Source organism: Cupriavidus sp. MP-37, assembly GCF_020618415.1.
Taxonomy (GTDB): domain Bacteria; phylum Pseudomonadota; class Gammaproteobacteria; order Burkholderiales; family Burkholderiaceae; genus Cupriavidus.
Map to the genome: position 1 here is coordinate 1,605,538 of NZ_CP085344.1, position 115,343 is coordinate 1,720,880.

Sequence of the window (115,343 nt, forward strand, 5' to 3'; positions counted from 1 at the left end):
CCTTGATGCCGGACGCGGCCAGGGTCTTGATCGGACCGGCCGAAATGCCGTTGGCGCGGATGCCGCGCGGGCCCACCGATGCGGCCAGGTAGCGCACGCTGGCTTCGAGCGAGGCCTTGGCCAGGCCCATGGTGTTGTAGTTGGGGACGACGCGCTCGGCGCCCAGGTAAGTCAGCGTCAGCAGCGAGGCCTTGTCCGACAGCAGCGGCAGCGCGGCCTTGGCCAGCGCCGGGAAGCTGTATGCGGAAATGTCGTGGGCGATGCGGAAGCCTTCGCGCGACAGGCCGTCGAGGAAATCGCCGGCAATCGCTTCACGCGGGGCGAAGCCGATCGAATGCACCAGGCCGTCGAACTTTTCCCAGCGCTGGCCCAGCGCGGCGAAGGTGGCGGCAATCTGCTCGTCGCTGCCGACGTCGCATTCGAATACCAGGTCGCTGCCGAATTCCTTGGCAAAGTCGCTGATCCGGTCCTTGAACCGTTCGCCGACGTAGGTGAAGGCCAGTTCGGCGCCTTCGCGCTTGCACGCCGAGGCAATGCCATAGGCGATCGAGCGGTTCGAAAGCAAGCCGGTGATCAGGATCCGCTTACCTGCCAGAAATCCCATAAATTCTCCAAGGTGGTGTATCAGGCACGCTTCGTGCGTCCGCCGTGCGGCGGTGCGGGTGCCGGGCTGTCTTGCGGCCCTTTTATTGCGCCGCGCAGAGGGAATGTCCGGATGGCTGGGGCCACCCCGGACGCATGTAAAATTGTCTCATACTTGGCCCGGCCGCAGAACGCCGGGCCCCACAGGTGACAGTGGAGGAATCCAACAGGATGCCTATTCAAGCACGTTGGCCGCTTCAGGCGGCATGGCAGTGCTTCCGGCGGGATGCAGTACTGCATGGTGGTTGGGCGGCAATGAAGCTGGCGCTGACGCTGGCGGCGGGGGTCTCGCTCTTTTCTGATCCGGCATGGGCGGCGCATGGCTTTGCGCTGCATGGGGACCTCAAATACCAGCCGAATTTCTCGCACTTCGAATACGCCAATCCCAACGCACCGGTCGGCGGCACGCTGACGCTCGCCAATCCTGACCGGCGCACCAGTTTCGACAAGTTCAATCCGTTCACGCTGAAGGGCACCTCGGCGCCGGGCCTGAACGCGCTGATGTTCGAGTCGCTGCTGATCAGCAGTGCCGACGAAAGCGCCAGCGCCTACGGCCTGCTGGCCGAGGACGTCACGGTGGCGCCCGACGAGTTGTCGGTCACCTTCACGATCCGCCCGCAGGCGCGCTTTTCCAATGGCGACCCGGTGCTCGCGTCGGACGTCAAGTATTCCTACGACATGCTGATGAGCAAGGCCTCGAGCCCCGGCTATCGCAGCATGTGCACCGACGTCAAGGCGGTGGTCGTGACCGGCGAGCGCACCGTGCGCTTCGATTTCAAGCAGCGCAACCGCGAGCTGCCGCTGATCGTCGGCTCGCTGCCGGTGTTCTCGCGCAAATGGACCGCCAAGGTGCCGTTCGAGAAGCTGACCTTCGAGCCGCCGGTGACCAGCGGCCCCTACCTGATCGAGCGCTTCGACGCCGGCCGCGGCATCATCTTCCAGCGCGACCCGAAATACTGGGGCAAGGACCTCGCCGTGCGGCGCGGCACCTTCAACTTCGCGCGCGTGGTCTACCGCCTGTACAAGGACGAGACCGCGCGGCTCGAGGCCTTCAAGGCCGGCGAGTTCGACGCCATCGTCGAATACAAGGCCAAGAACTGGGCCAAGAGCTACCAGGGCACGCGCTTCCGCAACGGCGAGCTGCTCAAGACCGAGTTCCCGCACCGCAACGGCGCCGGCATGCAGGGCTATGTCATGAACCTGCGCAAGCCGGTGTTCCAGGACGTGCGCGTACGCCAGGCGCTGATCCTCGCGCTGGATTTCGAATGGCTCAACCGGCAACTGTTCTACGGCGCCTACAAGCGGCTGGACAGCTGGTTCTCCAACAGCGAGCTGTCGGCCAGCGCCACCTTCGACGGCCGGCCCGGGCCCGGTGAACTGGTGCTGCTCGAACCGCTGCGCGCGCAGCTGCCGCCGGAGGTGTTCGGCCCCGACGTGGTCCAGCCCAGCACCGCGCCGCCGCGCTCGCTGCGCGACAACCTGCGCCTGGCGCGGCGGCTGCTGGCCCAGGCCGGCTGGACCTATACCGACGGCGCGCTGCGCAATGCCAAGGGCGAGCCGCTGGTGTTCGAGTTCCTCGACGACGGCGGCGCCATGAGCCGGGTGATCACCACCTACGTGCGCAACCTCGAGAAGCTCGGCATCCAGGTGCACCAGCGCACCACGGATTTCGCGCTGTACCAGAAGCGCCTCGAAGACTTCGACTTCGACATGGTGTCGATTCGCTTCCCCGATTCGCAAAGCCCCGGCAATGAGCTGCGCGACCGCTTCTCCAGCGAGGCCGCGGGCACGCCGGGCTCGGACAACCTGTTCGGGCTGAAGTCGCCGGTGGTCGACAAGCTGGTGGACAACGTGCTGCGCGCCGATACCCGCGAGGAACTGGTCACCGCCGGCCGCGCGCTGGACCGGGTGCTGATGCACGGCTATTACATCGTGCCGAACTGGTACAGCGCGTCGCACCGGGTGGCCTACCGCAGGACGCTGGCGTATCCGCAGCGGCTGCCGTATTTCTACACGGCCGAAGGCTGGATCCTCAGCCACTGGTGGCGCACCGACGTGCAGGCGCAAGCCCGCTGAGGCGCTCAGGCGCTGGCGGATTCAGCGCGGACAAGGAAAGAGACGGCCCCCATGCTTGCCTATCTGCTCAAACGCATTTTGCTGATGATTCCGACTTTGGTCGGGGTCATCACGCTGACCTTCGTCGTGATCCAGTTCGTGCCGGGCGGCCCGGTCGAACAGATGATGATGGAGCTGAAAGGGCGCGGCGGCGCTGGCGAAGCCAGCGGCGGCGGCGCCGAATACCGCGGGCGGCGCGGCGTCGACCCCGACAAGATCAAGGAGATCCAGGCCCTCTACGGCTTCGACAAGCCGCCGCTGGAGCGCTACTTCCTGATGCTCAAGCGCTTTGCGCAGTTCGACCTGGGGCAGAGCTATTTCCAGCACCGCAGCGTGTGGGAGCTGGTCAAGTCCAAGCTGCCGGTTTCGGTCAGCCTCGGCTTGTGGACCTTCTTCCTGACCTACCTGATATCGGTGCCGCTCGGCATCTCCAAGGCGATCCGGGCGGGCAGCCGCTTCGACGTGGTGACCAGCGTCATCGTGCTGGTGGGCTATGCCATTCCCGGCTTCGTGCTGGGCGTGCTGCTGCTGGTGCTGTTCGGCGGCGGCACCTTCGTGCAGTGGTTCCCGCTGCGCGGGCTGACTTCCGACAACTGGGAGCAGCTGTCGCTGATGGGCAAGGTGATGGACTACCTGTGGCACCTGGTGCTGCCGATCACGGCGTCGGTGGTGGGCAGCTTCGCGGTCGTGACCATGCTGACCAAGAACGCCTTCCTCGAGGAAATCCGCAAGCAGTACGTGCTGACCGCGCGCGCCAAGGGCCTGGGCGAGCGCCGCGTGCTGTGGAAGCACGTCTTCCGCAATGCCCTGATCCCGCTGGTGACCGGGTTCCCGGCGGCGTTCATCGGCGCCTTCTTCACCGGCTCGCTGCTGATCGAGACGCTGTTCTCGCTCGACGGCCTGGGGCTGCTGTCGTATGAGGCGGTGCTGCGGCGCGACTATCCGGTGGTGCTGGGCACGCTCTACCTGTTCACGCTGATCGGGCTGGTCACCCGCCTGATCTCCGACGTCTGCTACGTGCTGGTGGATCCGCGCATCCATTTCGAGGGCCTGCACCGATGAAACCGTTCTCGCACGCGGCGGCCAACGGCCTGCCGCATTCGCCTTCGCCGCGCCAGCGCGCCTGGCAGCGTTTTCGCCGCAACCGGCGCGGCTACTGGAGCCTGGTGATCTTCGTCCTTATCTTCGTGCTCAGCCTTGGCGCGGAACTGCTGTCGAGCAACCGGCCGCTGGTGGTGCACTACAAGGGCGAATGGTATTTCCCCATCGTCAAGGTCTATCCCGAAACCACCTTCGACGGCGATTTCCCGACGCCGGCCGACTACCTGGACCCGTATATCCGCGACCGCATCACCACCAACGGCAATTTCGCGGTGTTTCCACTCAACCGGTATTCATACGACTCGCTCAACTACTTCGCCAAGGAACCCAATCCGGCACCGCCCTCGGCGGAGAACTGGCTCGGCACCGACGACCGCGGCCGCGACGTGCTGGCGCGGCTGCTGTACGGCTTCCGCGTGTCGGTGCTGTTCGCGCTGGCGCTGACGGTGATCGGGGTGCTGGTCGGCACCCTGACCGGGGCGCTGATGGGCTTCTTCGGCGGGCGCTTCGACCTGTTCTCGCAGCGCGCCATCGAGATCTGGAGCTCGATGCCCGAGCTCTACCTGCTGATCATCTTCGCCTCGATCTTCGAGCCCAGCCTGGCGCTGCTGATCATCCTGCTGTCGCTGTTCGGCTGGATGGGGCTGTCCGACTACGTGCGCGCCGAGTTCTACCGCAACCGCTCGCTCGACTACGTCAAGGCCGCGCGCGCGCTGGGCCTGTCCAACGTGCAGATCATGTGGCGCCATATCCTGCCCAACAGCCTGACTCCGGTGATCACCTTCCTGCCATTCCGCATGAGCGCGGCCATCCTGGCGCTGACCAGCCTGGACTTCCTCGGCCTGGGCGTGCCGCCCACCACGCCCAGCCTGGGCGAGCTGCTGGCGCAGGGCAAGGCCAACCTCGACGCGTGGTGGATCTCGCTGTCGACCTTCGCGGTGCTGGTGGTCACGCTGCTGTTGCTGACCTTCATGGGCGATGCGCTGCGCGATGCCTTCGATACCCGGCTGGGCCTGGCCGCGCTGCGCGGCCGCGTCGAACCCAAGGTTCCCGCCGGCGCGCCCACCGGCGCGGCACCGGAGGCCACGCCATGACCGCGGTGTCGCCGATGACCTTGCCGGAGGTGGAGCCGGCACCGATGCCCGCGCCGGGATCGACGCTGATGTGTGTCGACAAGCTGTCCGTCACCTTCGGCCATGGCGAGCATGCCACCCGCGCCGTGCGCGAAGTCAGCTTCGACCTGCGCGCCGGCGAGCGCTATGCGCTGGTGGGCGAGTCGGGCTCGGGCAAGACCGTGACGGCGCTGGCCATGCTGCGGCTGGTGGAAGACGCCTACTACGATGGTGCGATCCGCTTCGAGGGCAAGAACCTGCTGGAGGTTTCCGATCGCGAGATGCGTGCGATCCGCGGCGCCGAGATCGCGATGATCTTCCAGGAGCCGATGACCGCGCTGAACCCGCTGTACACCATCGGCAACCAGATCGTCGAGACCCTGGCGCTGCACGAGGGACTGGACCGCCGCGCCGCGCGCGAGCGCGCCATCGCGCTGCTGGAGCGCACCGGCATCAGCGATGCCGCGCACCGCTTCGACAGCTTCCCGCACCAGCTGTCGGGCGGCCAGCGCCAGCGCGCCATGATCGCCATGGCGCTGGCGTGCCGGCCCAAGCTGCTGCTGGCCGACGAGCCGACCACGGCGCTGGACGTCACCATCCGCGCGCAGATCCTCGACCTGCTGCGCGACCTGCAGGCCGAGTTCGGCATGGCGGTGATGCTGATCACGCACGACCTCAACCTGGTGCGCGCGTTCGCGCAACGCGTCGGCGTGATGGAGAAGGGCGTGCTGGTGGAAACCGGCGAGACCGCCAGCGTGTTTGCCGCGCCCCAGCATCCCTATACCCGCAAGCTGATCGACAGCCGCCCGCGGCGCGAGGTGCTGCCGCTGGTGCCGCTGGCGCCGGTGCTGCTCGAGGCGAACAAGCTCGGCGTCAGCTATGCGCGCAAGCGCCGCGGCCTGGCAGGGTGGTTCGGCAAGGACCAGTTCGCGGCGGTCAAGGATGTCGACTTCCAGCTGCGCGAGGGCGAGACCCTGGGCATCGTCGGCGAATCGGGCTCGGGCAAGACCACGCTGGCGCATACCGTGCTGGCGCTGCAGCGCAAGAGCGCGGGTACCATCCATTTCCTCGGCCGCAGTTTCGACAGCGCCACGCGCGACGATCGCCGCAAGCTGCGCGCGCGCATGCAGGTGGTGTTCCAGGATCCGTTCGGATCGCTGGCGCCGCGCATGACCATCGAGCAGATCGTCGGCGAAGGCCTGGCGCTGCACCAGCCCGGGCTATCGCGCGAGGCCACGCGCCAGCGCGTGATCGAGGCACTGCGCGAGGTCGGCCTCGACCGTACCGCGCTGGGCCGCTATCCGCATGAATTCTCCGGCGGGCAGCGCCAGCGCATTGCCATCGCCCGCGTGCTGATCCTCAAGCCCCAGATACTGGTGCTGGACGAGCCGACCTCGGCGCTGGACGTGTCGATCCAGCAGCAGGTGCTGGCGCTGCTGTCGCAGCTGCAGCACAAGTACAACCTCAGCTACCTGTTTATCAGCCATGACCTAGCGGTGATCCGCGCCATGGCGCACCGGGTCATCGTGATGAAGGCGGGCGAGGTGGTCGAGGCGGGCGACACCGAGGTGGTGCTCGGCGCACCGCAGCATCCCTATACGCGCAAGCTGATGGCCGCGGCGCAGGTCGGTGCCGCGTGAGCGGACCGGTCTTCTGTTGCGCTGCAACGGCATTGGCTTGCGTTGCCGGCTAGCATCCCACCATGGGATTAATCCGATAAAGAAGATGCGAAAACCGGTCTATATCGTTGATTCGGAAGCCAAATCCGTCGAATTTGTAACGAACTTTGACATGTGAATGACAACCCTTTACCATCCCGCCAGAACTAGTTTTGGGGGTGGTCCGTCCGGCGCATTTGCGCATGCCGTGCACGATTGCAGTGCGGCAGCCGGCGCGACGGGCTGGCGCGAAGGTTGCGTCGGGTTTGCCCTCGTAGTTCACATGATGATCGCCCGACGCCACTGACACGTTCGCGCGACATCCACCCAATACCCAGCTGCCCCGGACCTTGTGCCGGGGCTTGCTTTGGAACGATCAACAGGAGAACCAATGCAGCGATCGGTGCTTCATTCCCTGGCGCGCGCCGCCGTCGGATTTGCCCTTGCCTGCGGTGCGACTGTGTCGAATGGAGTGCTGGCGGATACGGTATTCAAGGATGCCGACACCCGTATCGAGTCCGCGGCCCCGGCCATGGATCCGCATCCGGAAGGCAAGCGCGGCTTGCTGTCGTCGGTGGTGAATTCCACCAGCAACGTTGCCAGCAAGGCTGGCGACCTGGTCATGAATGCGCTGGGCCTGATCGGCGTGCGTTACCGCTTCGGCGGCAATACGCCCGAATCGGGCCTGGACTGCAGCGGCTTCGTCCGCTACGTGTTCCATGACACCTTCGGCTTCATGCTGCCGCGCCGCTCCGTCGAAATCAGCCGCGTCGGCACCACCGTGGCGACCAGCGACCTGCGTCCGGGCGACCTGGTGTTTTTCAACACCATGCGCCAGACCTTCTCGCACGTCGGCATCTATATCGGCGACAACAAGTTCGTGCATGCGCCGTCCACCGGCAGCAAGATCCGGGTCGACGACATGCGCGCGGCCTATTGGGTGACCCGCTACAACGGCGCCCGCCGCATCGACGAAGGCAACGAGCGCAGCGGCGAGAGCCTTGGCGACATGGTCGAGACGCTCAAGCGCTACGATCCCAAGGCTGCCCGCGCGTCGATGTACGGCGGCTGACGGCTGGCGACGCGTTAAACAAGAAAGGACTGCTGCGGCAGTCCTTTTTGTTTTCCGATGCAGCGGCGGCGCGGCTACTGCGCCGCGACCTTGCCGGCCGGCGCCAGCCGGGCCTGTTCCAGACGCTGCCGCAGCGTTGCCATGACCGCCGCGGTGGCCTGTTCGCCCGCCAGCACGGCGCGGTTGCGCGCATTGAAGTCGCTGCCGCCCATGTCGGGCAGTTCGGGCCGGATCACCACGTCGGCGCGGGCCAGCGCCATGCGGTTGATGGACTGGCCCATGATCGCCGTGGTCTGCAGCAGCACGCCGCTCTGGCCGGCGTGCTGCTGCGCCGACGGATCGGCCGAGATATTGACCGCGATGACAAAGTCCGCGCCCATGCTGCGCGCGGAATCGACCGGCACCGGCTCGACCAGGCCGCCGTCGACATAGTCATGCCCCTGGATCGAGACCGGCTGGAACACGCCGGGGACGCTGCTGGAAGCGCGCACGGCCTGGCCCGTGTTGCCGCGCCGGAACAGGATCTTCTCACCGCTCTTCAGGTCGGTGGCGACGATGCCCAGCGGCAGCTTCATGGCTTCGATGGGGCGGTTCTGCACCAGGCGGTTGACGTAGTTCTGCAGGGCCTCGCCCTTGAGCCAGCCGCCGAAGCGGGTGCCGAACGGCAGGGCCCAGTCGGCGATGGCGGCCTCGTCCATGGTCAGGGCCAGCTTGTTGAGCTGGAAGCCGTTGAGCCCGCTGGCGTACAGCGCCGCCACCACCGCGCCGGCGCTGGTGCCGGTGACCAGGTCGGCGTGGATGCCCTGGGCCTCGAGCGCCTTGATCACGCCGATATGCGCGAAGCCGCGCGCCGCGCCGCCGCCCAGCGCCAGGCCGATCTTGACGGGCCGTTGCGCGGGTGGCGCGGGCGTGGCCGCGGCCGGCGGCGCGGGACGCGGGCCGAAGGCGCAGCCGGCCAGCAGGGCGGCGGCGGGAATGCCGAGAAAATGACGTCGTTGCATGCAGCGGGATCGGTAACAAGGTGGGGCCGGCGGCGGCGATGTGATGTGGGCGCTTCTCCGTCCACGTTCGCAGCGCCGGCCTGGTTGGCGGCCACACCTCAGACCGGCGCAAGCATAAATGATTCCGCGCGGCGCCGGTGCGCGCAGCGGGTCGGGGCAGGGTAGAGAGGCCAGGCAATACGCGTTGGTATAATGCAGGGCCCGCACATACACCAGCCTGCGCGCCGCGGCGCGCGGGCTTTCTTGTTTTTCCCCTGACCATGACCCAACGCGTCCGCACCCGCTTTGCGCCGAGCCCGACCGGCTTCATCCATCTCGGCAACATCCGCTCCGCGCTCTATCCCTGGGCCTTTGCCCGCCGCATGCAAGGCGACTTCATCCTGCGCATCGAGGATACCGACGTCGAGCGTTCGTCGCAGGAAGCGGTCGACGTGATCCTCGAAAGCATGGCATGGCTGGAACTGGATATCGACGAGGGTCCGTTCTACCAGATGCAGCGCATGGACCGCTATCGCGAGGTGGTGGCGCAGATGGTCGAGGCCGGCCTGGCCTACCGCTGCTACATGAGCACGGCGGAACTGGACGCACTGCGCGAAGCCCAGCGCGAGCGCGGCGAAAAGCCGCGCTACAACGGCTTCTGGCGCCCGGAGCCGGGCAAGGTGCTGCCCGAACCGCCGGCCGGCGTGGACCCGGTGATCCGCTTCAAGAACCCCATCGGCGGCAGCGTGGTGTGGGACGACGCGGTCAAGGGCCGCATCGAGATTGCCAACGACGAGCTTGACGACCTGGTGATCGCGCGCCCCGACGGCACGCCCACCTACAACTTCTGCGTGGTGGTGGATGACCTGGACATGCGCATCACGCATGTGATCCGCGGCGACGATCACGTCAACAACACGCCGCGCCAGATCAACATCATCCGCGCGCTGGGCGGCACGCCCCCGGTCTATGCCCATCTGCCGACGGTGCTCAACGAGCAGGGCGAGAAGATGAGCAAGCGCCATGGCGCGATGAGCGTGACCGGGTATCGCGACGAGGGCTACCTGCCCGAGGCGGTGCTGAACTATCTGGCCCGGCTGGGCTGGGCCCACGGCGATGCCGAGATCTTCTCGCGCGAACAGTTCGTCGAGTGGTTCGACCTGGAACACCTCGGCAAGTCGCCCGCCCAGTACAACCCCGAGAAGCTGGCCTGGCTCAACAACCACTACATCAAGGTCGGCGACAACCAGCGCCTGGCCACGCTGACGCAGCCGTTCATCGAGGCGCTGGGCGGCAAGGTGGAAGGGGCGGACCTGGTCGGCGTGATCGCGCTGGTGAAGGACCGCGCCAACACGCTGAAGGAAGTCGCGCAGGCCGCGCTGCTGTTCTATCGTGGCGAGCCGCAGGCGGATGCCGCGCTCAAGGCGGAACACCTGACCCCTGAGATCCAGCCGGCGCTGGCGGCACTGTCGGCCCGGCTGGCGGCGTTGCCCGCCTGGACCCGCGAAGAGATCAGCGCTGCTTTCAAGGCCGTGCTGGCCGAGTTCGGGCTGAAGATGCCGAAGCTGGCCATGCCGGTACGGCTGCTGGTGGCGGGACAGCTGCAGACGCCCAGCATCGACGCGGTACTGGAACTGTTCGGCCGCGACACGGTGCTGCGCCGCCTGGCCGCCGCGGCTTGAGCGCTGCCTGAAAAGCCGCAAAAAAAGTCCGCGCCGGGGCTTGCACATCGGCGCGGACTTGCGCATAATCTCGTTCTCCCTGCAGCGCGATCGATGATCAAGCGGGCCGGCGGATTCGCAAGGATCCTCGTTTCTCTGGACGGATTATTGAAGTGCAGAGCAAGCGAAAAAAGCTGAAACGGGAACTTGCAAAGATTAATGATTGATATATAATCTTGGCTTCGCTTGAAACGGTGGTTAATTCCGGCGAAAGCAGCAAGTGGTGGTAAATAGAAGTACCATGGGGCTATAGCTCAGCTGGGAGAGCGCTTGCATGGCATGCAAGAGGTCAGCGGTTCGATCCCGCTTAGCTCCACCAAGATTCAGGCGCCAGCCACGCAGTATCGGTTGATGCCAGACGGAACGTGTTGAAAGACAAGTTTCTGTCCCCTTCGTCTAGAGGCCTAGGACATCACCCTTTCACGGTGAGTACAGGGGTTCGAATCCCCTAGGGGACGCCAAAACAGCCGGGCGTAATCAGACGTCCAGCATGTCGCCTCAAGTAAAAGCTTGAGGTGGCAGCCGACTAAGGAGTGGTAGTTCAGTCGGTTAGAATACCGGCCTGTCACGCCGGGGGTCGCGGGTTCGAGTCCCGTCCACTCCGCCAAAACTAAACCCGCATGGTGTATCCACCATGCGGGTTTTTCTTTTGGGTGAGGGATTATGTTGTGATTCGCGGTAAATGCAATAAAATCTGTTGCATTCGTTGTGAAAAGCGCTATATAATTCTGTCTTCGCTGCAAACGCTGCGCTAGCGGCAGCAGTGGAAGAATCCAGCAGTAACCGTCCAGAACACCGGATACGGGGCTATAGCTCAGCTGGGAGAGCGCTTGCATGGCATGCAAGAGGTCAGCGGTTCGATCCCGCTTAGCTCCACCAGAATCTGGGAAGCGTCTGAAAAGAGGCTTCCCAAGCGCGAAAAAGCCTGCTATGATGGCGGACTTTCCAGCGCAAGACAGAAAACGCGTTGAACAACAAGTTTCTGTCCCCTTCGTCTAGAGGCCTAGGACATCACCCTTTCACGGTGAGTACAGGGGTTCGAATCCCCTAGGGGACGCCAAAACAGCCGGGCGTAATCAGACGTCCAGCATGTCGAATCAGGCGCAAGCTTGAGTCGACAGCCGACTAAGGAGTGGTAGTTCAGTCGGTTAGAATACCGGCCTGTCACGCCGGGGGTCGCGGGTTCGAGTCCCGTCCACTCCGCCAACTTTGAAAAGCCCGCGCAAGCGGGCTTTTTTCTTTTGTACGGAGTGGAGCGAGCCGCCTGCGCGGCTCGCGGCGGGACGAGAAGGGCTGCGCCTGCAGGCGCAGCAGCGGCCTGCGGCACGTAGGCGAGTCCCGTCCACTCCGCCAATTTTGAAAAGCCCGCGCAAGCGGGCTTTTTTCTTATCCTCGTCGCACAGGGCAGCGTCATCGTGACGTGCCCGTACTGATCAATTTTCCGGATCCTTGCTGACCCTGCTGAAATACCGCACCAGCAGCACGCCTGCCAGCGCCAGGCTGATGCTGTTGGCCAGCCAGAAGCCGCTCGCGCCATGCGTGAAGGCCGGCAAGCCGTCGATCAGGCCAAAGCCCAGCACGTAGCCTCCGCCCAAACCGATGCCCCACAGCGAGCCGGCGTAGATCACCGTCGGGATCAGCGCGATCTTGTATGCGCGCAGGATAAAGGCCGTCATCACCTGCACCGCGTCGAATGCCTGGTAGAACGCCACGAACAGCACCAGCGGCAGCGCCGCGGCGACCACCGCGGGGTCGCTGGCATAGGCGTCCAGCACGGGCTTGCGCATCAGCCACAGCAGCGCGCCGGTCAACATCGCGAGCACCACCGCCATGCGGATGCCGCGCCAGGCGAGGCGGCTGGCGCCGGCCCGGTCGCGCGCGCCGAGATGCTGGGCCACCAGCGTCGAGGTGGCAATGCCCAGCGACAGCGGCAGCATGTAGGCCACCGCCCCCAGGTTGGCGATGATCTGGTGGCCGGCGAGCGTCACCGTGCCCAGTCGCGTGATGAAGATCGACATCAGCGTGAACGACGTGATCTCGATCAGGTAGGTCAGCCCCATCGGTACGCCCAGGCGCAACAGCGCGCGCAGCGGCGCGGCGGCGGGCCAGCTCCAGGTGTCGAAGATGCGCAGCGCATGATAGGCGCTGCCATGGCGCAGGATCAGCACCCCGGCGATGCACCAGCCCCAGCTGATCAGCGTCGACGCCAGGCCGCAGCCAGGCCCGCCCATCGCCGGCAGGCCCAGTCCGCCGTGTATGAACCAGGCATTGAGCGGCACCTTCAGCGCCAGCCCGCCGACCTGCAGCACCGTCACCATGATCGGCCGCGACAGCGCATTGTTCAGCGCCGAGTAGATGCGGAAGGCCAGGGCCGCCGGCAGGCCGAAGGCACCGAAATGCAGGTAGGCGGTGGCCTTTTCGACCAGCTCGGGCGGGGCCTTGGCGAAGGCCAGCAGCGGGCCCGGAAACGCCAGCAGCAGCACACCGGGCAGCGCCAGCGCGGCGCCCAGCCAGGCGGCCTGCCGCACTTCCGCGCCGATGGCCTCGAGGCGGCCGGCGCCGTAGAGCTGGCCGGCGATGGGCGAGAGCGCCTGCAGCACGCCCATCAGGCTGATATAGATGGTCACGTAGATCGATCCGCCCAGCCCCACGGCGGCGAGGTCGGTGGCGGAGGCGCGTCCGGCCATCACGGTGTCGATCACGCCGAAGGCGATCACGGCGAGTTGCCCGGCCAGCACGGGGGCGGCCAGGGCGGCAATGCGGCGAAGGTCTTGGAACAGTGTCATTGAGGGCTCGGCAGGGGCGGGCTGGAAGTCCAGCCCCGCAGTTCCTGCGGCCGGAATGGTTCGTGGGCGCGTCAGGCGCTGCGGTGTATCGGGGTGGCGGCTAGTGGCGTGGCGAGCAACCGGAGACCACGCTCACGGCTGGCGCGGCAGGCGGCGTCGCGGCAGGTCGGGGCGCGGGTGCACCGCGCGGGCGGTATCGACCAGGCGGTACATGCGGAAGCGCTCGTCACGGTCGGCCGGGCGCCGGCCTTCCCAGATCAGCCGCCACTCGAAGTGCGAGATATTGCCCGGCTCGCCGTAGTCGACCGAATCGTGGCGCAGCAAAACGTCGCAGCCGTCGTTGGGCCCGCCGAAGCGGATATGGCCGAAGTAGGCGAACGACGCCAGCTGCGCATCGCCCATGCGGATCGGCTGCACGCACTGGTAGGCCGGCGGCAGCGCCATCGACGCCGCCTGGGCCACGTCGCGATAGGTCTTGCCGTAGTTGATCGACGGCAGCCACAGCGTCATCGCCATCACCCACATCAGCGTGGTGCCGGCCGCGGAAATCACCACCGGGCGCCAGATCTGCTTGGGCGCACGCGACAGGCGCCAGCGCACGATCAGCACCCATGCCACCGTCGCCGCGAGCGCGAACACCACCGCGGCGATGGTGAATTCATGCTGGTAGCCGGGCAGCTGGCGGAACACATTGCGCGCGATGCGCGGCGGCCAGCCGGTGGTCTTGGCGATCCACATGAACCAGACCGTGCCGCCGAAGATGGTGAAGAACAGCAGCGCGAACCAGTCGATGGCGTTGATCACGCCGCGCGCCAGCGTCGGCAGGGCAAAGGCGGCCAGCACCGCCATCGGCGGCAGCAGCAGGATGAACTGCACGTCGCCGGCGCTGCGTTGCAGGAACAGCAGGATCAGTACCGGCAGCAGCAGCGCCAGCGGCGCCGCGACATGGGGCGCGCGGCGCATGCCGGCCCACGCGATCCAGGCCCAGCCCGCGATCGGCCACACCGGCCACGTGTACAGGAACAGGTTGCGCATGTTGAAGCCGAACGTCGCCATATTGGGCGAGCCGTAGCTGCGGCGGTCGTAGCGCGACCATTCGCGGATAAAGGTCACGGCCTCGTTGCGGTCGGCCGCGCCGAAATAGGCGGCCGCCAGCCATGCCGCGACGATCAGCAGCGCCAGCGGAATCGCGACCATGGCAAGCCGCCGCCATGGCAGCGGCTTGCACACCAGCGCGCAGACCGCCGTGCCGAGCAGCAGCGCCAGCGCCAGCAGCGGCCCGCTGGCCAGCGTCAGGCCACCCAGCGCGGCACCATAGATCAGGCTGCCCTGGGTGGGCTTGTCGAGGCTGCGCACCATGCCGTACAGCGCCAGCGCGATGAACGCGACCTGGCCGACCTGCGGCGTGGTCTCGTGCCCGCGCATGGCCAGGCCCACGCAGGCCAGGAAGATCAGCAGCGCGCCGTCGGCCAGCGTGCGGCCGTAGTCGCGCGCATTGGGCTGGCCGCCGAAGGCATAGGCAAAGGGCTGGACCTCGTCGCGCCGGCCCAGCAGGTAGGTGGTGTACCAGATGCAGGCGCAGGTGGCGAAGAAGAACAGCGCCGTCGCCAGCCGTGCCGCGTCGGTCGCGCCGAGCCAGCCGCCAAAGCTGCGGATCATCAGCGCGCCGATCCAGAACACCAGCGGGCCGTCCTCGCTGTAGGGGCGGCCGACGATGTTCGGCATCAGCCAGTCGTGCGTGCTGCCGGTGGCGAGTTGCCACATCACGCCGAAGCCCGCGGCATCCTCGTTCTTCCACGGGTCGCGCCCGAACAGGCCGACCAGGCCGTAGATGATGCAGATGGCCAGCAGCAGCGCGCGCGGCAGGGCGCCGGTGGCGGCTGCGGTCAACTGGACGGGTGAGGTGTTGGCTTGACGCATCGATGCTCAGGTCGGGCCGTGGCGCCATGGCGCGAAGGCCACAGTATCGCGCATGCGGCGGCCGCGTGGCCGTGGCATGGCGTGGAAGCCTCACGGAACGTGGGGGTAAATCCCGATGACGGGCAGTACCGGCGGGGCCGGCCAGGCGCTCCGGCACAAATGCAAAGAGGCAGCCGATGCTGCCTCCTTGTGGTTCGCGCGCGCCCCGGAACCTGTCCGCGGCGTGCGCAAATCGGGGTCGCTGAAAGCGATTACTTCGCAGCCTTGCCCAGCTTGTTGCCGAACTTCTGGCGGAACTTTTCCACGCGGCCGGCGGTGTCCATGATCTTCTGGGTGCCGGTGTAGAACGGATGCGATTCCGACGAGACTTCGATCTTGGCCAGCGGATATTCCTTGCCGTCCTTCACGATCGTGTCCTTGGTCTGGATGGTCGAGCGGGTGATGAAGCTGAAGTCGCTGGACATGTCCTGGAACACGACTTCGCGGTAATTCGGGTGAATGCCTTCTTTCATGATGAGTCCTTTCTGGTTGGGTAGCCAGTCCGTTGCAATCCGCAGTTCTCCTTCAGGGGAGAAGGCATGGCGCGGCGACGAACGAACCACTTGCCGATTACGGGCAAACCGGGATTATGGCAGAAAAGCAAATAGTTGGGGAAGGGTGCAAGCGCATCGGCCCCACAAAGTGTTGTGCCATAAAGCGGCGTATTTTTCACATCGAGGCCGGGTCCTGCCGATAGAACGCCGCCAATGACTGGTAGACCACCGGCCAATGCCGCGCCAGTCCACCGGGCTCGACAAAAAATGCCTCGGACGTCACCGCAAAGAATTCGCTGGGCGCCTCGCTGCCATATGGGTCGATGATGCGCAGCGCCGCCGGCAAGCGCTCCGGATGTTCCCAGTCGGCCTCGTCGCGCGCGTCCCAGGCTTCGGCGAAGCGATCGTACTCGGTCAGGAAGGTCTCGGCCCAGGCCTCGGCGTCGACCTCGGGGTGCAGCACGCGCGAAAACGCCGGCACGCCGTCGGGCTCGCCGTCGAGCATGTCCAGCTTGTGGGCGAATTCGTGGATGACCACGTTATACGTATCCGCCGGCAGTTCATGGTCGCTGTCGATGCCCGCCCCCGGGCTGTGCACGTCGGGCCAGGACAGGATCACCGGCCCGTGCTCCCAGGCTTCGCCGCTGGCTTCTTCGACCACGCCGTGGACCAGGCCGATCTCGTCCTGCACGGTTCGCCGGATGATGAACTCGCCCGGGTAGAGCACGATGCCATGCCAGCCGCGGTACCACGGCAGCCCCAGTTTCAGGATCGGCACGCAGGCCTGCACCGCAACACTGACTACCATGTCGTCGGCCAGCGGCAGGTCATGCGCAGTGGAGTATTCCTTCTCGGCGATGAACAGCGTGGCCAGCTCGCGCAGCGCCGCCAGGTCGGCGCTGCCGTAGCGCTGCACGAACGGCAGCGTGGCCACGGTGCGAGTCCATAGCGCGTCGGGGATGGCGTAATGCTCCAGCTTGCGGGCGCGCGAGCGTGAGCGCAGGAATGTGGTCAGTTTGCCGAGCATGACATCGTCGAAAAACAAAAAAGGCGTGCCGCGGCACGCCTTCCTGTCTGCGTTGCGGCACGGCCGCAGCGAGGCTTAGCCGCCTCGGCGCATCATATCGAAAAACTCTGCGTTGTTCTTCGTCGCCTTCATCTTGTCCATGATGAATTCCATCGCCTGCACTTCGTCCATGTCGGAGATGAACTTGCGCAGCACCCAGATCTTCTGCAGGATGTCCGGCTTGATCAGCAGTTCTTCGCGGCGCGTGCCGGACTTGTTCAGGTTGATCGACGGATAGACGCGCTTTTCGGCCAGGCGGCGTTCCAGGTGCACTTCCATGTTGCCGGTGCCCTTGAACTCTTCGTAGATCACGTCGTCCATGCGGCTGCCGGTCTCGATCAGCGCGGTGGCGATGATGGTCAGCGAACCGCCTTCTTCCAGGTTGCGCGCGGCGCCGAAGAAGCGCTTGGGGCGCTGCAGCGCGTTGGCGTCGACACCGCCGGTCAGCACCTTGCCCGAGGCCGGCACCACCGTGTTGTAGGCGCGTGCCAGGCGGGTGATGGAGTCCAGCAGGATCACCACGTCGCGCTTCAGCTCGACCAGGCGCTTGGCTTTCTCGATCACCATTTCGGCGACCTGCACGTGGCGGATGGCCGGTTCGTCGAAGGTGGAGGCGACCACTTCGCCGCGCACCGAGCGCTGCATCTCGGTCACTTCTTCCGGGCGTTCGTCGATCAGCAGCACGAACAGGTCGGCTTCCGGATGATTGTTGGCGATCGCGTGTGCAATGTGTTGCAGCATCACGGTCTTGCCCGACTTGGGCGACGCCACCAGCAGCGCGCGCTGGCCGCGGCCGATCGGCGCGATCATGTCGATGATGCGGCCGGTGATGTTTTCTTCTGCCTTGATGTCGCGTTCGAGCGTGAGCGGCCGGTTCGGATGCAGCGGCGTCAGGTTCTCGAACATGATGCGGTTCTTGACCGCTTCGGGCGCCTGCCCGTTGACCTTGTCCACCTTCACCAGCGCGAAATAGCGCTCGCCGTCCTTGGGCGTGCGCACCTCGCCCTCGATCGAATCGCCGGTGTGCAGGTTGAAGCGGCGGATCTGCGACGGGCTGATGTAGATGTCGTCGGTGCTGGCCAGGTAGGAGGTCTCGGGCGAGCGCAGGAAACCGAAGCCGTCAGGCAGAACTTCCAGGGTGCCGTCTCCGTAGATGGTTTCGCCCATCTTGGCGCGCTTCTTCAGGATCGCAAACATCAGTTCTTGTTTGCGCATCCGCTGTGCGTTGTCGATCTCGAGCGTAGCCGCCATTTCGAGAAGCGCAGACACGTGAAGCGATTTGAGTTCTGTCAGGTGCATAGACGAGGGGTACAGATGGGCCCGGACGGGCGAGACCTAAAGGAAGGGGGGAAAATGAGCGAACGCTCGGGGAGTTGTTGGTGGCATCTTAGCACAATCCGACCGGCGCGCCAGGGTGTGGCGCACGCACGTCGGATCGTGACGAAACCGGGACCGCGGGTCGGGTCCCGGCGTGCAGCTTACAGGTTGCCGTCGAGGAAGGCAGTCAGTTGCGACTTCGACAGCGCGCCGACCTTCTGGGCCGCGACCGCGCCGTTCTTGAACAGGATCAGCGTCGGGATGCCGCGGATGCCGAACTTGGCAGGCACCTGCTGGTTTTCATCGACGTTGATCTTGGCGATCTGCAGCTTGTCACCGTAGTCCTTGGCGACTTCGTCCAGAATCGGCGCGATCATCTTGCAGGGGCCGCACCATTCCGCCCAGAAATCGAGCAGGACGGGCTTGTCGGACTGGAGGACGTCAGCGTCGAACGAGGCGTCGCTCACATACTTGATTTGTTCGCTCATGGCGGAAAACCTCTGGTTTCGCTCTGTTTATGTTGAAGGCTGGACGGCCGAGCCGTTACCTTACACGAGATTGCGCGGACCCGTCGGGCCGCCTCTTTGCGCCTGAAGCAGGCGGTGGAGGCCGCTACCGCGCCCGGTGCTGCCGATATGTTACCAGTTTGCCGATTTTCAAGACCGGCCGCCGGCACATCCGGCAAAGCTGCGGCAACCAGGCATATGGGCCCGCAAACAATGCCGTCATTCTGGTGCAAAGGTTTAATTCATTGAAATGCTTATTTTCAATGGCGGCGAGAGATTTGCCCAATCGCCGCGGCCGCCCACGGCGGGTGCCATGGAGTGCACTTGTGCGCGCCGGGGTGCCGGATGCGTACAGCGTGCGCGTAGAATAGAAGCGGACCGCACGGCGCCCGCTGGGCAACTCGCGGCGCACCATCCCGCTCCATCCCGCTCCATCCCTGTACCCTGCGCCCCTGACTAGGTCATCGACATGAACACCGATCCCCGCAAGCCTTCGCAGCCCGAGCCCGGCCAGGCGCCGGACGTCGACCACCTGAGCGATGCGCTGGACCATCTCAGCAGCGCCGTGGAGACCAACAGCATCGCCAGCGGCGCCGCCCGCGGCCTGGTCTACAGCATCATCGAAACGCTTGGTACTTTGGTGGGCGACCCCGACTTGCCCGAGCATGCGCGTTCAGGCTATGAAGGCCTGCTCGAAACCGCGCGCGAAATCCGCGCCCGCCTGGAAGGCGGCTCTGACTGAAGCGGCGCGGCCTGTCCCGGTATCGCGGTGCCTTCGCCGCCGGACGTGCCGGCTGGCGGCGCCGCGTCATGCTTGCCATGCGTTGCCTCCTGATTTGTTCCAACCCGACGCCGTTCCCGCATCCTTGCGGCCAACGCCCCAATGACGGTCCATGACGTCGCTACGCTTTCGCCCCGGTCCTGACTTTCTCGAGCAGGCAGCCACCGCTGCCTGGTATTTCCTCGACCGCTGCGGCGCGCCCGAGGCGGGTGCGCACGTGGTGGTGCCGACCGCCGCGCAGATTCCGGGCGTGCGCCAGGCGCTGGACGCCGCGGCGCGTGCGGCCGGGCGGCCGCGGCTGCTGCCGCGCGTGCTGACGCTGGGCCACTGGCTGCTCGACCTGCCGCCCGAGGGCGCGCCGGTGCGCAGCCCGGCGGCGCGCCTGCTCGCGGTGCAGCAGGCGGTGCGCGGACAGGAATGGCTGCGCCGGGCCTTCGGCGCGCAGAACGAAACCGCGGCGTGGGGCTTGTCGCAGACGCTGCTGGCGATCTGCGACGAGCTCAGCGCGCGCTGGCTCGAGGACGCCGCCATCCGCGACGACGACGAGATCGACGGCGACGATCGCGCGGGCCTGCTGCAAGGCGCGCTGGCGCGGACCTATTCGCATCTGTCGGAGCGATTCCTGGGCGAGGAGGCGCGCATCGTGCTGGCGTTCTGGCAGGCGCTGTCCGGGCCCGACGATCCGCTCCCGGCGAAGCGCCGCGCGCTGCGCGAACTGTCGCAGCAGCTGCGCGGTCCGGTGGTCTGGATTGCGCCGACCCCGCCCACGCCGCTCGAGGCCGCGTTCCTGCGCGATGCCGCCGAGCTGGTGCCGGTGCTGCAGGTGGGCTATGACTGGAGCGGGCAGGATGCAGATGATGACGGCTGGTACCACGCGCTGCTGGCGTTGTGGCCGGAAGCCAGGATCGCCGGCGGCGACGAGTCCGCGATTCACGCCACCGCGCCCGCGATGCCGGCGCTGCCGCCGCAGCGCCCGTCGGTCCGCGTGGTCGGCTGCGCCCGCTTCGAGGACGAGGCCGCGGCCGCCGCCGCGCAGCTGGTGCAGTGGCTCAACGAGGGCCGACGCCAGGTGGCGCTGGTCGCGCACGACCGCGTGGTGGCACGCCGCGCGCGCGCGCTGCTGGCGCGCGCCGGCGCGCCGGTGCGCGACGAGACCGGCTGGAAGCTGTCGACCACGCGTGCCGCCGCCGCGCTGATGCGCTGGTTCGACCTGCTGGTGCGCGATGGCGATACTGCGGCGCTGCTGGACCTGCTCAAGAGCCCGTTCTGCCTGCCCGATGTGGCCGCGCGCGGCGCGGCCATCGCGCTGCTCGAGCGCCAGGTGCGGCGCGAGGGCATGACCGGCGGCTGGTCGCGGCTGCGCCAGTTGTTCGCGCACTTTCCGGCAAGCACGCAGCAGGCCGCGGGCGACGACGAGGATGCCGAGCAGGCACCGCGCCGCGCGGCCCATGCCCTGATCGGCTTGCTCGCCGACGAGGCCGAACGCTGGCCGCGCGGTCTCGCGCAGCATCCGCTGGCGACCTGGCTGGAACGTCTCGACGGCATGCTCGACGGCCTCGGCATGCGCGCCGCGCTGGCCGCGGACGATGCCGGCAGCCAGCTGCTCGATGCCCTGGCACGGCTGCAGGAGCTGCCGCGCGACGAGACCGGCGGCCACGCCACGCTGTCGCAGGGCGAGTTCCGCGCGATGCTGTCGGCGCTGCTGGAATCGGTCGCCTACAAGGAGCCCTCGGCCAGCGGGCCCGCGCGCATCACCATCCTGCCGCTGAACGGCGCGCGCATGCGGCGCTTCGAGGGCGTGGTGATCGTCGGCTGCGACGACGCCCAGTTGCCGTCCAGCGCCGCCGAGCTGATGTTCTTCTCCAACCAGATGCGGCGCGAGCTGGACCTGGAAGACCGCGAGGCGCGCTTTGCGCAGCAGGCGCGCGACCTGGCCGAAGTGCTGCTGAACAACGATGACGTGGTGCTGACCTGGCAGCGCTACGGCAGCCGCGGCGAACCGCATCACGTGTCGGGCTGGATCGAACGGCTGGCGGCGTGCTGCGCGCGCGCCGGGGTCAGCATCGAAGGCGCCGCGGCGCCGCAGGCGCACGAGACCTTCGCCGATGTGCGCGGCATGCCGGCGCCGGCGGCCGAGCCCGCGCTGGTACCGGTGCGCTGGAGCGCGCAGGCGTACAACATGCTGCGCCGCTGCCCTTACCAGTTCTTCGCCGGCCGCATGCTCGGCCTGGCCGGGCTCGAGACCGTCAGCGACGAGCTGGAGAAGCGCGACATCGGCGAGACCCTGCACCGCGTGCTGCTGACCTACCACAAGGAGCTGCAGGCGCGGCGCGAGCGCGGCGAGACGCTGTCCGAAGACCAGCGCCTGGCGCGCCTGGGCGAAATCTCCGACGAGGTCTTCGGCGCGCTGATGGCCGAGGACGGCAACGCCATTGCCTACTACCGGCGCTGGCGCGAGGTGTTGCCGTCGTATGTCGCGTGGCAGTCGGCGCGCGAGGCCGAGGGCTGGTTTTGGCGCGGCGGCGAACTCGATGCCGGCATCGACCTGCCGATGCCGGACGGCCAGCCGCTGCGCCTGACGGGACGCATCGACCGGCTCGACCAGGGGCCGGGCGGCGCGCATGCCGTGCTCGACTACAAGACCCAGAGCGCCACGCGCCTGAAGCGCAAGCTGGCCGAGGTCGAGGAAGACTGCCAGCTGCCGTTCTACGGCCTGCTGCGCGCCGATGCCGCGGCGGGCAGCTGGGTCTCGCTCGAGGGTGCGCGCGAGGGCGCGCCGGCGGCGCAGCGCGAGGTCGGCCTGCCGGACTTCGAGGCCGCGGTCACCTGGCTGGAAGGCCAGATGCGCGATGACGTGATGCGCCTGCGCCAGGGCGCCAGGCTGCCGGCCTTCGGCGATGCTTCGGCATGCGTGTATTGCACCGCCCGCGGCCTGTGCCGCAAGGGCTTCTGGGACTCCACCGCCGTGCCGGCGCTGACATCATGACGCCTCACGACCTGCTCGACGTGCAGCCTTACCAGCGCGATGGCGCGCCCGTTTCCGAAGCGGAATTCACGCGCGCGGCCTGCGATCCGGCGCGTTCGGTGGTGGTCGAAGCCTGCGCCGGCAGCGGCAAGACCTGGCTGCTGGTGGCGCGGCTGGTGCGCCTGCTGCTGGCCGGCGCGGCGCCGCACGAGATCCTGGCGATCACCTTTACGCGCAAGGCCGCCGAGGAAATGCGCGACCGCCTGCTCGAGGTGCTGGCGCAGCTGTCGCGCGACAGCGACGACGACGTGATCGCCGCGCTGGTGCAGCGCGGCCTTTCGGCCGAAGCCGCGCGCGAAGCGCTGCCGCGCGCGCGCCGGCTGCATGCGCAGGTGCTGGCGGCACCGGGGCGCATGGCCATCGACACCTTCCACGGCTGGTTCGGCACGCTGCTGCGCGGCGCGCCGCTGGCGTCGGGCATCGTGCCGGGCGCGGCGCTGCGCGAGGATGCATTGCGCATGAAGCGCGAGGCCTGGGCGCCGGTGTGGCGCGCGCTGGCCACGCCGCCATATGCCGAGCTGCGCGCCGCGTGGGAAACGCTGGTCGATACCGTCGGCGACTTCCAGGCGCGCACGCTGCTCGACGCGATGTTCCACGCCCGCAGCGAATGGTGGGCGATGCAGGAGGGCGGCGACCCGCTGCAGGCGCTGTCCGACTGCCTGGGCGAAGACGCGCAGGGCGACGTGCTGCTGCAGGCGCTGGCCGACGAGGGCTGGCGCGATGCCTGCGAAGCGATCGCGGCGCGCTTGAGCGCGGCGGGCAAGAGCGAGCAGACCCACGCCGGCCGCATCACCGAGGCGCTGATGGCGATCGCCGCCTGGCGCGAGGCCGGCGCCGCGCCCGGCAAGCCCGCCGAACGCGTGTTCGCGCAGCTGCGCGCCGCGTTCTTCACCAGCACCGGCGGCCCGCGCTCGCTGCGGCGCACCGCGGCGCTGGCCAAGGTCGCCGGCGGCGAAGGCATGGTCGATGTGCTGCTGGACCAGCACGCCGCGATCTGTGCGATGCTCGACGACATCAGCGCGCGCTGCTGCGAGGCCGCCGTGCTGGCGGTCAACCAGGCCCTGTTCCGCATCGGCGATGCGCTGCTGACGCGCTACCAGCAGCACAAGGACGCGCAGCGCGCGATGGACTTCGCCGACCTCGAATGGCAGGCCGCGCGGCTGATGTCGGACGAGGAGACTGCCACCTACCTGCAGGTGCGGCTCGATGCGCGCTACCGCCACCTGCTGCTCGACGAGTTCCAGGACACCAACCCGCTGCAATGGCGCATCCTGCAGGGCTGGCTGGCCGGCTATGCGGGGCTGGGCGAGCGCCCGACGGTGTTCCTGGTGGGCGATCCCAAGCAATCGATCTACCGTTTCCGCCGCGCCGATGCCAGGCTCTTCGGCGCCGCCGGCGAGATGCTGCGCGACGCGTTCGGCGCCACCGTGCTGCGCACCAACCGGACCCGGCGCAATCGCGCCGAAGTGCTGGACTGGGTCAACGCGGTGTTCGACAGCGCGCGCGCCGAGGGGCGCTATCCGCTGTACTCGACCCAGACCACCGCGCTGGGCGGCTGCGGCGGGCCGGTGTGGCTGTTGCCGCTGGTGGAGCCCGATGACACCGGCGACAGCGCGGCGCAGGATGCGGACGACGAAACCGCGGCAGCCGCCGCAGCCGCCGCAGGCGCCTCCACGCACCGCGACACGCTGCTGCAGCCGCGCCGGCAGGCCGGCGATTCGCTGCGGCTGGAAGAAGGGCGGCGCGTGGCGGCGTGGCTGCGGCTGGTGCGCGACACCGTGCCGGTGCACGAAGGCAATACCCAGCGGCCCGCGCGCTGGAGCGACATGCACCTGCTGGTGCGCCGCAAGACCCATCTGGCCGACTATGAGCGCGCCCTGCGCGAGGCCGGCATTCCATGCCTGAGCCCGCGTCGCGGCGGCCTGCTGGCGACGCTCGAGGCGCTGGACCTGTCGGCGCTGCTGGCGTTCCTGATGACGCCCGAGTCGGACCTGGACCTGGCACACGTATTGAAGAGCCCGCTGGTCGGCGCGACCGACGACGACTTGCTGGCCCTTGCGCAGATGGAAGGCGAGGGCGGCTGGTGGGCGCGCCTCGAGGCCGGCGGCCTGCCGGCGCAGGTCTCCGACGCGCTGCGCGAGGGCGTGCCGAGGCTGCGCCAGTGGCTGCGGGTCGCGCCGCACCAGCCGGTGCATGACCTGATCGACCAGATCTTCCACGGCGGCGAGGTCCGGCGCCGCTACGCCGAAGCCGCGCCGCCGGATATCCGCGAGCAGGTGCTGGCCAACCTCGACGCCTTCCTAAAGCTGTCGCTGGATCTCGACGGCGGGCGCTATCCGAGCCTGCCGAAGTTTATCGACGAGCTGCAGGAAATCCGCCGGGGCGACGAAGGCGAAAGTCCCGACGAAGGCGGCATGGGCGAACGCGCCGACGACCTCGAGCCGGCCGAGGACAATCCGGCCTACGCCGGGCTCGACGCGGTGCATATCCTGACCGTGCATGCCGCCAAGGGGCTGGAAGCTCCGTTCGTGGTGCTGCTCGATGCCAACCACAGCGAGCCGGCCGCGGACCGTGGCGGCATCCTGGTCGACTGGCCGCCGTCGTCGCCGGTGCCGCGGCATTTCTCGGCGTACGGCAAGCGCAGCGAGCGCGGGCTGGCGCGCGCGCCGCTGTTCGAGGCCGAGGCGGCGCTGGGCGAGCGCGAAAACTGGAACCTGCTGTACGTCGCCATGACGCGCGCGCAGCAGGGCCTGCTGGTCAGCGGCGTCAAGGGCCGCGCCAGCCGCGGCAATGCTGGCGAAGGCAATGCCGAGATCGCCGGCAGCTGGTATGTGCGGCTGCAGGCGGCGGGCGTCGGCGAACTGGTGCCGGCCTATCCGGACGCCCAAGGCGATGCGGCCGATGCGCAAACATTGCTTCCCGCCCGACTGAGCGAGCCGGTGCGCTACACCGACTTCCGGCTGCGCTACCGCGATGCCGTCGATGACCCGCGGCAGGCCGTGTTTGCTGACGACGACGCGGAAGCCACGGACGAAGCCGACGGCATCGTCTTCAACGCCGCCGCGGCTCGCCATGGCGAGCTGGTGCATGCGCTGCTGGAACGCCTGACGCGCTATCCCGAAGCCTTCGCCGGCGTGCCGGCGATCGATACGGTATTGCGATGGTTCCCGCTGACCGGCGCGCACACCGCGGCGGCACGGGCAGCCTGGCGGCAACAGGTGGAAGAGGCGCTGGCGGCGGTGGCCGCGATGCTGCGCGCGCCGGCGCTGGCGCCGCTATTGGCCGCCGGTGATGCCTGCAGCGCGCGCAACGAGGTCGAACTGTATGACGCGCGTGGCCGGCTGCTGCGTATCGACCGGCTGGTCGAGTTCGACGACCGCGTCGTCGTCATCGACTACAAGCTGCGACTGCTGCCGCAGGAGCACGCCGCCTATCGCGCGCAGCTGGGCCGCTACACCGCGGCGATCGCGCCGATGTTTCCGGGCAAGCGCGTCGAGGCGGGCGTGGCCACCGCCGCAGGCGAATGGATTCCCGCCGAGCGCCTGGCGCCGCAGCTTCCACAACAGGGTTCGCTGTTCTGAACGCCGGCGCGGCGCGTCGGCAAGGGCAGCGGAATCGGCGCAAAATGGGGCGCATGGCGCGCGCGATGGCGGCCTGGCTGTACTAAAGTGACAGGGACTGCGCTGCGAGCGGCTGGCGCGCGCGATAGGCAGGCTGGAGTAGACAGGCTGGAGGGAAGGGGGACTACGGACGGGAAGTGTGAGGTGGACGAGCCTGACCCTCGGCACTGGCGGAAAACGGCTGTGGCTGCTTCGTTCCCGACCTGACCAGGTTGACCGCGCCACCATGCGAGGAGGCCCGTCCGAGCGGCATTGTACCCCAGAGCGCGGGCGCGCGCAGGATTTGCATCGAATGCCCTTGGCGGGCACGGGTCATTGCCCGCGCCATGGCGCCGGGTTGATCTGGCGCAGGCAATGCGTGCCGCGCTGGCCCGACCATTCACCAACCCGCACACGTGGTGAGCCAATACATGAACGCAAACGACCAGATCATTCGCGGCGCGCTGGCGCCGCAGGAAATCTCCACCGAAGTCCTGCTCGAAAAATACGCCAAGGGCGAAGAGCGCAGCATTGCCGATGTCAGGCAGCGCGTGGCGCGCGCGCTGGCGCAGGCCGAGCCCGAGGACCAGCGCGAAGCCTGGAGCGCGCGCTTCCTGTGGGCGCAGGAAAACGGCTTCGTGCCGGCGGGGCGCATCAATTCGGCGGCGGGCACGGGCATCCAGGCCACGCTGATCAACTGCTTCGTGCAGCCGGTGGGCGATTCGGTGTCGGAGCCGCGCGACGGCCGCCCCAGCATCTACACCGCGGTGGCGCAGGCCGCCGAAACCATGCGCCGCGGCGGCGGCGTGGGCTATGACTTCTCCGCGATCCGTCCGGCCGGCGCGCTGGTGCGGGCGACGCATTCGCGCGCGTCGGGGCCGGTGTCGTTCATGAAGGTGTTCGACGCCTCGTGCGCGACGGTGGAATCGGCCGGCGCGCGCCGGGGCGCGCAGATGGGCGTGCTGCGCTGCGACCATCCCGATATCGAGAGCTTTATCCACGCCAAGGACAAGGGCGAGCTCAGCAACTTCAATATCTCCATCGGCGTCACCGACGACTTCATGCAGGCGGTGCAGGCCGATGCCGAGGTCGAGCTGGTGCACGAGGCCGAGCCGGGCGCCGACATGATCGCCGCCGGCGCGTACCGCCGCGACGACGGCCAGTGGGTGTACCGGCGCGTGCCGGCGCGCAACCTGTGGGACCAGGTCATGCAGGCCACCTACGACCATGCCGAGCCGGGCATCCTGTTCCTGTCGCAGATCAACGCCGACAACAACCTCTATTACTGCGAGCGCATCGAGGCCACCAACCCCTGCGCCGAGCAGCCGCTGCCGTCCTACGGATGCTGCTGCCTGGGCTCGATCAACCTGACGAAATTCGTGCGCCAGCCGTTCACGCCGCAGGCCGCGTTCGACTTCGACGCCTTTGCCGAGGTGGTGCGCGTGGCGACGCGCATGCTCGACAACGTGCTCGACGTGACCTTCTGGCCGTTGCCCGAACAGCAGGCCGAGGCCCACGCCAAGCGTCGCGTCGGGCTGGGCTTCCTCGGGCTCGGCAGCGCGCTGGTGATGCTGGGCCTGCGCTACGACACCGAGCCGGCGCGGCAACTGGCGGCGCGGATCTCGGAACGGATGCGCGACGACGCCTACCTGGCGTCGACCGAACTGGCGGCGCAGAAGGGCGCCTTCCCCCTGTTCGATGCCGGCGCCTACCTGCAGAGCGGCTTCGCCAGCCGGCTACCGCAGCGCGTGCGCGAGGCCATCGGCCGCCATGGGCTGCGCAACTCGCACCTGCTGTCGATCGCGCCCACCGGCACCATCACGCTGGCCTTTGCCGACAATGCCTCCAATGGCATCGAGCCCGCCTTCTCGTGGACCTACAACCGCAGGAAGCGCATGCCGGACAACAGCTATCGCAGCTTCGAGGTGGCCGACCATGCCTGGCGGCTCTACCGTCACATGGGGTCCGACATGGCGCAGCTGCCGGACGCATTCGTCACCGCGCTGCAGATGTCGGCACTGGACCATATGCGGATGCTGGAAGCAGTGCAGCCGTATATCGATACCAGCATCAGCAAGACCGTCAACGTGCCCGAGGACTATCCCTACGAAGCCTTCCGCAACCTGTATCTCGAGGCCTGGAAGGCCGGGCTCAAGGGGCTGGCGACGTATCGGCCGAATTCGGTGCTGGGCGCGGTGCTGTCGGTGGAGGCGCCCGCCGCGCCGCCCGTGCCCGCGGCCGACGACAACCCGCTGGTGCGCCCGTTCGGCAGCCGGCCGGTGGGCGACCTCGAAGGGGTGACGTCCAAGGTCGAATACCTGACGTACGAGGGCCACAAGACCGTCTACCTGACCGTCAACTTCATGCGCGTCGCCGGCGTGGTCGACGGCAAGCCGGTGGAGATCGAGCGCCCGGTCGAGTTCTTCATGCCGGCGGGCCAGCGCAGCGAGGGCCAGCAATGGATCACCTCGACCATGCGGCTGTTGTCGATGGTGGCGCGCTCGGGCGGCTCGGTGGCCAAGGCGCTGGCCGACATGCGCAACGTGGTCTGGGACAAGGGCACGGTGCGCTACGGCACGCTGGTGCGCCAGGACGGCACCGAGGTGCCGCGCTTCCATGATTCCGAGGTGGCGGCGCTGGGCTATGCGCTGCAGCGCATCCTGATCAAGCGCGGCTTCCTGGATGCCGACGGCGGCCAGGTGCCGGTGGCGGCGCTGGCCGCGCGGCTGGCGCAGCGCGACGGCGGCGCGCAGGCGCTGGCGGCCGGGGCGGATCTTGCCGGCCAGGCCAGCGCGGCGCCGGGCACGCCCGGCGTGGGCACCGGCAAGCCTTGCCCCGAGTGTGGCGCGCACGCCTTGCACAAGGTCGATGGCTGCGCCAAATGCGCCAATTGCGGCTACGTCGGCGAGTGCGGCTGAACCGCGCCGCGGGCGGCCGGCGGCCACGGGCGCGGGCCGGCGGCGGCGGGGTCGGATAAAGACGCCGGGGCGGCCGGAGCGGGGCCGCCTTTTGCTACAATCGCCGCCATGAGTTATCAAGTTCTAGCGCGCAAATGGCGCCCCAGGGATTTCACCACGCTGGTCGGCCAGGAGCACGTGGTCCGCGCGCTCACGCACGCGCTGGAACAACAGCGGCTGCACCACGCCTACCTGTTCACCGGCACGCGCGGGGTCGGCAAGACCACGCTGTCGCGGATCCTGGCCAAGGCGCTGAACTGCACCGGCCCTGACGGCAGCGGCGGCATCACCGCCGAGCCCTGCGGCCAGTGCAAGGCCTGCCAGGAAATCGACAGCGGCCGCTTCGTCGACTACATCGAGATGGATGCCGCATCCAACCGCGGCGTCGACGAGATGGCGCAGCTGCTCGACAAGGCCGTCTACGCTCCTACCGCCGGGCGCTTCAAGGTCTACATGATCGACGAAGTGCACATGCTGACCAACCACGCCTTCAACGCCATGCTGAAGACGCTGGAAGAGCCGCCCGGGCACGTCAAGTTCATCCTCGCCACCACCGACCCGCAGAAGATCCCGGTCACGGTGCTGTCGCGCTGCCTGCAGTTCAACCTGAAGCAGATGCCGCCGGGACATATCGTCTCGCACCTGGACCATATCCTGGCGCAGGAAGGCATCGCCCACGACGGCAACGCGCTGCGGCTGCTGGCGCAGGCCGCGCATGGGTCGATGCGCGATGCGCTGTCGCTGACTGACCAGGCCATCGCCTACAGCGCGGGCCAGGTGTCCGAGGACGCCGTGCGCGGCATGCTGGGCGCGATCGACCAGGGTTACCTGGTGCAGCTGCTCGACGCGCTGGCGGCCGAGGACGGCGCCGCCATGCTGGCGATCGCCGATGCCATGGCCGACCGCAGCCTGTCGTTCGCCGGCGCGCTGCAGGACCTGGGTTCGCTGCTGCACAAGGTGGCGCTGGCGCAGGCGGTGCCGGCTTCGGTGCAGGACGAATGGCCGGAAGCCGACGAGGTGCGGCGCCTGGCCGGCGTGTTCGACGCGCAGGAAGTCCAGCTGTTCTACCAGATCGCCAACCTGGGCCGCAGCGAGCTGGCGCTGGCGCCGGACGAGTACGCCGGCTTCACCATGACGCTGCTGCGCATGCTGGCGTTCCGGCCGTCGTCCGAGCCGGCCGCCACGGCGGGGCAGGGCGGCGGTGCGGCACCGGCGCGCCCGCGCAGTGCCGGCATGCCGGCCGCGGCGCGACCAGCCGAGGCACGCCAGGCGGCGACTGCCGCCGCTGCCCCGGCTGCCCCGGCTGCATCCCTTGCCGATGCCACGCCGGTGCCAGCCGCGGTGCCGTCCACGGTGGCGCCAGCAGCGCCCGTGGCCGAGCCGGTCGCCGCGCCGGCGGCCGTGCCTGCCGCTGCCGAGCCCGCGTCGGCGCGCTCGGCTGGCGGCGCCATGTCGCCAGCGGCCGCGGCGCTGGCTGCCGCACGCCAGGCTTCCGCCGCCCGCGGCGGCGCCCGCAAGGCGCCGGCCCCAGCCGTGCCTGCTGCGCCAACCGCTGCACAGCGACCGCCGGCACAACCGCTGCGCGCCCCCGCGGCCGTAGCCGCGAGCCGTCCGGCTGCGGCCCCGGCCCCGGCCCAGGCGCCGGCTGCACGGCCGCTGGCGCCGCAGCCGCCCGCACCGACGGCAGCGCCCGCGGCGCGGCCCGTGGCAGCCAGGCCGCAAGCGCAACAAGAATCCGTGCCGCCCTGGGAAGCCGCCGGTGGCAGCGATGTGCCGCCGTGGGAAGAACTGCCGCCCGACCTGCCGGTGATCGGTCCCTATGACAGCGACCCGGGCTACAACGATTACGGTTTCAGCGAACCGGTAGCGCGCGCCACGGCACCGCGCAACGGCGCCTCCCGCCAGGCCCCGGCCACGGCTCGCGAGGCCGAGCCAGCCCGCGCAGCCGCTGCCGTACCGTCACCGCCAGCGGAATCCGCCAAATTCGTCGCACCGCGCCCACCTGCCGCGGCCGAGGACGGCACCCCGCCGGCCTTCACCGGCGCATGGCCGGTGCTGGCCGCCAGCCTGCCGCTGAAGGGCCTGGCGCAGCAGCTGGCATACCAGAGCGAACTGACGCAGGTGGTCGGGCGCACCTTCCACCTGCGCATCCCGGTCGCGGCGCTGGGCGAGAACGGCGTCGCCGAGCGGCTGCAGCAGGCGCTGTGCGACCACTTCGGCGAGCCGGTGCGCGTGCTCTGCGAAGTCGGCGGGGTCACCGTCACCGCCGCCGCCGCCGACGCCGAGGCCCGTGCCGAGCGCCAGCGCCAGGCCGAGGCCGCGATCGAGGCGGATCCCTTCGTGCAGGGGCTGCTGCGCGACCTCGGCGGCCAGATCGTGCCAGGCTCGATCCAGCCGCGCGCCGCCTGAGCGGCGGCTGGCGTTACCGAATTTCCGTCACCGAACTCTTACCGAATCCAGGAGCATTCCATCATGATGAAAGGTCAACTCGCCGGGCTGATGAAGCAGGCCCAGCAGATGCAGGAAAACATGAAGAAGATGCAGGAGCAGCTGGCCCAGATCGAGGTCGAGGGCCAGTCCGGCGCCGGTCTCGTCAAGGTGGTCATGACCTGCAAGAACGACGTCAAGCGCGTCACCATCGACCCCAGCCTGCTGGCCGAGGGCGAGGACAAGGACCTGCTCGAAGACCTGGTCGCCGCCGCCTTCAACGACGCCGTGCGCAAGGCCGAGGCCACCACGCAGGAAAAGATGGGCTCGATGACCTCGGGCCTGCCGCTGCCGCCGGGCTTCAAGCTGCCGTTCTAAGGCCATTGTGAAAGCGTCTTCGCCGACTTCGCTGCAGGCGCTGGTCGAGGCGCTGCGGGTGCTGCCCGGCGTCGGGCCCAAGTCCGCCCAGCGCATGGCCTACCACCTGCTGCAGCACGACCGCGAGGGCGCGCGCAAGCTGGGCGATGCGCTGCGCGGCGCGGCGGACCATATCCGCCATTGCCAGCGCTGCAACACCTTCACCGAGCAGGAGATCTGCGAGACCTGCCTGGACGACCGCCGCGACGCCTCGGTGCTGTGCGTGGTGGAAACGCCGGCCGACCAGGTCATGATCGAGCAGACCCTGACCTACCGCGGCAAGTATTTCGTGCTGATGGGCCGGCTGTCGCCGCTGGACGGCATCGGCCCGCGCGAGATCCACCTCGACCGGCTGCTGGCGCGCGCCACCGAGCCCGAGCTGGGCGGCCCGGTCGGCGAGGTCATCGTCGCCACCAATTTCACCAGCGAAGGCGAGGCCACCGCGCACTACATCGGCGAGATGCTCAAGGCGCGCGGCCTCAAGGTGTCGCGCCTGGCGCGCGGCGTGCCGGTGGGCGGCGAGCTGGAGTATGTCGATGCCGGCACCATTGCCCGCGCGGTGATGGACCGCCGCAACCTCTGAGCGCCGCTGCGCCGGCCGGCCTGCCTGTCGCGGGCACGGCCACCGGCGCGCCCGCTTCCATTTCCCGTCCGCTCCCATGAACCTGGCCCGCTTCGATCTCGTCACGCTCGGCTTGTTCGTTGCCGTGGCCCGGCAGGGCAGCATCTCGGCCGGCGCGCGCCAGTCGCACCTGGCGGTGGCGGCGGCGAGCAAGCGCATTTCGGACCTCGAGACCGCGGTCGGCGCGCCGCTGTTCTTTCGCCACGCCGCCGGCGTGCAGCTGACCGAGGCCGGCCAGGCCTGCTTCCACCATGCGCTGACCATCCTGCAGGACGTCGAGCGCATGGCCGGCGTGATGTCGGACTACGCCTCCGGCGTGCGCGGGCAGGTGCGCGTATGCGCCAATACCTCGGCGATCACGCAGTTCCTGCCGGATGACCTGGCCACCTTCATGCAGCGCCATCCGACCATCCGCATCGAGCTGGAAGAGCAGAACTCGCGCGACATCGTTGCGGCGCTGGTCGAGAACCGTGCCGACGTCGGCATCTTCGCCGACCGCACGCCCGCGGCGGGGCTGATGACGGTCGAGTACCGCCAGGACGAGCTGGTCATCATCACGCCGCCCAACCATCCGCTGGCCGCGCGCGGCCCGGTGCACTACGCCGATACGCTCGAATTCGATTTCGTCAGCCTGCCGCAGGAAACCTCGCTGGCGGCGCGCCTGCTGGAAGAGAGCAGCCGGCTGGACCGGCCGTTCCGGCTGCGCATCCAGGTGCGCAGCTTCGACGCCATGTGCCGCATGGTGATGGCCGGGCTGGGCGTGGGCGTGCTGCCGCGCATCGCGGCCGAGCCGCACGTGAAGTCGATGGGGCTGTCGCTGGTGACGCTGCAGGACGCCTGGGCACGCCGCTCGCTTCTGATCGGGCTGCGCGATCCGGCCGGCCTGACGGTGTCGGCGCGGCTGCTGATCACCCACCTGTGCGGGGACCGGGCGCCGTTCTGAGGCGTCGCTCCCGCAGCTGCGCGAAGCCTTTCGCGTTCCGAGAAAGCCCGCTTCTCCGATTGCCGATTCCTGGCAGGCCCCGCGCTGGGGCAAACTCCGTCCGAACGCAATGTATGGCATGCCAGTCAATGGCGCTGCCGCACTGCAACAAGACTGCCGCACCGCACGGAGACACCCATGGCGCAACAGATCCTAGAGGGCATTCGCGTCCTCGAACTCGGACAACTTATCGCCGGCCCCTTTGCTGCCAAGACCCTGGCCGACTTTGGCGCCCACATCATCAAGGTGGAACCGCCCGGGCAGGGCGACCCGCTGCGCAAATGGCGCATGTTGCATGAAGGCACTTCGGTGTGGTGGGAGGCGCAGTCGCGCAACAAGGAATCGGTCTGCATCGACCTGCGCCAGCCGGAAGGCCAGGCGCTGGTGCGCAAGCTGGCCGCCGAGGCCGATGTGCTGATCGAGAATTTCCGCCCCGGCACCATGGAGAAGTGGGGCCTGGGCTGGGACGTGCTGCATGCCGACAATCCGCGCCTGATCATGCTGCGCGTGTCGGGCTACGGCCAGACCGGGCCGAAGAAGGACGAGCCCGGCTTTGCCGCCGTGGCCGAAGCCATGGCCGGCCTGCGCCACCTGACCGGCGAGCCCGGGCGCGCGCCGGTGCGCGCCGGCCTGTCGCTGGGCGACACCATCGCCGGCCTGCACGGCGCCATGGGCGTGCTGCTGGCGCTGTACCAGCGCGATGCGCGCGGCGGCGAAGGGCAGGTGATCGACGTGGCGCTGTACGAGTCGCTGTTCAACCTGAGCGAAAGCCTGCTGCCGGAATACTCGGCGTTCGGCGCGGTGCGCCAGCCCGCCGGCGGCGCGCTGCCGGGGATCGCGCCGTCCAACGCCTACCCCTGCGCCAGCGGCGAATACGTGCTGGTGGCGGCCAACGGCGATGCCATCTTCAAGCGCATGATGCTCGCCATCGGCCGCGCCGATCTGGCCGACGATCCCGCACTGGAGCGCAACGACGGCCGCGTCGCGCGCGTCGATGAAATCGATGCCGCGATTGCCGACTGGACCCGCACGCAGACGGTGGAGTCGGCGCTGGCGGTGCTGCGCGACGCGCAGGTGCCATCGGGCCGCATCTATACCGTCAAGGACATTGCCGAAGACCCGCACTACCGCGCCCGCGGCGTGATCGAGACGGTCACCTCGGCCGGCGGCCTGACCGTGGAAGTGCCGGGCGTGGTGCCCAAGCTGTCGGCCAGCCCCGGCGCCATCCATGACCGCGCGCCCACGCTGGGCGAGCATACCGATGCGGTGCTGAAGCAGGCCGGCTTCGACGACGCCGCCATCGCCGACCTGCGCGCGCGCAAGGTGATCGCATGAGCGCCGCCGCCAGCCCCGCCGCTACCCTCTTGCGCGGCCCGGCCCGCGTCGAGATCAATGAAGTCGCGCCGCGCGACGGCCTGCAGATCGAGCCGGTGGTGGTGCCGACCGAGGCCAAAGTTGCCTTCGTCGATGCGCTCTCGGCCTGCGGCTTCGCGCGCATCGAGGCCACCTCGTTCACGTCGGCGCGCGCCATTCCCGCGCTGGCCGATGCCGAGGCGCTGATGCACCGCATGCGGCGCCAGCCGGGCGTGCGCTACACCGCGCTGGTGCCCAACCTGCGCGGGCTCGAGCGCGCGCTGTCGTGCCGCCCGGACGAGGTCAACCTGGTGATGTCGGCCAGCGAGACCCATAACCGCGCCAACCTGCGCATGACGCGCGCGCAGTCGCGGCAGCAGCTGCTGGCGATGATTGCCGAGGCCGGCGCGGCCGGCGTGCCGGTCAACGTGTCGCTGTCGACGGTATTCGGCTGCCCGTTCGAGGGCGAGGTCGATGCCGCCGAGGTGATGGCGCTGGCCAGCGCCTTCGCCGACGCCGGCGCGGCCGGCATCACGCTGTGCGACACCACCGGCATGGCCTATCCGAACCAGGTCGCGGCGCTGTGCGAAGCCTTCCAGGCCGCGCTGCCCCAGACCGGCCTGACCATCCACCTGCACAACACCCGCGGCATGGGCCTGGCCAACGCCGTCGCTGCCTGGCAGACCGGCGTGACGCGCTTCGACGCCGCCGCCGGCGGCCTGGGCGGATGCCCTTACGCGCCTGGTGCCAGCGGCAACGTCAGCACCGAAGACCTGGTCCACATGTTCGATTGCATGGGCGTGCAGACCGGCGTCGACCTGGGCGCGCTGCTCGACGTGGTCGCCGGCATGCCGCAACTGGTCGGGCGCGAACTCAACAGCCAGTTGCTGAGCGCCGGCCCGCGCCTGCGCACGCACCAGCCGCCGGCCTGGATGGCCGAGCATTTCGCCGCGCAGGCATAGCCCTGCCCACCCGCACAACAACAACGCATCCACGACAATCACGGAGACCCTGATGAAACAAGCCCTTCAACTCAAGCCCGCCATGCCCGCACGGCGCAAGGCCGTCGCCGCCGCGCTGGCAGCTATCGGCGCAGCGTGGCTCGCCCCGGCGGCACTGGCGCAGGATGGCAGCTATCCCGGCCGGCCGGTAACGCTGGTGGTATCGGCCGCTGCCGGCGGCACCACCGACCTGGCGGCGCGGATGATTGCCGAGCCGCTGTCCAAGGCGCTCGGCCAGCCGGTAGTGGTCGACAACCGTCCCGGCGGCAATGGCGGCATTGCCGCCAGCCTGGTGGCGCGCGCCAAGCCCGACGGCTACACGCTGATGCTGCAGTACTCGGGCTTCCACGTGATCACGCCGCTGCTGGTGAAGAACCTGTCGTGGGACCCGGTCAAGGACTTCGCGCCGGTGGCCAATATCCTGTCGGCGCCGCAGGTGCTGGTGGTGCGCCCGAGCCTGCCGGTCAAGTCGCTGAAGGAACTGGTGGCCTACGCCAAGGCCAACCCGGACAAGCTCAACTACGCCTCGTCGGGCAACGGCTCGCTGCAGCATGTGTCGACCGAGCTGCTGAACCAGATGGCCGGCACCAGGATCACGCACGTGCCGTACAAGGGCACCGGCCCGGCCATGACCGACCTGCTGGGCGGCTCGGTCGACCTGACCATCACCACGCCGCCGCCGCTGATGGGCCATATCGCCGCCGGCAAGCTGCGCCCGCTGGTGGTGACCAGCAAGACCCGCCTGCCGAGCCTGAAGGACGTGCCGTCGGCACCCGAAGCCGGCTACCCCGACCTCGACGTATCGTCGTGGTTCGCGATGTACGCGCCGGCGGGCACGCCCAAGCCGGTGGTCGACAAGCTCACCGGCGAGATCGACAAGATCATGCGCACCGACGCCTTCCGCAAGAAGGCCGAGGAACTGGGCGCCGAGGCCAAGTACATGAATCCGCAGCAGCTGGCGCAATACCAGAAGGCCGAGCTGGCACGCTGGGCCAAGGTGATCAAGTCCGCCGACATTCACGCCGAATGACGCCAGCGGCAGCGGCAAGGTGATCGAAAGGTAAGGGGGCTAAGCTGGCGGGCTTGCTAGGTATTGATACCGATGCTGCGCGCCACGCCGTCCGGTAGCATCGCAATCTGCCGCACCGCGGCGCGCCCCCCGACGCGCCCCCCAACGCGCGCGCCCATCAAGCGCATCTGCCGCGGCGCCAGTCCACACGGGTAGGAGATCTCGCATGTATAACAAGAAGTTCTGGAAGCAATTCCTGATCGCGCTGGCGCTGTTCCTGGCCGGCTGGTTCACCTTCGGCCAGGCGCAGGCGCAGGGCAAGCCCGAGAAGACCAAGGTCACCATCGCGGTGGGCGGCAAGAACCTGTTCTATTACCTGCCGCTGACCATCGCCGAGCGCCTCGGCTACTTCAAGGAAGAAGGGCTCGATGTCGAGATCGTCGACTTCGCCGGCGGCGCCAAGGCGCTGCAGGCGGTGGTGGGCGGCAGCGCCGACGTGGTTTCGGGCGCCTACGAGCACACCATCAACCTGCAGGCCAAGGGCCAGCGCTACCAGGAATTCGTGCTGCAGGGCCGCGCCCCGCAGATCGTGCTGGTGGTGTCGAACAAGACCATGCCCAACTTCAAGTCGATCGCCGACCTGAAGGGCAAGAAGATCGGCGTGACCGCGCCGGGCTCGTCGACCAACATGATGGCCAACTTCGTGCTGGCCAAGGCCGGCCTGAAGCCGTCGGACGTGTCGTTCATCGGCGTGGGGGCCAGCGCCGGCGCGGTGGCGGCGATGCGCTCGGGCCAGATCGACGCGATGGCCAACCTCGACCCGGTGGTGTCGATGCTGACGCAGAAGAATGAAGTGCGCATTGCCTCGGACACCCGCACGCTGAAGGACACCCAGGCGGTGTTCGGCGGCAACATGCCGTCGGGCTGCCTGTATGCGTCGCAGGCCTTTATCCAGCAGAATCCCAACACCACGCAGGCGCTGACCAACGCCATGGTGCGCGCGCTCAAGTGGCTGCAGAAGGCGGGCCCGTCCGACATCGTCAAGACCGTGCCGGAAAGCTATCTGCTGGGCGACCGTGCGCTGTACCTGGCCGCGTGGGAAAAGGTCAAGGAAGCGATCTCGCCGGACGGCACCATGCCGGCCGACGGCCCGCGCACCGCGCTCAACGCGCTGGGCCAGTTCGACGCCGAACTGAAGGGCAAGTCGATCAAGCTGGAAGAGACCTACACCAACGCGTTCGTGCAGAAGGCCAACGCCAAGTACAAGTAATTTCCTCGCCGTCGATGCCATCGGCCCGCTGCCCGCAGCGGGCCTTTGCTTTGCGGCAGCGACGGCCCCTCCATCATCACTCGCCCGCGCCGCTGCATGCGCGACGGCGGGTACGAGACGGTTCATCATGAGCATTCCCGCACTTTCACTCGAGCAGGTCACCTGCACCTTTGTTTCGCGCGATGACCGCAGCCAGCGCTATACCGCGGTCAAGGACGTCACGCTGTCGATCCAGCCTGGCGAATTCGTATCGGTGGTGGGCCCCACCGGCTGCGGCAAGTCCACGCTGCTGAATGTCGGCGCCGGCCTGCTCGAGCCTTCCAGCGGCGAGGTGCGCGTGTTCGGCGAGCCGCTGCGCGGCATCAACCGGCGCGCCGGCTACATGTTCCAGACCGAGGCGCTGATGCCGTGGCGCAGCGCGCTCGACAACGTTGTCGCCGGCCTGGAATTCCGCGGCACCGCGCGCGCCGAGGCGGTGCAGCAGGGCGAAGAATGGCTGCGCCGCGTCGGCCTGGGCGGGTTTGGCGACCGCTACCCGCACCAGCTCTCGGGCGGCATGCGCAAGCGCGTGGCGCTGGCGCAGACGCTGGTGCTGGACCCGGACATCATCCTGATGGACGAGCCGTTCTCGGCGCTCGACATCCAGACCCGCCAGCTGATGGAGAACGAAGTGCTGGATCTGTGGGCGGCCAAGCGCAAGGCCGTGCTCTTCATCACCCATGACCTGGATGAGGCCATCGCCATGAGCGACCGCGTGGTGGTGCTGTCGGCCGGCCCCGGCACGCATCCGATCGGCGAGTTCGCGATCGACCTGCCGCGTCCGCGCGACGTCGCCGAGATCCGCAACCATCCGCGCTTTGTCGAGCTGCACGCCGCGATCTGGGACGTGCTGCGCGAGGAAGTGCTCAAGGGCTACGCCCAGCAGCGCAAGGTGGCCTGACCGGTCCCGCGTCCCAATCCAAAACAAGAACTGAATCCCGATGGCATTCCGTACTGATTCCAAGGGCATGCTGCGCGTGTGGCAGCTGCTGGTCCTGGTGGTGATCCTCGGCGTGTGGCACGTGGCCACGCGCTCGCAGCAGGTCGCCTTTTTCTTTGGCGAGCCGCTGATGGTGGCGCAACGCATCTGGAACTGGTTTATCGTCGAGCGCGATATCTACCTGCACCTGGGCGTGACCCTGATCGAAACCGTGCTGGCCTTCGGCATCGGCACGGTGGCGGGGCTGGGCGTCGGCCTGTGGCTGGCGCTGAGCCCGCTCACCTCGGCCATCCTCGATCCCTACGTCAAGGCCATGAACTCGATGCCGCGCGTGATCCTGGCGCCGATCTTCGCGGTCTGGTTCGGCCTGGGCATCTGGTCGAAGGTGGCACTGGCGGTGACGCTGGTGTTCTTCATCGTCTTTTTCAACGTCTACCAGGGCGTCAAGGAAGTGAGCCCGGTGGTGCTGGCCAATGCGCGCATGCTGGGCGCCAGCCAGAAGCAGCTGCTGCGCCATGTCTACCTGCCGAGCGCGACCAGCTGGGTGTTCTCGTCGCTGCATACCTCGGTGGGCCTGGCCTTCGTCGGCGCGGTGGTGGGCGAGTACCTGGGCTCGGCGCGCGGCGTGGGCTACCTGATCCTGCAGGCCGAGGGCACCTTCGACATCAATACCGTGTTTGCCGGCATCGTGGTGCTGACCGCGTTTGCGCTGGTGCTGGACTGGATGGTCGGCATCGGCGAGAAGCGGCTGATGAAGTGGCAGCCGAAGAGCGGGGAGACGGAGAAGCTCTAAGCTTCGCTTCGGCGGCGGTTTGCTCCCCTCTCCCGCTTGCGGGAGAGGGGCGGGGGTGAGGGCGGCGTGCCCAATAGCGACAGCTTTCACTTCGTAGAAGCTCTCGCCCTCACCCCAACCCTCCCGCAAGCGGGAGAGGCAATCACGGCACCATCACGGCACCGTCACGGCACGATCACGGCACGATCACGATCTTGCCGGTGACCTTGCGCGCTTCCATGTCCTTCAGCGCCTGCGCGGCCTGCTCCAGCGGATAGCGCGCCGAGATATGCGGGCGGATCTTGCCTTCCTTCATCCAGCCCAGCATCTGCGCCATGTTGGCCTGGTTGGCCTTCGGCTCGCGCCGCACGAAATCGCCCCAGAACACGCCCACCAGCGACGCGCCCTTGAGCAGCGCCAGGTTCAGCGGCAGCCTGGGGATCTCGCCGTTGGCGAAGCCCACCACCAGGTAGCGGCCGCGCCAGCCGATCGAGCGGAACGCCGGCTCGGCATAGACGCCGCCGACCGGGTCGTAGATCACGTCCGGGCCCTTGCCATCGGTCAGCGCCTTGATGCGCTCGCGCAGGTCTTCGGTGCTGTAGTTGATGAAGGCGTCGGCACCGTGCTCCTTGCACACGGCCAGCTTCTCGTCGGTCGACGCCGCCGCGATCACGCGCGCGCCGATGGCCTTGCCGATTTCGATTGCCGCCAGGCCCACGCCGCCGGCCGCGCCCAGCACCAGCATGGTCTGGCCTGCCTTCAGTTCGCCGCGGTCGATCACCGCGTGGTGCGAGGTGCCGTAGGTCAGCGTGAAGGCCGCCGCGGTCTCGAAGTCGATGCCGGGCGGCATCGGCACCACCGACGCCGCCGGCGCCTTGGCCTGGCTGGCGAAGGCGCCATTGCCGAGGTAGGCGATGACCTTGTCGCCGGGCTTGACGTGGGTGACGCCTTCGCCCACCGCGTTGACCACGCCGGCCAGTTCCGAACCCGGGGTGAACGGCAGTTCGGGCTTGGCCTGGTATTTGTTCTGGATGATCAGCACATCCGGGAAGTTGACCGCGGCCGCCTTGACGTCGATGACCACTTCGCCCTTGCCGGGCACCAGGTCGGGCAGGGTTTCGAGGGTCAGCGAATCGGGCGGGCCCCAGGCTTTGCACAGTACGGCTTTCATCATGTCTCCGGTGGTGGTGTTGGCATGCCGCGCCAGTCAAGCTTACGCGGGCCGGCCGGGCAAGTGTAGCGCAGGAATAGCACGGTCGTTCTGTTTCATGCGGAAGCCGTGGAGGCGGTCATTTGCCGCCTGCATATCGCGCCCGCGGCGCCCGCGCCGACCGCAAGCATCGGGCGCCGCGCAGGCCGCTTGCGCGCCTGCGCTCAGGTACAATCGCGGCATGCATATCCTTCTCGCCAACGACGACGGTTATCTCGCGCCGGGACTGGCCGTTTTGCATGCTGCGCTCGCGCCGCTGGGCCGGATCACGGTCATCGCGCCGGAGCAGAACCATAGCGGCGCTTCCAATTCCCTGACCCTGCAGCGTCCGCTGTCGATCTACGAAGCGCGCGAAGGCGTGCAAAAAGGTTTTCGCTTCGTCAACGGCACGCCCACTGACTGCGTGCATATCGCGCTGACCGGGCTGCTCGATGAAAAGCCCGACCTGGTGGTGTCCGGCATCAACCAGGGCCAGAACATGGGCGAGGACGTGCTCTACTCCGGCACCGTCGCCGCCGCGATCGAAGGCTACCTGCTGGGGATTCCGTCGGTGGCCTTCTCACAGGTCGACAAGGGCTGGGAACACCTCGATGCCGCCGCGCGCGTGGCGCGCACCGTGGTGGAGCGCATCATCGGCACGCCGCCGGCCGAGCCGTTCCTGCTCAACGTCAATATCCCGAACCTGCCGTTCGAACATATCCAGGGCTATCGCGCCACGCGCCTGGGCAAGCGCCATCCGTCGCAGCCGGTGATCACGCAGGTCAACCCGCGCGGCGACACCAATTACTGGATCGGCCCGGCCGGCGACGCGCGCGACGCCAGCGAGGGCACCGACTTCCACGCGACCGCGCAGGGCTATGTCTCGCTGACGCCGTTGCAGCTGGACCTGACCCACCGCGGGCAGCTCGACGCGCTCGAACAGTGGCTGAAGTAGGGCCGCCGGTCCCGAGCCGCCCGAGCCACCGAGTTGCCGCGCCGCGCCCCCGATGAGTTCCACGCCCCCTCGCAACAAATTCCCGCTGCCGCTCGATGCGGTGGTCGAGCGCAAGCCCGCGCCCGCGCGCACCGCCGGCATCCCGGCCGTGGGCGCGCCGCGCCCGGCCGCGCCCGCGTCCCCGCCCGCCACGCCGGCCAAGCCCCGGCTGCCGCGTACCGCGGCGCCGGCGCCCGCGCCGGTGCCTGCCAGCGCGGTCGAGCAGCGCGCCTCGGCGGCCACCGCCGGCGGTGGCGGCATGGCTTCGGCGCGCGCGCGCGCGGCCATGGCGGCGCGGCTGCGCGCCGCGGGCATCCGCGACGAGCGCGTGCTGGCGGCGATCGCCACGGTGCCGCGCCATTTGTTCGTCGAGCCCGGGCTGGCATCGCAGGCGTATGAAGACGCGGCGCTGCCGATCGGCCACCAGCAGACCATCTCCAAGCCGTCGGTGGTGGCGCGCATGATCGAATTGCTGCGCGAGGGCCTCGGCGCCGAGGCGCCGCTGGAGCGCGTGCTGGAGATCGGCACCGGCTGCGGCTACCAGGCCGCGGTGCTGGCCCAGGTGGCGCGCGAAGTCTTCTCGATCGAGCGCATCCGGCCGCTGCACGAGCAGGCCAAGGCGAACCTGCGCCCGTTGCGCGTGCCCAACCTGCGCCTGCACTACGGCGACGGCATGCTGGGCCTGCCGCAGGCCGCGCCGTTCTCGGCCATCATCCTCGCCGCGGCCGGCATGGAGGTGCCCGAGGCGCTGCTGGAGCAGCTGGCCATCGGCGGGCGCCTGATCGCCCCGGTGGCGGTGATGCCGCCGGCAGGCGTGCCCGGCCAGACCGTGACGCAGCAACTGCTGCTGATCGAGCGGCGCAACCGCCATCGCTTTCACCGAACCGCGCTTGAAGCCGTTTTCTTTGTGCCCTTAAAATCGGGCACCATCTGAGTCGAACTATGCACAACATCGTGAAATCGCAAAATTTCGCACGCGCCGGACAACTTTTTGCGGCGACATCGCTCGCGGCCCTGCTGGCCGCCTGCGCCAATTCGCCGATGCCGGCCCCGGTCGTCGACCGTACCTCCACTTCCGGTACCACGGCGGCGACGCTGGAGCCGGCGCCGCCCGGGTACTATCGGGTCAAGCGAGGCGATACCCTTTACCGTATCGCGCTGGAGAACGGCCAGTCGTATCGCGATGTGGCGGCGTGGAACAACCTGACCAATGTGAACCAGATCGAGGTCGGCCAGCTGCTGCGCATCGTGCCGCCGGGTGCCGACGTCAACACTGCGCCGGGCGTGGCGACCATGCCGGTGGCGCCGGGCACGGTGCAGGCGCAGCCGATCGACCAGGCCCGTCCGAACGGCACGCCGGTGCCGCCGCCGGCGGCGCCTGCAACCACGCCTGCGGCCGCGGCTTCGGCGCCCGCGGCAGCGCCCGCCGCGACCGCGCCGGCATCGGCGCCGATGGCCGACGGCTCGATGAAGCTGGGCTGGCCGGCGACCGGCCAGATGGTCGGTAAATTCGACGACAAGGGCAATAAAGGCATCGATATTGCGGGCAAGAAGGGCGATTCGGTGCTGGCCGCGGATGACGGTCGGGTGATTCACGTAGGCCCCTTGCGCGGCTACGGGAATCTTGTCATCATCAAACACAACGAGACATTTCTTACCGCTTACGGGCACAACGACAAGGTGCTCGTCGCTGAGCAATCCACGGTCCGAAAAGGCCAGAAGATTGCAGAGATGGGCAACAGTGATACCGACCGGGTGAAGCTTCACTTCGAAGTTCGCAAGAACGGAAAACCGGTTGATCCGATGCGGTACCTGCCGCCACAGTGAGGGTTCATGCCACGCCAGAAAACTGTCTCCTCCGGAACCGTCAGCAGGGCTCGCCGTCCCAAGCAGCCGGAAGTGAAGGCTGGTGTGGCGCATCCCGACGAACGCGCCGAGGCCGAGGGCTTCGAGCCCGATCTCGCCGCCGAGATGCTTCCCGTGACCGATGAGCCCATCGCCACGTCCGCTGCGGTGGGCCTGCGCGAGGCCGATCTGCTCGGCGACGACAATGAGCGCAACGAGCGCCATCTGCGCGACGACGACGAGGACGAGTCGGAAGACGAGGAAGAGGACAGCGCTGAAAACGGCACCGAAAGCGCCACCGCCGAGCATGACGATTTCCGCACGGTGCTGCATACCGAGCTGGCCGCCGACACCGTCCAGCATTACCTGAACCGCATCAGCATCAAGCCGCTGCTGTCGGCGCCGGAAGAACTGCATTTCTCCACGCTGGCCAAGGACGGCGATTTTGCCGCGCGCCAGGTCATGATCGAGCGCAACCTGCGGCTGGTGGTCAGCATCGCCAAGGGTTATCTCAATCGCGGCGTGCCGCTGCTGGACCTGATCGAGGAAGGCAACCTCGGCCTGATGCACGCGATCGAGAAGTTCGATCCGTCGCGCGGCTTCCGCTTCTCGACCTACGCAACGTGGTGGATCCGCCAGAGCATCGAGCGCGCCATCATGAACCAGGCACGCACCGTCCGCCTGCCGGTGCACGTGATCCGCGAACTCAACCAGGTGCTGCGCGCCAAGCGCCATCTGGAAAAAGGCGGCACCGACGGGCGCGACGCCAGCCTGGAAGACATCGCCCACCTGCTGGGCAAGACGCCGGACGAAGTGCAGGACGTGCTGGCACTCAACGAACATACCACCTCGCTCGATACGCCGTTCGATCTCGATCCCGGCTCGAGCCTCCTGGATTTCCTCTCCGACGAGCACAACGCCGCCCCCGACCAGGAGGTGGCGCACCGCGAGCTGGAAGGGCTGATGAAGCTCTGGCTGGCGCGCCTGTCGGAAAAGCATCGCTATGTGGTCGAGCGCCGCTTCGGCCTTAACCACATCGAGCCCGCCACGCTGGAAGAGCTTGCCGAGGAGATGGGCCTGACGCGCGAGCGCGTGCGCCAGATCCAGCAGGAGGCGCTGGTCAAGCTCAAGCGGCATTTCGCTTCGCAAGGTGTCAGGAAGGACGCCGTTCTATGACCCCTGTGCTGGTATTCGACATCGAGACCATTCCCGATGTCGCCGGCCTGCGCCGTTTGCATGACCACCCCGATGCGATGAGCGACGCCGAAGTCGCCGAGCATGCGTTCTCCGCCCGCCGGGAAAAGACCGGCAGCGATTTCCTCCCGCACTACCTGCAGCGTGTCGCCGCGATTTCCTGCGTACTGCGGCGCACGCACCGCGACGGCTCGGCCGTGTTCCATGTCGGCTCGCTCGGCACGCCGCAAGACGGCGAAGCCACGCTGATCCAGAAGTTCTATGAACTGATCGCGCGCTACAGCCCGCAACTGGTGTCGTGGAATGGCGGCGGCTTCGACCTGCCGGTGCTGCACTACCGCGGCCTGGTCAACGGCATCACCGCGCCGCGCTACTGGGAGATGGGCGAGGGCCGCGACGAAGACAGCCGCGACTTCAAGTGGAACAACTACATCAGCCGCTACCACATGCGGCACCTGGACCTGATGGACCTGCTGGCGATGTACCAGCCGCGCGCCAGCGCGCCGCTCGATGACCTGGCCAAGCTGTGCGGCTTTCCCGGCAAGATGGGGATGGATGGCAGCAAGGTGTGGCAGGCATACCAGGCCGGGCAGCTCGACCAGATCCGCGCCTATTGCGAGACCGACGTCGTCAACACCTACCTGATGTACTGCCGCTTCCAGCTGATGCGCGGCGGGCTGTCGCCGCGCGAGTTCGACCTCGAGATGGAATTCGTCCAGGAATCGCTGGCGGAGCTGCCGGGCGAGCAGTGGATGGAATACCTGCAGGCCTTCCGGCTGCAGCGGCTGACGCCCGAAGCCGAGGACCTCGAAGACTGACCACGGCAGACGCCATCCCGGCTTAGAGGTCCAGCGACAGCAGGATCGGCTGGTGGTCCGAGGCATCGGTATCGCCGTTGACCTCGCAGCGCCGGATGCGGGCGGCGAGCGGCTCGGTCACCAGCATGAAGTCACAGGCAAAGGGCGGCTCGGGCCATTGTTCCTTGTCGTGCAGCGCGCAGGTCGGGGCATGCGGCTGGCCGGGATGCGCATGCAGCCAGGCGTCGCGCCAGGCCGGCGTGCCGTCGTCGAACGGCTCCAGCATGCGCCGATAGGCGACGTCGTCGGGTTTGCTGTTGAAGTCGCCGCACAGGATGGCTTCGGCGGGCCGGGGCTCCGGCGTGAACGGGCCCGGCCACTGCTCGCTGCGGCCGGGCCGGCGCGCGTGGCCGCACGCCTCGGCATGCCATTGGCGCAGGGCTTCGGCCTGCGCCGTGCGCTGGGTCGCCGAATAATATTCCAGGTGCGTGCAGATCACGCGCAGCCGCGCGCTGCCGGCCTCCACGGTGGCTTCCAGCGCCACCCTCGGCATCGACGCCACCGCAGGATCCGCGGGCCAGGGCAGCGCATGGCGGAACACCTCGCGCACCGGCAGCCGGGTCGCGATCAGGTTGCCGAACTGCTTGAGCGCGCCCATGCGCCCACGCCGGTCGACCGCCGGCGCAAAGAGCAGGTGATAGCCCGGCAGCAGCGCGGTCAGCTCCGATACCTGGTCGGCGCCGGGCTCGCCGCGCAGTTCGCCAAAGCCGCGCGTCACTTCCTGCAGGCACAGCACGTCCGCATCGGCCATGGCGCGCAGTACCTCCACCTGCCGCGCCAGGTCGACGCGCCCGTCGGCGCCGCGGCCCCACTGGATGTTCCACGAAATCAGTTCCATGCCCGCTCTCCGTCGTTGGTCCGGACGTACGCCAACGGAGCCGGCCCGGTCTGGCATACAATCGCGCTTTCGTAAAACAATACGTCAGGTTTTATCTGGTGTCCCAAGCCGTGTCCTCCCCACAAGAAACGCCGGCTGTGCCGGCTGCTGCGGCCGTCGAAGGTGCTGCCCCCGTCGCAAAGAACTCCCGTGGCCGTGGTGCCGCCCAGGGCGGTACGCCCGCGGACGACCCCGTGGTGACGATCGACAGCCTCGACATGGAAGCGCGCGGCGTCGGCCGGCTGGTCAACGAGGACGGCACGCCGGGCAAGGTGATCTTCGTCGAGGGCGCGCTCCCCGGCGAGACCGTCAGCTACCGCAGCTATCGCCGCAAGCCCAGCTACGAGCAGGCGCATCTGGGCGAAGTGAAGCAGGCCTCGGTGATGCGCGTGGCACCGGGCTGCCAGCACTTTGGTGTCTGCGGCGGGTGCTCGATGCAGCATCTCGATTCTCGCGCGCAGCTGGCCATCAAGCAGCGCGTGCTGGAAGACAACCTGTGGCACTTGTCCAAGGTGAAGCCCGACGTGGTGTTCCGCCCGATCGCCGGGCCGGACTGGGGCTATCGCTACCGCGCGCGCCTGACGGTGCGCCATGTGGCCAAGAAGGGCGGGGTGCTGGTCGGCTTCCATGAGCGCAAGAGCAGCTACGTGGCCGACATGACGCGCTGCGAGATCCTGCCGCCGCACGTGTCGGCGATGCTGGTGCCGCTGCGCGAGCTGGTGATGGGCCTGTCGATCCGCGACCGCATGCCGCAGATCGAGCTGGCGGTCGGCCAGGAGGTGACGGCGCTGGTGCTGCGCATCCTCGAGCCGCTGACCGATGCCGACAAGGACCTGCTGCGCGCCTTTGCCGATGCGCACAAGGTCCAGTTCTGGCTGCAGCCGAAGGGCCCGGATACGGTCTATCCGTTCTACCCGGCCGATGCCGAACTGGCCTACACGCTGCCCGAGTTCGGCATCCGCATGCCGTTCAAGCCGACCGATTTCACCCAGGTCAACCACCAGATCAACCGCGTGCTGATCGGCCGCGCGCTGCGCCTGCTGGACGCGCAGCCGCAGGACCGGCTGCTCGACCTGTTCTGCGGCATCGGCAACTTCACGCTGCCGCTGGCCACGCAGGGCAAGTCGGTGATGGGCATCGAAGGCAGCGAGGCGCTGACCGCGCGCGCGCTGGCCAACGCCGAATACAACGGGCTGGCCGCCAAGACCGGGTTCGCGTGCCGCAACCTGTTCGAGGTCACCGCCGAAGACATCGCCGCGCTCGGCCGCTTCGACCGCTGGCTGGTGGATCCGCCGCGCGAAGGCGCCCTGGCGGTGTGCAAGGCGCTGGGCGAGCTGGCGCAGCAGGGCAGCGACGTGCTGCCGCGGCGCATCGTCTATGTCTCGTGCAGCCCCGCCACGCTGGCGCGCGATGCCGGCCTGCTGGTGCACGAGGCGGGCTACCGCCTGAGCGGCGCCGGCGTGGTCAACATGTTCCCGCACACCTCGCACGTGGAGTCGATCGCGGTGTTCGACCGCGACTGAGCGCCGCGGGCGCGCAAAAGAAAAGCCGGCCAGTGGCCGGCTTTTTCATGCCGCGGCGTTTGCCGTCATTCGCGGTTGCCGCCGAAGATCCCGAGCAGCGCCAGCAGGTTGGCGAAGACGTTGTACACGTCCAGGTAGATCGCCAGCGTGGCGGTGATGTAGTTGGTCTCGCCGCCGTTCACCACGCGCTGCACGTCGAACAGGATGTACGCCGAAAAGATACCGATCGCGATCACCGACACCGTGATCATCAGCGCCGGCAGCTGCAGCCAGATATTGGCCACGCTGGCCAGGATCAGCAGGATCACGCCGACGAACAGGAACTTGCCCAGACCGGAGAAATCGCGCTTGCTGACGGTGGCGATCGAGGCCATGGCGCCGAACACCGCCGCGGTGCCGCCAAAGGCGTACATGATCAGTGCCGGGCCGTTCGAGAACGACAAGGTGACGCTGATCAGCCGCGACAGCATCAGGCCCATGAAGAAGGTGAAGGCCAGCAGCAGCACCACGCCCATGCTGCTGTTCTTGGTCTTCTCGATGGCAAAGAAGAACCCGAACGCGATCGCCAGGAACAGGATCAGCGACAGGCCGGGGCTGCCCGCCATGAAGCTGAAGCCGGTGGCCACGCCGATCCACGCACCGAGCACGGTGGGGATCATCGAGAGGGCCAGCAGCCAGTAAGTGTTGCGCAAGACCCGGTTGCGAACGACGACGTCAGTGACGGTCGACGCACTGTTGCCGAAACCGTAGGTGTTCAGCTTGTTATCCATGGTGACTCCTGTCTCAAAACGGTGAGGCGCCGGCGTTGCGAGACTTCAGATGCGAAGTTTCGTATGGACGCCGGACGGAACCATCGTCAATGTGGCATCGGGCAGGCCGGATTGCAAGGGCGCGGTAATCCAACAGTCACCTGGCGCTGGCTCGCGTCCGTTCGACGCCGCTCACATTGGATGTTAGCGGGGGCGCTGCGTTCCGGGGATGACAAGGTTGTAATGTGCCGTTTTTGCAACTTGATGGCGGGCGGTGCACGAGGGGTGCGCGGGCAGGCCGGCAGGTCTGCAAGACCCTCGAAACCGTCATAGTCTTCGTGCTAGAATTGCACGTTTAATCCATTTGTAACCCCTTCATTTTTCGGAGTTTTTCATGGCGATCGAACGCACCCTGTCGATTATCAAGCCGGATGCCGTGGCCAAGAACGTCATCGGCCAGATCTACGCCCGTTTCGAGGCCGCCGGCCTGAAGATCGTTGCTGCCAAGATGGTGCACCTGTCGCGCGGCGAAGCCGAGCAGTTCTACGCTGTCCACAAGGAGCGTCCGTTCTTCAAGGACCTGGTCGACTTCATGGTTTCGGGCCCGGTCATGATCCAGGCGCTGGAAGGCGAGAACGCCATCGCCAAGAACCGCGACCTGATGGGCGCCACCGACCCGAAGAAGGCCGAGAAGGGCACCATCCGCGCCGACTTCGCCGACAGCATCGACGCCAACGCCGTGCACGGCTCGGACGCCGCGGAAACGGCTGCCGTGGAAGTGGCATTCTTCTTCCCGGGCATGAACGTCTACAGCCGCTGATCGGCTGCTGACCGACACCACTGAGTTTGCCGTCATGAACGATCTCGTCAACCTGCTCGACCTCGACGCGGACGCGCTCACCGCCTATTGCGGCGAGCTCGGCGAGAAGCCGTTCCGTGCGCGGCAGCTGCAACGCTGGATCCACCACTACGGTGCCAGCCGCTTCGACGCCATGTCGGATCTCGCCAAGTCGCTGCGCGAAAAGCTCGCGACCCGCGCCGAGATCCGCGCGCCCGCCGTCATCACCGACAACCTGTCGGCCGACGGCACGCGCAAGTGGCTGCTCGACGTGGGCGAGGGCAACGCGGTGGAGACGGTGTACATCCCCGAGGAAACGCGTGGCACGCTGTGCGTTTCCTCGCAGGCGGGATGCGCCGTCAACTGCCGGTTCTGTTCGACCGGCAAGCAAGGCTTTTCGCGCAACCTCAGCACCGGTGAAATCATCGGCCAGCTGTGGATGGCGGAGTTCGCCATGCGCGAGCAACTGGGCCGCGGCCCCAAGGATGACCGCGTCATCTCCAACGTGGTGATGATGGGCATGGGCGAGCCGCTGCTGAACTACGACGCCGTCGTGCCGGCCATGCGGCTGATGCTCGACGACAACGCCTATGGCCTGTCGCGCCGCCGCGTGACGCTGTCCACCTCGGGCGTGGTGCCGATGATGGACCGGCTGTCGAAGGATCTCCCGGTCGCGCTGGCCGTGTCGCTGCATGCGTCCAACGACGCGCTGCGCGACGTGCTGGTGCCGCTGAACAAGAAATACCCGCTGGCCGAGCTGATGGCGGCATGCCGCCGCTACCTGGAATTCGCGCCGCGCGATTTCATTACTTTCGAATACTGCATGCTGGACGGCGTCAACGACAGCGTCGAGCATGCGCGGGAACTGCTGAAGCTTGTCGCCGACGTGCCGTGCAAGTTCAACCTGATCCCGTTCAATCCCTTCCCCGAATCGGGCCTGAAGCGTTCCAACAACGAGCAGATCCGCCGCTTCGCGCAGGTGCTGATGGACGCCGGCATCGTCACCACCATCCGCAAGACCCGTGGCGACGACATCGACGCCGCCTGCGGCCAGCTGGCCGGGGAAGTGAAGGACCGCACGCGCCTGGCCGAACGGGGCAAGTTCGGCAAGATCACGCCGCTGGTGCCGGTCACTGCCAGCGGGCAGCCGCGGGAGGCGCGCCCTGCATGATCCGTCTGATCGCTGCGGCCCTGCTGGGGCTGCTGATGTTGTCCGGGTGCCAGCTGCCGCATGCGCCGGCGCAGGATCTCCAGACCGCTTCCGACCAGACCGAGGCACGGCGCCGGGCCGGCATCCGGCTGCAACTGGCCACCAATTATCTGGAGGCCGGCCAGAACGCGGTCGCGCTTGACGAGATCAAGCAGGCCATCGCCATCGATCCGTCGCTGGCCGACGCCTACCATGTGCGGGCGCTGATCTACATGAGCATGAATGAGCGGACCCTGGCCGAGGACAGCTTCCGCACCGCCGCCTCGATGCGCGCCAACGACGGCGACCTGCTCAATAACTACGGCTGGTTCCTGTGCCAGCAAGGGCGCTACGGCGAAGCCGTGCCCATGCTGCAGCGCGCCGTGTCGGCGCCGTCGGCGGGCGGCCCGGTCAAGCCGCTGATCAGCCTGGGCGCGTGCGAACTGCGCCAGGGCCACAGCGCCGAGGCGGAGAAAAACCTGAAGGCCGCGCTCGGCTACGACCGCAACAACCCGGTGGCCAACACCAACCTGGCGCTGGTGTTCTACCGGCGCGGTGATTACGTCCAGGCGCGGCAGTACGTCCAGCGCGTCAACAACAGCCAATTTGTCACTGCGCAATCCCTCTGGCTGGGAGCGCGCATTGCCCACCGTCAGGGCGACGGCCGCACGCAGGATGCGCTGGGGGCGCAACTGCGCAGCCGCTTCCCCGACTCGCGCGAGGTGGCCGCCTACGAACAAGGAGCATGGGATGAGTGAGCACGACCGCGCCGCAGGCCAGGCCGTACCGACGCAGGCAGTCGGCGGAGGCGCGCATGAGGGGGAACGTGAAGCCGCGGCGCGCGAAATCGGCGCGGCACTGGCGCGCGCGCGCGAGGCGCAGCGGATGTCGGTCGAGGACGTCAGCGCCCGGCTGAAGGTGGCGGCCAGCAAGCTGCGCGCGATCGAGGCGGCCGAGCTGCAGGCGCTGCCCGACGTGACCTTCGCCAAGGGCGTGATGCGCGCCTATGCCCGCATGCTCCATGTCGATATCGACCCGCTGCTGGCGCGCTTCCAGCCGCGCGCGGTGGCGCAGGTGGCGGAAATCGCCCGCCAGCGCGAGGGCGGCATCAATGCGGCCTTCGACGACCGCAACCGCTTCCGCTCCGGCGGCAATGGCGGCCGCTGGATCTGGCTGGCGCTGGTCGCGGTGGTGGTGGCCGCAGGCATCTGGTTCGGGCTCGACCATATCCGTGCGTGGCTCGACGCGCGCAGCAGCGCCGCCGAAACGGTGACGGCCGAGGCACCGGCGGCGGACAATGCAGGCACGGAAGCCGGCATGGTTACCGCGACGCTGCCGCCGGTCATGGCAGCCAGCGACTCGCCGGCACCGTCCGCAGAAACCATTCCGGCCAGCGCCGCGGCAGCTTCGGCGCCGGCGGCAGCCCCGGCAACCGCCGCGGCCGCATCGGCACCGGCGGCCCCCACGGCAGCCGCCGCGGCGTCTGCGGAGGGCGAGTTGCAGATCCGCTTTGTCGCCGATACCTGGTTTGAAATCCGCGACCATAGCGGCAAGGTCGTCATGGGCGGCACCGCCAAGGCCGGCCAGACCATGGCCGGCGGCGGCACAGCCCCGTACAAGGTGGTGATCGGCAACGTCAAGGGTGTCGAGTCGCTCACGCGTAACGGCACGCCGGTTGACCTGAAGGCAGCCAACCGCAACAACGTGGCGCGCCTGACGCTGCCGTGACGCGGGCGCGTGATGCGGCGAGGTGCGGCGAGGTGCGGCAAGGTGCGTCTTTGCAAGGTGGTAACGCTATGAACCAACAGCTCTGTCTTCCGGTCCTGCCGGGCCCGCTGCCGCGCCGCCAGACCCGTCAGGCGCGGGTCGCGTGGGGCGACAACGTGGTCACCATCGGCGGCGATGCGCCGGTGCGGGTGCAGTCGATGACCAATACCGACACGGTCGATGCCATCGGTACCGCGATCCAGGTCAAGGAGCTGGCGCGCGCGGGTTCCGAGATCGTCCGCATCACGGTGAACACGCCCGAGGCCGCCGCCGCGGTGCCGTCGATCCGCGAGCAGCTCGACCGCATGGGCGTCGACGTGCCGCTGGTGGGGGATTTCCACTACAACGGCCACAAGCTGCTGCAGGACTATCCGGCCTGCGCCGAGGCGCTGTCCAAGTACCGCATCAACCCGGGCAACGTCGGCCAGGGCGCCAAGCGCGATACGCAGTTCGCGCAGATGATCGAGATGGCGTGCCGCTACAACAAGCCGGTGCGCATCGGCGTGAACTGGGGCAGCCTGGACCAGGATCTGCTGGCGCGCATCATGGACGAGAACGCCGGGCGCGCCGAGCCGTGGCCGGCGCAGAGCGTGATGATCGAGGCGCTGATCACCTCGGCCATCGATTCGGCCAGAAAGGCCGAGGAGATCGGCCTGCCGGGCAGCCAGATCATCCTGTCGTGCAAGGTGTCGCAGGTGCAGGAGCTGGTCGCGGTGTACCGCGAGCTGGCGCGCCGCTGCGACTACGCGCTGCACCTCGGCCTGACCGAGGCCGGCATGGGCAGCAAGGGCATCGTGGCTTCCACCGCGGCGCTGTCGGTGCTGCTGCAGGAAGGCATCGGCGACACCATCCGCATCTCGCTGACGCCCGAACCCGGTGCGCCGCGCGAGAAAGAGGTGTACGTCGGCCAGGAAATCCTGCAGACCATGGGCCTGCGCAATTTCACCCCGATGGTGATTGCCTGCCCGGGCTGCGGACGCACCACCAGCACGGTGTTCCAGGAACTGGCGGCCAGCATCCAGGCCTACCTGCGCGAGCAGATGCCGCAATGGAAGACCGCCTATCCGGGCGTCGAGGAAATGGACGTGGCCGTGATGGGCTGCATCGTCAACGGCCCGGGCGAAAGCAAGCACGCCAATATCGGCATTTCGCTGCCGGGCTCGGGCGAATCGCCGGCCGCGCCCGTGTTCGTCGATGGCGTCAAGGTGAAGACGCTGCGCGGCGAACGCATTGCAGAAGAATTCCAGGCGATCGTAGATGAATACGTTCGCACGCATTACGGCCCGGGCGCTGCGCGGGCCGGCAAAGACGTGGCAGCCTGAGCCGGACCGGCCGGGGCCAGCAGCCTGACTAGAGCACAATGACGCAAACCGAGAACATGGCCGCCGAAGGCGCTGCCAAGACTGAACCGAAGGCGCGCCCCGCCAAGGCCCTGCAGGGCGTGAAGGGCATGAACGACATGCTGCCGGCCGACGCGCCGCTGTGGGAGCATTTCGAGAACGCCGCGCGCGCGATGCTGCGCGCCTACGGCTACCAGCAGATCCGCACGCCCATCGTCGAGCACACCCAGCTGTTCGTGCGCGGCATCGGCGAGGTCACCGACATCGTCGAGAAGGAGATGTACTCCTTCACCGATTCGCTCAACGGCGAGCAGCTGACGCTGCGCCCCGAGGGCACCGCCGCGGCCGTGCGCGCCACCATCGAGCACAACCTGTTGTACGACGGCCCCAAGCGCCTGTGGTACACCGGCCCGATGTTCCGCCACGAGCGTCCGCAGCGCGGCCGCTATCGCCAGTTCCACCAGCTCGGCGCCGAGGCGCTGGGCTTCGCCGGCCCGGATGTGGATGCCGAAATCATCCTGATGTGCCAGCGCCTGTGGGACGACCTGGGGCTGACCGGCGTGCGCCTCGAGCTCAATTCGCTCGGGCAGGCCGACGAGCGCGCGGCGCACCGCGAGCAGCTGATCAAGTACCTGGAAGGCTTCCAGGACATCCTTGATGACGACAGCAAGCGCCGCCTGTACACCAACCCGCTGCGCGTGCTCGACACCAAGAACCCGGCGCTGCAGGAAATGGCGGCCAACGCGCCCAAGCTGATCGACTTCCTCGGCGAGGCCTCGCTGGCGCACTTCGAGGGCGTGCAGCGGCTGCTGAAGGCCAACAACATCCCGTTCAAGATCAATCCGCGCCTGGTGCGCGGCCTCGATTACTACAACCTGACGGTGTTCGAGTGGATCACCGACAAGCTGGGCGCGCAGGGCACCATCGCCGGCGGCGGCCGCTATGACCCGCTGATCGCGCAGATGGGCGGCAAGCCGGCCCCGGCCTGCGGCTGGGCCATGGGCATCGAGCGCATCATCGAGCTGATCCGCGAAGAGGGCGTGGTGCCCGAGGCGGTCGGTTGCGACGTCTATCTGGTGCACCAGGGCGAGGCCGCCGCGCAGCAGGCGATGGTGGCCGCCGAGCGCCTGCGCGACGCCGGCCTCGACGTGGTGCTGCACGCCAGCCCGGACGGCAAGGGCGGCAGCTTCAAGTCGCAGATGAAGCGCGCCGACGCAAGCGGCGCGGCCTATGCCGTTATCATTGGCGACGACGAAGTCGCCGCCGGCGTGGTCCAGGTCAAGGAACTTCGCCAGCGCGAGCAGGCCGAAGGCGGTGGGCAACAGGCCACCGTGCCGGCCGAAGGCCTGGTCGATTACCTGATCGACGCCATGGTCGGTGCCAGCGAATAAGCGCGCGCCACAACCCGGGACCACGAGTATCCAACCAACGCAGGTGATTGCCTCGACATGGCTTACGATCTAGAAGAACAGGAACAGCTTGAGAATCTGAAGGCCTGGTGGCGCCAGTATGGCAATGCGCTGACCTGGGCGCTGATCATCGCGCTGCTGGCCTTTGCCGGCTGGAACGGCTGGAAGTACTGGGAGCGCAAGCAGGCCGGCGAAGCCGCGGTGCTGTACGAGCAGGTGCTCAAGGCCGCCGAGGCGCGCGATGTCGAGCGCGTCAAGCGCGCCGCGACTGACCTGGAAGGCAAGTTCGGCCGTACCGCCTACGGCCAGATGAGCGCACTGGTGGCCGGCCGCGTGCTGTACGATGCGGGCGACCTGAGCGCCGCCAAGAGCCAGCTGCAATGGGCCATCGACCACGGCGACGAAGCCTATTCGCACCTGGCGCGCGTGCGCCTGGCCGGCGTGCTGCTCGACGAGAAGGCCTATGACCAGGGCCTGGCGCTGCTCAAGGACGAGCCGCCGGCCGCGTTCGTCGCGCTCTACGCCGACCGCCGCGGCGACCTGCTCGCCGCGCAGGACAAGCGCGACGATGCCCGCACCGCCTATCGCAAGGCGCTGGACAAGCTGGGCCAGGCCGAGCCGGCGATGCGCCAGATCATCCAGTTCAAGCTCGATGCGCTGGGCACGGCCTGATCCTGCTGCCGCTTGAACCGTTGCCATACCCTTGCCATACCGTTGATCCCGCGGATCGAACAACAGGACCGTAAAGTTATGACGTCAGTGCTTTCCCGTGCCGTACATCGCCAGCCCGCCCGCACCGTTTCGCGTGCGCTGGTGGCGGCTGCCTGCCTGGCCACGCTGGGCGGCTGCGCGCTGTTCAGCAAGGAAAACAAGCACCCGCCCGCGCAACTCAAGCCGGTATCGGCGACGCTGGCGGTGCGCCAGGCCTGGAAGGCCGATGTCGGCAAGAGCGGCCCCTATTCGATGCAGCCGGCAGCGGCGGGCAACAATGTCTATGTGTCGTCCAACAACGGCAATGTGATGGCGCTCGAAGGCGCCAGCGGCCGCGTGCTGTGGAAGGCCAAGACCGACGTGGACCTGACCTCCGGGCCGGGCAGCGACGGCTCGGTCACCGCGGTCGCGGGCGAGAAGGGCGCGGTCTATGCCTTCGACGCCAGCGGCAAGCAGATCTGGAAGAAACAGGTCAACGGCGAGGTCCTGTCGGCACCGCTGGTCGGCAACGGCCTGGTAGTGGTGCGCACCACCGATACCCGCGTGTTCGGCCTGGATGCCGAGACCGGCGAGCGCCGCTGGATCTACCAGCGTTCGCAGACGCCGCTGAACCTGCGCGCGGCGATGGGCATGGTGTTCGCCGGCGACGGCATCGTGATGGGCTTCCCCGGCGGCAAGCTCGGCGTGCTGACGCCGGGCAACGGCGTGCTGCGCTGGGAAAGCGCGATTTCCTACCCGAAGGGCGTGTCGGAGATCGAGCGCCTGAACGACGTCACCGGCCTGCCCATGGTCAGCGGGCGCCAGGTCTGCGCCACCACCTTCCAGGGCCGGGTCGCGTGCCTGGAACTGGCCAGCGGCCAGCCGCAGTGGGGCAAGGATTTCTCGTCGCCGGCGGGCCTGGCGCAGGATGACAATGCGCTTTACGCCAGCGACGAGCAATCGGTGGTGCATGCCTTCGACCGCCAGAACGGCAGCGAGCGCTGGAAGAACGCCGACCTGCGCAACCGCCGCCTGGGCGCGCCGCTGGCGCTGGGCCGCTCGGTGGTGATGGGCGACTTCGAAGGCTATGTCCACTTCCTGTCGCGCGAAGACGGCCAGGTGGTGGCACGCATGAAGACCGATGGCAGCGCCATCACCGCCGCGCCCGTGGTGGCGGGGCAGACCCTGGTGATCCAGACGCGCGACGGCGACGTCTACGGTTTCCAGCCTGGCTGACAGGACCCAATGCGCGCTGCCGTACACCTGTCGGTACGGCCGGCGCCGAATCCGGTAGCATGATCCTTGGCGCGGCAATTGCAGCGGGTCGTTGACCCGCGCCGCGCCCGACAGGACAAGCAGCAACCCGCGCCCAGGTGGCGCGGGCTGCTGCTGGAACCTTTGACTCCGGAGTTACCGGGGGGCGGCAGTTGCCGGCCCCCGTTTCCGTTTATGGCATGAAACCAGTTATTGCACTTGTCGGCCGCCCCAATGTGGGCAAGTCGACGCTATTCAACCGCATGACCCGCTCGCGCGACGCGCTCGTCGCCGACCTGCCGGGCCTGACGCGCGATCGCCATTACGGCGAAGGGCGCATCGGCGAACGTCCGTTCATCGCCATCGATACCGGCGGCTTCGAGCCCGTGGTCAAGGAAGGCATCGTCGCCGAGATGGCCAAGCAGACCAAGCAGGCGGTGGTCGAGGCCGACGTGGTGATCTTTATCGTCGACGGCCGCCTGGGCCTGGCGCCGCAGGACCGCGCCATCGCCGATTACCTGCGCAAGACCGGCCGGCGCATCATGCTGGCGGTCAACAAGGCCGAGGGCATGAAGTACACCTCGGTGGCGGCGGATTTCTATGAGCTCGGCATGGGCGACCCGTACGCGATCTCCGCCGCCCATGGCGACGGCGTGCGCGAGCTGGTCGACGAGGCCATCGAGCTGGCGGTGCAGGAGCGCCCCGAGCTGGCCGAGGAGGCCTCGGACGAGGGCAAGGGCGTCAAGATCGCCATTGTCGGACGTCCCAATGTGGGCAAGTCCACGCTGGTCAATACGCTGATCGGTGAAGAGCGCGTGATCGCCTTCGACATGCCCGGCACCACCCGCGACGCCATCTACGTTGAGTTCGAGCGCGGCGGCAAGCCCTATACGCTGATCGATACCGCCGGCCTGCGCCGGCGCGGCAAGGTGTTCGAGGCGATCGAGAAATTCTCGGTGGTCAAGACGCTGCAGTCGATCGCGGATGCCAACGTGGTGATCCTGCTGCTCGACGCGCAGCAGGATATTTCCGACCAGGACGCGCACATTGCCGGCTTTATCGTCGAGTCCGGCCGTGCCCTCGTGGTGGGCGTGAACAAATGGGATGGCCTGGACGGCCACACGCGCGACCGCATCAAGCACGACCTCGAGCGCAAGCTGCAATTCCTCGGCTTTGCCAACTTTCACTTTGTGTCGGCGCGCGAGCGCACCGGCATCGGCGCGCTGATGCGCTCGGTCGACGACGCCTATGCCGCGGCCATGGTCAAGCTGCCGACGCCGCAACTGACGCGCGTGCTGCAGGAAGCCGTGGAATTCCAGCAGCCCAAGCGCGTCGGCGCGTCGCGGCCCAAGCTGCGCTATGCGCACCAGGGCGGCTCCAATCCGCCCATCATCGTGATCCACGGCAATGCGCTGTCGGGCGTGGCCGAAACTTACCGGCGCTACCTGGAAAACCGTTTCCGTGCGGCCTTCAAGCTTAAGGGCACGCCCCTGCGCATCGAATTTCGCACGAACAAAAATCCGTACGCGGACTCGAAGGAGTGAGTCCGGAATCGGATCCGTGACGGCGCCAGTTTTCGTTTGCGTTCGTTTGGAACTGCGGCTAAATTCACGGTAGCAGGGGGTTCCCTGCGCATTGACGCCAACTTGGTACCGTTTTGATCTTTTTTCTGGCGCGTTTTTGCGCCGCCTGACTTGAACCGGGGATTTCCATCCCCATCATTCACCACTAAACCTATAAATTTGGAGTGTGCCATGAGCAACAAAGGGCAACTGCTACAAGACCCGTTCCTGAACGCGCTGCGCAAAGAGCACGTGCCGGTTTCCATCTATCTCGTCAATGGCATCAAGCTGCAAGGCAATATCGAATCGTTCGACCAGTATGTCGTCCTGCTGCGCAACACCGTGACCCAGATGGTCTACAAGCATGCGATTTCCACCGTCGTGCCGGCACGCGCGGTCAATTTCCGTGTGGATGATTCCGCCGAGGCCTGATCTGACCGATCTGCCCCAGGGCATCGTACGGGCGCCAGCCGGCGCCGCCACGATGCCCGGCACCGGCGTGCCAATGCACCCGGTGCCGCGCGGCGCCGCGGTTGCCGATGCGCCCGCCGCCGCCACGTTCCGCACCATGCGGCGGCCTGTCCCGGCAGGGGCCAGGACAGTGCCCGAGATCCTCCATTCCGCCCCCTGAACCCGAATTTCCCTGCGCATTCGCGCCCGCCCTTGGACCCCAGAGCCACCTCCAATACCGCCCCTTCGCGCGCCATCCTCGTCGGCGTTGACTTCGGCAAGCATGATTTCCAGGAAAGCCTCAGCGAACTGGCGCTGCTGACCTCAACCGCCGGCTCGCTGCCGGTGCATACGCTGACGGGCCGCCGCTCGCGGCCGGATCCGGCGCTGTTCATCGGCTCCGGCAAGGCCGAGGAGCTGAAGGAGGCCGCCGATGCGCTGGATGCCGACGTGGTGGTGTTCAACCACGCGCTCAGCCCGGCGCAGCAACGCAACCTGGAGCGCTTCCTGCAACGCCACGTGATCGACCGGACCGGCCTGATCCTGGACATCTTCGGCCAGCGCGCGCAGAGCCATGTCGGCAAGGTGCAGGTCGAACTGGCGCAGGTGCAGTACCGCGCGTCGCGGCTGGTCCGCGCGTGGAGCCACCTGGAGCGTCAGAAGGGCGGCATCGGCATGCGCGGCGGCCCCGGCGAGCGCCAGCTCGAACTGGACCGCCGCATGCTGGACGAGCGCGCCAAGCGGCTCAAGTCCGATCTGTCGCGGCTGCAGCGCCAGCACAGCACGCAACGGCGGGCGCGCGCGCGCAACGACACCCTCAGCATCTCGCTGGTGGGCTACACCAACGCGGGCAAGTCGACGCTGTTCAACGCGCTGACCAAGGCCGGCGCATATGCGGCCGACCAGCTCTTCGCCACGCTCGACACCACCTCGCGCCGGCTGTTCCTGGACGGCCTGGGCAACGTGGTGCTGTCGGACACGGTCGGCTTTATCCGCGACCTGCCCACGCAGCTGGTGGCGGCGTTCCGTGCCACGCTCGACGAGACCGTGCATGCGGACCTGCTGCTGCATGTGGTCGACGCGTCGAGCCCGGTGCGCCACGAGCAGATCGAGCAGGTCAACCGGGTGCTGGCCGAAATCAACGCGCTGGACATCCCGCAGATCGTGGTGATGAACAAGATCGACGCCGCGCCCGAGTTGATGGGCGATGGCCCGCGCATCGAGCGCGACGCGGACGGCATCCCCACCCGCGTGTTCCTGAGCGCGCGCGAGGGGCTGGGCCTGGACGCGCTGCGCGAGGCCGTGGTCGAGGTGGCGCAATGGCTGGCCAGCCGCCCACCCGAGCCGCAGCCCTACGATCCGCGCCTGGACCAGGTGGCGCAGCCCGACGACGCCGGCGCTATCGGAGATGGCGGCGTGGCGGATGGTGGCGACGACGCCGATGCGGCGGACTCGCCCCGGCTGTAGGACCGGTGTGCCAGCCAGGGGCTGGCCGCCATAGCGAGGCCGTCTCCGGAGCCGGTTTGGCGCCGGTTCTGCCCAATCCCGGCGCGGTTGCCGCGGGGATTGCGCGAATTGGCCAAAAGTGGCGCCGATGACTGCTAGAATCCCCCTGTTACAAACTTCCCCGGACCCGTGCACTTCATGCCCCAGTTTCCACGGAATGCTGATTCGAGCCTGACACCAGGCGGCCGCCTCGCGCTGCGCGCGGGCTGGCAGCGCCTGCGCGCCATCTTCTCGCTGAACGATCCGCGCTGGGGTCGGGATGGGCAGGACGACGACAAGAAGGACGGCCGCGACGACAGCCGCCAGCAAAACCAGCGTCCGCAGCAGGATGGCGGCCCGCCGGACCTGGATGAACTGTGGCGCGACTTCAACCGCCGCCTGAACGGCCTGCTCGGCCGCAAGGACAACGGCGGCAACGGCAACCAGGGCTTCGGCGGCCCGCGCACGTCCGGCAAGGGCTCGGGCGTCGGCGCCGGCGTGATCGTGGCGGCGGTGGTCGGCATCTGGCTGGCCAGCGGCTTCTTCATGGTGCAGGAAGGCCAGACCGCGGTGATCCTGCAGTTCGGCAAGTTCAAGTACTCCACCGGCCCCGGCATCAACTGGCGCATGCCCTGGCCGATCCAGTCGGCCGAGGTGGTCAACCTGTCGGCGGTGCGTTCGGTCGAGGTCGGCCGTTCCACCTCGATCAAGGACAGCAACCTGAAAGACTCGTCGATGCTGACGCAGGACGAGAACATCATCGACGTGCGCTTCACCGTGCAGTACGTGATCCAGGACGCCAGCGAATTCCTGTTCTTCAACAAGACCGACCGGGGCGGCGACGAAGAACTGGTGACGCAGGCGGCCGAGACCTCGGTGCGCGAGATCGTCGGCCGCAACAAGATGGACGCGGTGCTGTACGAAAACCGCGAACAGATCGCGCAGCAGCTGGCCAAGTCGATCCAGGCCATCCTGTCGGCGTACAAGACCGGCATCCGCGTGCTGTCCGTGAACGTGCAGAGCGTGCAGCCGCCCGAGCAGGTGCAGGCCGCGTTCGACGACGTCAACAAGGCCAGCCAGGACCGCGAACGCGCCATCAGCGAAGGCCAGGCCTACGCCAACGACATCATCCCGCGCGCCAAGGGTACCGCGGCGCGCCTGAAGGAAGAATCCGAAGCCTATCGCTCCCGCGTGGTGGCGCAGGCCGAGGGCGATGCGTCGCGCTTCCGTTCGGTGCAGGCGGAATACGCCAAGGCGCCGCAGGTGACGCGCGACCGTATCTATCTGGAGACCATGCAGCAGATCTACACCAATTCGACCAAAGTGCTGGTCGACGCGCGCCAGGGCAACAACCTGCTCTACCTGCCGCTGGACAAGCTGATGGCGCAGGCCGAGGGCCGCGCCACGCCGCAGCCGGGCCAGCCTGGCGCGGCGGGCACGCCGGCGCCCGCGCCGGATGCCTCGACGGACAACCGGTCGCGCGAAGCGCTGCGCAACCGCGACCGCGACTCGCGCTGAGGAGACCGTCATGAACCGACTGATTTCCTTCGCGATCGGCTTTTTCATCCTGCTGGCCGTGGTCTCGTCCATGCTGTTCGTGGTCGACCAGCGCCAGTACGCCGTGGTGTTCGCCTTCGGCCAGATCAAGGAAGTGGTGCGTGAGCCCGGGCTGCATTTCAAGCTGCCACCTCCTTTCCAGAACGTGGTGTTCATGGACCGCCGCCTGCAGACCATCGACGTCGCCGCCAACGAGCGTTTCCTGACCGCCGAGAAGAAGAGCATGGTGGTGGACTGGTTCGTCAAATGGCGCATCACCGATCCGCGCAAGTTCTTCGTTGCCTTCGGCGGCAACCTGCGCGGCGCGCAGGACCGCATGACGCAGCGCATCGACTCGGTGGCGCGCGAAGAATTCGGCAAGCGCACCGTCGCCGACGTGGTCGCCGGCGAGCGCGAGCAGGTGATGCAGGCCATCCGCAACGGCATGAGCGAGTACGCCAAGTCGGTCGGTGTCGAGATCCTCGACGTGCGCCTGAAGCGCGTCGACCTGCTGCCGGCCATCAGCGAATCGGTGTATCGCCGCATGGAGGCCGAGCGCAAGCGCGTGGCCAACGAGCTGCGCTCCACCGGCGCCGCCGAGGGCGAGAAGATCCGCGCCGACGCCGACCGCCAGCGCGAAGTGGTGCTGGCCGAGGCCTATCGCGACGCGCAAAAGATCAAGGGCGAGGGCGATGCCAAGGCGTCGCAGATCTATGGTGAGGCGTTCGGCCGCGATCCGCAGTTTGCGCAGTTCTGGCGCAGCATGGAGGCCTACCGCAACACCTTCCGCGACAAGCGCGACGTGCTGGTGCTGGAGCCCAATTCCGAGTTCTTCCGCTACATGCGCTCCAGCGGCGGCGGCGCCGCGGGCGCGGCCGCCGGCAATGGCGGAGGCAAGCGCTAGCACCGTCGCTTGTCCGTGTGGCGAATTGACGAAACCCCGGCTTGCCGGGGTTTTGTCCGGCTGGAGCCGTCGCCGCGGAGTGATGGCGCGGGCGCGCGGTGCCCGCACCCTGGTTTTGCCGGGCGAGCCCGGTCCCTGCAGGCGCTGCGCCGGCAGGCAACTGAATGACTGAGAAGAGATTCACCATGTCCAACCATTGGCTGCTGCCAGAAAACATTGCCGACGTGCTGCCGTCGGAAGCGCGCAAGATCGAAGAGCTGCGCCGCCGCATGCTGGACCTGTTCCGCACCTACGGCTACGAGCTGGTGATGCCGCCGATGCTGGAATACCTCGAGTCGCTGCTGACCGGTACCGGCCATGACCTCGACCTGCGCACGCTCAAGCTGGTCGACCAGCTGTCGGGCCGCACCATGGGGCTGCGCGCCGATATCACGCCGCAGGTGGCGCGCATCGATGCCCACCTGCTGAACCGGCCGGGCGTGACCCGGCTGTGCTATGCGGGCAACGTGCTGCACGCGCGCCCGGCGGGTTTCCACGCCACCCGCGAGCCGATCCAGGTCGGTGCCGAAATCTACGGCCATGCCGGCCTGGAAGCCGACGTCGAGATCCAGGAACTGATGCTGGCCGCGCTGACCGCGGCGGGCCTGTCGGATATCCGTATCGACCTGTGCCACGCGGGCATCCTCGAAGCGTTGCTGGCCGGCCTGCCGTCGATCCGCAAGATCGAGGACGCATTGTTTGCCGCGCTCGAAACCAAGGACGTGCCGGCCCTGCGCGAGCTGACCGCCGGCATGCCGCAGACCGAGCGCGACGCGCTGCTGGCGCTGCCGACGCTGTACGGCGGCGTCGAGGTCATCGAGCGCGCCCGCGCGACGCTGCCGGCCAGCCCGGCGATCGGCCGCGCGCTGGATGAGCTGGCGGCGCTGGCGGTGCAGGTGCGCGGCGCCAGCGTCAATATCGACCTGTCGGATTTGCGCGGCTACCACTACCACAGTGGCGTGATGTTCGCGGCGTATGTGGCGGGGTTGCCCAACTACGTGGCGCGCGGCGGCCGCTACGACAAGGTGGGCGAAGCCTTCGGCCGCGCGCGCCCGGCGACGGGTTTCTCGCTGGACCTGCGTGAAGTGGCGGCGCTGTCACCCGTCGAGGTGCGTGCCTTGGCCATTTTTGCGCCCTGGGATGCGGACCCGGCACTTCGTGCCGCGATCGCCGCGCTGCGTGCCAGCGGCGAGATCGTGATCCAGTCGTTGCCCGGCCACACCCATGAGCTCGACGAATTCAACTGCGACCGCCAACTGGTACGCAAGGACGCCGGCTGGGCCGTGGTGCCGCGCTGACGCATCGGCGCCGCGGCGGGCCAAAAACCCGGAATCGCCCGGCAACAAGAGTAGAATACGTTTTTAACCTATTGACCAAAGCAATATGTCCGCATCCGCAGTAGGCCAGGGACGCAATGTCGTCGTGATCGGCACCCAGTGGGGTGACGAAGGCAAAGGAAAAATCGTCGATTGGCTTACCGACCATGCAAAGGGCGTGGTGCGGTTCCAGGGTGGCCACAACGCCGGCCACACGCTGATCATCGGCGGCAAGAAGACCATTCTGCGGCTGATCCCCTCGGGCATCATGCGCGCCGGCACGGTCTGCTACATCGGCAACGGTGTGGTGCTGTCGCCCGAAGCTTTGTTCCGTGAAATCGAAGAACTCGAAGGCGCCGGCCTGCAGGTGCAGAACCGCCTGCGCATTTCCGAGGCGGCCACGCTGATCCTGCCGTACCACGTCGCCATCGACAAGGCGCGCGAAGCGCGCCGCGGCGCCGCCAAGATCGGCACCACCGGTCGCGGCATCGGCCCGGCCTATGAAGACAAGGTGGCACGCCGCGCGCTGCGCGTGCAGGACCTGTTCGATCCGCAGCAGTTCGCCGAACGCCTGCGCGAGAACCTGGACTATCACAACTTCATGCTGACCCAGTACCTGGGCGCCGAAGCCGTGGACTTCCAGCAGACCCTGGACGAGGCGCTGGCCTACGCGCCGCGCCTGGCGCCGATGGTCGCCGATGTCTCGGCCGAGCTGTACGCGGTCAACGCCGCCGGCGGCAACCTGATGTTCGAAGGTGCGCAAGGCACGCTGCTCGACGTCGACCACGGCACCTATCCGTTCGTCACCTCGAGCAACTGCGTGGCGGGTGCGGCAGCAGCGGGCGCGGGCGTGGGCCCGGGCCGCCTGAACTACATCCTCGGCATCACCAAGGCCTATTGCACCCGCGTGGGCGCCGGCCCGTTCCCGAGCGAGCTGTACGACAACGACAACCCCTCGCGCCAGGATCCGGTCGGCGTGCGCCTGGCCAACGTCGGCAAGGAATTCGGCTCGGTCACCGGCCGTCCGCGCCGCACCGGCTGGCTCGATGCGGCCGCGCTCAAGCGCTCGGTGCAGATCAACGGCGTGTCGGGCCTGTGCATGACCAAGCTGGACGTGCTCGACGGCCTCGAAAGCATCAAGCTGTGCGTGGGCTACACGCTCGACGGCAAGACCGTCGACATGCTGCCGCGCGGCTCCGATGCGGTGGCGCGCTGCGAGCCGGTCTACGAGGAATTCCCGGGCTGGAACGAGTCGACCTTCGGCGTCAAGGCGTGGGACGCGCTGCCCGAGCAGGCCCGTGTCTACCTGAAGCGCGTGGAAGAGGTGGTCGGCATCCCGATCGACATGATCTCGACCGGCCCGGACCGCGACGAGACCATCCTGCTGCGCCATCCGTACAAGGCCTGAGCGCCTGCGCAGTCCCAGCAGGGCCGCCGCGCCACGAGCGCCGCGGCCCGCCAGAAAATAAATCGGCCCGCGCAAGCGGGCCGAGCCATATCGGTCAACCGACCGGACGATATCACGAGCAAAACGATGAACCTGCCTACCAACGATGACGAGAACCTGTGGGTCTCCTGGGACGAATACCATCGCCTGATCGCACGCCTGTCGCTGAACGTGCATGAGTCGGGCTGGAAGTTCGACAAGATCCTGTGCCTCGCGCGCGGCGGGCTGCGCGTGGGTGACCAGATGTCGCGCATCTTCGACGTGCCGCTGGCGATCCTGGCCACCAGCAGCTACCGCGAGGCCGCCGGCACGCAGCAGGGCGAACTCGACATCGCGCAGTACATCACCATGACCCGGGGCGAGCTGAGCGGCAAGATCCTGCTGGTCGACGACCTGGTCGACTCGGGCATCACGCTGGAACGCGTGGGCCGCCACATCAAGGAGCGCTATCCGGCGGTGACCGAAGTGCGCTCGGCGGTGCTGTGGTACAAGGCGTGCTCCAAGGTGGAGCCGGACTACCACGTCACCTTCCTGGAGTCGAACCCCTGGATCCACCAGCCGTTCGAAGAGTACGACACGCTGCGCCCGCACAACCTCGCCGCGTGGCTCAAGCGCGGCAAGCGCGCCAGCCTGCTGGACGACGGCGCGCGCGACTGAGCGCGCCCGGCTCAGTAGCCCACCGTGAAGCGCTGGCGCGAATGCGCCGGCTGCTCGATTTCATCGAGCATCGCGATGGCATAGTCTTCCATCGAGATCCAGCTCTTGCCTGCTGCGTCGCTCAGCAGGGCTTCCTGGCCAATGCGGAACTGGCCGGTGCGCTCGCCCGGCTCGAACAGCGCGGACGGCGACAGGAAGGTCCAGTCGATCTGCGGCTCGCTGCGCAGCGCGTTCAGGAAGTCGCGCCCGGCCAGCGCCTCGGCCTTGTAGGCGTCGGGAAAATTCGGGGTGTCGACCAGCTGCACGCCCGGCGCGACATGGAGGCTGCCGGCACCGCCCACCACCAGCAGCCGCGGCACGCCCGCCTGGCGCACCGCCGTGGTCACCTGCTGCGCGTTCAGCTGCGCGAAGCGCGCGGTGCTGATGACGACATCATGGCCGGCGAGGGCGGCGCTCAGGGCCGCGCTGTCGGTCGCATCCACATCCTTGCCGGTCACCCCTGCACGCGCGGGCAGGCGGCTGGCCTGCCGCGCGATGGCGGTCACCTGGTGGCCGCGGCGCACGGCTTCGTCAGTCAGGCGCATGCCAACGCGGCCGGTGGCTCCAATGATGGCGATCTTCATGGTCACTCCTTGGTTCAGTCGGTTGATATGAAACTGATGTGGTTACACATCAGGGTAAAAAAAATCAGCGCTTGCGGCGCTGGCTGCCGCGCTCGACATCGGCAAGCATGCCGGCGATGGTGATGCCGGCCAGGGTCTGGTCCATGGCCGCCTGCGCGCGGTCGGCGACCTTGCGCAGCGCACCGGTGATCTCGCGCCCGACCAGGCAGGCCGGATTGGGCGCACTCTGGTGCAGCGTGATCAGCGCGGTGGTTTCGACCGCGCGGAATACCTCCAGCAGCGTGATCGACGCCGCCGGACGCGCCAGCGTGGCGCCGCCGGTGCTGCCCATGGTGGTGGCCACCAGGCCCGCTTCAGCCAGCTGGCCGACCAGGCGCCGGATCAGCGCCGGATTGGTGCCGACGCTGCCGGCAATCAGCGACGACGGCACCGGTTCTGCCGAACTGGCCAGCAAGGTAAGGATATGGACGGCTACGGCGAACCGGCTGCTTGTGCTCATGGTGTCGGGTGCGATGTGAAACCATGGTAGTTACACATTGAGATGCGGTCAAGCGTCGGCATGAAGCGGTGGCGGCGAAATGGTTTGCACTGGCCGCAGAATGCCGGAATCGCCACTGAAGCTGTTACACTCCCCGACATTGCCGTAACCTTGTGGTGCGGCTGCCGCGCGGGGTACGGTGCGCGGTTTCACGGACGGGAAAAAACCCGTACGCTCGCAGGTATGACATCGCGGCAGTGCCGCCAAGCAAGGAGTGCAAGTTGCCGGATCTGATGCGCGAAACAGGCGTCAAAAACAAAAAACCCGCAGGGCTCGAAAGCGCTGCGGGTTTCCCGGTAATTTGGTGCCCAGGAGAGGACTCGAACCTCCACAGTGTTGCCACCGCTAGGACCTGAACCTAGTGCGTCTACCAATTCCGCCACCTGGGCAGGTGTCGAAACAACCGAAGCGCTCATTATAGAGAGCGCGAGAATTTTGTCAAATAGTTTCCAGAAAAAATTGAATCAGAATAACTATCCGATCCCCAGCCGGGAAGAAATCCTGGGCGTGCTGAGAACGTCGGGATCCCCCCAGTCGGCAGGCGATATCGCCAAGGCGCTGGCCGTCACGCGCAAGGAGCATGACGGCTTCCAGAAGCGCCTCGCCGCGATGGAGCGCGACGGCCAGATCGAACTCAACCGCAAGGGCCGCTATGAGCTGGCGCACCAGCCCAACTTCGTCACCGGCCGGGTGCAGGGCCATCGCGACGGCTTCGGCTTCCTGATCCGCGACGACGGCGAGGACGATATCTTCCTGCCCGAGCGCGAGCTGCAGAAGGCCATGCACAACGACCGCGCGCAGGTGCGCGTGGTGGGCTACGACCGGCGCGGCCGCCCCGAAGGGCAGATCGTCGAGATCATCGAGCGCGCCAACCGCTTTGTCATCGGCCGCCTGCTCAGCGAGGGCGGCGTGCTGGTGGTGGCGCCGGAAGACAAGCGCATCAGCCAGGACATCCTGATCCCGCCCAAGGCGCAGGGCAAGGCGCGGGTGGGGCAGGTGGTCAGCGTCGAGCTGACCGAATTCCCCGACCGCTACGTGCAGCCGGTGGGCCGCGTGGTCGAAGTGCTCGGCGAGATCGACGATCCCGGCATGGAGATCGAGATCGCGGTGCGCAAGTACGGCGTGCCGCACCAGTTTTCGCCGGCCGCCGCGCAGGAAGCCGCCGGGCTGCCCGATGAGGTGCGCCAGGCCGACCTGGACCACCGCATCGACCTGCGCGACATCCCGCTGGTCACCATCGACGGCGAAGACGCGCGCGACTTCGACGACGCGGTCTATTGCGAGCCGGTCAAGATCGGCCGCGCCAAGGGCTGGCGCCTGATCGTGGCGATCGCCGACGTGTCGCACTACGTGCGTCCGGGCACGCCGCTCGATGCCGATGCGCTCGACCGCGCCACCTCGGTGTATTTCCCGCGGCGCGTGATCCCGATGCTGCCCGAGAAGCTGTCCAACGGGCTGTGCTCGCTCAATCCGCACGTCGACCGGCTGTGCATGGTGTGCGATGCCGTGATTACCGCCAAGGGCGAGCTCAAGGGCTACCAGTTCTATCCGGCGGTGATGCATTCGACCGCACGGCTGACCTACAACGAGGTCTGGTCGGTGCTGTCCAACACCAAGGGCCCCGAGGCGCACAAGCGCAGCGAGCTGGTGCCGCACCTGCAGAACCTGTACGAGCTGTTCCAGGTCCTGCTCAAGGCGCGGCGCGCGCGTGGCGCGATCGATTTCGACACCACCGAGACCTATATCGTCTGCAATGCGCAGGGCAAGATCGAGCAGATCCTGCCGCGCACGCGCAACGATGCGCACCGGCTGATCGAGGAATGCATGCTGACCGCCAACGTGTGCGCGGCCGATTTCCTCGAACGCTTCAAGCACCCGGCGCTGTACCGCATCCACGCCGGCCCCAGCGACGAGAAGCTGAAGAACCTGCGTGACTTCCTGCGTACCGCCGGCCTGTCGCTGGGCGGCGGCGACAAGCCGCAGGCGTCGGACTACGCCGAGGTGATGGACAAGATCAAGTCCCGCCCCGACGCGCCGATGCTGCAGACCATGCTGCTGCGCTCGATGCAGCAGGCGGTGTACAGCCCCGACAATATCGGCCACTTCGGTCTGGCGTACGAGGCCTACGCGCACTTCACCAGCCCGATCCGCCGCTACCCCGACCTGCTGGTGCACCGCGCGATCAAGGCCGTGCTGGCGCACACCAAGTACCAGCCGGCCTTTGCCCACGGCACCGAGCTGAACACCGCGATCTCGCCGAAGGCGCGCCGGCTGCAGGCCAAGGACGCCGAGCAGAAGGCCGAGCTGACCGCGGCGCGCGCGCGCCGCAACGAGGCCATCTGGGACGAGCTGGGCCTGCACTGCTCGGCCAACGAGCGCCGTGCCGACGAGGCCTCGCGCGATGTCGAGGCCTGGCTCAAGTGCTACTTCATGCGCGACAAGCTGGGCAGCGAGTATGCCGGCACCGTCAGCGCCGTGACCTCGTTCGGCATCTTCGTGCAGCTCGACGAGCTGTATGTGGAGGGCCTGGTGCACGTGACCGAGCTGGGCAGCGACTACTTCCAGTACGACGAGGCCCGCAACGAGCTGCGCGGCGAGCGCACCGGCATCCGCTACCGGCTTACTGACCGCGTGCGGGTGCAGGTGTCGCGCGTCGACCTGGATGCACGCAAGATCGATTTCCGCCTGGTGCAGGAGCCCTCGGCGAAAACCCTGCGCGCGCGCGCGACGGGAGGCGAGGCCCAGCCGCGCGTGCCTGCCGCCCATGCGGTGCCGGCGCGCAAGAAGGGCCGCCAGCTGGCGGCGCTGCTGGGCGGCTCGTCCAAGCCGGAAGAATCGTTCGACGAGACGCTGGACCGCGTGATCGAAGAGCAGCCGGTGTTCGAGGCGGTGATCACGCCGCTCAAGCCGCATGTGAAGACCGGCAAGCCCGGCAAGCGCGCGGCCAAGCCCAAGCCGGCGCACCTGGAAAAGCCGCGCAAGCCGGCCTCCAAGGCGCGTGCGGGCAAGCCGGCTGGCAAGACCGCCGCCAAGCGCACGCCGCGCAAGCACTAGCCGGTTGCCGTCCGGCCGCCGCCTCCGCCCACGCGGGGACGGCGGCCGGGCGGGTACAATCGCGCCCATGGCTAAACAAAAACTCCTGATCGGCTTCCACGCCGTGACTGCGCGCCTGCGGCAAGATCCCAAGGGCGTGTCCGACATCTACATCGAATCCGCCCGCCGCGACCGGCGCATGCAGGACTTCGTGCGCCTGGCCGAAAGCCTGGGCGTGCGCCTGCATCCGGTCGATGCCGAGCGCCTGCGCGGCATGGCCGGCACCGACCGCCACCAGGGCGTGGTGGCGCGTGCCGAGGACGTGGCACTGGCGCTGAACCTGGACGAGCTGCTGGATGGCATCGAAGGCACGCCGCTGCTGCTGGTGCTGGACGGCGTCACCGACCCGCACAACCTGGGCGCCTGCCTGCGCGTGGCCGACGGTGCCGGCGCGCACGCCGTGATCGCGCCCAAGGACCGCAGCGTCGGCCTGAACGCCACGGTGGCCAAGGTCGCCAGCGGCGCGGCCGAAACCGTGCCCTATATCACCGTGACCAACCTGGCCCGCACCCTGCGCGAACTGCAGGAGCGCGGCATCTGGGTGATCGGCACCGCCGACGGCACCGAGAAGTCGCTGTACGACATCGATTTCAAGGGACCGACCGCGATCGTGATGGGCGCCGAAGGCGAGGGCATGCGCCGCCTGACGCGCGAAACCTGTGACGAGCTGGTCGGCATCCCGATGGCGGGCGGCGTCGAAAGCCTGAACGTATCGGTGGCCAGCGGCGTGTGCCTGTACGAGGCCGTGCGCCAGCGGCGCCTGCCGCGCTGAGGCCATGGCCGACGATTCCCGTTTGCCGGCACTCGCGGGGCTCGAGGAAGCGCGTCGGCTGATCGACGGCGCCAGCAACATCTTCGTGCTGACCGGCGCCGGTATTTCGGCCGAGTCCGGCGTGCCGACCTTCCGCGACGCCATGACCGGGCTGTGGGAGCAGTTCGATCCGGAAGAGCTGGCCAGCGAGGCCGCCTACCGCCGCCAGCCGGCGCTGGTGTGGCAGTGGTACCAGCACCGGCGCGAACTGGTGGCGGCGGTGGACCCTAACCCGGCGCACTATGCGCTGGTGGCGCTGGCCGCGCACAAGCCGGTCACGCTGGTGACGCAGAACGTCGACGGCCTGCACCAGCGCGCCGGCAGCACCGGCGTGATCGAACTGCACGGCAACCTGTTCGCCAACAAGTGGCTGGATGGCTGCGGCCGCTGCAGCGAGGCCACCGCGCTGCCCGGCCTGCCGCCGCGCTGCAGCCTGTGCGGCGCGCTGATGCGGCCGGGGGTGGTGTGGTTCGGCGAAGACCTGCCGCGGGTGGCGCGCTACCGCGCCGAGCATGCGGCGCAAACCTGCGACCTGTGCCTGGTGGTCGGCACCTCGGGGCTGGTGTACCCGGCGGCGGGGCTGCCGGGGGTGGCGCGCGAGCATGGCGCGCCGGTGATCGTGGTCAATCCGCAGCCGTCGGCGCTCGACCAGACCGCGGACATCGTGCTGTCGGCCGCGGCGGGCGCCTGCCTGCCGCTGCTGTGGCCGCAGCCGGCGCCAGCGGCCGGCTGAAGCGCGGGGCCGCGCGCCGGCGCGCGGCGTTCCTTATTGCTGCGCCAGCCCGGCGATCAGCTTCTCCAGCTTGACCGCATCCGCGGCAAACAGGCGGATGCCTTCGGCCAGCTTCTCTGTCGCCATCGCGTCTTCGTTGAGCTGCCAGCGGAACGACGGCTCGTCCGCGGTGATGCGGGCGATATTGGCCGCCTGGGCCTGGTCCACCGACAGCTTGTGCGCCACCGGGCCCTGGCCGCCGGCCAGTTGCTCGAGCAGCTCCGGGCTGATGGTCAGCAGGTCGCAGCCGGCCAGCGACAGGATCTGCGCGGTGCTGCGGAAGCTGGCGCCCATCACCTCGGTGGGGTAGCCGAACTTCTTGTAGTAATCGTAGATCTGGCGCACCGAGCGCACCCCGGGGTCGTTGTCGCCGCCGTTGGCGGCAGCGTCCCATTGCTCGCCGGCCTGCTTCTTGTACCAGTCGAAGATGCGGCCGACGAACGGCGAGATCAGCTGCGCGCCGGCCTCGGCGCAGGCGACTGCCTGCACCAGCGAGAACAGCAGCGTCATATTGCAGCGGATGCCGTCGCGCTGCAGGATCTCGGCGGCGCGGATGCCTTCCCAGGTGGAGGCGATCTTGATCAGCACGCGCTCGCGCGCGATGCCGCGCTGCTCGTACAGCTGGATCAGGTGGCGCGCCTTGTTCACCGTGGCGGTGGTGTCGAACGACAGGCGCGCATCGACCTCGGTCGAGACCCGGCCCGGCACGATCGCCAGGATCTCCAGGCCAAACGCGATCAGCACTTCGTCCATCACCGCGTCGACGCCGCCGTTGCCGTGGTGGTCTTGCACCGCACGTTCCAGCAGGTGGCGGTATTCGGGTTTCTGCACCGCCTTCAGTATCAGCGACGGATTGGTGGTCGCGTCCTGCGGCGTGTACTGCTTCATCAGCTGGAAGTCGCCGGTATCGGCCACCACCGTGGTGAACTGCCTGAGTTGTTCGAGCTGGTTCATGGTCGCTTGTCGTCTGCTTGAGCGTCTGCAAAAAAGCGTTCGCGGGCTGTGAGCGGCGCGTGCGGCACCGGTGCGGTCCATTGTACCTGCGCTGCCACGCTGGCCCGCGATCCGCTCCCGCAATCCGCTACACTACGCGTTTCCCTCCAACGCAATCTGGCTGTTGTCATGACTCAGGATGAACTCAAGGCGCTGGTCGCGCAAGCCGCCGCCGACTACGTCAAGCAGGAAGTGCCCGAAGGGGCCGTGCTCGGCGTGGGCACCGGCTCCACCGCCAACCTTTTCATTGATGCCGTGGCGGCGTTCAAGGAGCGCTTCGCGGGTGCGGTGTCGAGCTCCGAGGCTTCCACGCGGCGCCTGCAGCAGCATGGCTTCAAGGTGCTGGACCTGAACGAGGTCGACGAGATCCCGGTGTATGTCGACGGCGCCGACGAGATCGATGCCAGCGGCGCCATGGTCAAGGGCGGCGGCGGCGCGCTTACGCGCGAAAAGATCGTCGCCTCGGTGGCCCGGCGCTTTGTCTGCATTGCCGACGGCAGCAAGCTGGTGCAGACCATGGGCACCTTCCCGCTGCCGGTCGAGGTGGTGCCGATGGCACGTGCCGCGGTGGCGCGCAAGCTGCAGGCCCTGGGCGGGCAGCCGCGCCTGCGCATGACCAAGGAAGGCGGCATCTACAAGACCGACAACGGCAATGTGATCCTCGATGTGGCCGGGCTGAAGATCGACGATCCGCGCGGCCTGGAGCAGACCATCAACCAGGTGCCCGGCGTGGTCACGGTGGGCCTGTTCGCGCTGCGCGGCGCGGATGTGCTGCTGCTCGGCACCGGCGACGGTGTGCAGCGCACGGACTACTGAGCGCAGGTCCGGCGCCGGCGTCTGCTATCAAGCAAAATGGGGTGCCTCAGGCACCCCATTTTTATTTGCTGCGAGCCCGGGTCAGGACTGCGGCGGCACGTAGCCCTGGGCCTGGTCGGCGCCTTCGCCGAAGAAGTATTTCTCGGTCTGCTTGAGCAGGTACTGGCGCGCCCGCGCATCGGCCATGTTCAGGCGGTTTTCGTTGATCAGCATGGTCTGGTGCTTGAGCCAGCCGGCCCAGGCTTCCTTGGACACGTTTTGCCAGATCTTCTTGCCCAGTTCGCCGGGCAGCGGCGGGAAGTCGAGACCTTCGGCTTCCTTGTTCAGCTTGATGCAATGGACCGTGCGGGCCATGGGGACTCCTTGCAATGTTCGTGAGAGCTTCGGCGCTGGCGCTATTGTAGCCAAGCGGGGCGGCCGGCCGCGGCGCGGCGGCGATTGTCCCTACGCCGTCACAGCTTTTTCATCAGCACCATCGACTTGCGCTGCCAGTTGTAGAGCTTGCGCTTGTCCTCGGGCAGGTCGTCGACCGTGGCGTGGACGAAACCGCGCTTGAGGAACCAGTGCTCAGTGCGGGTGGTGAGCACGAACAGCCGCTCCAGCCCGAGCGCGCGGGCGCGGCGCTCGATGCGCTTGAGCAGGCGCTCGCCGTCGCCGGTGCCTTGGGCCTCGGGCGACACCGTCAGGCACGCCATCTCGCCCATGTTCTCGCGCGGATAGTCGTACAGCGCGGCACAGCCGAACAGCACGCCGTCATGCTCGATCACCGAGAAGTTGGCGATATCGCGCTCGATCAGGTGGCGCCCGCGCGGCACCAGCGTGCCGTCCTGCTCCAGCGGCGCGATCAGTTGCACGATGCCGCCGACGTCGTCGAGCGTGGCCTCGCGCAGGCTTTCCAGGTCGGTGTCGGACAGCATGGTGCCGACGCCGTCGTGCAGGAACAGTTCCAGCAGCACCGCACCATCGAGCGAGTAGGGGATCAGGTGCGCGCGCGGCACGCCGCCCTTGAGCGCCTTGACCAGGTGCTGCAGGTAGTTGGCCACGTCGGGCGGCAGGTGGTTGTTCTGCAGCCGCTCTACCGCGGTGCGCAGCGACATTTCCTGCATCATCTTGCCGACCGGGTCGGGCACGCCGGGCACCTCGGTGATGAAGATCAGCTTGTCGGCCTTGAGCGCGGTGGCGGTGGCGCTGGCCACGTCTTCCATCGACAGGTTGAAGGCCTGGCCGGTGGGCGAGAAGCCCAGCGGCGACAGCAGCACCACCTTGCCGTGCGACAGCGACATGCGCACCGATTCGGCGTCGATCTTGCGCACCAGCCCGGTGTGCTGGTAGTCGGTGCCGTTGACGATGCCGACCGGGCGCGCGGTGACGAAGTTGCCCGAGATCACCGACAGCTGGGCGCCGGCCATCGGCGTGTTGGGCAGGCCCTGGCTGAACGCGGCCTCGATGTCCAGGCGCAGTTCGCCGGCGGCTTCCTTGGCGCATTCGAGCGCGGCGTTGTCGGTGACGCGCACGCCGTCGACGAACTGGGACTCGACATGGCGCAGCGCCAGCTGTTCTTCCACCTGCGGGCGCGAGCCGTGCACCAGCACGATCTGCATGCCCATCGCGTGCAGCAGCGCGACGTCGTTGACCAGCGCATTCAGCACGCCCGACTTGACCAGTTCGCCGGCGAAGGCGATCACGAAGGTCTTGCCGCGGAAGGCATGGATATACGGCGCCACCATGCGCAGCCAGTCGACGAACTGCTGGTGGTCGGGGCCGCTGCGATCGGGGTCGGCCGTGACCGGCACGGGGGAGGTCGGGGCGGGGGCGGGGAGTTCGGCCGCGGCGGGCGGCTCCGCCTGCGCCGGCGCGGCTGGGGCGTTGGGAGCAGCGGAAGCGGCGGCGGGCGCCGTCTGCGGCGCGTCGGTTCTGGCGTTCATGCCGCGGATTATAATCCCGGCCAATGTCAGAACAACGCCCCGTCAAGCCCAAACCACCGGCGGCGCCGCGCCAGCGCGCCGGTGCCGGCCAGCCTGCTTCCTCCACCCAGTCCCGTCCGGCGCCCGGCCCGGCCAGGCCGGCCGGGGCGCGGCCCGCCGCCGAGGGCGGCCAGCGCCAGCCTCGCGGCGCACGCCCGCCGCGGCCCCCGCGCCCGGTCAACCCGCTGCCGCCGATCACCTTCCCCGAGGCGCTGCCGGTATCGGCCCGCCGCGACGAGATCGCCGCGGCGCTGCTGGCCAACCAGGTGGTGATCGTTTCCGGCGAGACCGGCTCCGGCAAGACCACGCAGCTGCCCAAGATCTGCCTGTCGATCGGGCGCGGCCCCGGCCGCGGTCCGGGGCCAATGAGTGGGGGGCTGATCGGCCACACCCAGCCGCGCCGCATCGCCGCCACCTCTACCGCCAAGCGCATCGCCCAGGAACTCGGCACGCCGCTGGGCGAGCACGTGGGCTACCAGGTGCGCTTCAACGACACCATGTCGCCGGGCGCGTCGGTCAAGCTGATGACCGACGGCATCCTGCTGGCCGAAACCCAGAACGACCCGCTGCTGCGCGCCTACGACACGCTGATCATCGACGAGGCGCACGAGCGCAGCCTCAACATCGATTTCCTGATCGGCTACCTGCGCCAGATCCTGCCCAGGCGGCCGGACCTGAAGGTGATCATCACCTCGGCCACCATCGACGCGCAGCGCTTTGCCCAGCATTTCGCCACGGGCGACAAGCCGGCGCCGGTAATCGAGGTCAGCGGCCGGCTGTATCCGGTCGAGGTGCGCTACCGTCCGATCGCCGACGACGCGCCCGCCGCCGGCGCGCCGCGCAGCCCGCAGGCGCGCGAGCGCGACCTGTACGACGGCATCGTCGATGCCGTCGACGAGCTGTGCCGCGCCGGCCCCGGCGACGTGCTGGTGTTCCTGCCCGGCGAGCGCGAGATCCGCGAGGCCGCCGAGGCGCTGCGCAAGCACCACCCGCCGCATACCGAGATCCTGCCGCTGTTCGCGCGGCTGTCGGTGCAGGAGCAGGAGCGGGTGTTCAAGCCGTCGAACGCGCGCCGCATCGTGCTGGCGACCAACGTCGCCGAGACCTCGCTGACAGTGCCGGGCATCCGCTACGTGGTCGATACCGGGCTGGCGCGCGTCAAGCGCTATTCGTACCGCAACAAGGTCGAGCAGCTGCAGGTCGAGGCGATCTCGCAGGCCGCCGCCAACCAGCGCGCCGGCCGCTGCGGCCGGGTCGCCAACGGGGTTTGCATCCGGCTGTACGAGGAAGCGGATTTCACTGGCCGGCCGCGCTTTACCGACCCGGAAATCCTGCGCTCGTCGCTGGCCGCGGTGATCCTGCGCATGAAGGCGCTGCGGCTGACCGATATCGAGTCGTTCCCGTTCATCGAGCCGCCGCTGGGCCGCGCGGTCGCCGATGGCTACCAGCTGCTGCAGGAGCTGGGCGCGGTCGACGACGCCAACCAGCTGACCGGCATCGGCCGCCAGCTCGCCAAGCTGCCGCTCGACCCGCGCGTGGCGCGCATGATCCTGGCCGCGCGCGAGCACCAGTGCCTGCGCGAGGTGCTGATCATCGCCAGCGCGCTGTCGGTGCAGGACCCGCGCGACCGTCCCCAGGAAGCGCAGGAAGCCGCCGACCAGGCCCATCGCAAGTTCATGGACGAGAAGTCCGAGTTCCTGGGCTGGGTGCGGCTGTGGAAGTGGTTCGAGGACGCGGTCGCGCACAAGAAGTCCAACCGCCAGCTGCAGGACCAGTGCCGCGCGCACTTCCTGTCGCACCTGCGGTTGCGCGAATGGCGCGACGTGCATTCCCAGCTGCTGACCACGGTGACCGAGCAGGGCTGGCGCCTGAACGACAGCGAGCCGACCTACGAGCAGGTGCACAAGGCGCTGCTGACCGGCCTGCTCGGCAACGTCGGCTGCCGCATCGAGGACGGCGACGGCAAGGGCCGCGAATACCTCGGCGCGCGCGGCATCAAGTTCCACCTGTGGCCGGGCTCGCTGATCGCGCGCAAGGTCGGGCGCTGGATCGTCGCGGCCGAGCTGGTCGAGACCAGCCGGCTGTTCGCGCGCACGCTGGCGCGCATCGAGCCCGAATGGCTGGAACAGGTCGGCCGCCACCTGCTCAAGGTGAGCTGGAGCGATCCGCACTGGGAAAAGAAGGCCGGGCAGGTGCTGGCGCTGGAGCGCGCCACGCTGTACGGGCTGGTGGTCTACCAGCACCGCCGCGTGCATTACGGCCCGATGAACCCGCGCGAGGCGCGCGAGCTGTTTATCCGCCGCGCGCTGGTCGAGGGCGAGTTCGACACGCGCCTGCCGTTCTACTCGCACAACCAGCGCCTGGTGCGCGAGATCGAGAACCTGGAGCACAAGTCGCGGCGCCAGGACGTGCTGGTCGACGACGAGCTGATCTACGCCTTTTACGACCGCGCGATCCCGGCCGACATCTGCCAGCAGGCCGCGTTCGAGCAGTGGTACCAGGCCGAAAGCGCGAACGACCGCAAGCTGCTGTACCTGAACCGCGACGAACTGATGCGGCACGAAGCGGCCGGCATCACCACCGACCTGTTCCCCAAGACCATGACGGTGGCCGGCGTGGACATGGGCCTGACCTACCATTTCGAGCCGGGCAGCCACCGCGACGGCGTGACCCTGGCCGTGCCGCTGTACGCGCTCAACCAGGTGCGGCAGGAGCGCGCCGACTGGCTGGTGCCGGGCATGATCAAGGAAAAGGTGCACCTGCTGCTCAAGTCGCTGCCGCAGAAGCTGCGCCGCCACTGCGTGCCGCTGCCCGACTATGCCGCGGGCTTTGTCGCGCGCCAGCCGTTTGGCGAAGGCGAGCTGCTGGACGTGCTGATCGCCGATATCCGCGAGCAGACCGGCACCATGGTCCGGCGCGCCGACTTCAAGCTGGAAACGCTGCCCGCGCACCACGCGATGAACTTCAAGGTGATCGACGAGCACGGGCGCCAGCTCGACATGGGGCGCAACCTGGCCCAGTTGCGGGCGGAGCTGGGCGGGCAGGCGCAGCAGTCGTTCCAGCGCGTGGCCGCGCAAGCTGCCGCTCAGGCCGCCATTCAGACCGCCACCCAGGCCGCCAACCAGGCCCCCGAACAGGCGCCGGCGCTGGCCGCAGCAGAGCCCGGCAAGTACGAGGGCCTGACCGGCTGGAGCTTCGGCGAGCTGCCGGAGCTGCTCGAGATCCGCAAGGGCAGCCAGACCCTGTTCGGCTATCCGGCGCTGGTCGACCGCGGCACGCATTGCGACGTCGAAGTCTTCGACGACCCGCAGGAAGCGGCGCGCATCCACCACCTGGGGCTGCGCCGGCTGTTCGCGCTGCAGCTGCGCGAGCAGGTCAAGTTCATCGAGAAGAACATCCCGGGCCTGCAGCAGATGGCGATGCAGTACATGGCCCTGGGCACGCAGGAGATGCTGCGCGAGCAGATCGTGATGCTGGCGCTGGAGCGGGCCTGCATGCAGGCGCCGCTGCCGCGCAACGACGCCGAGTTCAATGCCCGCAAGGACGAAGGCCGTACCCGGCTGTCGCTGCTGGCTCAGGAAATTGCGCGGCTCACGGGTGCCATCCTTGCCGAATACGCCGGGCTGCCGCGCAAGCTGCTGCAGGCCAAGCCGTTCCCGGCGGCCTACGCCGACATGGAGGCCCAGCTCGGCCGGCTGATGGGCAAGCGCTTTATCGACGACACCCCGTACACGCAGCTGGTCCATTTCCCGCGCTATCTGAAGGGCATCGCCATGCGCGTGGACAAGCTCAAGGGCGATCCGGCTCGCGACAGCCAGCGCATGCAGGAGATGGCGCCGCTGGTGCAGCAGTGGCAGCGCGCCGAGAAGCAGCTGCGCACCCAGGGCCGCGGCGGCGAGGACGCGCGGCTGGAGGAATTCCGCTGGATGCTGGAAGAACTGCGCATTGCGCTGTTCGCCCAGGAGCTGCGCACGCCGGTGCCGATGTCGGTCAAGCGGCTGCAAAAGGTGTGGGAATCGATGCAGCGCTGAGGGCCGCGCGCCGGTACGGCGGTAAATGGTCGTGCCGGCGCAACGATCTGCCAATTTCTTGCCCGCCCGCAGCCGCCACGTCAGCGGAATTAGCCGGCCAAACGTTAGAATCGCCGATTCAGTTCTTCTGGTAGCGGGTCTTATGTTCGCATTGCGGCGGTGGGTGGCTGGTGGGATCACGGTGGGCGCGTTGGCGCTGGGCCTGATGGCGGTCCCGGCCTGGGCGGAGGTGGTGGTGATCCTCAATTCGGGTGATGCCACCGTCACGCTGATCGACAAGGACACGCAGAAGGTGCTCGAGACCTTCCCGATCGGCAAGGAGCCCCACCACCTGATCGCCACGCCCGACGACAAATCGCTGATCGTCGCCAATGCGGTCGGCAACGACCTGGTCTTCCTCGACCCGGTCACGGGCAAGGTCCAGCAGCGCGTGCCCAATATCGACGACCCGTACCAGATCGGCTTCTCGCCCGACCAGAAGTGGTTTGTCGCGACCGGCAACCGGCTCGACCGCGTCGACGTGTACCGCTGGGACGGCAAGGCGCTGAAGCTGGCCAAGCAATATCCGCTGGCCAAGACCCCCAGCCACATCGCGTTCACCGCCGACAGCCGCATCGCCTTCATCACGCTGCAGGATTCCAACGAAGTGGCGGCCATCGACCTGGTCACGCAGAACGTGATGTGGCGCATGGAAACCGGTTCGGCGCCGGCGGGGATCTGGGTCACGCCGGACCAGAAATACCTGCTGGTCGGCATGACCGGGGCCGACTACGTGGCCGTGATCGACTGGCGCACCCGCACCGTGGTCAAGCAGATCCAGACCGGCAAGGGCGCGCACAACTTCCGCGCCGTGGGCGACCGGCGCCACCTGTTCCTCAGCAACCGCGTCACCGGCAGCATCAGCATCATCGACCAGCAGACGCTGAGCAAGGTCGGCGACATCACCGGCCTGCCGCCGGGCCCGGACGACATGGAGCTGACGGCCGACGGCAAGACCCTGTGGGTGACCTTCCGCTGGGCGCGCTCGGTCGGGCTGGTCGACGTGGCCAGCCGCAGGCTGGTCAAGACCGTGCGGGTCGGGCGCTCGCCGCACGGCATCTATTTCCGCACGCGCGCGCCGCTGTACTGACGCAAACCGGGCAGGGCAGGGACCATGGCACGGATCAGGGCATTGCGCCGCGCGACGATGAGGCGGTGGCTGGCTGCGCTGGCGCTGGCCAGCGGCATGCCGCTGGCGCAGCAGGCGGCCGCCGCGCCGGCCGCCAGGGCTTGCCCGGCCGGTACGCTCTACCTGACCTTCGACACCGGCAGCATGAGCCAGGCGCAGCTGATCGCCGACACGCTGCGGCGCCACCATGTCCGCGCCACCTTCTTCCTGGCCAATGAGCCGACGGTGCGCAACGACAGTTCGCTCGACCCGTCGTGGGCCCCTTACTGGAAGTCGCTGGTGGCCGACGGCCACGCCTTCGGCACGCATACCTTCGATCATGTCTACCTGCGCAGCGTGCGCGCCGGCCAGGTGACCATGCGGCCGCAGTTCGGCGCGCGGGCCGGCCAGGACGTGGCCATGGACCAGGCCGGCTTCTGCAAGGAATTGCGGCGCAGCGCCGAGGCCCTGCGCGCCATGACCGGTGCCGAGATGACGCCGCTGTGGCGCGCCCCGGGCGGGCGCACCGCGCCGCAGACGCTGCAGTGGGCCGAGCAATGCGGCTTCCGGCATGTGGGCTGGGCGCCGGCAGGCTTCCTCGGCGATGAGCTGTCGTCGGCGCGTTACCCCAACGCCGTGCTGCTGCAGCGCGCGCTGGCCAGCCTGCGCGACGGCGACATCGCCATGGCGCACCTGGGGATCTGGTCGCGCCAGGATCCGTGGGCGCCGGCGGTGCTCGAACCGCTGCTCACCGGCCTGGAACGCAAGGGCTTCTGCTTTGCGACGCTGCGCGAACACCCGGCCTATCGCGACTGGATCGCGCGGCCCGTCGGACAACAGGAGGGCGCACGCTGATGTGGGAGACGCTGAACGGCTGGATCGGCCAGATCGAAGGCACGCTGTTCCAGGACGTGGTGCTGCCCGTGGTCTATGACCTGGGCTTCGGCCGCTATGCCGAGGAAGCCTTCACCGGCACCGAATGGCTGCTGGTGGGGCTGGTGCAGATCGCGGTGATGGCGCTGATCCTCGGGCCGCTGGAGAAATGGCGCCCGGTCGAAGCCGTGGCCGACCGCGCCGCGATCCGTACCGACATCCTCTATACCGTGATCCACCGCCTCGGCCTGTTCCGGCTGGCGATGTTCTTCCTGCTGGCGCCGCTGACCGATGCGCTGGAGGGGCACCTGCGGCTGATGGGCTGGCACCGCATCAATGTGGAAGACTGGTGGCCGGGCGTGACCTCGGTGCCGCTGGTCAGCTTCTTTGTCTATCTGCTGCTGTTCGACCTGCTCGATTACTGGTACCACCGGCTGTCGCATTCGTTCCGCTGGTGGTGGCACCTGCATGCGGTGCACCACAGCCAGCGCCAGATGACGCTGTGGAGCGACAACCGCAACCACCTGCTCGACGACATCCTGCGCGACCTGGTGTTTGCGCTGGTGGCGCTGGGCGTCGGCGTGGAGCCATCGCAGTATGTGCTGCTGGTGGCGCTGTCGCAGCTGCTGCAGAGCCTGCAGCACGCCAACCTGCGGCTGCATTTCGGCACGGTGGGCGAGCGGCTGCTGATCTCGCCGCGCTTCCACCGCACCCACCACGCGGTCGGCATCGGCCACGAGGCCGACGGTGCGCCGGCAAAGCTGGGCGGCTGCAACTACGGCGTGATCTTTCCCTGGTGGGACATGCTGTTCGGCACCGCGGTCTTCACCGAGACCTACCACCCCACCGGCATCCGCGACCAGCTGCCGCCGCCGGTGGGCAAGGGCCACGACTACGGCACGGGCTTCCTGGCCCACCAGTGGTACGGCATCAAGCGGCTGCTGCGCTTGCGCTGACGGCAGCGCTGACGGCGCATTCGGAGCCATGCTCCAGCCGCGGCGGACGCCGCCGCGCCATGGCGGCAAGCGGCGTATGCTAGTGTTCCGGGTTGCCGCCGGCGCGTCACTTTGCTGACGTGGCCGGTTCCCCGCGACTTTCCTGTTTTGCCTTCGACTGCATGAACGATATCTTCCGCTCGTTTGGCCGCGCGCTGGTCAGCCAGCTGCATCCCCGCATGCTGATGCTGACCGTGCTGCCTTTCGTCCTGGCCACGCTGCTGTGGGGCGGGCTGCTCTGGTGGGGCTGGGACCCCATCATGGGCGCCACGCGCAGCTTCCTGGAAACCTCGGTGCTGACCAGCTGGATCTACAGCGCGCTCGACTGGTTCGGGCTGCAGTCGTTGCGCTCCGTGGTGGCGCCGCTGTTCGTGGCGGCGCTGGCGATCCCGCTGGTGATCGCGTCAATGCTGATGTTTATCGGCGTGTTCTCGGTGCCGGCGGTGGTGCGCCACCTTGAGCGCAGCTACCCGGACCTGGCCAAGTCCCATGGCGGCAGCGTGCTGGGCAGCGTGTTCCATTCGCTCGGCAGCACCGTGGTGTTCCTGTCGCTGGTGCTGGTAACGCTGCCGCTGTGGCTGATCCCGCCGTTCTTTGCGCTGATTCCGCCGGTGCTGTGGGGCTGGCTGACCTACCGCGTGATGACGTATGACGCGCTTGCCGACCACGCCAGCGCCGAGGAGCGCAAAACCCTGGTGCGACGCCACCGCACGCCGCTGCTGGTAATCGGCGTGGCGGTGGGGCTGCTGGGCTCGGCGCCGACGATATTGTGGGTGTCGTCGGCCGCGGTGATCTTCCTGTTCCCGTTCGTGCTGGCCGGCACGCTGTGGCTCTATGTGCTGATCTTTATTTTCTCGGCACTGTGGTTCGGCCATTTCTGCCTGCGCGCGCTGGCGCAGCTGCGCGCCGAACGGGCCGCGGTGCCGGCCCAGCCGCCTGCCGCGCCGTCGTCGGGCGGCGACGTCATCGACCTGGCGCCGCACGACGTGCGCCGCATCGAAAATTCCTGAAGCGAGGGCAATATGGGTTTCGGCCTGATCGTCATTGGCGACGAGATTCTGTCCGGGCGGCGCGAGGACAAGCACCTGCGCCGCACCATCGAACTGCTGGGCGCACGCGGCCTGGCGCTGGACTGGGCCGAGTACGTCGGCGACGACCGCGCCCGCATCACCGCCACGCTGCGCCGCACGCTGGCCGGACCCGACGTGGTGTTCTGCACCGGCGGCATCGGCGCCACGCCGGACGACCACACGCGCCAGTGCGTGGCGGCGGCGCTGGGCGTGCCGCTGGTGCTGCATCCCGAAGCGCGCGAACTGATCGCGCTGCGCATCGCCGAGACCGCCGGCGGCGACCCGGTCAAGGGCGACCTGACCCTGCCGGAGAACCAGCACCGCTTCAAGATGGGCGAGTTCCCCGAGGGCGCGCGCATCATCCCCAACAGCTACAACCGCATCCCCGGCTTCTCGGTCGGCCACCATCACTTCATGCCGGGCTTCCCGGTGATGGCGTGGCCGATGATGGAGTGGGTGCTGGACCACGAATATGCGCACCTGTTCCACCAGGCGTCGCAGCAGGAGCGGGCCTTCTACGTGTTCGAGGCGCCGGAGTCGACGCTGACCCCGCTGATGGAGACGGTCGAGGCGGCGCATCCGGGCATCCGCGTGTTCAGCCTGCCGTCGGTCGGCGACGTGCAGCGCGGCGACCGCTTCGCGCGCCGCCATATCGACCTGGGCGTCAAGGGCCCGGCCGAGCTGGTGGCGCCGGCCTATGCGATGCTGCTCGACGGCGTGCAGGCGATGGGATTCGAGACCGTGGAGCAGCCGCCGCGCCAGGCGGCACAGGCCTAGGCGTTCCGCGGGCCAAAAGAAAAGGGGCAGCCTTGGCTGCCCCTTTGCATTCAGGCCCGGCGCGATCAGGCGCCATGCCAGGGCAGGCCGCGCACGCACCAGCCTTCGACGGTCTTGCGGTGGTGGTGGTCGTCGCGGTTGCCTTCAAAGCCTTCGAGCACGTCCATGGCGAAGTGGTAGCCGGCTTCGGTGGCCACCCGCGCCGCGTGCTTGGAGCGCGCCGCGCTGCGGCACAGGAACAGCACCGGCACGTCGGACGGCACGCGCGCGCGCAGCTCTTCGATAAAGCGCGCGTTCTGCGCGCCGCCCGGGTAGGACATCCATTCGACATGGGCGAACTGCGCGTCGGGCACGTCGACGCCGCCAACCCAGTCCAGTTCGGCCTGCGTGCGCACGTCCACCAGCACGGCGGAAGGGTCGTTCTGCAGCAGGGCATAGGCTTCCTGCGGCGACAGCGCGCCGAAGTACGGCAACTGGTTTTGTTCCTGGCGCTGGCGGGCGGCCTGGAGGAGATCGTCTCGGGTGGTCATCGGCGTGACAAATAGAATGGGTGGAATTCGTGGCGCGGGGGCCGCAACCCGTTATTCTATAGCGCCGCGGTGGCGGGGCGGTGGCTGCGCAGGATGGGAATGCCCCGAACGCGCCGCCGCGGGGCGGATAGCGACCGGTTTTGGTGCGAATGCACTGCAGAGGTGCATTGCCTTGATGTTTGCACCACGATGGTGTTCCATGAGGCAGGCGGCCGGGGGTGGATGTGTCGCTGAAGCGCCACATGGTGGGCCAGCATCCACGCAGGCGTTTTTGTTGCCGACCAGCACGGTGCGTGATTCGCCGAAGTTGCACAATTTTCGGGCCCGCACTCGTGGTGGGGCGTTCGGTTGGCACGCTTTCTGCTAACATCCGACGTCCTTTCGCGGCGAGGCCAGTCAGGCGCGGCAACATGCAGCGGCGCCGCTGGCGACAGTCCCAAGAATTGGCTTTCACAGACATTTGCCGAATACCCAGGAGATTGGCATGGCCCACAGCGTTGCAGACGTGATGAAGCTGGTGAAGGAAAACGACGTCAAGTTCGTCGATTTCCGCTTCACCGATACCAAAGGCAAGGAGCAACACGTGTCCGTGCCCGTGTCGCACTTCGATGAAGACAAGTTCGAAAGCGGCCACGCTTTCGACGGCTCGTCGATCGCCGGCTGGAAGGGTATCGAAGCTTCGGACATGCTGCTGATGCCGGATTCGAACACGGCCCACATCGACCCGTTCTACGAAGAGCCGACGCTGGTGCTGTCGTGCGACGTGATCGAGCCGTCGGACGGCAAGGGCTATGACCGCGATCCGCGTTCCATCGCCAAGCGCGCCGAAGCCTACCTGAAGAGCACCGGCCTGGGCGACACCGCCTTCTTCGGCCCGGAGCCCGAGTTCTTCATCTTCGACGGCGTGACCTGGAACGTCGACATGCAAGGCTGCTTCGTCAAGGTTCATTCCGAAGAAGCGCCGTGGTCGTCGGCCAAGGAATTCGAGCACGGCAACAGCGGCCACCGTCCGGGCAAGAAGGGCGGCTACTTCCCGGTCGCCCCGATCGACACCTTCCAGGACATGCGTTCGGAAATGTGCCTGATCCTGGAATCGCTCGGCATTCCGGTTGAAGTCCACCACCACGAAGTGGCGGGCCAGGGCCAGAACGAAATCGGCACCAAGTTCAGCACGCTGGTGCAGCGCGCCGACTGGACCCAGCTGCAGAAGTACGTGATCCAGAACGTCGCCCACACCTACGGCAAGACCGCGACCTTCATGCCGAAGCCCATCGTCGGCGACAACGGCTCGGGCATGCACGTGCACCAGTCGGTGTGGAAGGACGGCCAGAACCTGTTCGCGGGCAACGGCTACGCCGGCCTGTCGGAATTCGCGCTGTACTACATCGGTGGCATCATCAAGCACGCCCGTGCGCTGAACGCCATCACCAACCCGGGCACGAACTCGTACAAGCGCCTGGTGCCGGGCTTCGAGGCTCCGGTCAAGCTGGCCTACTCGGCCCGCAACCGTTCGGCTTCGATCCGTATCCCGTATGTGGCCAACCCGAAGGGCCGCCGCATCGAGACCCGCTTCCCGGATCCGCTGATGAACCCGTACCTGGGCTTCTCGGCGCTGCTGATGGCCGGCCTGGACGGCGTGATGAACAAGATCCACCCGGGCGAAGCCGCCGACAAGAACCTGTACGACCTGCCGCCGGAAGAGGACGCCAAGATCCCGACCGTGTGCTCGAGCCTGGACCAGGCGCTCGAGTACCTGGATAACGACCGCGAGTTCCTGACCCGTGGCGGCGTGTTCTCGAACTCGATGATCGATGCCTACATCGAACTGAAGATGGAAGAAGTCACGCGTTTCCGCATGACCACGCACCCGGTCGAATTCGAGATGTACTACTCGCTGTAAGCAGCCCGCGCCCGGTCATGACCCAGGTTGTGACCGGGCAACAGTTGCACCACAAGGGGGCGGCTTCGGCTGTCCCTTTTTGCTTTGCTCGCTAGAATGGGGCATCGAATTCTGTGCCGATCCACCCCCGTTCTAACCTGACGTCACGCCATGGATGCCTTTTCCCGCACGGCCCGCCGGACTCACGCCATGCCCCGTTCCGTGCACCAAAGCCGACGCCGATTCCCCGTTCTGGTGAGCGCCGCGGCGCTGGCGCTGGGCGCGTGGGCCACACCGTCGCTGGCGCAGTCATCGGATGTCTATGTCTGCACCGGGCCCAATGGCGTGCCGGAATACCGCAACGGCAATGCCGGCAAGGGCTGCAAGAAGCTGAACCTGCCCGAGGTCGTGACCGTGCCGGGCGGGCGCATTGCGGCACCCGCCAAGAGCGCCGGCAGCAGTACCGCCAGCACCGGCAGCACCGGTTTCCCGCGCGTGGACAGCGCCACCCAGCGCAGCCGCGACAGCGAGCGCCGCACCGTGCTGACGCAGGAACTGCAGGCCGAGGAGGCCAAGCTGCAGGGGCTGCGCGCCGAATACAACAACGGCCAGCCGGAGCGCCAGGGCAACGAGCGCAACTACCAGAAGTACCTCGACCGCACCGCGGCGCTGCGCGACGACATCGCCCGCAGCGAAGCCAACGCGGCATCGCTGCGGCGCGAGCTCGGCAACCTGAAGGACTAGTCTTATGCGTCGCCTGATTCGCGGAGTGTCACGCAAGGCCGGCAGCGCCGAGGGCGCGCGGGCCGAGCCGCCCGCGGCGGACGCGGCACCGCCGGAACCCGGCGCGCGCGTGCTGAGCCTCGGTGCGGCGGCGTTCCATGCCGGCCTGGACGTGGTCGCCAACCCGGTGCTGCTGGTGCGCCAGCCGGGGCTGCGCGTGGTCTACGCGAATCCGGCCGCCGAGGCCACCTTCGGCGTGTCGCGCAAGGGCATGGTCGAGCTGACGCTGCCGGATTTATTCGGCAAATCCGATGAGCTGCACAACATGCTCGACACGGTGGTGACGCGGCAGTTCGATGTGCGCCGGCAGGACCTGATCCTGCATCCGCCGCTGCAGGATCCCATCCATGTGCACGTGGTGATCGCCGCGCTCGAGGCGGTCAGTGACACCGTGGTGGTCGAGATCCTGCCCAACGAGCAGAAGGTGCGCAGCGACCGCGAAGAACGCATCCTGGACCTGACCTCGGCCAACAAGGAGCTGATCCGCAACCTGGCCCACGAGATCAAGAACCCGCTGGGCGGCATCCGCGGCGCGGCGCAGCTGCTGGAGTTCGAGCTGCCCGAGCGCTCGCTGCGCGAATACACGCAGGTCATCATCAAGGAGTCGGACCGGCTGCAGACGCTGGTGGACCGGCTGCTCGAGCCGCACCGGCATCCGCATATCGTCTCGAGCCTGAATATCCACGAGGTGCTCGAGCGCGTGCGCTCGGTGGTGCTGGCCGAGTTCCCCAACGGGCTGGAGATCGTGCGCGACTACGACGCCAGCCTGCCTGAACTGCAGGGCGACATGGAGCAGCTGATCCAGGCCGTGCTCAACATCGTCCACAACGCCGCGCAGGCGCTGGCCGAACGCATCGCGCGCGGCGACGCGCAGATCGTGCTGCGCACGCGCATCGCGCGCCAGGTCACCATCGCCAAGCGCCTGTTCAAGCTGGCATTGGACTTGCATGTGATCGACAACGGCCCGGGAATCCCCGAAGACATCCGCGAACGCATCTTCTATCCGCTGGTATCGGGCAGGGATGGCGGCAGCGGACTGGGTCTCACACTCGCGCAGACCTTCGTGCAGCAGCATGAGGGCTTGATCGAATGCGAGAGCAGGCCGGGCTGTACCGACTTCCGTATCCTGCTGCCGCTGCACTAGCCTTTGCCGGCGTCCGCAAGCGCGTGCACCGACGTGGCCAGGGCATGCGGAAGACCAACTGACACCGAGCAGACAAGCGACGCACATGAAGCCGATCTGGATAGTCGACGACGATCAATCAATCCGCTGGGTCCTGGAAAAGGCCCTGGCCCGTGAAAGCCTGCTGTCGCGCAGCTTCACCAATGTGCGGGACGCGCTGGCCGCGCTCGAGGAAGATCAGCCGCAGGTGCTGATCTCGGATATCCGCATGCCCGGCGGTTCGGGCCTCGACCTGCTGCAGGCGATCAAGGCGCGGCACCCGGGCCTGCCGGTCATCGTGATGACCGCCTACTCCGACCTCGACAGCGCGGTGGCGGCGTTCCAGGGCGGCGCCTTCGAATACCTGGCCAAGCCATTCGATGTCGACAAGGCGGTCGAGCTAATCCGCCGCGCGCTGGAAGAAAGCCTGCGCGAGGAAGAAATGGACGACCGGCTGGTCGACGCGCCCGAGATCCTCGGCCAGGCGCCGGCGATGCAGGACGTGTTCCGCGCCATCGGCCGGTTGTCGCAATCCAACGTCACGGTGATGATCACCGGCGAGTCCGGCACCGGCAAGGAACTGGTCGCGCGCGCGCTGCACAAGCACAGCCCGCGCGCCAATGGCCCGTTTATCGCCCTCAATACCGCGGCGATCCCGAAGGACCTGCTGGAATCCGAACTGTTCGGCCACGAGCGCGGCGCCTTTACCGGTGCCCAGACCATGCGGCGCGGGCGCTTCGAGCAGGCCGAGGGCGGCACGCTGTTTCTCGACGAAATCGGCGACATGCCGTTCGACCTGCAGACCCGGCTGCTGCGCGTGCTGTCCGACGGCAACTTCTATCGCGTCGGCGGCCACAACCCGCTGCGCGCCAACGTGCGCGTGATCGCCGCCACGCACCAGAACCTGGAGCTGCGCGTCAAGGAAGGGCTGTTCCGCGAGGACTTGTTCCACCGCCTGAACGTGATCCGGCTGCGGCTGCCGCCGCTGCGCGAGCGGCCGGAAGACATCACGCTGCTGGCGCGGCATTTCCTGCAGAAGAGTGCCAAGGAGCTTGGGGTCGAGCCCAAGCGCATGTCGGACGAGGCGCTGGCCTATGTCAGCACGCTGCCGTTCCCGGGCAACGTGCGCCAGCTGGAGAACCTGTGCAACTGGCTGACCGTGATGGCGCCGGCGCAGACCATCGAGGTCAAGGACCTGCCGCGCGAGATGCTGGAAGCGGGCGCCAGCGAGCCGGTCAATGCACCGCGCCCGGAACGCGCGCCCGAGCCGCGCATGGCCGAGTATGAAGGCGCGCAGGAGCTGGCCGACTATGGCGGGTTTGCCGTGCCGGTGGCCGAGGCCGACATGGCCACGGTGGTGCGGGCCACACCGGCGCCCTCGGTGGCGCCGGTGGCGCACGCCGGGGCCCCGGTGTCTGCCGGATGGGAAAGCCTGCTCGCCGGCGAGGCGCGCGCCATGCTCGAAGCGGGCCAGCCCGAAGTGATGGACCTGCTGACGCGCCGGTTCGAAAAGGCAGTGCTGGAGGCCGCGCTGGGCGTCACGCGGGGCCGCCGCGTCGAAGCCGCGACCCGGCTCGGGATCGGGCGCAATACCATCACGCGCAAGCTGCAGGAATTGGGATTCGACTGAGGCGCAGGACAGTCGGTGTACGACTGCCCTGGCCGACGCCCAATGTTTGCTCCCCTCTCCCGCATGCGGGAGAGGGGCCGGGGGTGAGGGCAGGGCGGTGGCATACCTCTGGCCTGACTGCGTAGGCGCTCCGCCCCTCACCCCAACCTCTCCCGCAAGCGGGAGAGGGAGCCAACCTCCCAAATGCCGCGGCCCTAGCCGCGCGCCTCGACCAGCCGTTGTGCCATTTCCGCGAAGCCTTCGCCGCCCGCGGCCGAGGTGATGTAGGCGGGCGGCACCGGCAACTGCGGCAGGATATCGCGCACATTGGCCACGCCCACCGACAGCGGAAAATGCGCGAACATCGACGCATCGTTGGCCGAATCCCCGATAAACAGCCACTGGTCGCGCCGCGCGTCCAGGTCTTCGCCCAGCAGCTCGGCCACGCACAGCTTGCTCATCGACAGCTTGTCATGCTGGCCGAACCAGCCGTTGACATGGATGGAGCTGACGGTGGCGGTCATGCCGGCCTCGCGCATCAGTTCCGCGATGCGCGCCACCGCTTCGCCGGGCAGCGGCACGACGTCTTCGGCGTGGTCGATGGCCAGGTCGGCGGCATGCCAGGCCTGGTCGGAGGCCAGCGCGCAGCCGGGCACTTCGCGCACGATGTGCTGGCCCAGCGCGTGGATGCGCTCCAGGTTGCGCGCGCGCGTGGCGGCATCGTCAAGGAAACGGGTCTGCAGCCGGCCGTTGCGCAGGTACGAGTAGAAGGCGCCGTTTTCGCCGATGATGGCATCGACCGGCCACAGCCGGGTCAGGATCTCGGCCCACGCGATGCAGCGTCCGGTCACCGGTATCACATGCAGGCCGGCCCGGCGCAGGCCGTCGAGCGCCAGGTAGGTCGAGGCGGGCAGCCGGCCGTCGGTGGTCAGGGTGCCGTCGATGTCGGTCAGCACGCCGCGCACCTGGCGCAGCGCCGTATCAGAGAGCTTGTTCAGGGATTGCATGGCGGGCCATTGTAACCGTGGATCTGCAGCCAAATTCGTTTATTGCACTGCAAAATGCCGCGGCCCGTCCATACTGGTGAATCTGCTGATTTGCTTGCGCAGGTGCGACGGGCGTAACATGCCGCTGTCATAAAACAATCACATGCTGTCGGATTTTCGTCTGACTGCTATAGACAGACCAAGGAGAGGCCCGATGTCCGTATCCCGTACCGTGCTCAAACTCGCCGCGCTGGCAGCCCTGACCGGGGCCGGCAGCGCGCACGCCGCCGTTGAAATCCAGTGGTGGCACGCCATGCAGGGCGCGCTGAACGACAAGGTGAACGAGATCGCCAACAAGTTCAACGCCAGCCAGTCCGAATACAAGGTGGTCCCCGTCAACAAGGGCAACTACGACGAAACCCTGGCGGCGGGCATCGCCGCCTTCCGCGCCGGCGGCGCCCCCGCGATCCTGCAGGTGTTCGAGGTCGGCACCGCCACCATGATGAGTGCCAAGGGCGCGATCAAGCCGGTGTCGACGGTGATGAAGGACGCCGGCGAGAAGTTCGACCAGAAGGCCTACATCCCGGCCGTGGCGGGCTACTACACCTCGTCCAAGGGCGAGATGCTGTCGTTCCCGTTCAACAGCTCGACCACGGTGTTCTACTACAACAAGGACGCCTTCAAGAAGGCCGGCCTGGATCCGGAAAAGCCGCCCAAGACCTGGCCCGAGGTGATGCAGTACTCGGCCAAGCTCAAGGCCTCGGGCACCAACTGCGCCTATACCACCGACTGGCAGGGCTGGGTCCACCTGGAGAGCTTCTCGGCCTGGCACAACACGCTGTACGCGACCAAGAACAACGGCTTCGGCGGCACCGACACGCGCCTGGTCTTCAACAGCCCGCTGCACGTCAAGCACATCGCCAACCTGCAGGACATGGTGAAGAAGGGCTATTTCAGCTATGGCGGGCGCAAGGCCGAATCGCAGGCCAAGTTCTATAACGGCGAGTGCGCCATGTTCACCGGCTCGTCGGCGACGCTGGCCAATGTCCGCAAGAACGCCAAGTTCGCGTTCGCGGTGGCGCAGCTGCCGTACTACCCGGACGTGCAGGGCGCCCCGCAGAACACCATCATCGGCGGCGCGTCGCTGTGGGTGATGGGCGGCAAGAAGGCCGAAGAGTACAAGGGCGTCGCCAGGTTCTTCAGTTTCCTGTCGCGCCCGGAGATCCAGTCTGACTGGCACCAGGCCACCGGCTACCTGCCGGTGACGATGGCCGCCTACGAGATGACCAGGAAGTCGGGCTTCTACGACAAGAACCCCGGCGCCGACGTGTCGGTGCAGCAGATGGTGGTCAAGACCACCGACAAGTCGCGCGGCGTGCGCCTGGGCAATATGGTGCAGATCCGCACCGTGGTCGATGAAGAGCTGGAAGCCGTCTGGGCCGGCAAGAAGGAGCCCAAGGCGGCGCTGGACTCGGCCGTGGCGCGTGGCAACGAACTGCTGGAGCGCTTCCAGAAGACCGCGCGCGAATAAGGCGCCGGACCTTGCCAGCAGGCTGACGTGACAAGCGGGCGGCGGCGAAACCTCCGCCCGCTTGCTTTGTGGCCGGCACCGATCGGGGCCGGCCACCGCTTCGTACCTGATCCGTACCTTGTCCGATGCCGCCATCCGCGGCATCCGCCGGAATCCGTTCATGGAAAAACGCGTCGTGTTCCGTTCGCCGTGGCTGCCGTATCTGCTGGTGTTGCCGCAGATCGCGATCACGCTGATCTTCTTTTTCCTGCCCGCCGGGCAGGCCTTGTACCAGTCGATGCTGCAGCAGGATGCCTTCGGCATCAACCTGGAATTCGTCGGCCTGGACAACTTCCGCATGCTGTGGAACGACCCGCTCTATGTCGAGTCGTTCCAGGTCACCGCTATCTTTGCCGTGGGCGTGACGGTGGTGGGGCTGACCACCGCGCTGGCGCTGGCCTATTTTGCCGACCGCGTGATCCGCGCCGCGGTGGGCTACAAGACGCTGCTGATCTGGCCGTATGCGGTGGCGCCGGCGGTGGCCGGCGTGCTGTGGATGTTCATGTTCAACCCGACGCTGGGGGTGGTCTCGTTTGCGCTGCGCAAGCTCGGCGTCGAATGGAACTTCCTGCTCAACGGCAACCAGGCCCTGCTGCTGGTGGTGCTGGCCGCGGCCTGGAAGCAGATCAGCTACAACTTCCTGTTCTTCCTGGCCGGGCTGCAAAGCATCCCGCGCTCGCTGATCGAGGCCGCCGCCATCGATGGCGCGGGCCCGTGGCGCCGCTTCTGGTCGATCGTGTTCCCGCTGCTGTCGCCGACCACCTTCTTCCTGATGGTGATCAACGTGGTCTACGCGTTCTTCGACACCTTCGCCATCATCGATGCGGTCACGCACGGCGGGCCGTTCAACTCGACCAACACGCTGGTCTACAAGGTCTTCCATGACGGCTTCCGCGGCATGGATATCGGCGGCTCGGCCGCGCAGTCGGTGGTGCTGATGGTGATCGTGATCGCGCTCACCGTGGTGCAGTTCCGTTATGTGGAACGCAAGGTCCAGTACTGACAGAGGCAACCATGGTAGAACGTCGTCCTTTCCTCGATTTCCTGACCCACGCGGTGCTGATCCTCGGCATCGTCATCGTGGTGTTCCCGGTGTACCTGACCTTCGTCGCGTCGACGCTGACCGCCGAAGAAGTGCTCGACGCGCCGATGACGCTGATCCCCGGCAGCCACCTGATCGACAACTATCGCACCGTGCTGTTCCAGGGCGTGGGCGAGGCCGCCTCGCCGGTCTCGACCATGATGAAGAACAGCTTGATCATGGCGCTGGGCATCGCGCTGGGCAAGATCGCGATCTCGATCATCTCGGCCTTTGCCATCGTCTATTTCAGGTTCCCGCTGCGCAAGACCTTCTTCTGGCTGATCTTCATCACGCTGATGCTGCCAGTCGAGGTGCGGATCCTGCCGACCTACAAGGTGGTGTCGGACCTCGGGCTGCTCGACAGCTACTTCGGGCTGACCATTCCAATCATCGCGTCGGCGACCGCGACCTTCCTGTTCCGCCAGTTCTTCCTGACGATTCCCGATGAACTCGCGGAAGCGGCGCGCATCGACGGCGCCGGGCCGCTGCGCTTTTTCTGGGACGTGGTGCTGCCGCTGTCGCGCACCAGCATCGCCGCGCTGTTCGTGATCCAGTTTATCTACGGCTGGAACCAGTACCTGTGGCCGCTGCTGATCACCACGCAGAAGTCGATGACGCCGGTGGTGGTGGGCGTGACGCAAATGATCTCGCGCTCGGGCGATGCCGCCACCGACTGGAACCTGGTGATGGCCACGGTGATGCTGGCGATGATCCCGCCCGCGGTGGTGGTGGTGCTGATGCAGAAGTGGTTCGTCAAGGGCCTGGTCGAAACCGAGAAATAAGCGAAACACAATGGCAAAACTGTCACTACGCAACGTTCAGAAAACCTACGCCGGCGGCGCCCAGGTCGTGCATGGCATCGACATGGAGATCGCCGACGGCGAGTTCATCGTCATCGTCGGGCCGTCGGGCTGCGGCAAGTCCACGCTGCTGCGCATGGTGGCCGGGCTGGAAACCATCAGCGGCGGCGAGATCCATATCGGCGACAAGGTGGTCAACCAGCTCGAGCCGGCCGAGCGCGACATCGCCATGGTGTTCCAGAACTACGCGCTCTATCCGCACATGAGCGTGTACGACAACATGGCCTACGGCCTGAAGATCCGCGGCATGGGCAAGGCCGAGATCGCGCAGCGCGTCAACCACGCCGCCGGCATTCTCGAGCTGGCGCCGCTGCTGGAGCGCAAGCCGCGCCAGCTTTCGGGCGGGCAGCGCCAGCGCGTCGCCATGGGCCGCGCCATCGTGCGCGAGCCGGCGGTGTTCCTGTTCGACGAGCCGCTGTCCAACCTCGACGCCAAGCTGAGGGTGCAGATGCGGCTGGAACTGAAGGAGCTGCACCGGCGCCTGGGCACCACCAGCCTCTATGTGACCCACGACCAGGTCGAGGCCATGACGCTGGCCGACCGCATGATGGTGCTCAACGCCGGGCGGGTCGAGCAGATCGGTACGCCGCTGGAAGTCTACGCACGACCGGCCAGCACCTTCGTGGCCGGCTTTATCGGCTCGCCGCCGATGAACCTGATCCCGGTGGTGCGCAACGGCGGCGGCGCGAGCGGGGCGGGCGGCGCGCAGATGCGCGTGGTGGCGAAGGAGGGCGAAGCCGCCAACGCCACGCTGGGTCACCTGCCGATGGGGCTGCACCTGCCGGAACAGGCGCTGCTGGGGCTGCGGCCCGAGCATATCGAGCCGTGCGCCGCGCATGAGGCGATTGCCGAAGTCGATGTGCGCGTGGTCGAGGCGCTGGGCGCGGATTCCTTCGCCTATGGCTCGCTCGGCGGGCAGGCGGTGGTGGTGCGGCTGGACAGCCATGCGCGCGTGCGCGCCGGCGACCGCCTGCCGGTGACCTCGTCGGCCGAGCATCTGCATTTCTTTGCGCCGGACACCGGCAAGCGCATCGAGGCCTGACATGACCACCGCAACCGACAAGGCCTGGCGCTACCCCAGCCATATCGCGCACCGCGGCGCCGGCAAGCTGGCGCCGGAGAACACGCTGGCCGCATTCCGTCACGGCGCCGGCTTTGGTTACCGCATGTTCGAGTTCGACGTGAAGCTGTCGGCCGACGGCAAGCCGGTGCTGATGCACGACGCCACCCTGGACCGCACCACCAGCGGCCAGGGCAGGGTGGATGCGCTGACGCTGGGCGAACTTGCGCTGCTCGACGCCGGCAGCTGGCACGGCCCGGCCTTCGCCGGCGAGCCGGTGCCGACGCTGGCGGCGATCGCGCGCTACACCCGCGCCAATGGCTTCCTGGTCAATATCGAGATCAAGCCGGTGCCCGGCACGGAAGCGCGCACCGGCGCCGCGGTGGCCCTCGATGCCCAGTCGCTGTGGGTCGGCGCCGAGGTGCCGCCGCTGCTGTCGTCGTTTTCGGAAGAGGCACTCGCCGCCGCGGCGCGCGTCGCGCCGGACCTGCCGCGCGCGTTGCTGCTCGACCAGCTGCCCCCTGACTGGCTGGAGCGGGTGCGCCGGCTCGGCTGCGTCGCGCTCGATGCCAACCATCGCGAACTGGATGCCGGCGTGATTGCCGCCGCACATGCCGCCGGCCTGCGCGTGCTGGCTTACACCGTCAACGATCCGGCGCGGGCCGTGCAGTTGCTGGAATGGGGGCTCGATGGGGTGATTACCGACGCCGTCGACCAGTTCGCGCCCTGATTCAGATTGTTGTGGGGCTGTTGCGAATTCGCTGAAAGCGGTTGGAATTGTCGCGTGACTGTGTTTCGTATCGCGAAAAGTCCACATTGATCAAACGCAATCCGTGCTATCCTTACCGCCGTGAAGACTTAAGGTCCTTCCCCGCACAACTTGCCCTTTCGGGCCTTGTGAGGCGGCCATCACACGCGGCACCCTGGTGGTGCCGTTTGCGTAAGCACCCTCCGCTGGCTCCCAAGAGTTGTTTGCGATCCGCTAACCGGTCAAGCCGTGTCGCGGAAGGTTGAATAACCCGCTGAACTCCGGCAGACCCGGAGAAAAGTGAGCGTCCCATGATGCAGCAGTATCAGAGCAATTCGTACCTCTTCGGCGGCAACGCCCCCTATGTCGAAGAACTGTACGAAGCCTACCTCCAGAACCCCGCCTCGGTTCCCGACAATTGGCGCGCGTACTTCGACGCCATGCAGAACGTTCCCGCCGTCGACGGCTCGAACGGCCGGGATATCCCCCACGCTCCCATCGTTGCCTCGTTCGCCGAGCGCGCCAAGCAAGGCCCCATCCGCACCATCGTTGCCTCGGCCGATTCCGACATGGGCCGCAAGCGCGTCGCTGCCACGCAGCTGATCGCCGCCTACCGCAACATCGGTTCGCACTGGGCCGACCTGGACCCGCTCAAGCGCCAGGAGCGTCCGCCCCTGCCGGATCTGGACCCCGCCTTCTACGGTTTTTCCGAAGCCGATCTCGATATCGTCTTCAACGCCAGCAATACCTACTTCGGCAAGGAGTCGATGAGCCTGCGCGAGCTGCTCAACAACCTGCGCGAAACGTACTGCGGCACCATCGGCTTCGAATTCATGTACGTGAGCGACCAGGCGCAGAAGCGCTGGTGGCAGGAGCGCCTGGAAACCACGCGTTCCAAGCCGGTGTTCACGCTGGAAAAGAAGAAGCACATCCTTGACCGCCTGACCGCGGCGGAAGGCCTCGAGCGCTTCCTGCATACCAAGTACGTCGGCCAGAAGCGCTTCTCGCTGGAAGGCGGCGAGAGCTTCATCGCCGCCATGGACGAACTGATCCAGCACGCCGGCAGCAAGGGCGTGCAGGAAATCGTGATCGGCATGGCCCACCGCGGCCGCCTGAACGTGCTGGTCAACACCCTGGGCAAGATGCCCGCCGACCTGTTCGCCGAGTTCGAAGGCAAGCACGTCGATGACCTGCCGGCCGGCGACGTCAAGTACCACAAGGGCTTCTCGAGCGACGTCTCGACCGAGGGCGGCCCGATCCACCTGTCGCTGGCATTCAACCCGTCGCACCTGGAAATCGTCAACCCGGTGGTCGAAGGTTCGGCCAAGGCCCGCCAGGAACGCCGCGGCGCGGTCGGCAACATGGAAGTGCTGCCGGTGCAAGTGCATGGCGATGCCGCCTTTGCCGGCCAGGGCGTGGTGATGGAGACGCTGAACCTGGCGCAGACCCGCGGCTACGGCACGGGCGGCACCATGCACATCGTCATCAACAACCAGATCGGCTTCACCACCTCCGACCCGCGCGACGCCCGCTCGACGCTGTACTGCACGGACGTGGTCAAGATGATCGAGGCCCCGGTGCTGCACGTGAACGGCGACGATCCCGAAGCCGTGGTGTACGCCATGCAGCTGGCGGTGGACTTCCGCATGGAGTTCAAGAAGGATGTCGTGGTCGACATCATCTGCTTCCGCAAGCTGGGCCACAACGAGCAGGACACGCCCGCGGTCACGCAGCCGCTGATGTACAAGAAGATTGCCCAGCATCCCGGCACGCGCAAGCTGTACGCCGACAAGCTGGCCGCGCAGAACCTGGTGCCGGCCGACTTCGGCGACGAGAAGGTCAAGGAATACCGCGCCGCGATGGACGCCGGCAAGCACACCGCCGATCCGGTGCTGTCGAACTTCAAGAACAAGTTCGCGGTCGACTGGATGCCGTTCCTGAACCGCAAGTGGACCGACGCCGCCGACACCGCCGTGCCGGTGACCGAACTGAAGCGCCTGGCCGAACGCATCACCGCCATCCCCGAACACCTGAAGCTGCACCCGCTGGTCGAGAAGGTGGTCAAGGACCGCGCCAACATGGGCCGCGGCGACCAGCCGCTGGACTGGGGCATGGGCGAGCACCTGGCCTTTGCCTCGCTGGTGGCCTCGGGCTACCCGGTGCGCATTACCGGCCAGGACGCCGGCCGCGGCACCTTCACCCACCGCCACGCCGTGCTGCACGACCAGAACCGCGAGCGCTGGGATGCCGGCAGCTACGTGCCGCTGCAGAACGTGTCGGAAAACCAGGCACCGTTCACGGTGATCGACTCGGTGCTGTCCGAAGAGGCCGTGCTGGGCTTCGAATACGGCTACTCGACCGCCGAACCGAACGCGCTGGTGATCTGGGAAGCCCAGTTCGGCGATTTCGTCAACGGCGCCCAGGTGGTGATCGACCAGTTCATCTCGTCGGGTGAAGTGAAGTGGGGCCGTGCCTCGGGCCTGACCCTGATGCTGCCGCACGGCTACGAAGGCCAGGGTCCGGAACACAGCTCGGCGCGCATCGAGCGCTTCCTGCAGCTGTGCGCGGACCACAACATGCAGGTCTGCCAGCCGACCACGCCGGCACAGATCTTCCACCTGCTGCGCCGCCAGATGATCCGCCTGTTCCGCAAGCCGCTGGTGATCATGACGCCGAAGTCGCTGCTGCGTAACAAGGATGCGGTGTCGCCGCTGTCCGACCTGGCCAAGGGCCACTTCGAGACCGTCATCGGCGACCACGAAGAACTGAACGCCGGCAAGGTCAAGCGCGTCATCATGTGCTCGGGCAAGGTCTACTACGACCTGGTCAACACGCGCAAGGAACGCGAGGCCAACGACACCGCCATCATCCGCCTGGAGCAGCTGTATCCGTTCCCGCACAAGGCGCTGGCCGCGGAGCTGAAGAAGTACCCGAACGCCAACGAAATCCTGTGGTGCCAGGACGAGCCGCAGAACCAGGGCGCCTGGTTCTTCGTGCAGCACTACATCATGGAAAACATGACGGATGGCCAGAAGCTCGGTTATGCCGGTCGTCCCGCCTCGGCTTCGCCGGCGGTGGGCTACTACGCAAAGCACAACGAGCAACAGAAGGCGCTGCTCGACGCGGCCTTCGCCAAGCTCAAGGGCTTTGTTCTGACCAAGTAATCAGTCGGCAGCCACGGCGGCGCGCGCAGGCGCGCCGTGGCAACGCCAGCATCAAGACAACACGCATAACACGAGGAATTCACCACCATGGCTATCGTTGACGTCAAGGTTCCGCAACTCTCCGAATCGGTCGCCGAAGCGACCATGCTCAACTGGAAGAAGAAGCCCGGCGAAGCCGTCGCCCAGGACGAGATCCTGATCGAAATCGAAACCGACAAGGTCGTGCTGGAAGTGCCGGCCCCGTCGGCCGGTGTGCTGTCGCAGATCGTCAAGAACGACGGCGACACCGTCGTCGCCGATGAAATCATCGCCAAGATCGACACCGAAGCCACCGCTGGCGCCGCTGCCCCCGCAGCCGCCGCCCCCGCTCCGGCTGCCGCCGCTCCGGCCCCGGCCGCCGCTGCAGCTCCGGCCGGCGCCGGCGCCGTGGCGATGCCGTCGGCCGCCAAGCTGATGGCCGAAGCCGGCCTGTCGGCTGGCCAGGTTGCCGGCACCGGCAAGGACGGCCGCATCACCAAGGGCGACGTGCTGGGCGCGGCCGCCGCGCCGGCCCCCGCCGCCAAGGCCGCTCCGGCCCCCGCCGCCAAGCCGGCCCTGCAGCAGGTCTCGGCCCCGGTCGACTTTGCCGCGCTGGGCGACCGCCCGGAAGAGCGCGTGCCGATGAGCCGCCTGCGTGCCCGCATCGCCGAGCGCCTGCTGCAGTCGCAAGCCACCAACGCCATCCTCACCACCTTCAATGAAGTCAACATGAAGCCGGTGATGGACCTGCGCAACAAGTACAAGGACCGCTTCGAGAAGGAACACGGCGTGAAGCTGGGCTTCATGTCGTTCTTCGTCAAGGCCGCGGTGCACGCGCTGAAGAAGTTCCCGCTGATCAACGCCTCGATCGACGGCAACGACATCGTCTACCACGGCTACTTCGACATCGGTATCGCGGTCGGTTCGCCGCGCGGCCTGGTGGTGCCGATCCTGCGCAACGCCGACCAGATGAGCCTGGCCGACATCGAGAAGAAGATCGCCGAGTTCGGCGTCAAGGCCCGTGACGGCAAGCTGTCGCTGGAAGAGCTGAGCGGCGGCACGTTCTCGATCTCCAACGGCGGCGTGTTCGGCTCGATGCTGTCGACCCCGATCATCAACCCGCCGCAGTCGGCCATCCTGGGCGTGCACGCCACCAAGGACCGCCCGGTGGTGGAAGACGGCCAGATCGTGATCCGCCCGATGAACTACCTGGCAATGTCCTACGACCACCGCATCATCGACGGCCGCGAAGCCGTGCTGGGCCTGGTCGCCATGAAGGACGCCCTGGAAGATCCGGCGCGCCTGCTGCTGGACCTGTAACCGCCGGTCCCTCCGCGCACGCACAGGCGTGCGCGGGGAGCGCGCTCCCGTGATCACGGCGCGCCGGCACAAGTTGCCGCCGGCGCCCAACAAGGAATTTCCATGAGCAAACAATTCGACGTGCTGGTGATCGGCGCCGGCCCCGGCGGCTATATCGCCGCCATCCGTGCCGGCCAGCTGGGCCTGAACGTGGCCTGCTGCGAAGGCAATGCGTATGACGATCCCAAGGGCGAAGCCCGCCTGGGCGGCACCTGCCTGAACGTGGGCTGCATCCCCTCCAAGGCGCTGCTGGCGTCCTCGGAAGAGTTCGAGAACGTCCAGCACCACCTGGGCGACCACGGCATCACCGTCGGCGACGTCAAGGTCGACGTGGCCAAGATGCTCAAGCGCAAGGACGATATCGTCGGCAAGATGACCAAGGGCATCGAGTTCCTGTTCCGCAAGAACAAGGTGACGCTGCTCAAGGGCTACGGCAAGTTCGTCGGCAAGAGCGCCGAGGGCTTCCAGGTCGAAATCGCCGGTGAAGTGGTGACCGCCAAGCAGGTCATCATCGCCACCGGCTCGAAGGCCCGCCACCTGCCGGGCATCACCGTCGACAACGACCTGGTCAGCGATAACGAAGGCGCGCTCAAGTTCCCGTCGGTGCCGAAGAAGCTGGGCGTGATCGGCGCCGGCGTGATCGGCCTCGAGCTGGGCTCGGTGTGGCGCCGCCTGGGCGCCGACGTGACCGTGCTGGAAGCGCTGCCCGCCTTCCTGGGCGCCGCCGACGAAGGCGTGGCCAAGGAAGCGCAGAAACAGCTGACCAAGCAAGGCCTGAAGTTCAGCCTCGGCGTGAAGGTGGATGAAGTCACGACCGGCAAGAAGGGCGTGACCGTCAAGTACACCGACAAGGATGGCGCCGCCCAGACCCTGGAAGTTGACCGCCTGATCGTGTCGGTCGGCCGCGTGCCGAATACCGACAACCTGGGCCTGGACGCAGTCGGCCTGGCGGTCGACCCGCGCGGCTTTATCGAGGTGGACGACCATTGCGCCACCAAGGTGCCGGGCCTGTGGGCCATCGGCGACGTGGTGCGCGGCCCGATGCTGGCGCACAAGGCCGAGGACGAGGGCGTGGCCGTGGCCGAGCGCATCGCCGGCCAGAAGCCGCATATCGACTACAACTGCATTCCGTGGGTGATCTACACCTTCCCGGAAATCGCATGGGTCGGCAAGACCGAAGCCCAGCTCAAGGCCGAAGGCCGCGAGTACAAGGCCGGCCAGTTCCCGTTCATGGCCAACGGCCGTGCGCTGGGCATGGGCCATGCCGACGGCTTCGTCAAGATGCTGGCGGATGCCAAGACCGACGAGATCCTGGGCGTGCATATCGTTGCCGCCAACGCCTCGGACCTGATCGCCGAAGCCGTGGTGGCGATGGAGTTCAAGGCCGCCAGCGAAGATATCGGCCGCGTCTGCCATCCGCACCCGTCGATGTCGGAAGTCATGCGCGAAGCCGCGCTGGCCGTCGACAAGCGCCAACTCAATATGTAAGGCGCGTGTCCGCCGTTGCCTGAGTACCGGCGCGCCGTTCTGCGGCGCGCCGTTTTCACTTGCGGCGCGTGCCGTGTGAGCCCCTAGCATGAACGTCACCGAGTACTACGAGAAGGAACTGAAGGAGCGCGGCTACCAGTCCGACGAGGCCCAGCTGCGCGCCGTGGCCCGGCTGCAGCAGTGCTACGACGAATGGGTCGCCTACAAGGGGCGCCGCAACAACGCGCTGAAAAAGCTGCTGGTGCGCCCCGACGTGCCGCAGGGCGTCTACATGTGGGGCGGGGTGGGGCGCGGCAAGTCGTTCCTGATGGACAGCTTCTATACCTGCGTGCCGGTGGTGCGCAAAACGCGGCTGCATTTCCATGAATTCATGCGCGAGGTGCACCGCCAGCTGGAAGAACTGCGCGGCCGTCCCGACCCGCTGGACGAGTTGGCGAAGCGCATCGCGCGCCGTTTCCGCCTGATCTGCTTCGATGAATTCCATGTCAGCGACGTCGCCGACGCGATGATCCTGCATCGCCTGCTGCAGCAGCTGTTCGACAACGGCGTGCAGTTCGTGATGACCTCCAACTACCGCCCGGACCTGCTGTACCCGGACGGCCTGCACCGCGACCGCGTGCTGCCCGCCATCGCGCTGCTGCAGCAGAAGCTGGACGTGCTCAATGTCGATGCCGGCATCGATTACCGCAAGCGCGCGCTGGAGCAGGTGCAGGCCTACCACACCCCGCTCGGCGCCAAGGCCAACTCGGCGCTGCGGGATGCGTTCACTTCCATTGCCGGCGTCGCCGACGAGTCGCCGCTGCTGCATATCGAGCACCGCGAGCTGCGCGCGCTGCGCAAGGCCAACGGGGTGGTGTGGTTCGACTTTGCCACGCTGTGCGGCGGTCCGCGCTCGCAGAACGACTACCTGGAACTGGCCTCGCAGTTCCATACGGTGATCCTGTCCGACGTGCCGCGCATGACACCGCGCATGTCGTCCGAGGCACGCCGCTTCACCTGGCTGATCGACGTCTTCTACGACCACAAGGTCAAGCTGCTGATGTCGGCGGAAGTGCCCGCCGACGAACTCTATACCGAAGGCCAGATGGCCAACGAATTCCATCGCACCGTATCCCGCATCATCGAGATGCAGTCGCGCGAGTACCTGGAATCCGAGCGCCGCACCATGGATACGACGCTTACCTGAGCGGTGTTTCAGGCCCGGCGCGACGATAGCCGGGCCGCCTTGATCTATATCAAGCTGGAATCGGGGGGCGGCCTATATCCTCGACTGGGTAAAAAAAGCATCCCATGTCGCCGCCCCCAGCCACCAGTCCCTCCGCCAGTATGCTGGCGCCATTTCCGCCAACCATCGGGCGCAATGGCGCCGAGACGGCTGCGCGCGACGCCACCGCAGCGCTGGCCTGCTTTCATTGCGGTTTGCCGGTAACCGATGCCGAGCCGCTCGCCGCGGACCTGGACGGCAGCCGCCGCGTGTTCTGCTGCGGCGGCTGCCAGGCCCTGGCGCAGACCCTCCATGCCGCCGGCTTTGCCCACCTGTACGGCGATGAAGCCCGCTTCGCCCGCCCCATCGACGACGACGCCCGGCGCGAAGCCGAGCCGATCTGGGCCGCCTACGATGCCCCGGAACTGCGCGCGCAGTTTGTCCGCCCGCTCGACGGCGGGCGCGCCGAGATCACGCTGGCTCCCGAGAACATCCGCTGCGCCGCCTGCGCCTGGCTGATCGAACAGCATCTGTCCCGCCAGCCGGGGGTGGAGTCCGCGGTCGCCAACGTCGCCACGCGGCGGGTGGTGGTGCGCTGGCGCGACGGTGCCCAGACCGTGTCGGGGCTGCTGGCCGCGCTGGCCGGCATCGGCTACATGGCCTGGCCCTTCGAAGTCTCGCGCACCGACCAGCAGGACCGCCGCGCGCGCCGCGGCTTGCTGATGCGCATGGCGGTGGCCATGCTCGGCATGATGCAGGTGATGATGTACGCGTGGCCGATCTACACCCACGAGGCCACCATCGATCCCGGCCAGCTGCAGCTGATGCGCTGGGCCAGCTTCGCGCTGACCTTGCCGGTGGTGTGCTATGCCGCCTCGCCGATCTTCGCCGGGGCCTGGCGCAGCCTGCGCCAGCGCCATATGGGCATGGACGTGCCGGTGGCGATCGGCGTTGCCGCCGGTTTTGCCGCCAGTGCGCTGGCCACGGTGCGCGGCGTGGGCGAGGTCTATTTCGATTCGGTGACGATGTTCGTCGCCTTCCTGCTGCTGGCCCGCTACCTGGAACTGCGCGTGCGCCAGGCCTCGCGCAGCGGCGCCGAAATGCTGGCGCGCCAGTTGCCTGCCACATGCGAGCGGCTCTCCGCGGCCGGCGCGGCGGGCGAGCGTATCCCGGTCGCGCGCCTGCGCGCGGGCGACCTGATCCGCGTCAAGGCGGGCGAGATCGTCCCCGCGGACGGCGCAGTGACTTCGGGCACCAGCGAACTCGATGAGTCCATGCTGACCGGCGAAAGCCGCCCGGTGCGCCGCTGCGCCGGCGACACCGTGCTGGCCGGCAGCTTCAATACCGCCAGCCCGCTGGAACTGCGCGTGACCCGCGTCGGCGCCGGCACGCGCCTGGCCGAGATCGTCGCGGTGCTGGACCGCGCGCTGGCCGAAAAGCCGCGCCTGGCGACGCTGGCCGACCGCGTGGCCGGCTGGTTCGTGGCGACGCTGCTGGCGCTGGCGGCACTGACCGGCGTGGTCTGGGGCCTCTGGATCGATCCGTCGCGGGCCTTGCTGGTGACGATCGCGGTGCTGGTGGTCAGTTGCCCGTGCGCGTTGTCGCTGGCCACGCCCGCGGCGCTGGCCGCGGCCGGCGCCGCGCTGTCGCGGCGTGGCGTGCTACTGGCGCGCGGCCACGCGCTGGAAACCCTCGCGCGCGTCACCGACGTGGTGCTCGACAAGACCGGCACGCTGACCGAGGGCCGCTTCGCGGTGGCGGCGGTCGAGCCGCTCGGTGAAGCCGATTCCGCCAGATGCCTTTCCCTGGCCGCGGCGATGGAGCGCGGCGGCGAGCATCCGATCGCACGCGCGCTGGTGGCGGCGGCGCCGGATCCAGCCGGCCTGCCGCTGCAGGTCAGCGACATGCGCAACGTGCCCGGCCACGGCCTCGAGGCGGTGGTCGCGGGCCGCCGCCTGCGCCTCGGCCGTGCCGATTTTGTCCTTGCGCTGGGCGGCTCCGGCCAACCTGCGCCGGCCGCTGCCGACAACCCGATGCATCCCGGCGCCACGGTGGTCTGGCTCGGCGCCGAGACCGGCCCGCTGGCGCGCTTTGTCCTGGCCGATGTCGAGCGCCAGGAAACCCCGGCGCTGCTGGCGCGCCTGCGCGAACTGGGCGTGCGCTGCCATCTGGTATCCGGCGACAACGAGGCGGCGGTGCACTGGTGGGCCGCGCACTTCGGCATCGGGTGCATGGCCGGCGAAGTCACGCCAGAAGGCAAGCGCGACTACGTGGCGCGGTTGCAGCAGGGCGGGGCCGTGGTGCTGGCGGTCGGCGACGGCATCAATGACGCGCCGGTGCTGGCGCAGGCGCAGGTGTCGATTGCCATCGGCAGCGGCGCGCCGCTGGCGCAGGCCGGCGCGGACGCGGTGCTGACGCACGGCGGCGTGGCCGAGATCGCAACGGCGCTGGCGGTGTCGCGCCAGACGCGCCGGGTGGTGCGCCAGAACCTGGGCTGGGCCTTTTTCTACAACGTGGTCGCCATTCCGCTGGCGGCGACGGGGCTGGTGACGGCCTGGATGGCCGGCATCGGCATGTCGCTGTCGTCGCTGCTGGTGGTCGCCAATGCCTGGCGCCTGCTGCGCGCCGGCAAGCCGCGGCGCACGACGCGGCGCACCTCGCGGCATAACGGAGCCTGACGATGGAAACGCTTTACCTGCTGGTGCCGATGAGCCTGGTGCTCGTGGTCGTCATCGCGGGCGCGCTGTGGTGGGCGCTTCATGCCGGGCAGTACGACGACCTGGACCGGCCTGCCGAATCGATCCTGCTGGACAACGACAAGCCGTGAGCCCGCAGCGCGGGCCTCGGACCGGAGCCGCGCGCGCAGGTTCAAGGCGCGCCCGGAGCGGCTTGATGAAGATCAACGCACCCGTGGCATGGTTTTTCTAAAGTCACACTGTCAGTAGGTTTTTTATTTTCTCTAAGCTTTGGGGGTCTGAATGGATGTCACTGCCGCGTCTTCACGCGTCGACACCTTCAATTACGGCGTCGTAAGACAGTTCGCTGTCATGACGGTAGTCTGGGGGATCGTCGGCATGGCCGTCGGCGTGCTGCTGGCAGCACAGTTGATCTGGCCCGAACTCAATTTCAATACACCGTGGCTGTCGTTCGGCCGGCTGCGTCCGCTGCATACCAACGCGGTGATCTTCGCCTTCGGCGGCAGCGCGCTGTTTGCCACCTCCTACTACGTGGTCCAGCGCACCTGCCAGGCGCGCCTGTTCTGCGGCCCGCTGGCCGCGTTCACGTTCTGGGGCTGGCAACTGGTCATCGTCGCGGCCGCCATCACGCTGCCGCTGGGCATCACCAGCTCCAAGGAATACGCCGAACTCGAATGGCCCATCGACCTGCTGATCACCGCGGTCTGGGTGGCCTACGCCATCGTCTTCTTCGGCACCATCGTCAAGCGCAAGACCCGGCATATCTACGTCGCCAACTGGTTCTTCGGCGCTTACATCCTCACCATCGCGCTGCTGCACATCGTCAACAACATCGAGATGCCGGTGTCGCTGTGGAAGTCCTACTCGGCCTATGCCGGCGTGCAGGACGCGATGATCCAGTGGTGGTACGGCCATAACGCCGTCGGCTTCTTCCTGACCACCAGCTTCCTGGGGATGATGTACTACTTCATTCCCAAACAGGCCGAGCGCCCGATCTTCTCCTACCGCCTGTCCATCGTCCACTTCTGGGCGCTGAACTTCACCTACATGTGGGCCGGCCCCCACCACCTGCAGTACACCGCGCTGCCGGACTGGGCGCAGTCGCTCGGCATGGTGTTCTCGCTGATCCTGCTGGCACCCTCCTGGGGCGGCATGATCAACGGCATCATGACGCTGTCGGGCGCCTGGCACAAGCTGCGCACCGACCCGATCCTGAAATTCCTGGTGGTGGCGCTGTCGTTCTACGGCATGTCGACGTTCGAGGGCTCGATGATGTCGATCAAGACCGTCAACGCGCTGTCGCACTACACCGACTGGACCATCGGCCACGTGCACTCGGGCGCGCTGGGCTGGGTCGCCATGATCTCCATCGGTTCGCTGTACTACCTGATCCCGCGGCTGTTCGGCGAAAAGCAGATGTACAGCATGCGCCTGATCGAGTGGCACTTCTGGATCGCGACCATCGGCGTGGTGCTGTATATCGCCTCGATGTGGATCGCGGGTGTGATGGAGGGCCTGATGTGGCGCGCCACGCAGCCTGACGGCACGCTGACCTACGCCTTCGTCGAAGCGGTCAAGGCCAAGTACCCGTTCTATCTGATTCGCCTGCTGGGTGGCATGTGCTTCCTGTCCGGCATGCTGCTGATGGCCTACAACATCGCCAAGACCATTGCCGGCAAGCCCGCCGTGGATGCGCCGATTCCGGCCAGCATCGCCGCCTCTGCCCACTGATCAATCCAGGATAGAAAGATGTCCGACAAACAACGCTTCTTTTCGCACGAAACGCTGGAGAAGAACATCGGCTGGCTGATCATCTGCACGATCCTCGTGGTCAGCATCGCAGGTCTGGTCCAGATCGTGCCGCTGTTCTTCCAGCACTCCACCACCGAGCCGGATCCTGGCATCACGCCGTATTCGCCGCTGCGGCTGATGGGACGCGATATCTATATCCGCGAAGGCTGCGTCGGCTGCCACTCGCAGCAGGTGCGTACGCTGCAGGCCGAGACCGAGCGCTACGGCCATTACTCCACCGCTGGCGAATCGGTCTACGACCATCCGTTCCTGTGGGGCTCCAAGCGCACCGGCCCCGATCTGGCGCGCGTGGGCGGACGCTACTCCGACGACTGGCAGCGCATTCACCTGCGCAACCCGCGCGACGTGGTGCCGGAATCGGTGATGCCGTCGTACCCGTGGCTGGAGCAGGCCGAGTTGCCCACCAACGATATCCAGGCGCGCATGCGGGCGCTGGTCAGGCTGGGCGTGCCGTACTCCGACGCCGAGATCGCGAAGGCGCCGGAAGAGCTGAAGGGCAAGACCGAAGAAGACGCGCTGGTCGCCTACCTGCAGGGCCTCGGCACCAACCGCCGCAACGTGCGGGTCGATGCCGCCGCCGCGGCACCGAAGGAGTAAGCCATGGCCATGATCACCGCGATTGCGACCGTCGTGTCCATGGTCGTCTTCCTCGGCATCTGCTGGTGGGCCTGGTCCGCCGGCCGCCAGGCCGCCAACCGCGAATCCGCCATGCTGCCGTTCGCGCTGCCTGACGAAACTACGACAACGAGCCGGAACACCTAGCCATGAGCGATTTCATTTCCGATTTCTGGAGTTACTACATTGCCGCCATCGCGCTCATCGGCATCGTCTGGTGCGTGTGGCTGCTGTTCTCCCAACGCAAGATCACCAAGACCCCTGGCGGCACTGAAGATACCGGCCATGTCTGGGACGGCGACCTGCGCGAACTGAACAACCCGCTGCCGCGCTGGTGGATGTGGATGTTCCTGCTGGCCTGCATTTTCGGACTGGCCTATCTCGTGCTGTATCCGGGCCTGGGCTCGTACGCCGGCGTGCTGAAGTTCTCCACGCAGGGCGAACTCGCCGCGCACCGCGCGGCGCAGGAGCGCATGCAGAACGAGATCTATGCCAGGTACCTGAAGATGGACGTCAAGCAGGTCGCGGCGGACCCGCAGGCGCGCGAGATCGGCCAGCGCCTGTTCCTGAACTACTGTGCGCAGTGCCATGGCTCGGACGCGCGCGGCAGCCGGGGCTTCCCCAACCTGACCGATCACGACTGGTTGTACGGCGGCGAGCCCGAGACCATCAGCCAGACCATCACCAAGGGCCGCAACGGCGTGATGCCGCCGTTTGGCGCGGTCATCGATGCCAAGCAGGCGGGCGACGTGGCGCAGTATGTGCGTTCGCTGTCCGGGCTGTCGTCGGATCCGATCCGCGTATCGCGGGGCGAAGGCCCGTTCAAGACCACCTGCGTCGCTTGCCACGGCGCCGGCGGCAAGGGCAACCAGGCCCTCGGTGCACCGAACCTGTCGGACAACGTCTGGCTCTATGGCAGCTCGGAAGCCAGCATCGTCGACGCCATCCTGAAAGGCCACAACAACCATATGCCGGCACACGAGGAAATCCTGACGCCCGAACGCATCCGCATGCTGACGGCCTATGTGTGGGGGCTGTCCAATACGGGAGGCGGAGCCGGGCAATGATCGACGACTCATCTGAGCGAGCGCTCGTGGCTCGCGGGAGAACGCGCCCATGAACGCGCCCGGGACCGAAGAAGTGGCCCGGGCGGCCGACCTGCAACGGTCGGCCGCTGCGCCGGGCGAGACCTCGGAGGAAACCCTTTACGAGGTCCGCCGCAAAATCTATCCCCGCTCAGTGAAGGGCGCGTTCTCCAGCTGGCGGGTGTGGTTGGTGATCCTGACCCAGCTGATCTACTACGGCACGCCCTGGCTCCAGTGGAATGGACGCCAGGCCGTGCTGTTTGACCTTGGCGAGCGCAAGTTCTATATCTTCGGGCTGGTGCTGTGGCCGCAGGATGTCATCTACCTGGCCGTGCTGCTAGTGATCTCCGCACTGGCGCTGTTCCTGTTCACGGCGATCGCGGGGCGGCTGTTCTGCGGCTACGCCTGCCCGCAAACGGTCTACACCGAGATCTTCATGTGGATCGAGCGGCGGGTCGAAGGCGACCGCATCGCCCGCATCCGCCTCGACGGGGATCCGTGGAGCCTGCGCAAATTCCGCATCAAGGCCACCAAGCACCTTCTGTGGGTGCTGATCGCACTCTGGACCGGCTTTACGTTCATCGGCTACTTTGCGCCGATCCGCGAACTGGGTGGCGAGGTGCTGGCGCTGTCGCTGGGCCCGTGGCAGGCGTTCTGGATGCTGTTCTATGCGTTTGCCACGTGGGGCAACGCCGGCTTCATGCGCGAGCAGGTGTGCAAGTACATGTGCCCCTACGCGCGTTTCCAGAGCGTGATGGTGGACCGCGACACCTATGTCGTGACCTATGACGTCGGCCGCGGCGAGCCGCGCGGCAGCCGCTCGCGCAAGACCGATCATCACCAGGCCGGGCTGGGCGATTGCGTCAACTGCAGCATCTGCGTGCAGGTGTGCCCGACCGGCATCGACATCCGCGATGGCCTGCAGTATGAGTGCATCGGCTGCGGCGCCTGCATCGACGCCTGCAACCAGGTCATGGACAAGATGGACTACCCGCGCGGGCTGATCCGGTACACCTCGGAAAACGCAATGCGCAAGGGCCTGTCCGCCGCGGCATCGCGCAAGCGCCTGCTGCGTCCGCGCGTCATCATCTACTCGGTGATCTGGGTGGCGCTGCTGGCTGGCTTCATGGCGTCGATCATGCTGCGCACGCCGCTGAAGGTAGACATCATCCGCGATCGCGGTGCGCTGGGCCGCGAGGTGGAAGGGCGCTGGATCGAGAACGTCTATCGGCTGCAACTGATCAACACCACGGAAGCGCCGATGCAGATCCGCGTGCGCGCCGACAGCGATGAACTGAAGGACCTGACGGTCGAATACGACAAGCAGGCCGAAGCGCTGGCGCCGACGTCCAACCGGCTGCTGCCGATCCGCATCCGCGTTCCCATCGAGGCCGCCAGGCAAGGCACGCACAAGATCAACGTAACGGTAACGAGCGAAGGCACGGAGCAGGGGCATGCCGAAATCCGGCAATCCACCAGCTTTATCGTGCCGCGCGATTTGTGAAGCTAGGCGACACTGGCGTAGTCGCCAGGAACAAGGGGGCAAGATGAATCAGCAAGGCAATCCGTGGTGGAAAGAACCGTGGCCGTGGCTGCTGATGGCCGGTCCGCTGGTGGCCATGGTGGCGTGCGGCGTGACGATCTGGCTGGCGTCGACGCACCCCGACATGCCGGTGCAGGGCGCGACGCGGCATGGCCTGGTGGTGGAGAAGGTGGAGGCGGTGCCGCCCAAGGCCGCGGCAGCGAGGCAGCCATGAGGTTGCGCTGGCTGATGTGGGTGCTGTGGCCGGGCTTCCTGATGGCGGGCCTGGCAACCGCGACGGTTTTTTCCGTCGTCGATCCGGGCGACCTGAAATTCTTCGGCCATCCGATCGAATCGTCGCGCGAGTCGGTCTATACCGTCGGCTTCCTGCTGGCGTGGGCGTTCTGTGCGTTGTCCAGCGGGCTGACGCTATACACCATGCCGACGCGGCTGGCCGATACCGACGAGCTGGAATAGGCAAGAAACGGGAAAGGGCCCACCGCGTTGCCGGCGCCGCTGGCGGCGCGGCAACGCCGCGGTGGGTCAGCAGGTGCGGCTGTAGAGTTGCTTGATGCCGTCGATGTCTATCAGCTTGACATGCCTTTGGCGGATCTGGATCAGCCCGGCCTCGGCAAAGCGCGAGAACAGCCGGCTGACGGTCTCGAGCTTGAGCCCGAGGTAGCTGCCGATCTCTTCGCGGCTCATGCGCATCACGAACTCGGAGGCCGAATAACCGCGCGCGGACAGCCGTTCCGACAGGTTGATCAGGAAGGCGGCCAGGCGTTCCTCGGCGCGCATCGAGCCGAGCGTGACCAGCATCAGCTGGTCGTGCGTGATTTCCTTGCCCATCAAGCGCAGGAACTGCTGCTGCAGCGAAGGCAGGTCGGCCGACAGCGATTGCAGCTCGTTCATGCGGACCACGCATACCTCGGTATCTTCGAGCGCGGTCGCATCGGACGCATGCTGCATCTCGCCCAGGCCGTCGAGGCCGACGATTTCACCGGGCAGGTGGAACCCGGTAATCTGCGAGCGTCCGTCTTCGGTGGTGACATGCGTCTTCAGGGTACCGAAGCGGATGGCGTAGACCGCAGTGAGCGGGTCGCCCATGCGGTAGAGGGTTTCCCCCTTGTGCACGCGGATGCGTTCCTGCACCAGCGTGTCGATCTTGGCGAGGTCTTGCTGCGACATGCCAACCGGAAGGCACAGCTGTCCCATCGCACAGGTGGAGCAGCGGGGCGACATCTCGGTAACGGGGATGGAAGTGAGCAATTGGAACCTGCTAGAAATGGCAGCGGGGCACGATAAGGACATTTTACCGTGCGATGTGATCCGGCAGGGAGACAGAATTGACATTTGGAGTATTGATCAGCGTTTTCCTGCTCGCTCTGCTGGGCGGGGTGCACTGCGCCGCCATGTGCGGCGGGGTGGCGCTGGCGGTGGAGCAGCGGCGCGGCACGGTAGCGTCGATCAGCCTGGTGCGCAGCCGCACCGCCTGGCTTGCCGAGCTGTTGGTGATGCACTTTGGCAGGATCACCACCTATATGCTGCTCGGTGCCGCGCTGGGCGCCGCCGGCGCCACGGCCTGGAAACAGGATTACCTGCCGGTGCAGCGCTGGCTCTTCGGGGCAGGCAGCCTGATGCTGTTGTGGTCGGGCTGGCGCTTGCTGCGCGGCAGTACCTTTACCGTGAACTGGCTGGAGCGGCTGGCGGCGCGTGCCAGCACTGCGGTGGCCGGCCGACTCGGCGGCCTGGCCCGCGCGATGCCGGCTTTCGTGCGGGCGCGCGGCGGGTTGGCCCGGCGTTATGGCGTCGGCGTGGCCTGGGGGCTGGTGCCGTGCGGCATGGTCTACGGCGCACTGACGCTGGCGCTGCTGGCGGGCAATGCGGGCTCGGGCGCGCTGGTGATGGGCGTGTTCGGGCTTGGCACGCTGCCCAACCTGCTGGTGCTGTCGGGCCTGTCGGGCTATCTCAGGCTGTGGTCGCGACGACCGGGCGTGCGCCTGGGCGCTGGCCTTGCCGTGATGGTATTCGGCGGGCTTGGCGTTGCGCGAGCGGTGCTGCTGCCACATTCGCTGGCGCAACAGGGCTTTTGCCTGGTGTTTTGATGCCGCACGGGGCTTGCTGTGGCGTTGGCACCCCGCGCAAGCAGGATGATGGTTGCAGGCGGAGGCGGGAATGCCATACAATCGCCAGCATTGCGGTATCGCGCGGAGTCAGACAGGCTGCGGTAAGCAGCGGCGAACAGCGCCTGGTGGCCTTCGTATCCGAAGGTACGCTCGGGACGCGGGAAGCGGAAGGCTTTCGATGAGCGCCAGTCCCCGCGGTCCATCCGGTTCAAAAGATCTGGTTCAAAAGTCCGGTTGGCGCTGCGGCGTGGTAGATGCCGGCCTTGCTCCCGATACCCGTATTTTCTTGCGTCCGAGGCGTTCAGTTCGCCGACTGCGATGTCCGTTTGTGCGGACGGGCGACGCAAGAGGTCCGCTGGCCGGTCCATGACGGCATGCGGACGATCTCCTGCCGGAACGACCCGGCAACTCGATGCAAAGAAAGGGAAGTGCACGGCTTGGGTACGTCAGGTATCCGGCTCGCTGCGCAATGAGATGGCGGTGGCTTTGGCACCGCTGTATCCAAAATCTCCGGTGCCCCGGATCCGTCCGGGAGCAGGTGCAAAGACAGGCTGCACACCATCAACATGAATACCCAAGAGGCGAAGATCGTCCTCGAGACGGCGCTGATCTGCGCGCAGGAACCGTTGCGCGTCAACGATCTGCGCCG

General features: G+C 67.5%; 95 protein-coding genes, 7 tRNA genes and 1 other RNA gene (2 of these 103 only partly in view). 82 read left to right on the plus strand and 21 right to left on the minus strand.

Annotated elements, in window-relative coordinates:
• A protein-coding gene (gene fabI / locus LIN44_RS07565) for an enoyl-ACP reductase FabI (RefSeq protein ID WP_025585618.1) crosses the window boundary here: on the minus strand, positions 1–604 show its 5' portion. Its footprint begins 185 nt before the window's first position; the window shows 604 of its 789 coding nt (coding positions 1–604); the start codon lies at positions 602–604; its stop codon lies beyond the left edge, outside the window.
• A 209-nt stretch (positions 605–813) separates the two neighbouring features.
• Here fabI and LIN44_RS07570 point away from each other — a divergent pair, with 209 nt between their 5' ends.
• The 5 genes from LIN44_RS07570 to LIN44_RS07590 all read left to right on the plus strand — a co-directional run bounded on the left by LIN44_RS07570 (position 814) and on the right by LIN44_RS07590 (position 7,700).
• The gene (locus LIN44_RS07570; RefSeq protein WP_227314179.1) at positions 814–2,718 is read left to right on the plus strand and encodes an extracellular solute-binding protein; all 1,905 of its coding nucleotides are present in this window, start codon (positions 814–816) and stop codon (positions 2,716–2,718) included.
• Positions 2,719–2,769: 51 nt separating this feature from the next.
• Positions 2,770–3,819, plus strand: coding sequence for a microcin C ABC transporter permease YejB (locus tag LIN44_RS07575; protein ID WP_115680555.1), 1,050 nt, complete (start codon positions 2,770–2,772; stop codon positions 3,817–3,819).
• The gene (locus tag LIN44_RS07580) at positions 3,816–4,952 is read left to right on the plus strand and encodes an ABC transporter permease (protein WP_227314180.1); all 1,137 of its coding nucleotides are present in this window, start codon (positions 3,816–3,818) and stop codon (positions 4,950–4,952) included. The genes LIN44_RS07575 and LIN44_RS07580 overlap by 4 nt, the downstream gene beginning before the upstream one ends.
• Before the next feature lie 44 nt (positions 4,953–4,996).
• Positions 4,997–6,610: an ABC transporter ATP-binding protein gene (locus LIN44_RS07585; RefSeq protein WP_370641642.1), complete on the plus strand. Its 1,614-nt coding sequence runs from the start codon at positions 4,997–4,999 to the stop codon at positions 6,608–6,610.
• Positions 6,611–7,019: 409 nt separating this feature from the next.
• Complete coding sequence (locus LIN44_RS07590) at positions 7,020–7,700, plus strand: C40 family peptidase (RefSeq protein WP_227314181.1); 681 nt, start codon at positions 7,020–7,022, stop codon at positions 7,698–7,700.
• A 74-nt stretch (positions 7,701–7,774) separates the two neighbouring features.
• Here LIN44_RS07590 and LIN44_RS07595 read toward each other — a convergent pair whose 3' ends face one another.
• On the minus strand, positions 7,775–8,701 hold the full coding sequence (locus LIN44_RS07595) for a patatin-like phospholipase family protein (RefSeq protein ID WP_227314182.1): 927 nt from the start codon (positions 8,699–8,701) through the stop codon (positions 7,775–7,777).
• A 260-nt stretch (positions 8,702–8,961) separates the two neighbouring features.
• On the opposite strand from LIN44_RS07595, the gene gltX reads away from it, so the two are divergent.
• From gltX to LIN44_RS07630, 7 genes are all read left to right on the plus strand, one after another.
• The gene (gltX, locus tag LIN44_RS07600) at positions 8,962–10,362 is read left to right on the plus strand and encodes a glutamate--tRNA ligase (protein WP_227314183.1); all 1,401 of its coding nucleotides are present in this window, start codon (positions 8,962–8,964) and stop codon (positions 10,360–10,362) included.
• A gap of 282 nt (positions 10,363–10,644) precedes the next feature.
• Positions 10,645–10,720: transfer RNA gene (locus LIN44_RS07605), tRNA-Ala, on the plus strand.
• A gap of 66 nt (positions 10,721–10,786) precedes the next feature.
• Positions 10,787–10,862 (plus strand) — tRNA-Glu (locus tag LIN44_RS07610).
• A gap of 69 nt (positions 10,863–10,931) precedes the next feature.
• Positions 10,932–11,008: transfer RNA gene (locus LIN44_RS07615), tRNA-Asp, on the plus strand.
• A gap of 196 nt (positions 11,009–11,204) precedes the next feature.
• Positions 11,205–11,280, plus strand: a tRNA-Ala gene (locus LIN44_RS07620).
• 105 nt (positions 11,281–11,385) lie between these two features.
• Positions 11,386–11,461 (plus strand) — tRNA-Glu (locus LIN44_RS07625).
• Between the two features lie 69 nt (positions 11,462–11,530).
• Positions 11,531–11,607 (plus strand) — tRNA-Asp (locus tag LIN44_RS07630).
• Positions 11,608–11,834: 227 nt separating this feature from the next.
• Here the strand turns inward: LIN44_RS07630 and LIN44_RS07635 are convergent.
• From LIN44_RS07635 to trxA, 6 genes are all read right to left on the minus strand, one after another.
• Complete coding sequence (locus tag LIN44_RS07635) at positions 11,835–13,187, minus strand: MATE family efflux transporter (RefSeq protein WP_227314184.1); 1,353 nt, start codon at positions 13,185–13,187, stop codon at positions 11,835–11,837.
• A gap of 132 nt (positions 13,188–13,319) precedes the next feature.
• Positions 13,320–15,107 carry a glycosyltransferase family 39 protein gene (locus LIN44_RS07640; protein WP_227314185.1) on the minus strand — a complete coding sequence of 596 codons (1,788 nt, stop codon included), beginning with the start codon at positions 15,105–15,107 and terminating at the stop codon, positions 13,320–13,322.
• 251 nt (positions 15,108–15,358) lie between these two features.
• The gene (locus LIN44_RS07645) at positions 15,359–15,619 is read right to left on the minus strand and encodes a type B 50S ribosomal protein L31 (RefSeq protein WP_012353195.1); all 261 of its coding nucleotides are present in this window, start codon (positions 15,617–15,619) and stop codon (positions 15,359–15,361) included.
• A 196-nt stretch (positions 15,620–15,815) separates the two neighbouring features.
• The gene (locus LIN44_RS07650) at positions 15,816–16,667 is read right to left on the minus strand and encodes a M90 family metallopeptidase (RefSeq protein WP_227314186.1); all 852 of its coding nucleotides are present in this window, start codon (positions 16,665–16,667) and stop codon (positions 15,816–15,818) included.
• Between the two features lie 75 nt (positions 16,668–16,742).
• Positions 16,743–18,005 (minus strand): transcription termination factor Rho, encoded by a 1,263-nt coding sequence (gene rho, locus LIN44_RS07655; protein ID WP_012353193.1) that lies wholly within the window; start codon positions 18,003–18,005, stop codon positions 16,743–16,745.
• Between the two features lie 179 nt (positions 18,006–18,184).
• Positions 18,185–18,511 carry a thioredoxin TrxA gene (gene trxA / locus LIN44_RS07660; RefSeq protein ID WP_010814265.1) on the minus strand — a complete coding sequence of 109 codons (327 nt, stop codon included), beginning with the start codon at positions 18,509–18,511 and terminating at the stop codon, positions 18,185–18,187.
• A gap of 487 nt (positions 18,512–18,998) precedes the next feature.
• Here trxA and LIN44_RS07665 point away from each other — a divergent pair, with 487 nt between their 5' ends.
• The 3 genes from LIN44_RS07665 (at position 18,999) to LIN44_RS07675 (ending at position 25,916) form a co-directional block, all read left to right on the plus strand.
• A complete protein-coding gene (locus LIN44_RS07665) occupies positions 18,999–19,271 on the plus strand; it encodes a hypothetical protein (RefSeq protein ID WP_012353192.1) in 273 nt (90 codons plus the stop codon).
• Between the two features lie 151 nt (positions 19,272–19,422).
• Positions 19,423–22,296 carry a PD-(D/E)XK nuclease family protein gene (locus tag LIN44_RS07670; RefSeq protein WP_227314187.1) on the plus strand — a complete coding sequence of 958 codons (2,874 nt, stop codon included), beginning with the start codon at positions 19,423–19,425 and terminating at the stop codon, positions 22,294–22,296.
• Positions 22,293–25,916, plus strand: a complete 3,624-nt coding sequence (locus LIN44_RS07675; RefSeq protein WP_227314188.1) for an exodeoxyribonuclease V subunit beta — start codon at positions 22,293–22,295, stop codon at positions 25,914–25,916. The genes LIN44_RS07670 and LIN44_RS07675 overlap by 4 nt, the downstream gene beginning before the upstream one ends.
• A 183-nt stretch (positions 25,917–26,099) precedes the next feature.
• Here LIN44_RS07675 and ffs read toward each other — a convergent pair.
• Positions 26,100–26,198: signal recognition particle sRNA small type (ffs, locus tag LIN44_RS07680), an RNA gene on the minus strand.
• Between the two features lie 167 nt (positions 26,199–26,365).
• Here ffs and LIN44_RS07685 point away from each other — a divergent pair.
• The 11 genes from LIN44_RS07685 (at position 26,366) to LIN44_RS07735 (ending at position 39,744) form a co-directional block, all read left to right on the plus strand.
• Positions 26,366–28,852, plus strand: a complete 2,487-nt coding sequence (locus tag LIN44_RS07685) for an adenosylcobalamin-dependent ribonucleoside-diphosphate reductase (RefSeq protein ID WP_227314189.1) — start codon at positions 26,366–26,368, stop codon at positions 28,850–28,852.
• A 108-nt stretch (positions 28,853–28,960) separates the two neighbouring features.
• Entirely contained in the window at positions 28,961–31,300 is a 2,340-nt protein-coding gene (locus tag LIN44_RS07690; protein ID WP_227314190.1) for a DNA polymerase III subunit gamma/tau, read from the plus strand.
• A 63-nt stretch (positions 31,301–31,363) separates the two neighbouring features.
• The gene (locus tag LIN44_RS07695; protein ID WP_012353187.1) at positions 31,364–31,696 is read left to right on the plus strand and encodes a YbaB/EbfC family nucleoid-associated protein; all 333 of its coding nucleotides are present in this window, start codon (positions 31,364–31,366) and stop codon (positions 31,694–31,696) included.
• A gap of 7 nt (positions 31,697–31,703) precedes the next feature.
• On the plus strand, positions 31,704–32,318 hold the full coding sequence (gene recR / locus LIN44_RS07700; protein WP_010814257.1) for a recombination mediator RecR: 615 nt from the start codon (positions 31,704–31,706) through the stop codon (positions 32,316–32,318).
• 76 nt (positions 32,319–32,394) lie between these two features.
• Positions 32,395–33,300 (plus strand): LysR substrate-binding domain-containing protein, encoded by a 906-nt coding sequence (locus LIN44_RS07705; RefSeq protein WP_227314191.1) that lies wholly within the window; start codon positions 32,395–32,397, stop codon positions 33,298–33,300.
• Between the two features lie 177 nt (positions 33,301–33,477).
• Positions 33,478–34,674: a CaiB/BaiF CoA-transferase family protein gene (locus tag LIN44_RS07710; protein WP_227314192.1), complete on the plus strand. Its 1,197-nt coding sequence runs from the start codon at positions 33,478–33,480 to the stop codon at positions 34,672–34,674.
• Positions 34,671–35,654, plus strand: coding sequence for a hydroxymethylglutaryl-CoA lyase (locus LIN44_RS07715; protein WP_227314193.1), 984 nt, complete (start codon positions 34,671–34,673; stop codon positions 35,652–35,654). The genes LIN44_RS07710 and LIN44_RS07715 overlap by 4 nt, the downstream gene beginning before the upstream one ends.
• 52 nt (positions 35,655–35,706) lie before the next feature.
• Positions 35,707–36,723 (plus strand): tripartite tricarboxylate transporter substrate binding protein, encoded by a 1,017-nt coding sequence (locus LIN44_RS07720; RefSeq protein ID WP_227314194.1) that lies wholly within the window; start codon positions 35,707–35,709, stop codon positions 36,721–36,723.
• 205 nt (positions 36,724–36,928) lie between these two features.
• The gene (locus LIN44_RS07725; RefSeq protein WP_116382991.1) at positions 36,929–37,972 is read left to right on the plus strand and encodes an ABC transporter substrate-binding protein; all 1,044 of its coding nucleotides are present in this window, start codon (positions 36,929–36,931) and stop codon (positions 37,970–37,972) included.
• A 127-nt stretch (positions 37,973–38,099) separates the two neighbouring features.
• Positions 38,100–38,912, plus strand: coding sequence for an ABC transporter ATP-binding protein (locus LIN44_RS07730; protein ID WP_227314195.1), 813 nt, complete (start codon positions 38,100–38,102; stop codon positions 38,910–38,912).
• A 40-nt stretch (positions 38,913–38,952) separates the two neighbouring features.
• Positions 38,953–39,744: an ABC transporter permease gene (locus LIN44_RS07735; protein ID WP_092309296.1), complete on the plus strand. Its 792-nt coding sequence runs from the start codon at positions 38,953–38,955 to the stop codon at positions 39,742–39,744.
• A gap of 175 nt (positions 39,745–39,919) precedes the next feature.
• Here LIN44_RS07735 and LIN44_RS07740 read toward each other — a convergent pair whose 3' ends face one another.
• Positions 39,920–40,894, minus strand: coding sequence for an NADPH:quinone oxidoreductase family protein (locus LIN44_RS07740; RefSeq protein WP_227314360.1), 975 nt, complete (start codon positions 40,892–40,894; stop codon positions 39,920–39,922).
• 220 nt (positions 40,895–41,114) lie between these two features.
• Between LIN44_RS07740 and surE the strand changes: the two genes are divergently transcribed.
• Genes surE through LIN44_RS07765 form a run of 5 tightly spaced genes read left to right on the plus strand, consistent with a single transcriptional unit; the run spans position 41,115 to position 45,763 of the window.
• On the plus strand, positions 41,115–41,867 hold the full coding sequence (gene surE / locus LIN44_RS07745; protein ID WP_227314196.1) for a 5'/3'-nucleotidase SurE: 753 nt from the start codon (positions 41,115–41,117) through the stop codon (positions 41,865–41,867).
• 52 nt (positions 41,868–41,919) lie between these two features.
• Positions 41,920–42,840, plus strand: a complete 921-nt coding sequence (locus LIN44_RS07750; protein ID WP_227314197.1) for a protein-L-isoaspartate(D-aspartate) O-methyltransferase — start codon at positions 41,920–41,922, stop codon at positions 42,838–42,840.
• An 8-nt stretch (positions 42,841–42,848) separates the two neighbouring features.
• On the plus strand, positions 42,849–43,733 hold the full coding sequence (locus LIN44_RS07755; RefSeq protein WP_227314198.1) for a peptidoglycan DD-metalloendopeptidase family protein: 885 nt from the start codon (positions 42,849–42,851) through the stop codon (positions 43,731–43,733).
• Between the two features lie 6 nt (positions 43,734–43,739).
• Positions 43,740–44,927, plus strand: a complete 1,188-nt coding sequence (gene rpoS / locus LIN44_RS07760; protein ID WP_227314199.1) for an RNA polymerase sigma factor RpoS — start codon at positions 43,740–43,742, stop codon at positions 44,925–44,927.
• Complete coding sequence (locus LIN44_RS07765; protein ID WP_227314200.1) at positions 44,924–45,763, plus strand: 3'-5' exonuclease; 840 nt, start codon at positions 44,924–44,926, stop codon at positions 45,761–45,763. Before rpoS ends, LIN44_RS07765 begins: the two co-directional genes overlap by 4 nt.
• A gap of 22 nt (positions 45,764–45,785) precedes the next feature.
• Here LIN44_RS07765 and LIN44_RS07770 read toward each other — a convergent pair whose 3' ends face one another.
• Entirely contained in the window at positions 45,786–46,640 is an 855-nt protein-coding gene (locus LIN44_RS07770) for an endonuclease/exonuclease/phosphatase family protein (RefSeq protein ID WP_227314201.1), read from the minus strand.
• A 233-nt stretch (positions 46,641–46,873) separates the two neighbouring features.
• Here LIN44_RS07770 and rlmD point away from each other — a divergent pair, with 233 nt between their 5' ends.
• Positions 46,874–48,202, plus strand: coding sequence for a 23S rRNA (uracil(1939)-C(5))-methyltransferase RlmD (gene rlmD / locus LIN44_RS07775; RefSeq protein WP_370641629.1), 1,329 nt, complete (start codon positions 46,874–46,876; stop codon positions 48,200–48,202).
• Positions 48,203–48,267: 65 nt separating this feature from the next.
• Here the strand turns inward: rlmD and LIN44_RS07780 are convergent, their stop codons facing one another.
• The gene (locus LIN44_RS07780; RefSeq protein ID WP_012353168.1) at positions 48,268–48,972 is read right to left on the minus strand and encodes a Bax inhibitor-1/YccA family protein; all 705 of its coding nucleotides are present in this window, start codon (positions 48,970–48,972) and stop codon (positions 48,268–48,270) included.
• Between the two features lie 373 nt (positions 48,973–49,345).
• Between LIN44_RS07780 and ndk the strand changes: the two genes are divergently transcribed.
• The 16 genes from ndk to LIN44_RS07860 all read left to right on the plus strand — a co-directional run bounded on the left by ndk (position 49,346) and on the right by LIN44_RS07860 (position 66,834).
• Entirely contained in the window at positions 49,346–49,771 is a 426-nt protein-coding gene (gene ndk, locus LIN44_RS07785; protein WP_012353167.1) for a nucleoside-diphosphate kinase, read from the plus strand.
• Between the two features lie 34 nt (positions 49,772–49,805).
• On the plus strand, positions 49,806–50,960 hold the full coding sequence (rlmN, locus tag LIN44_RS07790; RefSeq protein ID WP_227314203.1) for a 23S rRNA (adenine(2503)-C(2))-methyltransferase RlmN: 1,155 nt from the start codon (positions 49,806–49,808) through the stop codon (positions 50,958–50,960).
• Positions 50,957–51,736, plus strand: a complete 780-nt coding sequence (pilW, locus tag LIN44_RS07795) for a type IV pilus biogenesis/stability protein PilW (RefSeq protein WP_227314204.1) — start codon at positions 50,957–50,959, stop codon at positions 51,734–51,736. The genes rlmN and pilW overlap by 4 nt, the downstream gene beginning before the upstream one ends.
• The gene (locus LIN44_RS07800; protein WP_227314205.1) at positions 51,729–52,706 is read left to right on the plus strand and encodes a RodZ domain-containing protein; all 978 of its coding nucleotides are present in this window, start codon (positions 51,729–51,731) and stop codon (positions 52,704–52,706) included. Before pilW ends, LIN44_RS07800 begins: the two co-directional genes overlap by 8 nt.
• A 68-nt stretch (positions 52,707–52,774) precedes the next feature.
• Positions 52,775–54,067: a flavodoxin-dependent (E)-4-hydroxy-3-methylbut-2-enyl-diphosphate synthase gene (gene ispG, locus LIN44_RS07805; protein ID WP_227314206.1), complete on the plus strand. Its 1,293-nt coding sequence runs from the start codon at positions 52,775–52,777 to the stop codon at positions 54,065–54,067.
• Between the two features lie 38 nt (positions 54,068–54,105).
• Entirely contained in the window at positions 54,106–55,476 is a 1,371-nt protein-coding gene (hisS, locus tag LIN44_RS07810) for a histidine--tRNA ligase (RefSeq protein WP_227314207.1), read from the plus strand.
• Positions 55,477–55,533: 57 nt separating this feature from the next.
• Positions 55,534–56,166, plus strand: a complete 633-nt coding sequence (locus tag LIN44_RS07815) for a tetratricopeptide repeat protein (RefSeq protein ID WP_227314208.1) — start codon at positions 55,534–55,536, stop codon at positions 56,164–56,166.
• A 78-nt stretch (positions 56,167–56,244) separates the two neighbouring features.
• Entirely contained in the window at positions 56,245–57,420 is a 1,176-nt protein-coding gene (gene bamB, locus LIN44_RS07820; protein WP_227314209.1) for an outer membrane protein assembly factor BamB, read from the plus strand.
• 218 nt (positions 57,421–57,638) lie between these two features.
• Positions 57,639–58,982: a ribosome biogenesis GTPase Der gene (gene der / locus LIN44_RS07825; protein WP_092309243.1), complete on the plus strand. Its 1,344-nt coding sequence runs from the start codon at positions 57,639–57,641 to the stop codon at positions 58,980–58,982.
• Positions 58,983–59,192: 210 nt separating this feature from the next.
• Positions 59,193–59,432 (plus strand): RNA chaperone Hfq, encoded by a 240-nt coding sequence (gene hfq / locus LIN44_RS07830; RefSeq protein WP_012353158.1) that lies wholly within the window; start codon positions 59,193–59,195, stop codon positions 59,430–59,432.
• Positions 59,433–59,663: 231 nt separating this feature from the next.
• Positions 59,664–60,917, plus strand: a complete 1,254-nt coding sequence (gene hflX, locus LIN44_RS07835) for a GTPase HflX (protein WP_227314210.1) — start codon at positions 59,664–59,666, stop codon at positions 60,915–60,917.
• 177 nt (positions 60,918–61,094) lie between these two features.
• Positions 61,095–62,453, plus strand: a complete 1,359-nt coding sequence (gene hflK / locus LIN44_RS07840) for an FtsH protease activity modulator HflK (protein WP_227314211.1) — start codon at positions 61,095–61,097, stop codon at positions 62,451–62,453.
• A 10-nt stretch (positions 62,454–62,463) separates the two neighbouring features.
• Entirely contained in the window at positions 62,464–63,375 is a 912-nt protein-coding gene (hflC, locus tag LIN44_RS07845) for a protease modulator HflC (RefSeq protein WP_227314212.1), read from the plus strand.
• 185 nt (positions 63,376–63,560) lie between these two features.
• Complete coding sequence (locus tag LIN44_RS07850; RefSeq protein WP_227314361.1) at positions 63,561–64,712, plus strand: ATP phosphoribosyltransferase regulatory subunit; 1,152 nt, start codon at positions 63,561–63,563, stop codon at positions 64,710–64,712.
• Positions 64,713–64,797: 85 nt separating this feature from the next.
• The gene (locus LIN44_RS07855) at positions 64,798–66,138 is read left to right on the plus strand and encodes an adenylosuccinate synthase (protein WP_227314213.1); all 1,341 of its coding nucleotides are present in this window, start codon (positions 64,798–64,800) and stop codon (positions 66,136–66,138) included.
• Between the two features lie 126 nt (positions 66,139–66,264).
• Positions 66,265–66,834 carry a phosphoribosyltransferase gene (locus LIN44_RS07860; protein WP_227314214.1) on the plus strand — a complete coding sequence of 190 codons (570 nt, stop codon included), beginning with the start codon at positions 66,265–66,267 and terminating at the stop codon, positions 66,832–66,834.
• Between the two features lie 11 nt (positions 66,835–66,845).
• Here the strand turns inward: LIN44_RS07860 and LIN44_RS07865 are convergent, their stop codons facing one another.
• From LIN44_RS07865 to LIN44_RS07875, 3 genes are all read right to left on the minus strand, one after another.
• Positions 66,846–67,457: an NAD(P)-dependent oxidoreductase gene (locus tag LIN44_RS07865; protein WP_227314215.1), complete on the minus strand. Its 612-nt coding sequence runs from the start codon at positions 67,455–67,457 to the stop codon at positions 66,846–66,848.
• A gap of 64 nt (positions 67,458–67,521) precedes the next feature.
• Complete coding sequence (locus LIN44_RS07870) at positions 67,522–67,956, minus strand: Rrf2 family transcriptional regulator (protein WP_227314216.1); 435 nt, start codon at positions 67,954–67,956, stop codon at positions 67,522–67,524.
• A gap of 341 nt (positions 67,957–68,297) precedes the next feature.
• Positions 68,298–68,384: transfer RNA gene (locus LIN44_RS07875), tRNA-Leu, on the minus strand.
• 70 nt (positions 68,385–68,454) lie between these two features.
• Here LIN44_RS07875 and rnr point away from each other — a divergent pair.
• From rnr to LIN44_RS07890, 3 genes are all read left to right on the plus strand, one after another.
• Entirely contained in the window at positions 68,455–71,049 is a 2,595-nt protein-coding gene (gene rnr, locus LIN44_RS07880; RefSeq protein ID WP_227314217.1) for a ribonuclease R, read from the plus strand.
• A gap of 67 nt (positions 71,050–71,116) precedes the next feature.
• Positions 71,117–71,860 (plus strand): 23S rRNA (guanosine(2251)-2'-O)-methyltransferase RlmB, encoded by a 744-nt coding sequence (rlmB, locus tag LIN44_RS07885; RefSeq protein ID WP_012353149.1) that lies wholly within the window; start codon positions 71,117–71,119, stop codon positions 71,858–71,860.
• A 4-nt stretch (positions 71,861–71,864) separates the two neighbouring features.
• Positions 71,865–72,632: an NAD-dependent deacylase gene (locus LIN44_RS07890; RefSeq protein ID WP_227314218.1), complete on the plus strand. Its 768-nt coding sequence runs from the start codon at positions 71,865–71,867 to the stop codon at positions 72,630–72,632.
• Positions 72,633–72,665: 33 nt separating this feature from the next.
• Here the strand turns inward: LIN44_RS07890 and tal are convergent, their stop codons facing one another.
• A complete protein-coding gene (gene tal, locus LIN44_RS07895; RefSeq protein ID WP_227314219.1) occupies positions 72,666–73,625 on the minus strand; it encodes a transaldolase in 960 nt (319 codons plus the stop codon).
• Between the two features lie 168 nt (positions 73,626–73,793).
• Here tal and rpiA point away from each other — a divergent pair, with 168 nt between their 5' ends.
• Positions 73,794–74,480, plus strand: coding sequence for a ribose-5-phosphate isomerase RpiA (gene rpiA / locus LIN44_RS07900; RefSeq protein ID WP_018007758.1), 687 nt, complete (start codon positions 73,794–73,796; stop codon positions 74,478–74,480).
• An 81-nt stretch (positions 74,481–74,561) separates the two neighbouring features.
• Here rpiA and LIN44_RS07905 read toward each other — a convergent pair whose 3' ends face one another.
• Both LIN44_RS07905 and argA read right to left on the minus strand, forming a co-directional pair.
• Positions 74,562–74,834: an oxidative damage protection protein gene (locus LIN44_RS07905; RefSeq protein ID WP_018007757.1), complete on the minus strand. Its 273-nt coding sequence runs from the start codon at positions 74,832–74,834 to the stop codon at positions 74,562–74,564.
• 98 nt (positions 74,835–74,932) lie between these two features.
• On the minus strand, positions 74,933–76,405 hold the full coding sequence (gene argA, locus LIN44_RS07910) for an amino-acid N-acetyltransferase (protein ID WP_227314220.1): 1,473 nt from the start codon (positions 76,403–76,405) through the stop codon (positions 74,933–74,935).
• Positions 76,406–76,428: 23 nt separating this feature from the next.
• Between argA and hrpA the strand changes: the two genes are divergently transcribed.
• The 6 genes from hrpA (at position 76,429) to LIN44_RS07940 (ending at position 85,337) form a co-directional block, all read left to right on the plus strand.
• Entirely contained in the window at positions 76,429–80,475 is a 4,047-nt protein-coding gene (gene hrpA, locus LIN44_RS07915; protein WP_227314221.1) for an ATP-dependent RNA helicase HrpA, read from the plus strand.
• A 142-nt stretch (positions 80,476–80,617) separates the two neighbouring features.
• Positions 80,618–81,604, plus strand: a complete 987-nt coding sequence (locus tag LIN44_RS07920; RefSeq protein ID WP_227314222.1) for a beta-propeller fold lactonase family protein — start codon at positions 80,618–80,620, stop codon at positions 81,602–81,604.
• 24 nt (positions 81,605–81,628) lie between these two features.
• A complete protein-coding gene (locus tag LIN44_RS07925; RefSeq protein ID WP_227314223.1) occupies positions 81,629–82,477 on the plus strand; it encodes a polysaccharide deacetylase family protein in 849 nt (282 codons plus the stop codon).
• Positions 82,477–83,451, plus strand: coding sequence for a sterol desaturase family protein (locus tag LIN44_RS07930; RefSeq protein WP_227314224.1), 975 nt, complete (start codon positions 82,477–82,479; stop codon positions 83,449–83,451). Before LIN44_RS07925 ends, LIN44_RS07930 begins: the two co-directional genes overlap by 1 nt.
• A 161-nt stretch (positions 83,452–83,612) precedes the next feature.
• A complete protein-coding gene (locus LIN44_RS07935) occupies positions 83,613–84,500 on the plus strand; it encodes an EI24 domain-containing protein (RefSeq protein WP_227314225.1) in 888 nt (295 codons plus the stop codon).
• A 12-nt stretch (positions 84,501–84,512) separates the two neighbouring features.
• Entirely contained in the window at positions 84,513–85,337 is an 825-nt protein-coding gene (locus LIN44_RS07940) for a molybdopterin-binding protein (protein WP_227314226.1), read from the plus strand.
• Between the two features lie 65 nt (positions 85,338–85,402).
• On the opposite strand, the gene LIN44_RS07945 is transcribed toward LIN44_RS07940, so the two are convergent.
• On the minus strand, positions 85,403–85,867 hold the full coding sequence (locus tag LIN44_RS07945) for a rhodanese-like domain-containing protein (RefSeq protein ID WP_092309185.1): 465 nt from the start codon (positions 85,865–85,867) through the stop codon (positions 85,403–85,405).
• 484 nt (positions 85,868–86,351) lie between these two features.
• On the opposite strand from LIN44_RS07945, the gene LIN44_RS07950 reads away from it, so the two are divergent.
• The 4 genes from LIN44_RS07950 to ntrC all read left to right on the plus strand — a co-directional run bounded on the left by LIN44_RS07950 (position 86,352) and on the right by ntrC (position 91,321).
• Positions 86,352–87,767: a 3-hydroxylaminophenol mutase gene (locus LIN44_RS07950; RefSeq protein WP_227314227.1), complete on the plus strand. Its 1,416-nt coding sequence runs from the start codon at positions 86,352–86,354 to the stop codon at positions 87,765–87,767.
• Positions 87,768–87,917: 150 nt separating this feature from the next.
• A complete protein-coding gene (locus LIN44_RS07955) occupies positions 87,918–88,490 on the plus strand; it encodes a DUF4124 domain-containing protein (RefSeq protein ID WP_370641631.1) in 573 nt (190 codons plus the stop codon).
• A gap of 4 nt (positions 88,491–88,494) precedes the next feature.
• Positions 88,495–89,673, plus strand: a complete 1,179-nt coding sequence (glnL, locus tag LIN44_RS07960; RefSeq protein ID WP_227314229.1) for a nitrogen regulation protein NR(II) — start codon at positions 88,495–88,497, stop codon at positions 89,671–89,673.
• An 85-nt stretch (positions 89,674–89,758) separates the two neighbouring features.
• Complete coding sequence (gene ntrC / locus LIN44_RS07965) at positions 89,759–91,321, plus strand: nitrogen regulation protein NR(I) (RefSeq protein WP_227314230.1); 1,563 nt, start codon at positions 89,759–89,761, stop codon at positions 91,319–91,321.
• Between the two features lie 194 nt (positions 91,322–91,515).
• On the opposite strand, the gene LIN44_RS07970 is transcribed toward ntrC, so the two are convergent.
• Positions 91,516–92,307 (minus strand): HAD-IIB family hydrolase, encoded by a 792-nt coding sequence (locus LIN44_RS07970; RefSeq protein ID WP_227314231.1) that lies wholly within the window; start codon positions 92,305–92,307, stop codon positions 91,516–91,518.
• A gap of 193 nt (positions 92,308–92,500) precedes the next feature.
• Between LIN44_RS07970 and ugpB the strand changes: the two genes are divergently transcribed.
• The 18 genes from ugpB to LIN44_RS08060 all read left to right on the plus strand — a co-directional run bounded on the left by ugpB (position 92,501) and on the right by LIN44_RS08060 (position 113,045).
• Positions 92,501–93,817: a sn-glycerol-3-phosphate ABC transporter substrate-binding protein UgpB gene (gene ugpB, locus LIN44_RS07975; RefSeq protein WP_227314232.1), complete on the plus strand. Its 1,317-nt coding sequence runs from the start codon at positions 92,501–92,503 to the stop codon at positions 93,815–93,817.
• A gap of 160 nt (positions 93,818–93,977) precedes the next feature.
• Positions 93,978–94,859, plus strand: coding sequence for a sn-glycerol-3-phosphate ABC transporter permease UgpA (gene ugpA, locus LIN44_RS07980; protein ID WP_227314233.1), 882 nt, complete (start codon positions 93,978–93,980; stop codon positions 94,857–94,859).
• A gap of 11 nt (positions 94,860–94,870) precedes the next feature.
• Entirely contained in the window at positions 94,871–95,719 is an 849-nt protein-coding gene (gene ugpE, locus LIN44_RS07985) for a sn-glycerol-3-phosphate ABC transporter permease UgpE (protein WP_227314234.1), read from the plus strand.
• 10 nt (positions 95,720–95,729) lie between these two features.
• Positions 95,730–96,839, plus strand: a complete 1,110-nt coding sequence (locus LIN44_RS07990) for a sn-glycerol-3-phosphate import ATP-binding protein UgpC (RefSeq protein WP_227314235.1) — start codon at positions 95,730–95,732, stop codon at positions 96,837–96,839.
• Position 96,840: 1 nt separating this feature from the next.
• The gene (ugpQ, locus tag LIN44_RS07995) at positions 96,841–97,587 is read left to right on the plus strand and encodes a glycerophosphodiester phosphodiesterase (RefSeq protein ID WP_227314236.1); all 747 of its coding nucleotides are present in this window, start codon (positions 96,841–96,843) and stop codon (positions 97,585–97,587) included.
• Positions 97,588–97,916: 329 nt separating this feature from the next.
• Positions 97,917–100,769, plus strand: a complete 2,853-nt coding sequence (locus tag LIN44_RS08000) for a 2-oxoglutarate dehydrogenase E1 component (protein WP_012353126.1) — start codon at positions 97,917–97,919, stop codon at positions 100,767–100,769.
• 87 nt (positions 100,770–100,856) lie between these two features.
• The gene (gene odhB / locus LIN44_RS08005) at positions 100,857–102,107 is read left to right on the plus strand and encodes a 2-oxoglutarate dehydrogenase complex dihydrolipoyllysine-residue succinyltransferase (RefSeq protein WP_227314237.1); all 1,251 of its coding nucleotides are present in this window, start codon (positions 100,857–100,859) and stop codon (positions 102,105–102,107) included.
• A gap of 102 nt (positions 102,108–102,209) precedes the next feature.
• The gene (lpdA, locus tag LIN44_RS08010) at positions 102,210–103,634 is read left to right on the plus strand and encodes a dihydrolipoyl dehydrogenase (RefSeq protein ID WP_227314238.1); all 1,425 of its coding nucleotides are present in this window, start codon (positions 102,210–102,212) and stop codon (positions 103,632–103,634) included.
• A gap of 88 nt (positions 103,635–103,722) precedes the next feature.
• On the plus strand, positions 103,723–104,820 hold the full coding sequence (zapE, locus tag LIN44_RS08015) for a cell division protein ZapE (RefSeq protein WP_227314239.1): 1,098 nt from the start codon (positions 103,723–103,725) through the stop codon (positions 104,818–104,820).
• Positions 104,821–104,924: 104 nt separating this feature from the next.
• On the plus strand, positions 104,925–107,516 hold the full coding sequence (locus LIN44_RS08020) for a heavy metal translocating P-type ATPase (RefSeq protein WP_227314240.1): 2,592 nt from the start codon (positions 104,925–104,927) through the stop codon (positions 107,514–107,516).
• Between the two features lie 2 nt (positions 107,517–107,518).
• A complete protein-coding gene (gene ccoS, locus LIN44_RS08025) occupies positions 107,519–107,665 on the plus strand; it encodes a cbb3-type cytochrome oxidase assembly protein CcoS (RefSeq protein ID WP_010809469.1) in 147 nt (48 codons plus the stop codon).
• A gap of 151 nt (positions 107,666–107,816) precedes the next feature.
• The gene (gene ccoN / locus LIN44_RS08030) at positions 107,817–109,265 is read left to right on the plus strand and encodes a cytochrome-c oxidase, cbb3-type subunit I (RefSeq protein WP_227314241.1); all 1,449 of its coding nucleotides are present in this window, start codon (positions 107,817–107,819) and stop codon (positions 109,263–109,265) included.
• Positions 109,266–109,283: 18 nt separating this feature from the next.
• Positions 109,284–109,943, plus strand: coding sequence for a cytochrome-c oxidase, cbb3-type subunit II (ccoO, locus tag LIN44_RS08035; RefSeq protein WP_227314242.1), 660 nt, complete (start codon positions 109,284–109,286; stop codon positions 109,941–109,943).
• A 3-nt stretch (positions 109,944–109,946) separates the two neighbouring features.
• Positions 109,947–110,108 carry a CcoQ/FixQ family Cbb3-type cytochrome c oxidase assembly chaperone gene (locus LIN44_RS08040; RefSeq protein WP_227314243.1) on the plus strand — a complete coding sequence of 54 codons (162 nt, stop codon included), beginning with the start codon at positions 109,947–109,949 and terminating at the stop codon, positions 110,106–110,108.
• Between the two features lie 2 nt (positions 110,109–110,110).
• Complete coding sequence (gene ccoP, locus LIN44_RS08045; RefSeq protein ID WP_227314244.1) at positions 110,111–111,028, plus strand: cytochrome-c oxidase, cbb3-type subunit III; 918 nt, start codon at positions 110,111–110,113, stop codon at positions 111,026–111,028.
• 49 nt (positions 111,029–111,077) lie between these two features.
• Positions 111,078–112,550, plus strand: a complete 1,473-nt coding sequence (gene ccoG, locus LIN44_RS08050) for a cytochrome c oxidase accessory protein CcoG (protein WP_227314245.1) — start codon at positions 111,078–111,080, stop codon at positions 112,548–112,550.
• A gap of 43 nt (positions 112,551–112,593) precedes the next feature.
• Positions 112,594–112,803 (plus strand): FixH family protein, encoded by a 210-nt coding sequence (locus LIN44_RS08055; RefSeq protein ID WP_227314246.1) that lies wholly within the window; start codon positions 112,594–112,596, stop codon positions 112,801–112,803.
• Positions 112,800–113,045: a hypothetical protein gene (locus LIN44_RS08060; RefSeq protein ID WP_227314247.1), complete on the plus strand. Its 246-nt coding sequence runs from the start codon at positions 112,800–112,802 to the stop codon at positions 113,043–113,045. The genes LIN44_RS08055 and LIN44_RS08060 overlap by 4 nt, the downstream gene beginning before the upstream one ends.
• Before the next feature lie 66 nt (positions 113,046–113,111).
• Here LIN44_RS08060 and fnr read toward each other — a convergent pair whose 3' ends face one another.
• A complete protein-coding gene (gene fnr, locus LIN44_RS08065; protein ID WP_227314248.1) occupies positions 113,112–113,837 on the minus strand; it encodes a fumarate/nitrate reduction transcriptional regulator Fnr in 726 nt (241 codons plus the stop codon).
• Positions 113,838–113,914: 77 nt separating this feature from the next.
• Here fnr and LIN44_RS08070 point away from each other — a divergent pair, with 77 nt between their 5' ends.
• Together LIN44_RS08070 and scpB are read left to right on the plus strand one after the other, a co-directional pair.
• On the plus strand, positions 113,915–114,673 hold the full coding sequence (locus LIN44_RS08070) for a sulfite exporter TauE/SafE family protein (RefSeq protein ID WP_227314249.1): 759 nt from the start codon (positions 113,915–113,917) through the stop codon (positions 114,671–114,673).
• Between the two features lie 587 nt (positions 114,674–115,260).
• A protein-coding gene (gene scpB / locus LIN44_RS08075; protein WP_227314250.1) for an SMC-Scp complex subunit ScpB crosses the window boundary here: on the plus strand, positions 115,261–115,343 show its 5' portion. 772 nt of this gene lie beyond the right edge of the window; only the first 83 of its 855 coding nucleotides appear in the window; the start codon lies at positions 115,261–115,263; the stop codon falls past the right edge of the window.

Bases quoted from the DNA above. Each gene is read 5' to 3' on its own strand.
- LIN44_RS07570 (WP_227314179.1), top strand. From the start codon at position 814: ATGCCTATTCAAGCACGTTGGCCGCTTCAGGCGGCATGGCAGTGCTTC.
- LIN44_RS07575 (WP_115680555.1), top strand. From the start codon at position 2,770: ATGCTTGCCTATCTGCTCAAACGCATTTTGCTGATGATTCCGACTTTG.
- LIN44_RS07580 (WP_227314180.1), top strand. From the start codon at position 3,816: ATGAAACCGTTCTCGCACGCGGCGGCCAACGGCCTGCCGCATTCGCCT.
- LIN44_RS07585 (WP_370641642.1), top strand. From the start codon at position 4,997: ATGCCCGCGCCGGGATCGACGCTGATGTGTGTCGACAAGCTGTCCGTC.
- LIN44_RS07590 (WP_227314181.1), top strand. From the start codon at position 7,020: ATGCAGCGATCGGTGCTTCATTCCCTGGCGCGCGCCGCCGTCGGATTT.
- LIN44_RS07595 (WP_227314182.1), bottom strand. From the start codon at position 8,701: ATGCAACGACGTCATTTTCTCGGCATTCCCGCCGCCGCCCTGCTGGCC.
- gltX (WP_227314183.1), top strand. From the start codon at position 8,962: ATGACCCAACGCGTCCGCACCCGCTTTGCGCCGAGCCCGACCGGCTTC.
- LIN44_RS07635 (WP_227314184.1), bottom strand. From the start codon at position 13,187: ATGACACTGTTCCAAGACCTTCGCCGCATTGCCGCCCTGGCCGCCCCC.
- LIN44_RS07640 (WP_227314185.1), bottom strand. From the start codon at position 15,107: ATGCGTCAAGCCAACACCTCACCCGTCCAGTTGACCGCAGCCGCCACC.
- LIN44_RS07645 (WP_012353195.1), bottom strand. From the start codon at position 15,619: ATGAAAGAAGGCATTCACCCGAATTACCGCGAAGTCGTGTTCCAGGAC.
- LIN44_RS07650 (WP_227314186.1), bottom strand. From the start codon at position 16,667: ATGCTCGGCAAACTGACCACATTCCTGCGCTCACGCTCGCGCGCCCGC.
- rho (WP_012353193.1), bottom strand. From the start codon at position 18,005: ATGCACCTGACAGAACTCAAATCGCTTCACGTGTCTGCGCTTCTCGAA.
- trxA (WP_010814265.1), bottom strand. From the start codon at position 18,511: ATGAGCGAACAAATCAAGTATGTGAGCGACGCCTCGTTCGACGCTGAC.
- LIN44_RS07665 (WP_012353192.1), top strand. From the start codon at position 18,999: ATGAACACCGATCCCCGCAAGCCTTCGCAGCCCGAGCCCGGCCAGGCG.
- LIN44_RS07670 (WP_227314187.1), top strand. From the start codon at position 19,423: ATGACGTCGCTACGCTTTCGCCCCGGTCCTGACTTTCTCGAGCAGGCA.
- LIN44_RS07675 (WP_227314188.1), top strand. From the start codon at position 22,293: ATGACGCCTCACGACCTGCTCGACGTGCAGCCTTACCAGCGCGATGGC.
- LIN44_RS07685 (WP_227314189.1), top strand. From the start codon at position 26,366: ATGAACGCAAACGACCAGATCATTCGCGGCGCGCTGGCGCCGCAGGAA.
- LIN44_RS07690 (WP_227314190.1), top strand. From the start codon at position 28,961: ATGAGTTATCAAGTTCTAGCGCGCAAATGGCGCCCCAGGGATTTCACC.
- LIN44_RS07695 (WP_012353187.1), top strand. From the start codon at position 31,364: ATGATGAAAGGTCAACTCGCCGGGCTGATGAAGCAGGCCCAGCAGATG.
- LIN44_RS07705 (WP_227314191.1), top strand. From the start codon at position 32,395: ATGAACCTGGCCCGCTTCGATCTCGTCACGCTCGGCTTGTTCGTTGCC.
- LIN44_RS07710 (WP_227314192.1), top strand. From the start codon at position 33,478: ATGGCGCAACAGATCCTAGAGGGCATTCGCGTCCTCGAACTCGGACAA.
- LIN44_RS07715 (WP_227314193.1), top strand. From the start codon at position 34,671: ATGAGCGCCGCCGCCAGCCCCGCCGCTACCCTCTTGCGCGGCCCGGCC.
- LIN44_RS07720 (WP_227314194.1), top strand. From the start codon at position 35,707: ATGAAACAAGCCCTTCAACTCAAGCCCGCCATGCCCGCACGGCGCAAG.
- LIN44_RS07725 (WP_116382991.1), top strand. From the start codon at position 36,929: ATGTATAACAAGAAGTTCTGGAAGCAATTCCTGATCGCGCTGGCGCTG.
- LIN44_RS07730 (WP_227314195.1), top strand. From the start codon at position 38,100: ATGAGCATTCCCGCACTTTCACTCGAGCAGGTCACCTGCACCTTTGTT.
- LIN44_RS07735 (WP_092309296.1), top strand. From the start codon at position 38,953: ATGGCATTCCGTACTGATTCCAAGGGCATGCTGCGCGTGTGGCAGCTG.
- LIN44_RS07740 (WP_227314360.1), bottom strand. From the start codon at position 40,894: ATGAAAGCCGTACTGTGCAAAGCCTGGGGCCCGCCCGATTCGCTGACC.
- surE (WP_227314196.1), top strand. From the start codon at position 41,115: ATGCATATCCTTCTCGCCAACGACGACGGTTATCTCGCGCCGGGACTG.
- LIN44_RS07750 (WP_227314197.1), top strand. From the start codon at position 41,920: ATGAGTTCCACGCCCCCTCGCAACAAATTCCCGCTGCCGCTCGATGCG.
- LIN44_RS07755 (WP_227314198.1), top strand. From the start codon at position 42,849: ATGCACAACATCGTGAAATCGCAAAATTTCGCACGCGCCGGACAACTT.
- rpoS (WP_227314199.1), top strand. From the start codon at position 43,740: ATGCCACGCCAGAAAACTGTCTCCTCCGGAACCGTCAGCAGGGCTCGC.
- LIN44_RS07765 (WP_227314200.1), top strand. From the start codon at position 44,924: ATGACCCCTGTGCTGGTATTCGACATCGAGACCATTCCCGATGTCGCC.
- LIN44_RS07770 (WP_227314201.1), bottom strand. From the start codon at position 46,640: ATGGAACTGATTTCGTGGAACATCCAGTGGGGCCGCGGCGCCGACGGG.
- LIN44_RS07780 (WP_012353168.1), bottom strand. From the start codon at position 48,972: ATGGATAACAAGCTGAACACCTACGGTTTCGGCAACAGTGCGTCGACC.
- ndk (WP_012353167.1), top strand. From the start codon at position 49,346: ATGGCGATCGAACGCACCCTGTCGATTATCAAGCCGGATGCCGTGGCC.
- rlmN (WP_227314203.1), top strand. From the start codon at position 49,806: ATGAACGATCTCGTCAACCTGCTCGACCTCGACGCGGACGCGCTCACC.
- pilW (WP_227314204.1), top strand. From the start codon at position 50,957: ATGATCCGTCTGATCGCTGCGGCCCTGCTGGGGCTGCTGATGTTGTCC.
- LIN44_RS07800 (WP_227314205.1), top strand. From the start codon at position 51,729: ATGAGTGAGCACGACCGCGCCGCAGGCCAGGCCGTACCGACGCAGGCA.
- ispG (WP_227314206.1), top strand. From the start codon at position 52,775: ATGAACCAACAGCTCTGTCTTCCGGTCCTGCCGGGCCCGCTGCCGCGC.
- hisS (WP_227314207.1), top strand. From the start codon at position 54,106: ATGACGCAAACCGAGAACATGGCCGCCGAAGGCGCTGCCAAGACTGAA.
- LIN44_RS07815 (WP_227314208.1), top strand. From the start codon at position 55,534: ATGGCTTACGATCTAGAAGAACAGGAACAGCTTGAGAATCTGAAGGCC.
- bamB (WP_227314209.1), top strand. From the start codon at position 56,245: ATGACGTCAGTGCTTTCCCGTGCCGTACATCGCCAGCCCGCCCGCACC.
- der (WP_092309243.1), top strand. From the start codon at position 57,639: ATGAAACCAGTTATTGCACTTGTCGGCCGCCCCAATGTGGGCAAGTCG.
- hfq (WP_012353158.1), top strand. From the start codon at position 59,193: ATGAGCAACAAAGGGCAACTGCTACAAGACCCGTTCCTGAACGCGCTG.
- hflK (WP_227314211.1), top strand. From the start codon at position 61,095: ATGCCCCAGTTTCCACGGAATGCTGATTCGAGCCTGACACCAGGCGGC.
- hflC (WP_227314212.1), top strand. From the start codon at position 62,464: ATGAACCGACTGATTTCCTTCGCGATCGGCTTTTTCATCCTGCTGGCC.
- LIN44_RS07850 (WP_227314361.1), top strand. From the start codon at position 63,561: ATGTCCAACCATTGGCTGCTGCCAGAAAACATTGCCGACGTGCTGCCG.
- LIN44_RS07855 (WP_227314213.1), top strand. From the start codon at position 64,798: ATGTCCGCATCCGCAGTAGGCCAGGGACGCAATGTCGTCGTGATCGGC.
- LIN44_RS07860 (WP_227314214.1), top strand. From the start codon at position 66,265: ATGAACCTGCCTACCAACGATGACGAGAACCTGTGGGTCTCCTGGGAC.
- LIN44_RS07865 (WP_227314215.1), bottom strand. From the start codon at position 67,457: ATGAAGATCGCCATCATTGGAGCCACCGGCCGCGTTGGCATGCGCCTG.
- LIN44_RS07870 (WP_227314216.1), bottom strand. From the start codon at position 67,956: ATGAGCACAAGCAGCCGGTTCGCCGTAGCCGTCCATATCCTTACCTTG.
- rlmB (WP_012353149.1), top strand. From the start codon at position 71,117: ATGGCTAAACAAAAACTCCTGATCGGCTTCCACGCCGTGACTGCGCGC.
- LIN44_RS07890 (WP_227314218.1), top strand. From the start codon at position 71,865: ATGGCCGACGATTCCCGTTTGCCGGCACTCGCGGGGCTCGAGGAAGCG.
- tal (WP_227314219.1), bottom strand. From the start codon at position 73,625: ATGAACCAGCTCGAACAACTCAGGCAGTTCACCACGGTGGTGGCCGAT.
- rpiA (WP_018007758.1), top strand. From the start codon at position 73,794: ATGACTCAGGATGAACTCAAGGCGCTGGTCGCGCAAGCCGCCGCCGAC.
- LIN44_RS07905 (WP_018007757.1), bottom strand. From the start codon at position 74,834: ATGGCCCGCACGGTCCATTGCATCAAGCTGAACAAGGAAGCCGAAGGT.
- argA (WP_227314220.1), bottom strand. From the start codon at position 76,405: ATGAACGCCAGAACCGACGCGCCGCAGACGGCGCCCGCCGCCGCTTCC.
- hrpA (WP_227314221.1), top strand. From the start codon at position 76,429: ATGTCAGAACAACGCCCCGTCAAGCCCAAACCACCGGCGGCGCCGCGC.
- LIN44_RS07920 (WP_227314222.1), top strand. From the start codon at position 80,618: ATGTTCGCATTGCGGCGGTGGGTGGCTGGTGGGATCACGGTGGGCGCG.
- LIN44_RS07925 (WP_227314223.1), top strand. From the start codon at position 81,629: ATGGCACGGATCAGGGCATTGCGCCGCGCGACGATGAGGCGGTGGCTG.
- LIN44_RS07930 (WP_227314224.1), top strand. From the start codon at position 82,477: ATGTGGGAGACGCTGAACGGCTGGATCGGCCAGATCGAAGGCACGCTG.
- LIN44_RS07935 (WP_227314225.1), top strand. From the start codon at position 83,613: ATGAACGATATCTTCCGCTCGTTTGGCCGCGCGCTGGTCAGCCAGCTG.
- LIN44_RS07940 (WP_227314226.1), top strand. From the start codon at position 84,513: ATGGGTTTCGGCCTGATCGTCATTGGCGACGAGATTCTGTCCGGGCGG.
- LIN44_RS07945 (WP_092309185.1), bottom strand. From the start codon at position 85,867: ATGACCACCCGAGACGATCTCCTCCAGGCCGCCCGCCAGCGCCAGGAA.
- LIN44_RS07950 (WP_227314227.1), top strand. From the start codon at position 86,352: ATGGCCCACAGCGTTGCAGACGTGATGAAGCTGGTGAAGGAAAACGAC.
- LIN44_RS07955 (WP_370641631.1), top strand. From the start codon at position 87,918: ATGGATGCCTTTTCCCGCACGGCCCGCCGGACTCACGCCATGCCCCGT.
- glnL (WP_227314229.1), top strand. From the start codon at position 88,495: ATGCGTCGCCTGATTCGCGGAGTGTCACGCAAGGCCGGCAGCGCCGAG.
- ntrC (WP_227314230.1), top strand. From the start codon at position 89,759: ATGAAGCCGATCTGGATAGTCGACGACGATCAATCAATCCGCTGGGTC.
- LIN44_RS07970 (WP_227314231.1), bottom strand. From the start codon at position 92,307: ATGCAATCCCTGAACAAGCTCTCTGATACGGCGCTGCGCCAGGTGCGC.
- ugpB (WP_227314232.1), top strand. From the start codon at position 92,501: ATGTCCGTATCCCGTACCGTGCTCAAACTCGCCGCGCTGGCAGCCCTG.
- ugpA (WP_227314233.1), top strand. From the start codon at position 93,978: ATGGAAAAACGCGTCGTGTTCCGTTCGCCGTGGCTGCCGTATCTGCTG.
- ugpE (WP_227314234.1), top strand. From the start codon at position 94,871: ATGGTAGAACGTCGTCCTTTCCTCGATTTCCTGACCCACGCGGTGCTG.
- LIN44_RS07990 (WP_227314235.1), top strand. From the start codon at position 95,730: ATGGCAAAACTGTCACTACGCAACGTTCAGAAAACCTACGCCGGCGGC.
- ugpQ (WP_227314236.1), top strand. From the start codon at position 96,841: ATGACCACCGCAACCGACAAGGCCTGGCGCTACCCCAGCCATATCGCG.
- LIN44_RS08000 (WP_012353126.1), top strand. From the start codon at position 97,917: ATGATGCAGCAGTATCAGAGCAATTCGTACCTCTTCGGCGGCAACGCC.
- odhB (WP_227314237.1), top strand. From the start codon at position 100,857: ATGGCTATCGTTGACGTCAAGGTTCCGCAACTCTCCGAATCGGTCGCC.
- lpdA (WP_227314238.1), top strand. From the start codon at position 102,210: ATGAGCAAACAATTCGACGTGCTGGTGATCGGCGCCGGCCCCGGCGGC.
- zapE (WP_227314239.1), top strand. From the start codon at position 103,723: ATGAACGTCACCGAGTACTACGAGAAGGAACTGAAGGAGCGCGGCTAC.
- LIN44_RS08020 (WP_227314240.1), top strand. From the start codon at position 104,925: ATGTCGCCGCCCCCAGCCACCAGTCCCTCCGCCAGTATGCTGGCGCCA.
- ccoS (WP_010809469.1), top strand. From the start codon at position 107,519: ATGGAAACGCTTTACCTGCTGGTGCCGATGAGCCTGGTGCTCGTGGTC.
- ccoN (WP_227314241.1), top strand. From the start codon at position 107,817: ATGGATGTCACTGCCGCGTCTTCACGCGTCGACACCTTCAATTACGGC.
- ccoO (WP_227314242.1), top strand. From the start codon at position 109,284: ATGTCCGACAAACAACGCTTCTTTTCGCACGAAACGCTGGAGAAGAAC.
- LIN44_RS08040 (WP_227314243.1), top strand. From the start codon at position 109,947: ATGGCCATGATCACCGCGATTGCGACCGTCGTGTCCATGGTCGTCTTC.
- ccoP (WP_227314244.1), top strand. From the start codon at position 110,111: ATGAGCGATTTCATTTCCGATTTCTGGAGTTACTACATTGCCGCCATC.
- ccoG (WP_227314245.1), top strand. From the start codon at position 111,078: ATGAACGCGCCCGGGACCGAAGAAGTGGCCCGGGCGGCCGACCTGCAA.
- LIN44_RS08055 (WP_227314246.1), top strand. From the start codon at position 112,594: ATGAATCAGCAAGGCAATCCGTGGTGGAAAGAACCGTGGCCGTGGCTG.
- LIN44_RS08060 (WP_227314247.1), top strand. From the start codon at position 112,800: ATGAGGTTGCGCTGGCTGATGTGGGTGCTGTGGCCGGGCTTCCTGATG.